The sequence below is a fragment of the Baekduia sp. genome (genome assembly GCF_035318805.1).
Taxonomy (GTDB): domain Bacteria; phylum Actinomycetota; class Thermoleophilia; order Solirubrobacterales; family Solirubrobacteraceae; genus Baekduia.
On record NZ_DATHDY010000138.1, the window covers coordinates 1 to 94700 of the forward strand.

General features: G+C 72.4%; 95 protein-coding genes and 1 pseudogene. 35 read left to right on the plus strand and 61 right to left on the minus strand.

Annotated features, from left to right (window positions below; all coding sequences use genetic code 11):
- Positions 1-245 precede the first annotated feature (245 nt).
- On the minus strand, positions 246-836 hold the full coding sequence (locus tag VK501_RS27370; protein WP_324343223.1) for a TetR/AcrR family transcriptional regulator: 591 nt from the start codon (positions 834-836) through the stop codon (positions 246-248).
- A gap of 51 nt (positions 837-887) precedes the next feature.
- On the opposite strand from VK501_RS27370, the gene VK501_RS27375 reads away from it, so the two are divergent.
- Genes VK501_RS27375 through VK501_RS27385 form a run of 3 tightly spaced genes read left to right on the plus strand, consistent with a single transcriptional unit; the run spans position 888 to position 3060 of the window.
- Complete coding sequence (locus VK501_RS27375) at positions 888-1343, plus strand: hypothetical protein (protein WP_324343224.1); 456 nt, start codon at positions 888-890, stop codon at positions 1341-1343.
- Positions 1340-2278, plus strand: coding sequence for an ATP-binding cassette domain-containing protein (locus VK501_RS27380; protein WP_324343225.1), 939 nt, complete (start codon positions 1340-1342; stop codon positions 2276-2278). The genes VK501_RS27375 and VK501_RS27380 overlap by 4 nt, the downstream gene beginning before the upstream one ends.
- On the plus strand, positions 2275-3060 hold the full coding sequence (locus VK501_RS27385) for a hypothetical protein (RefSeq protein WP_324343226.1): 786 nt from the start codon (positions 2275-2277) through the stop codon (positions 3058-3060). The genes VK501_RS27380 and VK501_RS27385 overlap by 4 nt, the downstream gene beginning before the upstream one ends.
- A 466-nt stretch (positions 3061-3526) precedes the next feature.
- On the opposite strand, the gene VK501_RS27390 is transcribed toward VK501_RS27385, so the two are convergent.
- A complete protein-coding gene (locus tag VK501_RS27390) occupies positions 3527-3925 on the minus strand; it encodes a hypothetical protein (protein WP_324343227.1) in 399 nt (132 codons plus the stop codon).
- Positions 3926-3952: 27 nt separating this feature from the next.
- A complete protein-coding gene (locus tag VK501_RS27395; RefSeq protein WP_324343228.1) occupies positions 3953-4132 on the minus strand; it encodes a hypothetical protein in 180 nt (59 codons plus the stop codon).
- A 323-nt stretch (positions 4133-4455) separates the two neighbouring features.
- Here VK501_RS27395 and VK501_RS27400 point away from each other — a divergent pair, with 323 nt between their 5' ends.
- On the plus strand, positions 4456-4836 hold the full coding sequence (locus VK501_RS27400; RefSeq protein ID WP_324343229.1) for an STAS/SEC14 domain-containing protein: 381 nt from the start codon (positions 4456-4458) through the stop codon (positions 4834-4836).
- A gap of 222 nt (positions 4837-5058) precedes the next feature.
- Positions 5059-5601 (plus strand): hypothetical protein, encoded by a 543-nt coding sequence (locus tag VK501_RS27405; protein WP_349261078.1) that lies wholly within the window; start codon positions 5059-5061, stop codon positions 5599-5601.
- 307 nt (positions 5602-5908) lie between these two features.
- Here the strand turns inward: VK501_RS27405 and VK501_RS27410 are convergent, their stop codons facing one another.
- Complete coding sequence (locus tag VK501_RS27410) at positions 5909-6508, minus strand: phosphatase PAP2 family protein (protein ID WP_324343231.1); 600 nt, start codon at positions 6506-6508, stop codon at positions 5909-5911.
- Positions 6509-6712: 204 nt separating this feature from the next.
- Between VK501_RS27410 and VK501_RS27415 the strand changes: the two genes are divergently transcribed.
- From VK501_RS27415 to VK501_RS27425, 3 genes are all read left to right on the plus strand, one after another.
- A complete protein-coding gene (locus tag VK501_RS27415) occupies positions 6713-7909 on the plus strand; it encodes a carboxylate-amine ligase (RefSeq protein WP_324343232.1) in 1197 nt (398 codons plus the stop codon).
- On the plus strand, positions 7909-8763 hold the full coding sequence (locus VK501_RS27420; RefSeq protein WP_324343233.1) for a class II glutamine amidotransferase: 855 nt from the start codon (positions 7909-7911) through the stop codon (positions 8761-8763). The genes VK501_RS27415 and VK501_RS27420 overlap by 1 nt, the downstream gene beginning before the upstream one ends.
- Positions 8764-9180: 417 nt before the next feature.
- Entirely contained in the window at positions 9181-9579 is a 399-nt protein-coding gene (locus tag VK501_RS27425; RefSeq protein WP_324343234.1) for an SHOCT domain-containing protein, read from the plus strand.
- 52 nt (positions 9580-9631) lie between these two features.
- On the opposite strand, the gene VK501_RS27430 is transcribed toward VK501_RS27425, so the two are convergent.
- A complete protein-coding gene (locus tag VK501_RS27430) occupies positions 9632-10567 on the minus strand; it encodes an aldose 1-epimerase (protein WP_349261079.1) in 936 nt (311 codons plus the stop codon).
- Between the two features lie 208 nt (positions 10568-10775).
- Here VK501_RS27430 and VK501_RS27435 point away from each other — a divergent pair, with 208 nt between their 5' ends.
- Positions 10776-11234, plus strand: a complete 459-nt coding sequence (locus VK501_RS27435; protein WP_324343236.1) for a DUF7144 family membrane protein — start codon at positions 10776-10778, stop codon at positions 11232-11234.
- A 153-nt stretch (positions 11235-11387) separates the two neighbouring features.
- Entirely contained in the window at positions 11388-12089 is a 702-nt protein-coding gene (locus tag VK501_RS27440) for a response regulator transcription factor (RefSeq protein WP_324343237.1), read from the plus strand.
- Here the strand turns inward: VK501_RS27440 and VK501_RS27445 are convergent.
- The gene (locus VK501_RS27445) at positions 12072-12767 is read right to left on the minus strand and encodes a response regulator transcription factor (RefSeq protein WP_324343238.1); all 696 of its coding nucleotides are present in this window, start codon (positions 12765-12767) and stop codon (positions 12072-12074) included. The two genes, VK501_RS27440 and VK501_RS27445, sit on opposite strands and share 18 nt — an antisense overlap.
- Positions 12768-12916: 149 nt before the next feature.
- On the opposite strand from VK501_RS27445, the gene VK501_RS27450 reads away from it, so the two are divergent.
- The 8 genes from VK501_RS27450 (at position 12917) to VK501_RS27485 (ending at position 22716) form a co-directional block, all read left to right on the plus strand.
- Positions 12917-14302 (plus strand): SHOCT domain-containing protein, encoded by a 1386-nt coding sequence (locus VK501_RS27450; RefSeq protein WP_324343239.1) that lies wholly within the window; start codon positions 12917-12919, stop codon positions 14300-14302.
- 233 nt (positions 14303-14535) lie between these two features.
- Positions 14536-14871, plus strand: coding sequence for a carboxymuconolactone decarboxylase family protein (locus tag VK501_RS27455; RefSeq protein WP_324343240.1), 336 nt, complete (start codon positions 14536-14538; stop codon positions 14869-14871).
- Between the two features lie 110 nt (positions 14872-14981).
- Positions 14982-16469 (plus strand): MASE1 domain-containing protein, encoded by a 1488-nt coding sequence (locus VK501_RS27460; protein ID WP_324343241.1) that lies wholly within the window; start codon positions 14982-14984, stop codon positions 16467-16469.
- A 34-nt stretch (positions 16470-16503) separates the two neighbouring features.
- Positions 16504-17886 (plus strand): glutamate decarboxylase, encoded by a 1383-nt coding sequence (locus VK501_RS27465; protein WP_324343242.1) that lies wholly within the window; start codon positions 16504-16506, stop codon positions 17884-17886.
- Between the two features lie 59 nt (positions 17887-17945).
- Positions 17946-18830, plus strand: coding sequence for a formylglycine-generating enzyme family protein (locus tag VK501_RS27470; RefSeq protein ID WP_324343243.1), 885 nt, complete (start codon positions 17946-17948; stop codon positions 18828-18830).
- A 63-nt stretch (positions 18831-18893) separates the two neighbouring features.
- Complete coding sequence (locus VK501_RS27475; protein ID WP_324343244.1) at positions 18894-19385, plus strand: DUF1269 domain-containing protein; 492 nt, start codon at positions 18894-18896, stop codon at positions 19383-19385.
- Positions 19386-19390: 5 nt separating this feature from the next.
- Positions 19391-21763 carry an arylsulfatase gene (locus VK501_RS27480; RefSeq protein WP_324343316.1) on the plus strand — a complete coding sequence of 791 codons (2373 nt, stop codon included), beginning with the start codon at positions 19391-19393 and terminating at the stop codon, positions 21761-21763.
- Between the two features lie 14 nt (positions 21764-21777).
- Complete coding sequence (locus VK501_RS27485) at positions 21778-22716, plus strand: polymer-forming cytoskeletal protein (RefSeq protein WP_324343245.1); 939 nt, start codon at positions 21778-21780, stop codon at positions 22714-22716.
- Positions 22717-22790: 74 nt separating this feature from the next.
- Here VK501_RS27485 and VK501_RS27490 read toward each other — a convergent pair whose 3' ends face one another.
- The 9 genes from VK501_RS27490 to VK501_RS27530 form a co-directional block, all read right to left on the minus strand.
- Positions 22791-22988: a hypothetical protein gene (locus VK501_RS27490; protein WP_324343246.1), complete on the minus strand. Its 198-nt coding sequence runs from the start codon at positions 22986-22988 to the stop codon at positions 22791-22793.
- Between the two features lie 126 nt (positions 22989-23114).
- Positions 23115-23681, minus strand: a complete 567-nt coding sequence (locus VK501_RS27495; protein WP_324343247.1) for a hypothetical protein — start codon at positions 23679-23681, stop codon at positions 23115-23117.
- On the minus strand, positions 23678-24601 hold the full coding sequence (locus tag VK501_RS27500) for a PEP/pyruvate-binding domain-containing protein (RefSeq protein WP_324343248.1): 924 nt from the start codon (positions 24599-24601) through the stop codon (positions 23678-23680). The genes VK501_RS27495 and VK501_RS27500 overlap by 4 nt, the downstream gene beginning before the upstream one ends.
- Before the next feature lie 3 nt (positions 24602-24604).
- Complete coding sequence (locus VK501_RS27505) at positions 24605-25330, minus strand: SRPBCC family protein (protein WP_324343249.1); 726 nt, start codon at positions 25328-25330, stop codon at positions 24605-24607.
- Positions 25324-25638, minus strand: a complete 315-nt coding sequence (locus VK501_RS27510) for a putative quinol monooxygenase (protein ID WP_324343250.1) — start codon at positions 25636-25638, stop codon at positions 25324-25326. Before VK501_RS27510 ends, VK501_RS27505 begins: the two co-directional genes overlap by 7 nt.
- A 3-nt stretch (positions 25639-25641) precedes the next feature.
- A complete protein-coding gene (locus tag VK501_RS27515) occupies positions 25642-26112 on the minus strand; it encodes a (2Fe-2S)-binding protein (protein WP_324343251.1) in 471 nt (156 codons plus the stop codon).
- Positions 26109-28214, minus strand: a complete 2106-nt coding sequence (locus VK501_RS27520) for a xanthine dehydrogenase family protein molybdopterin-binding subunit (RefSeq protein WP_324343252.1) — start codon at positions 28212-28214, stop codon at positions 26109-26111. Before VK501_RS27520 ends, VK501_RS27515 begins: the two co-directional genes overlap by 4 nt.
- Positions 28211-29032, minus strand: coding sequence for an FAD binding domain-containing protein (locus VK501_RS27525; RefSeq protein WP_324343253.1), 822 nt, complete (start codon positions 29030-29032; stop codon positions 28211-28213). Before VK501_RS27525 ends, VK501_RS27520 begins: the two co-directional genes overlap by 4 nt.
- Positions 29029-30762, minus strand: a complete 1734-nt coding sequence (locus VK501_RS27530) for a PEP-utilizing enzyme (protein ID WP_324343254.1) — start codon at positions 30760-30762, stop codon at positions 29029-29031. Before VK501_RS27530 ends, VK501_RS27525 begins: the two co-directional genes overlap by 4 nt.
- Positions 30763-30898: 136 nt before the next feature.
- Between VK501_RS27530 and VK501_RS27535 the strand changes: the two genes are divergently transcribed.
- Positions 30899-31780 (plus strand): AraC family transcriptional regulator, encoded by an 882-nt coding sequence (locus VK501_RS27535; RefSeq protein WP_324343255.1) that lies wholly within the window; start codon positions 30899-30901, stop codon positions 31778-31780.
- 11 nt (positions 31781-31791) lie between these two features.
- On the opposite strand, the gene VK501_RS27540 is transcribed toward VK501_RS27535, so the two are convergent.
- From VK501_RS27540 to VK501_RS27560, 5 genes are read right to left on the minus strand one after another with little or no spacing between them, the layout of a single operon-like run.
- Complete coding sequence (locus tag VK501_RS27540; protein ID WP_324343256.1) at positions 31792-32739, minus strand: PfkB family carbohydrate kinase; 948 nt, start codon at positions 32737-32739, stop codon at positions 31792-31794.
- The gene (locus VK501_RS27545) at positions 32736-34241 is read right to left on the minus strand and encodes a CoA-acylating methylmalonate-semialdehyde dehydrogenase (protein WP_324343257.1); all 1506 of its coding nucleotides are present in this window, start codon (positions 34239-34241) and stop codon (positions 32736-32738) included. Before VK501_RS27545 ends, VK501_RS27540 begins: the two co-directional genes overlap by 4 nt.
- Before the next feature lie 5 nt (positions 34242-34246).
- Positions 34247-34972 (minus strand): cyclase family protein, encoded by a 726-nt coding sequence (locus tag VK501_RS27550; protein ID WP_324343258.1) that lies wholly within the window; start codon positions 34970-34972, stop codon positions 34247-34249.
- Positions 34969-35661, minus strand: coding sequence for a GntR family transcriptional regulator (locus tag VK501_RS27555; RefSeq protein WP_324343259.1), 693 nt, complete (start codon positions 35659-35661; stop codon positions 34969-34971). Before VK501_RS27555 ends, VK501_RS27550 begins: the two co-directional genes overlap by 4 nt.
- Entirely contained in the window at positions 35652-36461 is an 810-nt protein-coding gene (locus tag VK501_RS27560) for an SDR family NAD(P)-dependent oxidoreductase (RefSeq protein ID WP_324343260.1), read from the minus strand. Before VK501_RS27560 ends, VK501_RS27555 begins: the two co-directional genes overlap by 10 nt.
- A gap of 159 nt (positions 36462-36620) precedes the next feature.
- On the opposite strand from VK501_RS27560, the gene VK501_RS27565 reads away from it, so the two are divergent.
- Positions 36621-37412 carry an SDR family NAD(P)-dependent oxidoreductase gene (locus VK501_RS27565; RefSeq protein ID WP_324343261.1) on the plus strand — a complete coding sequence of 264 codons (792 nt, stop codon included), beginning with the start codon at positions 36621-36623 and terminating at the stop codon, positions 37410-37412.
- Between the two features lie 49 nt (positions 37413-37461).
- Positions 37462-38226, plus strand: coding sequence for a GntR family transcriptional regulator (locus tag VK501_RS27570; RefSeq protein WP_324343262.1), 765 nt, complete (start codon positions 37462-37464; stop codon positions 38224-38226).
- A 22-nt stretch (positions 38227-38248) separates the two neighbouring features.
- Here the strand turns inward: VK501_RS27570 and VK501_RS27575 are convergent, their stop codons facing one another.
- A complete protein-coding gene (locus tag VK501_RS27575) occupies positions 38249-38761 on the minus strand; it encodes a hypothetical protein (RefSeq protein WP_324343263.1) in 513 nt (170 codons plus the stop codon).
- A 91-nt stretch (positions 38762-38852) separates the two neighbouring features.
- On the opposite strand from VK501_RS27575, the gene VK501_RS27580 reads away from it, so the two are divergent.
- Both VK501_RS27580 and VK501_RS27585 read left to right on the plus strand, forming a co-directional pair.
- Positions 38853-39521, plus strand: coding sequence for a response regulator transcription factor (locus tag VK501_RS27580; RefSeq protein WP_324343264.1), 669 nt, complete (start codon positions 38853-38855; stop codon positions 39519-39521).
- Positions 39518-40921, plus strand: a complete 1404-nt coding sequence (locus VK501_RS27585) for a HAMP domain-containing sensor histidine kinase (RefSeq protein WP_324343265.1) — start codon at positions 39518-39520, stop codon at positions 40919-40921. Before VK501_RS27580 ends, VK501_RS27585 begins: the two co-directional genes overlap by 4 nt.
- Before the next feature lie 351 nt (positions 40922-41272).
- Here VK501_RS27585 and VK501_RS27590 read toward each other — a convergent pair whose 3' ends face one another.
- From VK501_RS27590 to VK501_RS27710, 25 genes are all read right to left on the minus strand, one after another.
- Positions 41273-42244, minus strand: a complete 972-nt coding sequence (locus VK501_RS27590) for a DUF4432 family protein (protein WP_324343266.1) — start codon at positions 42242-42244, stop codon at positions 41273-41275.
- Positions 42245-42253: 9 nt separating this feature from the next.
- Positions 42254-43171: a sugar phosphate isomerase/epimerase gene (locus VK501_RS27595; protein ID WP_324343267.1), complete on the minus strand. Its 918-nt coding sequence runs from the start codon at positions 43169-43171 to the stop codon at positions 42254-42256.
- On the minus strand, positions 43168-44346 hold the full coding sequence (locus tag VK501_RS27600) for a Gfo/Idh/MocA family oxidoreductase (protein WP_324343268.1): 1179 nt from the start codon (positions 44344-44346) through the stop codon (positions 43168-43170). The genes VK501_RS27595 and VK501_RS27600 overlap by 4 nt, the downstream gene beginning before the upstream one ends.
- Entirely contained in the window at positions 44343-45287 is a 945-nt protein-coding gene (locus VK501_RS27605) for a hypothetical protein (protein ID WP_324343269.1), read from the minus strand. Before VK501_RS27605 ends, VK501_RS27600 begins: the two co-directional genes overlap by 4 nt.
- Complete coding sequence (locus VK501_RS27610; RefSeq protein ID WP_324343270.1) at positions 45287-46807, minus strand: amidase; 1521 nt, start codon at positions 46805-46807, stop codon at positions 45287-45289. The genes VK501_RS27605 and VK501_RS27610 overlap by 1 nt, the downstream gene beginning before the upstream one ends.
- Positions 46788-47783 (minus strand): ABC transporter permease, encoded by a 996-nt coding sequence (locus VK501_RS27615; protein ID WP_324343271.1) that lies wholly within the window; start codon positions 47781-47783, stop codon positions 46788-46790. Before VK501_RS27615 ends, VK501_RS27610 begins: the two co-directional genes overlap by 20 nt.
- Positions 47780-48784 carry an ABC transporter permease gene (locus tag VK501_RS27620; protein ID WP_324343272.1) on the minus strand — a complete coding sequence of 335 codons (1005 nt, stop codon included), beginning with the start codon at positions 48782-48784 and terminating at the stop codon, positions 47780-47782. Before VK501_RS27620 ends, VK501_RS27615 begins: the two co-directional genes overlap by 4 nt.
- Positions 48781-50265: a sugar ABC transporter ATP-binding protein gene (locus VK501_RS27625; protein ID WP_324343273.1), complete on the minus strand. Its 1485-nt coding sequence runs from the start codon at positions 50263-50265 to the stop codon at positions 48781-48783. The genes VK501_RS27620 and VK501_RS27625 overlap by 4 nt, the downstream gene beginning before the upstream one ends.
- Before the next feature lie 69 nt (positions 50266-50334).
- Entirely contained in the window at positions 50335-51408 is a 1074-nt protein-coding gene (locus VK501_RS27630) for a substrate-binding domain-containing protein (RefSeq protein ID WP_324343274.1), read from the minus strand.
- Between the two features lie 85 nt (positions 51409-51493).
- The gene (locus tag VK501_RS27635) at positions 51494-52957 is read right to left on the minus strand and encodes an aldehyde dehydrogenase family protein (protein ID WP_349261080.1); all 1464 of its coding nucleotides are present in this window, start codon (positions 52955-52957) and stop codon (positions 51494-51496) included.
- Between the two features lie 59 nt (positions 52958-53016).
- On the minus strand, positions 53017-53478 hold the full coding sequence (locus VK501_RS27640; RefSeq protein ID WP_324343276.1) for a hypothetical protein: 462 nt from the start codon (positions 53476-53478) through the stop codon (positions 53017-53019).
- Positions 53475-55076 (minus strand): GMC family oxidoreductase, encoded by a 1602-nt coding sequence (locus tag VK501_RS27645; RefSeq protein WP_324343277.1) that lies wholly within the window; start codon positions 55074-55076, stop codon positions 53475-53477. Before VK501_RS27645 ends, VK501_RS27640 begins: the two co-directional genes overlap by 4 nt.
- Positions 55073-56008 (minus strand): dihydrodipicolinate synthase family protein, encoded by a 936-nt coding sequence (locus VK501_RS27650; protein WP_324343278.1) that lies wholly within the window; start codon positions 56006-56008, stop codon positions 55073-55075. The genes VK501_RS27645 and VK501_RS27650 overlap by 4 nt, the downstream gene beginning before the upstream one ends.
- Positions 56005-57054, minus strand: coding sequence for a 1-aminocyclopropane-1-carboxylate deaminase/D-cysteine desulfhydrase (locus VK501_RS27655; protein ID WP_324343279.1), 1050 nt, complete (start codon positions 57052-57054; stop codon positions 56005-56007). Before VK501_RS27655 ends, VK501_RS27650 begins: the two co-directional genes overlap by 4 nt.
- Complete coding sequence (locus VK501_RS27660; RefSeq protein WP_324343280.1) at positions 57051-58115, minus strand: LacI family DNA-binding transcriptional regulator; 1065 nt, start codon at positions 58113-58115, stop codon at positions 57051-57053. The genes VK501_RS27655 and VK501_RS27660 overlap by 4 nt, the downstream gene beginning before the upstream one ends.
- 32 nt (positions 58116-58147) lie before the next feature.
- Positions 58148-58969, minus strand: coding sequence for a 2-keto-4-pentenoate hydratase (locus VK501_RS27665; protein WP_324343281.1), 822 nt, complete (start codon positions 58967-58969; stop codon positions 58148-58150).
- Complete coding sequence (gene aroE / locus VK501_RS27670; RefSeq protein WP_324343282.1) at positions 58966-59817, minus strand: shikimate dehydrogenase; 852 nt, start codon at positions 59815-59817, stop codon at positions 58966-58968. Before aroE ends, VK501_RS27665 begins: the two co-directional genes overlap by 4 nt.
- A complete protein-coding gene (locus VK501_RS27675; protein WP_324343283.1) occupies positions 59814-60842 on the minus strand; it encodes an LLM class flavin-dependent oxidoreductase in 1029 nt (342 codons plus the stop codon). Before VK501_RS27675 ends, aroE begins: the two co-directional genes overlap by 4 nt.
- 54 nt (positions 60843-60896) lie before the next feature.
- Positions 60897-61661: an enoyl-CoA hydratase/isomerase family protein gene (locus VK501_RS27680; protein ID WP_324343284.1), complete on the minus strand. Its 765-nt coding sequence runs from the start codon at positions 61659-61661 to the stop codon at positions 60897-60899.
- Positions 61658-63241 carry an acyl CoA:acetate/3-ketoacid CoA transferase gene (locus VK501_RS27685; RefSeq protein WP_324343285.1) on the minus strand — a complete coding sequence of 528 codons (1584 nt, stop codon included), beginning with the start codon at positions 63239-63241 and terminating at the stop codon, positions 61658-61660. Before VK501_RS27685 ends, VK501_RS27680 begins: the two co-directional genes overlap by 4 nt.
- Positions 63242-63251: 10 nt before the next feature.
- Positions 63252-64049 carry a 3-oxoacyl-ACP reductase FabG gene (locus VK501_RS27690; protein WP_324343286.1) on the minus strand — a complete coding sequence of 266 codons (798 nt, stop codon included), beginning with the start codon at positions 64047-64049 and terminating at the stop codon, positions 63252-63254.
- A gap of 111 nt (positions 64050-64160) precedes the next feature.
- Positions 64161-64955, minus strand: coding sequence for an SIS domain-containing protein (locus VK501_RS27695; protein ID WP_324343287.1), 795 nt, complete (start codon positions 64953-64955; stop codon positions 64161-64163).
- Entirely contained in the window at positions 64952-66022 is a 1071-nt protein-coding gene (locus VK501_RS27700) for a Gfo/Idh/MocA family oxidoreductase (protein WP_324343288.1), read from the minus strand. Before VK501_RS27700 ends, VK501_RS27695 begins: the two co-directional genes overlap by 4 nt.
- 80 nt (positions 66023-66102) lie before the next feature.
- Positions 66103-66696: a bifunctional 4-hydroxy-2-oxoglutarate aldolase/2-dehydro-3-deoxy-phosphogluconate aldolase gene (locus VK501_RS27705; RefSeq protein WP_324343289.1), complete on the minus strand. Its 594-nt coding sequence runs from the start codon at positions 66694-66696 to the stop codon at positions 66103-66105.
- Positions 66693-68075 (minus strand): FAD-dependent oxidoreductase, encoded by a 1383-nt coding sequence (locus VK501_RS27710; RefSeq protein ID WP_324343290.1) that lies wholly within the window; start codon positions 68073-68075, stop codon positions 66693-66695. The genes VK501_RS27705 and VK501_RS27710 overlap by 4 nt, the downstream gene beginning before the upstream one ends.
- Positions 68076-68101: 26 nt before the next feature.
- Between VK501_RS27710 and VK501_RS27715 the strand changes: the two genes are divergently transcribed.
- From VK501_RS27715 to VK501_RS27730, 4 genes are all read left to right on the plus strand, one after another.
- Positions 68102-68968: a sugar-binding transcriptional regulator gene (locus VK501_RS27715; protein WP_324343291.1), complete on the plus strand. Its 867-nt coding sequence runs from the start codon at positions 68102-68104 to the stop codon at positions 68966-68968.
- A gap of 2 nt (positions 68969-68970) precedes the next feature.
- Positions 68971-69714, plus strand: coding sequence for an SDR family oxidoreductase (locus VK501_RS27720; protein WP_324343292.1), 744 nt, complete (start codon positions 68971-68973; stop codon positions 69712-69714).
- On the plus strand, positions 69711-70646 hold the full coding sequence (locus VK501_RS27725) for an ROK family protein (RefSeq protein WP_324343293.1): 936 nt from the start codon (positions 69711-69713) through the stop codon (positions 70644-70646). Before VK501_RS27720 ends, VK501_RS27725 begins: the two co-directional genes overlap by 4 nt.
- Before the next feature lie 63 nt (positions 70647-70709).
- Entirely contained in the window at positions 70710-71393 is a 684-nt protein-coding gene (locus VK501_RS27730) for a GntR family transcriptional regulator (RefSeq protein WP_324343294.1), read from the plus strand.
- Between the two features lie 17 nt (positions 71394-71410).
- On the opposite strand, the gene VK501_RS27735 is transcribed toward VK501_RS27730, so the two are convergent.
- Positions 71411-72361, minus strand: coding sequence for a hypothetical protein (locus VK501_RS27735; RefSeq protein ID WP_324343295.1), 951 nt, complete (start codon positions 72359-72361; stop codon positions 71411-71413).
- A 165-nt stretch (positions 72362-72526) separates the two neighbouring features.
- On the opposite strand from VK501_RS27735, the gene VK501_RS27740 reads away from it, so the two are divergent.
- Positions 72527-73120 (plus strand): dihydrofolate reductase family protein, encoded by a 594-nt coding sequence (locus VK501_RS27740; protein WP_324343296.1) that lies wholly within the window; start codon positions 72527-72529, stop codon positions 73118-73120.
- Between the two features lie 72 nt (positions 73121-73192).
- On the opposite strand, the gene VK501_RS27745 is transcribed toward VK501_RS27740, so the two are convergent.
- Together VK501_RS27745 and VK501_RS27750 are read right to left on the minus strand one after the other, a co-directional pair.
- Positions 73193-74014, minus strand: a complete 822-nt coding sequence (locus tag VK501_RS27745; protein WP_324343297.1) for an SDR family oxidoreductase — start codon at positions 74012-74014, stop codon at positions 73193-73195.
- 73 nt (positions 74015-74087) lie between these two features.
- Positions 74088-74267 carry a hypothetical protein gene (locus tag VK501_RS27750; RefSeq protein WP_324343298.1) on the minus strand — a complete coding sequence of 60 codons (180 nt, stop codon included), beginning with the start codon at positions 74265-74267 and terminating at the stop codon, positions 74088-74090.
- A 114-nt stretch (positions 74268-74381) separates the two neighbouring features.
- On the opposite strand from VK501_RS27750, the gene corA reads away from it, so the two are divergent.
- The 5 genes and pseudogenes from corA to VK501_RS28860 all read left to right on the plus strand — a co-directional run bounded on the left by corA (position 74382) and on the right by VK501_RS28860 (position 79337).
- Positions 74382-75365 carry a magnesium/cobalt transporter CorA gene (gene corA, locus VK501_RS27755; RefSeq protein ID WP_324343299.1) on the plus strand — a complete coding sequence of 328 codons (984 nt, stop codon included), beginning with the start codon at positions 74382-74384 and terminating at the stop codon, positions 75363-75365.
- A 333-nt stretch (positions 75366-75698) separates the two neighbouring features.
- Entirely contained in the window at positions 75699-78677 is a 2979-nt protein-coding gene (locus VK501_RS27760; protein WP_349261076.1) for an FAD-binding and (Fe-S)-binding domain-containing protein, read from the plus strand.
- A 78-nt stretch (positions 78678-78755) separates the two neighbouring features.
- On the plus strand, positions 78756-79046 hold the full coding sequence (locus tag VK501_RS27765; RefSeq protein WP_324343301.1) for a hypothetical protein: 291 nt from the start codon (positions 78756-78758) through the stop codon (positions 79044-79046).
- A 4-nt stretch (positions 79047-79050) separates the two neighbouring features.
- Positions 79051-79106: pseudogene (locus VK501_RS29015) on the plus strand (hypothetical protein); the annotation flags it as partial.
- Positions 79107-79109: 3 nt separating this feature from the next.
- The gene (locus tag VK501_RS28860) at positions 79110-79337 is read left to right on the plus strand and encodes an acetoacetate decarboxylase family protein (RefSeq protein ID WP_349261077.1); all 228 of its coding nucleotides are present in this window, start codon (positions 79110-79112) and stop codon (positions 79335-79337) included.
- Positions 79338-79402: 65 nt separating this feature from the next.
- On the opposite strand, the gene VK501_RS27770 is transcribed toward VK501_RS28860, so the two are convergent.
- The 11 genes from VK501_RS27770 to VK501_RS27820 all read right to left on the minus strand — a co-directional run bounded on the left by VK501_RS27770 (position 79403) and on the right by VK501_RS27820 (position 91597).
- Positions 79403-80314, minus strand: coding sequence for a cyclase family protein (locus VK501_RS27770; protein WP_324343302.1), 912 nt, complete (start codon positions 80312-80314; stop codon positions 79403-79405).
- Positions 80311-81411 (minus strand): phosphotransferase family protein, encoded by a 1101-nt coding sequence (locus VK501_RS27775; protein ID WP_324343303.1) that lies wholly within the window; start codon positions 81409-81411, stop codon positions 80311-80313. The genes VK501_RS27770 and VK501_RS27775 overlap by 4 nt, the downstream gene beginning before the upstream one ends.
- Positions 81411-82091, minus strand: coding sequence for an ABC transporter ATP-binding protein (locus tag VK501_RS27780; protein WP_324343304.1), 681 nt, complete (start codon positions 82089-82091; stop codon positions 81411-81413). The genes VK501_RS27775 and VK501_RS27780 overlap by 1 nt, the downstream gene beginning before the upstream one ends.
- 34 nt (positions 82092-82125) lie before the next feature.
- Positions 82126-83865 carry a branched-chain amino acid ABC transporter ATP-binding protein/permease gene (locus VK501_RS27785; protein ID WP_324343305.1) on the minus strand — a complete coding sequence of 580 codons (1740 nt, stop codon included), beginning with the start codon at positions 83863-83865 and terminating at the stop codon, positions 82126-82128.
- A gap of 11 nt (positions 83866-83876) precedes the next feature.
- Positions 83877-84854: a branched-chain amino acid ABC transporter permease gene (locus VK501_RS27790; protein ID WP_324343306.1), complete on the minus strand. Its 978-nt coding sequence runs from the start codon at positions 84852-84854 to the stop codon at positions 83877-83879.
- 66 nt (positions 84855-84920) lie between these two features.
- Complete coding sequence (locus tag VK501_RS27795) at positions 84921-86252, minus strand: ABC transporter substrate-binding protein (RefSeq protein WP_324343307.1); 1332 nt, start codon at positions 86250-86252, stop codon at positions 84921-84923.
- Positions 86253-86457: 205 nt separating this feature from the next.
- On the minus strand, positions 86458-88137 hold the full coding sequence (locus VK501_RS27800; RefSeq protein WP_324343308.1) for a long-chain fatty acid--CoA ligase: 1680 nt from the start codon (positions 88135-88137) through the stop codon (positions 86458-86460).
- Positions 88138-88148: 11 nt separating this feature from the next.
- Positions 88149-89120 carry a cyclase family protein gene (locus tag VK501_RS27805; RefSeq protein WP_324343309.1) on the minus strand — a complete coding sequence of 324 codons (972 nt, stop codon included), beginning with the start codon at positions 89118-89120 and terminating at the stop codon, positions 88149-88151.
- A gap of 9 nt (positions 89121-89129) precedes the next feature.
- The gene (locus tag VK501_RS27810) at positions 89130-89780 is read right to left on the minus strand and encodes a TetR/AcrR family transcriptional regulator (protein WP_324343310.1); all 651 of its coding nucleotides are present in this window, start codon (positions 89778-89780) and stop codon (positions 89130-89132) included.
- Positions 89781-90082: 302 nt separating this feature from the next.
- Complete coding sequence (locus VK501_RS27815) at positions 90083-90757, minus strand: TetR/AcrR family transcriptional regulator (RefSeq protein WP_324343311.1); 675 nt, start codon at positions 90755-90757, stop codon at positions 90083-90085.
- A 57-nt stretch (positions 90758-90814) separates the two neighbouring features.
- Positions 90815-91597 carry a hypothetical protein gene (locus VK501_RS27820; protein ID WP_324343312.1) on the minus strand — a complete coding sequence of 261 codons (783 nt, stop codon included), beginning with the start codon at positions 91595-91597 and terminating at the stop codon, positions 90815-90817.
- Positions 91598-91907: 310 nt separating this feature from the next.
- Here VK501_RS27820 and VK501_RS27825 point away from each other — a divergent pair, with 310 nt between their 5' ends.
- Both VK501_RS27825 and VK501_RS27830 read left to right on the plus strand, forming a co-directional pair.
- A complete protein-coding gene (locus VK501_RS27825; protein WP_324343313.1) occupies positions 91908-92990 on the plus strand; it encodes an SDR family oxidoreductase in 1083 nt (360 codons plus the stop codon).
- A 55-nt stretch (positions 92991-93045) separates the two neighbouring features.
- A complete protein-coding gene (locus VK501_RS27830; RefSeq protein WP_324343314.1) occupies positions 93046-94326 on the plus strand; it encodes a hydroxyacid-oxoacid transhydrogenase in 1281 nt (426 codons plus the stop codon).
- A gap of 68 nt (positions 94327-94394) precedes the next feature.
- Here VK501_RS27830 and VK501_RS27835 read toward each other — a convergent pair.
- On the minus strand, positions 94395-94700 hold a 306-nt coding region (locus VK501_RS27835; RefSeq protein ID WP_324343315.1), incomplete at its 5' end, for a GFA family protein.

Genomic DNA, 94700 nt, shown 5'->3' on the forward strand with positions numbered 1-94700 from the left:
ATGCTGATCGAGTCCCATTACGATTGCCATTACGGGGCCTCCTCAAGCTCCACGGTTAACTACCTGCGCGCATCATGCGCGCTTGAGCTGAGGAGGTCCCCCCTACGCCGGGACCGCCGCCCGGCTCATGCCATCTTTGGACGAGGACGAGCGGCGCGGCGACGCTGCGGCCTAGTGCCGAGTCGCATGGGAAGCGGTAGTGCGCCTGGGTTGTATGGCGCTTGCGCTGTCAGGCGAACGCAGCACTAGCGGCCGTGGAGCGCTTCGAGGAGCGAGCCGATGGCCGTCGCGTAGTTCTGCTCCGGATCGCCCCGCAGGTGCGCGACGAGGGGGCCGCCCCACCGCCTGTGCATCAGCTCGATGCTGACCAGGCCGTGCATCGTCGCCCAGACGAGGTGCGCGTCGGCCGCCGGGTCGGTGAAATCGGGCCGCCAATCGGCGACGCGGGTCGCGAGCATCTCGAAGGTCGAGAGTCCTGCCAGGCGGCTGGCGTCGGACGGAACGAAGTCAGGGGTCGCCCGCTCGAACATGAGTCCGTAGAGCGCCTCGTTGTCGAGCGCGAACGCGCGGTAGGCCAGGGCGAACGCCAGCAGCTCGTGCCGGCCTTGACCATCGGAGGGGACGCTGTTGAGCCGGTCCTCTAGGCGTCGGAAGCCGTGCAGGTAGAGCTGCTCCAGCAGCCCCTGCTTTGACCCGAAGTGCGTGTACACGCCCATCGTCGACTGCTCGGCAGCCGCCGCCACGTCGCGTATGCGCAGGGCGCCGGGTCCGCGCTCCTCCAGTAGGCGCAGCGCAGCGTCGAGAAGGGTCTCCCGCGTGGTCGATGGGCTGGGCACGCACGCATCGTACGACTTGACGCGGATCAATAACAAAGTTATGTTGCACTCATGTCAACCCGCATCAACCGGCCCTCTGGGCCCCCGGCCCGGCTTCTGCTCGGCCTGACGAGCGCCCTGTTGGCGCTCCTGACCCTCAACCTCGCGGTCTTCGACGACCTGCGCATCGACTCGTCGGCCGGAGTCCTCGAAACGTTCACCAAGCCGCAGCACCTCTCCAGCCTCCTCGCGGTTCTCATCGCCGCCGCCCTCGTCGCGTTCAAGCACCGATCTGCGGCCCGAGTGGCCCTGGCCGTCGCGTGGATCGAGATCGTCGCGTTCGCGTTCTTTCACCTCATCCCGGTGGAGGTCGGACCCTCGAAGCCGTACTGGGGTGACGGCATGGGCGACGCGCTGCAGTGGGTGGGCCTCCTGTCGATCCTCGCCGTCAGCGCAGCCATCGTCCGCACTGTTCGGCGCTCACCGAAGGGGGCCGTCACACCGATCGTCGCGAGCCTGCGGTCATGATCCAAGCCGAAGAACTCACCAAGCGACGCGGCGGACGCGCCGTCGTTTCCGACGTCACCTTCCGCTGCGAGCCGGGCACCGTCACGGGCTTCCTCGGCCCCAACGGCGCCGGCAAGACCACCACGATGCGGATGCTCGTCGGCCTGTCCGCGCCCGACAGCGGGCAGGCCCTGCTGTTCGGCGGGCGCTACCGCGACCTGCCGAACCCCGGACGGCGCGTCGGGATCCTGCTCGACGCGTCGGCGCAGCATGCCGGGCGCCGCGGCCGCGAGGCGCTCGCGATCTCCGCGAAGACGATGGGCGTGCCGGCGCAGCGCATCGACACGCTGCTGGAGCTCGTCGGCCTCGACGAGACGGCGGCTCGGCGACGGGTCGGCCAGTACTCGCTCGGCATGCGCCAGCGCCTGGGCTTCGCGCACGCGTTGCTCGGCGAGCCCGAGGTCCTGATCCTCGACGAGCCCGCCAACGGCCTCGACCCGGAGGGCATGCGCTGGATGCGCGGGCTGCTGCGCGACTTCGCCGACCGCGGCGGCACCGTGCTGCTCTCATCGCACCTGCTGGCCGAGGTCGAGGCCGTCGCCGACCGGATGATGATCATCGGCGATGGGCGGATCCAGGCGCAGGGCACCCGCGCCGAGCTGCTGACCGAGTCCGGGAGCATCGTCGAGGCCGATGACCTCGACGGCCTCGACGCCGCGCTTCGCCGCGCCGGCCTGGCGCTGCACCCCGCCGACGGTGATCGCCGGCTGGTCGAGGCCGAGCCCGAGGTCGTCGCCCGCGTGGCGATGGCCGAGGGCATCGTGCTGCGCCGGCTCGCCCCGGCCGAGGACACGGGCCTCGAACGCCTCTTCTTCGAGCTGACCGCGTCGGGCGCAGGCGCTCCGTCACCGAGCACCGATCCGATCCAATCCGAGCTGGCAGGAGCAACCGCATGAGCACCACCACCCTCACCGCACCGATCCCGCTGAACACCGCGGGCGTCCACGCCCGCCCCGGGCTCGGCCGCCTCGTCGCCGTCGAGCTGCGCAAGATGGTCGACACCCGCGCCGGCTTCTGGATGCAGGTCGCCACCGTCGCACTCACCGTCCTTGTGGTCATCGTCGGCTCCGTCGTCGGCGACACGGCGGACCACACCTTCGCGTCCCTCCTCGACGTCGGGGTGTTCCCGGCGGCCGTGCTGCTGCCGGTGGCCGGCATCCTGCTCGTCACGTCGGAGTGGTCGCAGCGGACCGGGATGATCACCTTCGCCCTGGTCCCCGTGCGCTCGCGCGTCCTCGGCGCCAAGCTCGTCGCGAGCTTGGTCCTCGCCGTCGCGATGCTCGCCATGGCCGTCGCCGTCGTCGCCGCGGGTGTGCTCGTCGCGTCGCCGGGCGCCGACGGGGCCTGGTCCGACGTCGCGCCGCTGATCGGCCAGTCGGCGGTCTACCTGACGGCCGGGATGATCACCGGCGTCGCGTTCGGGATGGTGCTGCTCGCCTCGGCGCCCGCCATCGTCGCGCTCTTCGCGCTTCCGATCGCCTGGACGGCGGTGGCCTCGCTGTCTTTCTTCGCCGACGCCGCCCCGTGGCTGGACACGCGCCTCGCCCTCGGCCCGATGCCCCAGGAGGTCATGAGCGCCACCCAGTGGGCGCACGCCGGCACCGCGCTCGCACTCTGGATGCTGCTTCCCCTCCTGATCGGCACCTGGCGGATCACGCGGCGGGAGGTGGCCTCGTGAAGGCCCTCAGCCCAGCAGCAGTGATCGGCCTGCGGGACAGCACTGACGGGTGAGGCGCGCGCCACGCGCGTCCGGCATTTGGCGACGCCGTCGTGGCTCTCAACCCGCGCCAAGCCGGTCGTCGAACGGCGCGCCAAGGGCATTTGTGCGGCGGCCTCGACGAATACCGGCAACGCAGGTTCGCGTGTCGTGCTCGTTTCGCCGCTGCTGCTTCGAGGCAAATGCAGAAGCGACGGCTCTTGCTGCTCCCGTCCGCGCAACTCGGCAGCGATCTCCCGACCCTGGCCATCTCCACTCAAATCGAGCCCACTCTCCCTTCAGTGGGCGGAAATCCGTCCCGGGAAGGGCGTGACGGCGGGGGCGGAGATGCACCGCCAGCGACACGCCTGGAGCGGATCAGGCCGGGCTTCAAGGCCCAACGGTCAAGCAGCTCAAGACGTGGCCCTACCGCTCGCCGCGGTGCCGCTCAGGTGAGCGCGCCGAGCAGGGCCGAGGCCAGCGCCACGAGCGCGACGGCCATCGCGGCCAGGACCGCGAGCACCGCCACGACGACGACCACGGCGGCCTGCCGCGCGCGGCGGGCCACGTGCCGGCCGGCCTGGCGGGTGGGCTCGGGCAGGCGCAGCTCGGAGACCATCAGCAACAGTGCGCCCCGCAGGCCGCGCCCGTAGGCGGCCCGTTCGGCCTCGGTCACCCTGGCGCGCCAGCGCAGCGCCATCTCGCGCGCCTCGCGGCGGTCGCGGACCGCGAGCCGCGGCAGGGCGGCCGCGCGGGTCTCCCAGTAGTCGAGGGCCTCGCGCGCGTCATCGAGTTCGGCGACGTCAGCGCCGGCGCCGTGCGGGGCGAGGGCAGCGATGGCGGGCATGCACCAAGCCTAGTGTCAGCCACCGGGCTAGCGGCGCGCGTCCGGCGCGGCGTGCGGCGCACGGTCGCCGAAGCGCCGGCGAGGGGTCAGGCGGGCCGGCCGGGCCGGAGGCGTGTCGCGCACGGCGCGCTGCAGGATGGCGAGCACGAGCGCGCGCTGACGCATGAGCGTGCTGTGTCTCGGCGACCACTGATCACGGGGCTCCATGAGGGGACCTTGGCGGCGGCGGCGGGCCGGGGTCAAGCCCCAGAACTGACGACCTGCGTCCGGAAAATCGGGGCTTGCTGGAGGTTCCGGGTCGGCGCGCAGAGTGCAAGGGCGATGACCTGACGCAAGCGCATCGCCCATCCGGATCGGCCGTGTCCCGCATCGGCGGCCAAGCGGTACACGAGCGCCCAGGCTAGGCCCGCCCCCCACCCGCTTCTCAATGGGCTGGATCCGGTAGGTGAGCATCGGCGCGCTCACCACCGCGATCCTACGTGCGCACCCCCTTGCCCGCGGGCGGCGGCGCGCCGGATGATCGCCTCATCATGTTGAGACGACTGGACGAGATGCCCGCGGGCACGATCGGCTTCGAGGCGGTCGGCGACGTCGAGGACGACGACTGGGAGCGCAGCGTCGCGCCGCACTTGCGCGAGGCGATCGCGGGTGGTGACCAGTTGCGGCTGCTCTACCTCCTCGGCCCCCGCTCCGGCGAGGTCGACGACGACGCCGTGCAGAAGGAGGCCGGCTTCCACGCGCGCCACCTCAAGGCGTACGAGCGCCTGGCCGTGGTGACCGACGAGGAGTGGGTCCGACCGGCCCTGCGCGGACTCTCGTTCCTCCTGCCCGGCCAGGCGCGCGCCTTCCCCGTCAGCGATCTCGAGGCCGCCAAGCGCTGGCTCGCCGAGGGCCGCTCCCAAGCGGCCTGAGCGCCCGCGGCAGGAGTGGACGACGCCGTCGTTCGAGCTCGACGCCCGGCAGCCGGTGGCCGCCGGCATCGACGGCGAGGCCGTACGTCTGGAGGCGCCTCTGCGCTTCAGCGCGCACCCGCGCGCACCCTGGTTGCCGAGCACGTCTCATCCCATCCGGGCGATGTGCCGACCATCCGTGCGCGCCACCGTTGGTGCATCACCGATCAAGGAGGCGGATCCATGGCCATCGGGCCGGTTCAACTCATTGTGCTCGGGTTCGAGCACCCGGACTTCCACGGCGAGATCATTGCCGAGCTGGAGCGCTTGAAGCAGAGCGACACCGTGCGCGTCATCGATGCGCTCGCGGTTCACAAGGACGCGGACGGAGACATCGAGGTCGCGCACCTCAGCAACCTCTCCAAGGACGAGGCGATCGAGCTCGGCAGCAAGGTCGGGGCGCTCATCGGGCTCGGCATCGAGGGCGACGAGGGCATCCAGGCCGGTGCCGAAGCGGGCGCCGAGGCGGCGGCCGACGGCATCAGCGCCTTCTCCGACGAGGACGCCTGGGATGTCATCGAGGAGATCCCGAACGACTCCGCGGCAGCGCTGATCCTGCTCGAGCATCACTGGGCGGTGCCGCTGCGCGATGCGATCGGGCGCGCCGGCGGCTACCGCATCAGCGACGGCTTCATCAGTCCGCTGGACCTCGTCGGCATCGGGCTGGTCTCGGCCGAGGAGGCGCGCGAGCTGCACAGCGTCGAATCCCGCCCGCAGAAGGCCTAGCTCAGACCACCACGACGATAGGAGCAGCACATGTTCGCCTCGCGGAGAGTCGCGCGTCGCACCAGCAGGCGCGTAGCCCGACGCCGCTGATGACGCGACCTCGGAGCGGACACGGGCGACGCCCGGGCCCGCTTCGAGGAGTTCACTGCACCGCAATGCAACGTGAGTGGGTTGGCCGGCGCCTTCGCGATCCTGATCGCTCCCTGATTGCCGACCGAGTCACGGACGGGCGGAACGCCCGCAGGGAGACGCACGAGCCAGCGACGTGCCCGGCGTCGCGCGCCGCTCTTCGGTGCATGTGAGCGAGCTACCGGCGCTGCGTCGCGCGGCGGTCGAGCGCATGCGTCGTGAGCTGGGCGAGCACGGTTCCCGTCAGCGCGCCGGCGACGACGTCGCCGGGGTAATGGACCCCGGTGTGGACCCGCGAGTAGGCGACCAGGGCGGCGAGTCCGCGCAGCGGGATCGCGACCGGCGGGAGCACCTGGCCGACGCCCGTCGCGAAGGCGAACGCGGCGGCGGAGTGGCCGGAGGGAAAGGACGTGGAGGCCGGCATCCGCACCTGACGGGCGACCGGGACCTGCGCCGTCGCGCGATCCGGTCGCCGGCGCCGGCCGAACGGTTTCAAGTCGAGGTTGACGACGGTCGCCGTCACCGCGACCGACGCCAGGCCGGATGCGGCAGCGCGCCGCCCGCGGCGACCCGCCCCCGCGGAGAGGACGGCGGCCGAGATCAGCGACAGCCGGGAGTAGTCGGCCGCCCGGGAGAGCCGCGCCATGGCGCGGTCGAGCGCGGGCGTCGGCGTCTGCGCGATCGCCGCATAGATGGCGACGTCGACCCGCTCGGCGTCATCCAACCAGCGGGCGATCCGCGGCTGCGGCGCGGCGGGATCGCCAGAGGGGAAGTCCACGGATGAAGGATCCACCATGGGGTAGGGACACCACAGGAAGTCAGGTGCACGCCCCATTGCTCCCGGTGACGACCTGGCGGACGCTGGCGACATGAAGGCAACGGCCTGCAACGTCTCCGCGCCCGCTTGCGACAGGCAGGCCACGTCGTGACTCCCGGTTCGACATTCGCCCGCCCCCGACCCCGCACCGGAGGCCTGTGCGACGTGGGTCCTCTCTGGGCGCGATGGAACCGTGGGCTGCAGCGGCGATACACGCTCGGCATCGAGGAGGAGCTGATGCTGCTGCGGCCGGAGAGCTGCTCGCTGGCGCAGGCCAGCGACCAGGTTGTCGCGCAGCTCTCCAGCGAGCTCTCGTTCCACGCGCTGCCAGAGACCCACGCAGCCGTGATCGAGCTGAGGACCGGGATCCACACCCACGTCGACGGGGGGCTCGCGGAGCTCGCCATCCTCCGGCGCCGGCTGAAGGACGAGCTGAGCGCGCTGGGACTGTCCGTCGCCGCGGCGGGCACGCACCCGCTCGCCGTCGGCGAGGAGACCTCCGTCTCGAGCGCCCCGCGCTACCGGCTGCTCGGCGACTCGCTGCGCTCACTGGCGCGGCGCGAGCCGACCATGGCGCTGCACGTCCACGTGGGGGTGCCGGACCCCGAGGACGCCATCCGGGTGCTCAACGGACTGCGCAGCAGCGTGCCGATCCTGATCGCGCTGTCGGCCAACTCGCCGTACCTGCGCGGAAGCGACGGCGGCTTCGACTCGATGCGCACGGTCCTCTTCCAGGCATTCCCGCGCACCGGCGCGCCGCGCGCCTTCGACAGCTATGCCGACTACGTCGGCGCGATCGACCCGGTGATCCGCGCGAGAGCCGTCGACGACTCGAGCTTCTTCTGGTGGGACGTGCGACCCCAGCCAGCGCTCGGCACGGTCGAGGTGCGCGTGATGGACGCACAGTCGACGATCTCCGACGTCGCGCCGCTCGTCGCGCTGATCCAATCGCTCTCGCGGCTCCGGCTGGAGGGCGATGACGATGCCGCTTGGCACGCGCCGCCGAGCGCCGAGGTTCTCGCCGAAAACCGCTTCCTGGCAGCTCGGGACGGCATGGCGGCCCGGCTGATCGAGCCCGTCAGCGGCCGCCTGGTCCCCGTCGCAGAAATGGTCGAGACGCTGCTCGACGCCTGCCGACCGCACGCGGTGAAGCTCGGGTGCGCGGCAGACCTGGAGCGCGTGCGCGTGCTCGCGGCGGCCAACGGCGCCGCGCGCCAGCGCGCCTTCACGGCCGCCGGCCGGGGCCTCGACGGCCTCGTGCCGGATCTCGTGACCCGCTTCCTGGCGCCGGACCGCCATCCGCTCCGCGAGCCCGCCCCGCGCCCCGCCACCGACCACCACACGACAGAAAGGAGCGGCTGATGTGCCGCTGGCTCGCCTACTCGGGCTCCCCGATCCTGCTCACCGAAGCCCTCTACACGCCGGCTCATTCGCTGATCGACCAGAGCCTGCACTCCCGGCTCGGCGCCGAGACGACCAACGGTGACGGATTCGGCGTCGGCTGGTACGACGACACCCCGACCCCCGGCGTCTTCTACAGCACCGAGCCGGCGTGGAACGACCACAACCTGCACGAGCTCGCCGGCCACGTCCGCTCGGGTCGTTTCTTCACCCACATCCGGGCGGCGATCGGCAGCGCCGTCCAGCAGACCAACTGCCACCCGTTCCGCCACGACAAGTGGCTGTTCATGCACAACGGCTACATCAACGAGTTCTCGACGCTCAAGCGCGACCTCGCCCTCGCCGTCGATCCATCGCTGTTCCCCGAGATCCAGGGTCAGACCGACACCGAGATGCTGTTCCACCTCGCGTTGACGTTCGGCCTGGAGGACGACCCGCAATCGGCGATCGAGCAGGCGATCGGGCTCGTCGAAGCCACCGGTACCCGGCTGGGGGTGCCGAATCCGTTCCAGGGCACCGTCGCGACGACCGACGGCGACCGCACCTGGGCGGTCAGGTACTCCAGCGAGGGCAAGTCGCGCTCGCTGTACTTCACGACGGCAGTGCCGAAGCTCCGCGCGCTCTACCCGGACGACCCACGAGCGCACGAGTTCTCTGACGACATGCGCGTGATCGTGTCCGAGCCGCTCGGCGACCTCCCCGGTGTCTGGAACGAAGTGCCCGAGTCGACGTGCGGCGTCGTCGCCGGCGACGACGACGAGCTGCGCCCCTTCCGCCCGAAGGCACCGGCGCCGGCGGTGGCGGTGGCGGGGTGACACCGCGGCGGGACCTGTTCAGGCGCGCCTGGGACGAAAGTCTGCAGCGTCGATCAGATCTCGATCCAGCGCCGTCCTGAGCGTCGTGATCTCCAGGGCCATCCTCCGGCGTTCGAGACCGCGAAGCGTTTGGCTGATGGAGCTCCGCGCGAGTTCGGCGTCGGCGCTGAGCCGCGCTGCCACTGCACTGGGGACCGTGACCTCCCGCCAGGTCTGGCACTGCCCGCATCGCAGGAGGAGCCAGACCTCGTCTCCGCGGGGCAAGGACGCGTGCGCGTGTCACGAAGCGCCTGCCCCCCTCCGCGCTTGGTGGTGCGCGCACGACCCGCACCCTCGCCAAGTGTGGTGTGTGCGCAATTGCCGAGATGCACCGCCGACGGCGACTCTGTCGGCCTCAGCAAACGACAGGAGGACGGCATGGTGCTTGCGGCAGCGGACTACCCATTCTTGAACATCTTCTTCACGATGATCCTCTTCTTCTCATGGGTCGTCTGGATCTGGATGATGATCGTCATCCTCAGCGATGTCTTTCGTCGGCACGACATCTCCGGCTGGGGCAAGGCGGCGTGGACCGTGTTCCTCATCGTGCTGCCGTTCGTCGGCGCACTCATCTACCTCATCGCTCAGGGCGCCGGGATGAGCGCGCGGCGCAACGACGAAGCCCAGGCCGCCAAGGCGCAGTTCGACGGCTACGTGAGGACCGTCGCCGCCGAGGACGCCCCCGCGGCCCAGATCCAGACGGCCAAGGGGCTCCTCGACAGCGGCACGATCACCGCGGCCGAGTTCGACTCCATCAAGGCAAAGGCGCTCGCGTAGCCGAGCGGCCGGCGTCGGGCCGAGCTCCCAGATCGCCCCGGGGCTCGCAACATCATCCGGAACGGGCGGCGCCGCGGTCGGTCACCGCGATCGAGAACGCCGCCCGGTAGGCCGCTCCCGGGGCCACGACGGGCAGGTCCGGCCCGCCGGCGACGAGGGCGTCGGTCGGCGCGGTCATGGGCTCGAAGGCAATCACCGCGTCGGCGGCCGGAGCGAAGACTTGGGCGTAGCCATAGCCCTCGTGCAGCGTCACCTCGATGCGCCGTCCGCCGCCCGCGACCACGAACGGCGCCGCGCCCTCGGGCGCGACGTAGGCATCGTCGAACGTCCGCGCCCCCAGAGCGCCGCCGCGCACGCGGACGGCCACCCGCTCGCCGGTCGGCAGCATCCGGGCGTCGAGCGGCAGGGCCTCGGCGACCGGGACGTCCACCTGCCAGTCGGCGCGCGCGACGCCGGGCAGCTGGAGGTACGGGTGGTAGCCGAACGCGACCGGCACCTGCGCGTCGTATGCCGCGCGGACGGTCGTCACGATCGTGAGCGTCGTCGCGGTCAGCGTGGCGGCGAAGCGCAGCCGGTGTGGGAAGGGGAACGCGGCCAGGAGGTCGTCGTGTGCCCCGAAGTCGAAGCCTGCCTCCAGGGTCGCGCCGTCGCCTTCCGGGTCGTGACGCGTCACCGTCCAGCCGCGCGCGGCGGCCAGCAGCCCGTGGATCGGCAGCCCGCGCTCGTCGAAGCTCACCGGTGTGGAGGGCCGATCCAGCACGACCTGGCGCCCCGCGACGGGGAAGCGGCGCCGGCGCAGCCGGTTCGCCCACGGGTAGAGCAACGGGATGCCCATCGTGGAGCGCTGCGCGACGTAGGCCCGCAGGCCACCCCGGAGGCCGAGCAGCTCGGCGCCGCGGTGGCGCAGCGAGCAGCCGACCATCCCGGCGGTCGGGACGAAGGTGGCCTGCAGCGCGCCACCGTCGCCGGTGAGGGTGAGCGCGGGCACGCCCTCCACGGTCTGCCCGCCGATCGTCGCGGGGCTGGTGCCTGGGGATCGCACGCCGCGCAGCGTGACGTCCGCCCGGCCCGCCGTCGTCATCCGTTTCGCATGACGCCAGGCCTCATCCGGTTCGGAGGATGCCCCGCCGCCGGCGCGTTCGTACCGTCGCGTCCAGGGCGTCGCTCGGCGTCCACCACCCCAGAGGAGGAACACCATGCCGCGCAACGTGCTCACCACCGACCAACTCCCGCCGGTGCCCGCCCGCGTGGCCGACGACCGCACCTACACCGCCGACGACCAGGGGGCCGGCTGGCTCGTCTTCGCCGGCACGATGCTGGCGATCGTCGGCGCCCTCAACGTGGTCTACGGCATCGCTGCGACGTCGAACTCCAAGTTCTTCGTGCGCGACGTCGAGTATGTGCTCGGCAGCCTCAACACGTGGGGCTGGGTCATGATCGCGATCGGCGCCATCCAGCTCGTGGCGGCGTTCTCGGTCTGGGCGGGACGCGGGTTCGGCCGGTGGGTCGGCGTGTTCAGCGCCGGCGGCAACGCCGTCATCCAGATGCTGGCGATCCCGTCCTATCCGTTGCTGGCGCTATCGCTCTTCGCCATCGACATCCTGATCATCTACGGCCTCGTGTCCTTCGGCGGCCGGGGCGCCCAGGTCGCCTGACCCCGGCGGCGCCGAGACCGTGGCCCGCCCGCGGTCTCAGACGCCGGTGCGCGTAGAGACCGCGCGATAGCCGTCCAACGTGGCGGCCTGCACGAGGCCGACGGGGAGGCACGCCCCCTTGCCGCCGCGAGCCCGCCCCGCGACGCTCGTGCAATGCCGATCCGAGTGGCGCTCGCAGAGGACTGCTTCCTCGTGCGTGAGGCCCTCATCGGCCTGCTGGAGGACGAGGAGGACCTCGACCTGGTCGCGATCTGCCGCGACGGCGACGAGCTGCGCGCCGTGCTGGAACACGAGGACCTGGACGTCGTCCTCACCGACATCCGCATGCCGCCGACCATGGGCGACGAGGGCATACGCATCGCCGCCGACCTGCGCGTCACCCATCCGGCGCTCGGCGTGGTCGTGCTGAGCGCCTACTGCGACGCCGGGTTCGCGGTGGCCCTGCTCGAAGCGGGCTCGGAGCGCCGCGGCTACCTGCTCAAGGACCGCGTGCACAGCAGCCAGCAGCTGACCGCCACGATCAAGGCCGTGGCCAGCGGCGGGTCGGTCATCGATCCCAAGGTGGTCGAGCTGCTCGTCGCGACCCAGGACCGCCACGCCCACTCGCCGCTGGCACCGCTCAGTCCCCGCGAGCGCGACATCCTGGTGGAGATGGCCGGCGGCGCGAGCAATGCCGCCATCGGGGCGTCGCTGGGCATGACCAAGCGCGGCGTCGAGAAGCACATCAACTCGATCTTCGCCAAGCTGGGGCTGCCGGCCGCGGCCGACGTCAGCCGCCGCGTCCGGGCGGTCCTGCTGTTCCTCTCGGAGGGTGAGGCTCCGGTGGCCGACCGGCTCTTACAGCATGGACGCTGAGGGCATCGACGGCTGGTCGACCTCGGCGAGGAAGAGCAGCGTCGCCTTGACGCGCTTGCTGACGTCCTCGGCGCCGGAGAGGTTGAGCTTGAGGAAGATCGAGTTGATGTGCTTCTCCACCGCGCGCTTGGTCAGCACGAGCGATCCGGCGATCGCGGCGTTGCTCATCCCCTGCGCGATCTGCGCCAGCACCTCACGCTCACGCGACGTCAGGTCCGCCAGCGGCGAGCGCTCGGCGCGCGAACGCGAATGCATCAGCGGCTCGACGATCTTCGGGTCCATGACCGAGCCGCCGGCGGCGACCGTATGGATCGCCGATACCAGTTGCGAGCGATCGTGCACGCGCTCCTTGAGCAGATACGCCCGGCTTTCGGAGCCGGACTCCAGCAGCGCCAGCGCATAGGCGGGGTCGGCGTAGTTGCTCAGCACGACCACCCCCATCTGCGGGTGCGTCTGGCGCAGCGTGGCGGCCAGCCGGATGCCCTCGTCGGTGTTGGTCGGCGGCATGCGGATGTCGGTGACCACCACGTCCGGCCGGTCGACCTCGACGGCGCGCAACAGCGAGTCCACGTCGCCGCAGAGCGCCACGACCTCGATGGCTCCGTCGTGGTCAGACAGGACCTGGGCGATGCCTTCACGCACGATAAAGCTGTCCTCGGCGAGCGCCACCTTGGTCATCGGCCCACTCTAGACCCGCGGCCCGGCAACGAGAAGGGCCCGAGGGCGCCAGCATGCCCTGCCCGTTGGTGCCCGCCTCCCCCTGCACGCAGGCGCGCCCCGTTGCGCCTGCTGCCCGCGACTGCGAGCGTGATCGCCCGAGGAGACCCATGACCACGACCGGCAGCCATCCGACCCCGCCCGACGCCGCCACCGGCGCCCAGGCCCCCGCCCCCACCGGTCGCGTGGTGCTCCCCCGCGGGCGGCGCTACGCGGTCCGGGCGCTGCTCTGCGGCGCGACGGTCCTGGCCGCCGTCGCGATCTTCGCGGTGTGGGCCAACCGGCAGGTGCTCGACGCCGACAACTGGGCCGACACCAGCTCGGCGATGCTCGACAACAGCGAGATCCGCACCCAGGTCTCGGGCTACCTCGTCGACGAGGTGTACGCCAACGTCGACGTGGGCGGCGAGATCGCGCGCGCGCTGCCGCGGCGGCTCAAGCCGATTGCCGGGCCGGCGACCTCCGGGCTGCGCGACCTCGCGCAGCGCACCACCGAGACCGCGCTCGGCCGGCCGCGCATCCAGGAGGCCTGGAAGCAGGCCAACCGGATCACCGCCCAGCAGTTCATCAACATCGCCGAGGGCAACTCGAGGCTCGTCACGAGCCAGGGCGACGCGATCGTCCTCGATCTGCGCTCGCTCGTCGTCGACCTCGTCGCCCGGCTCGGGCTGCCGCGCTCCCTCGCCGACAAGATCCCGCCGCAGGCCGGTCACATCACGATCATGTCGAGCAGCGAGGTCAGCACCGCCAAGAACGCCGTCTCGTGGGTGAAGGGCCTCGCGGCCGTGCTGCCGGCACTCGCCATCGCGATGCTCGCCCTCGCCGTCTACCTGGCGCGCGGGCGGCGCCGGGAGACGCTGCTCATCGCGGGGCTGGACCTGATCGCGGCCGGCCTGCTCGTCCTGGTCGTGCGCAGCATCGCGGGTGGCTACGTGGTCGACCAGCTGAGCTCCACCGACGCGGTCCGCCCCGCCGCCGAGGCCGCCTGGTCGATCGGGACCCGGATCCTGCACGACGTCGCGCAGGCCACGGTCGTGATCGGCATCCCGGTCGTCGCGGCCGCCTGGGTGGCCGGCCCCTACCGGCCCGCCGTCGCGCTGCGCCGCGCCGCCGCCCCGAGCCTGCGCGACCGTCCCGCCCTCGCCTACTCGCTCGTCGCCGTCGCGCTGCTGCTCGTGATCGCCTGGGCGCCGATCCCTGCGACGCGCATGCCCCTCCCGGTCCTGCTGATGATCGTCCTCGCGTTCGCCGCGCTGGCGGCCCTGCGCCGCCAGGTCGCCGCCGAGTTCCCGGAGGCGGAGCCGGGCGCGGCCCGCGCCGCCGCCACCCGCGCCGCGCACGCCGTGCAGTCCGCCCGCCGCCGTCCCGAGCCGGCGCCGGAGCCGCTCGACCAGCTCGAGCGACTCGCGAGCCTGCATGACCACGGGGTCCTGAGCGACGAGGAGTTCGCCGCGCAGAAGACCGTCGTGCTGGCCAACGGCAGCGGCGCGCGCTAGGAGACTGTGTCGCTATCGCGACTGGGGACCCACCTACGGCGGCGACGGCTGGCCGTCGTGGGCCTCGGCCTCGCTGGCCGCCTACGGCACCCCTAGGGCGCGGCCCGAAGCTTTCGGGCGGCATCACCGGATTCGGACGATGTGGCGGGCGCCCCACGCGGCGTAGCCTGACCGGACCGCCCACGCCGACGCAGCAAGGAGCCATGCCGAGCGGCCACAGCACCATGGACGTGATGGAGCTCCTCCAGCGGCTGGCGCTCAACGACGAGCCCACCGTGCGGCTCGTCGTCGGCGCGGGCCGCGCCGGGACGGTCGCCGCGCTGGATGCCAAGTCCGCGGCGCTCGTGCGTCTCGGCGCGCTGCTGTCGGTCGGCGCCGCGACCGCGTCGTGCCGGGTCACGGTCGAGGTCGCGCGCGCGGCAGGGGCCACCGACCAGGAGATCGTGGCGGTCCTGGTGGCCGTCGCGCCGGTCGTCGGCGGCGCACGGGTCGTGGAGGCCGCGCCCCGGCTGGCGCTGGCGATCGACCTCGACGTCGAGGCGCTCGACGAGCCGTTCGAGTCCCACTGAGCGGCGTGCGTGCACGCCACCCGGTCGCGCGGGTGCACGCAGACGAAGCCGGCCGGGCGCGTCGTCGGCCCCTAGTCGCGTGTGCCGGAGTCTGGGAACGTGGCGTAAGGATGTCTCGCGCCCGCTATGTCCTCGGCGTGTTCGTCTTGGCCATGGCCTACTACGGCGCGGCCAAGTCGGGGTACGTGCTCGACTTCGCCGGGCCGGTCGCGGCGATCCTCTGGCTGCCGGTCGGGGTGGCGATCGCGTTCCTGTACCTCGCGGGGCTGCGCTTCTGGCCGGGCGTGCTGATCGGCGACCTCCTCGCCAACGACTACCACGCGCTCCCGCTGGGGACCGCGCTCGGGCAGACCGCCGGGAACATGTTGGAGGCGTTGACGGCGACGGTGCTCATGCGCCGTCTGATCCGCGACGGATCACCGCTCGACACCGTCGGCAACCTCGGGCGCATGCTCGCCGCGATCGCCGCCGGCGTGGCGGTCAGCGCGACGGTCGGCGCGGTGTCCCTGCGCCTGGGCAACGTCGTCGCCTTCGACGGGCTCCCCACGGTCTGGCGCACCTGGTGGCTCGGCGACTTCACCGGCGCGCTGGTCGTCGTGCCGCTCGCCGTGGCCTGGCGGCACCCGCCGCCGCGAGCGTGGTGGCGGGAGCACGGGCTCGAGCTCGGGCTCATGGTCGCGGCGGTCGCCGCGCTGAGCGGCCTCGCGCTGCGCAGCGACGGCCCGGTGACCTACGTCGTGTTCCCGGCGCTGACGTGGGCCGCGCTGCGCTTCGGCCCCCGCGGCGCGGCATTGGCCATCGCGGTGACCGCGGGCTTCACCGCGTGGAGCACCACGAACTTCCTCGGGCCGTTCGTCTTCGACTCGGTCACGCGCAGCGTCCTCGACACCCAGCTCTACATCGGCGTGTCGGCGATCGCGACCGTCTGCCTGGCCGCCGTGGTCGCCGAGCGGGAGGAGTTCGCGCAGAAGCTTCGCGCCTCGCGTGCCCGGCTCGTCGAAGCGGCCGACACCGACCGGCGGCGGCTGGAGCGCGACCTCCACGACGGCGCTCAGCAGCGCCTCGTCGCGCTCGCGGCCTACCTCGGGATCGCGGCCCGCAAGGCGCGCGAGACGCCCGCGGAGGCGCCGGCGCTGTTCGAGGAGGCCGACGCCGTGTTGTCGGTGGCCATCGACGAGCTGCGCGCCATCGCCCACGGGATCCACCCGGCGGTGCTCTCCGACCTCGGCCTGGCGCGCGCGATCCGCAGCGTCGCCTCACGCTCCACGGTCCCCGTCACGCTGCTCGACCTGCCGTCGGTGCGCTTCGACGAGACCGCCGAGGCGACCGCGTACTACGTCGTGGCCGAAGCGATGATCAACGCGCAGAAGTACTCGCGCGCGTCGTTGATCTCCGTGCGCGCCTTCGCGACGCCCCCGGACCTGCGCATCGAAGTCCTCGACGACGGCGTCGGCGGCGCGCGCGAGAGCGTCGGCTCGGGCCTGCAGAGCCTGCGCGACCGCGTGGAGGCCGTCGGCGGCACGCTGCGGATCGACAGCGCCGCCGGGCGCGGGACGCGCATCGCCGCCGCGATCCCCGCCGTCATCCCGAACGGATGATGCCGGTGCCCGAGCCGCCGTGTCTGATGGGCATGTGCAGACCACCGGCCACGGACCCGCCACCACGCAGCTCGCCTCCTCGCTCGTCCAGGACGCCGAGGCGGCGCCGCTCCCGCGCCACCGGCTGCCCGACAGCGGCACCGGCGGCGAGGTCGCGCACGACCTCATCACCAACGAGCTGTTCCTCGACGGGAGCGCGCGGCTGAACCTGGCCACGTTCGTGACCACGTGGATGCCGCCGCACGGGGCCGCGCTCATGGCCGAGACGGCCGACAAGAACATGATCGACAAGGACGAGTATCCGCAGACCGCCGAGATGGAGCGGCGGTGCGTGAACATCCTCGGCGATCTCTGGCACGCGCCGGGCGGCGCCGACGCGACGGGCACGTCGACCACCGGATCCAGCGAGGCCGCCATGCTCGGCGGGATGGCCCTGAAGTGGCGCTGGCGCGAGCGCCGGCGCGCCGCGGGGCTGTCGACCGACCAGCCGAACCTCGTGATGGGCGTGAACGTCCAGGTGTGCTGGGACAAGTTCTGCCGCTACTGGGACGTGGAGCCGCGGCTGGTCCCCATGGAGGGCGACCGCTTCCACCTCGACGCCGAGCAGGCCGCCGCGCACTGCGACGAGAACACGATCGGCGTCGTGGCGATCCTCGGATCCACCTTCGACGGCAGCTACGAGCCGGTCGCCGAGATCGCCGACGCGCTGGACGCCCTGGCCGCCGGCGGCGGGCCCGACGTGCCGATGCACGTGGACGCCGCCTCGGGCGGGTTCGTCGCGCCGTTCGTCCAGCCCGAGCTCGTGTGGGACTTCCAGCTGCCGCGCGTGCAGTCGATCAACGCGTCGGGCCACAAGTACGGGCTCGTCTACCCCGGCGTCGGCTGGGCGCTGTGGCGCGACGCCGCGGCGCTGCCCGACGACCTGGTGTTCAAGGTCAACTACCTCGGCGGCAGCATGCCGACGTTCGCGCTGAACTTCTCCCGGCCCGGCAGCGAGGTGGTCGCCCAGTACTTCATGTTCCTCAGCCTCGGCCGCGACGGGTTCACGGCGGTGCAGCAGAGCTCCAGCGCCGTCGCGCGGCACATCGCCTCCGACGTGGCCGCGATGGGCCCCTATCGCGCGATCACGGACGGCAGCGAGCTGCCCGTGCTCGCGTTCGCGCTGAAGCCGGAGGTCACCGGCTACACGGTCTTCGACGTGTCGGACCGCCTGCGCGAGCGCGGCTGGCTCGTGCCGGCCTACACGTTCCCCGAGAACCGGACGGACCTCTCGGTCCTGCGCGTCGTCGTGCGCGCCGGGATGACGCGGGACATGGCCGACCTGTTCCTCGCCGACCTGCGCAAGCAGACCGAGGTGCTCGAGCAGTGCGGCGCCGGCCCGCGCCCGGCCGGGGAGGGTCAGGCATTCCGGCACTAGGAGACTGTGTCGCCATCGCGACCGGGGACCAACCTCCGGGCGTACCACCGGCCCGCGGCATGGCGTGGATCCCGGGCGGCACGTTCGCGATGGGCTCCACGGACTTCTACCCGGAGGAGCGCCCGGTCCGCGACGTCTCGATCGACGGCTTCTGGATGGACGTCGAGCCCGTCACCGTCTCGGCGTTCCGCCGCTTCGTCCGGGACACGGGGTACCAGACGGTGGCCGAGCGCGCCCTCGATCCCGCCCTCTACCCCGAGGTCGCGGCGTCCGCGCTCGTGCCCGGCTCGCTGGTCTTCCAGGGCACGCCGGGACCGGTCGACCTGCGAGACGTCCTCGCATGGTGGTCCTACGTCCCGGGCGCCCGCTGGGACCGGCCGGAGGGTCCGGGCAGCCACGTCTACACCCGCGGGCGGCATCCGGTCACGCACATCGCCTACGAGGACGCCGCGGCGTACGCCGGGTGGGCCGGCAAGGCGCTGCCCGGCGAGGCCGAGTGGGAGCGCGCGGCCCGCGGTGGCCTGGACGGCGCGCGCTTCGCGTGGGGCGACGAGCTCCTGCCCGGCGGACGCCATCTGGCCAACTGGTGGCAGGGCGAGTTCCCGTGGCAGAACCTGGAGCTCGACGGCTGGGCGCGCACCTCACCGGTCGGCAGCTTCCCGCCCAACGGCTTCGGCCTCCACGACACGTGCGGCAACACGTGGGAGTGGACGGTCGACGCCATCGCGGAGCCGCCGCCCGCCGAGCGGCCCGCCTGCTGCGGCCCACCGGCGCCGGAGCGCATCCCGCGCCGGGTGATCAAGGGCGGCTCGCATCTGTGCGCGCCGAGCTACTGCCTGCGCTTCCGCCCGGCCGCCCGGCAGTTCGAGGCCGTCGACACGTCCACGAGCCACCTGGGCTTCCGGTGCGTGGTGCGGTCCGCGCCTTTCATCCGGAACGGGTGACGTCAGCGGCGGCGGGCGCATCGATACTCGGCCTCGACCAACCCGACCGAACAGGAGCACCCCGTGAGCAGCCTCGTCGCCATCGCCTACCCCGACCTCGCCACGGCCCAGCAGGTGGCCGCCAACCTCGGCGAGGCGCGCAAGGCCCACCTCGTCGAGCTCGAGGATCTCGTCCTCGTCGAGCACCAGCCCGGCGGGAAGGTCAAGCTGCACCAGCCCTCGCTCGCCGGCACCGGCGCGGCGGGCGGCGCGATCTGGGGCGGCCTGATCGGCCTGCTCTTCCTCGCTCCGGTGCTCGGCATGGCGGTCGGCGCCGCCGCCGGCGGCGCAACCGGAGCGATGATGGACAGCGGCATCGACGACAAGTTCATGAAGGAGCTGGGTAGCAAGCTGCCGGCCGGGGGCGCCGCGCTCGTCGCGCTGGTCGGCGAGATGGTCACCGACCGGCTGCTCAGCGAGGTGCGCATCCCCGGCGAGGTCATCCAGACCTCCCTGGACGCCGAGTCCGAGGCCGCCCTGCGCGACGCGCTCGCCCGTCCGCGCCAGCCGGCGTGAGCGACATGCAGCACAACGGGCAGGAGCCCGCGTCCGAGTACCAGCCGGGGACCGAGTTCTCCGGCGTGGTCGGACGGACGACGGACGAGTCGACTCCCGCGTGGCCGGAGGTGCTCCGCGCGCGGGAGCGCACGCCGAACGTCCTGACCATCGTGCTCGACGACACCGGCTTCGGCCAGCTCGGCTGCTACGGCAGCCCGATCGCGACGCCGAACATCGACGCGGTGGCGGCGCAGGGTCTGCGCTACACGCGGATGCACACGACCGCGCTGTGCTCGCCGTCGCGGTCGTGCGTCCTGACCGGACGCAACCACCACTCCAACGCGACGGCGGCCATCAACGAGCTCGCCACCGGCTATCCCGGCTACAACGGGCAGATCCCGTTCGAGAACGGGTTCCTGCCCGAGATGCTCCAGCAGCACGGGTACAACACCTACATGGTCGGCAAGTACCACTTGTTGCCGTCGGAGTTCGAGTCAGCCGCCGGTCCGTTCGACCGCTGGCCGCTGGGGCGGGGGTTCGAGCGCTTCTACGGGTTCCTCGGCGGTGACACCAGCCAGTGGGCCCCGGATCTCGTGTACGACAACCACCAGATCGAGCCGCCGCGCACGCCCGAGGAGGGCTATCACCTGACCGAGGACCTCGTCGACCAGGCGATCGGGTTCATCGCCGACGCCAAGCAGGTCGCGCCGCACAAGCCCTTCTACCTGCACTTCTGCCCGGGCGCCACGCACGCACCCCATCACGTGGCCCAAGAGTGGGCCGACCGGTACCGGGGGCAGTTCGACGACGGCTGGGACGCCTACCGCGAGCGCGTGTTCGCCCGGCAGCAGGAGCTCGGGATCATGCCCGCCGGCACCGAGCTGTCGCGGCACGACCCCGACGTCCCGGATTGGCGCTCGCTTTCACCGGACGCCCGGCGGCTCGCGTCCCGCCTGATGGAGGTCTTCGCCGGCTTCCTCTCGCACACCGATCACCACATCGGCCGGCTGCTCGACTTCCTCCGGGAGGCCGGCGAGCTGGACAATACGATCGTGATGCTCGTGTCCGACAACGGTGCCAGCCCCGAGGGCGGCCCGACCGGCACCACGAACGAGCTGCAGTTCTTCAACAACGCGCCCGAGCCGCTGGAGGAGAGCGTCGAGGCGATCGACGAGCTCGGCGGCCCGACGACCTTCAACCACTACCCGTGGGGCTGGACGTGGGCGGGCAACACGCCGTTTCGCCGCTGGAAGCGCGAGACCTACCGCGGGGGGACGACCGACCCGTTCATCGTGCACTGGCCGGCCGGCATGACGAGCCGCGGCGAGATCCGCGACCACTACGCCCACATCATCGACATGGTCCCGACCATCCTCGACGCGCTCGGGATCGCGCCGCCGGCCACGATCAGAGGCGTGACGCAGTCGCCGATCCACGGTGTCAGCTTCGCCCACACCTTCGACGACGCGGCCGCGCCGACGCACCACCGGACGCAGTACTTCGAGATGTTCGGGCACCGCGCGATCGATCACGACGGCTGGCGGGCGGTCTGCCCGTGGCCGGGCCCGTCGTTCGCCGAGGCCGGTGGCGCCGCGTTCGGCACGCCGATCACGGCCGAGATGCTCGGCCGGCTCGACAGCGGCGGCTGGGAGCTGTACCGCGTCGCCGCGGATCCGGCCGAGACCCACGACGTGGCCGCCGACCATCGCGACAAGCTGATCGAGCTGATCTCGATCTGGTACGTGCAGGCCGGCAAGTACGACGTGCTGCCCATCGACGGCAGCGCCCTGCAGCGCGCGATGGTGCAACGCCCGCAGATCGCCGAGACGCGCGACCAGTACACCTTCCGGCCCGGCACCCAGACCGTGCCGTTCTTCGCCGGCCCGCGCGTCCTCAACCGCCCGCACGCCGTCACCGCCGACGCGACCATCCCCGTCGGGGGCGCCGAAGGCGTCCTGCTGGCCCAGGGCAGCGCGGTGGGCGGCTGGACGTTCTACGTCAAGGACGGCCGTCTGCACTACGTGCACAACTACGTCCGCCGGGCCATCCACCGCGTCTCCGCGCCCGACCCGATCCCGGAGGGCCGGCACGAGCTGCGCTTCGAGTTCGAGCCGACGGGGGCACCCGACATCCCCCACGGCAAGGGCGCGCCTGGACGAGCACAGCTCTACGTCGACGGCGACCTGGTGGCCGAGAGCGACATCCCGGTCACCATCCCCATCATCATCAACCCCGGCGGCCTGACCTGCGGCGCCGATCCGGGATCACCGGTCAGCCCGGACTACCGGTCGCCGTTCCGGTTCAGCGGCGAGCTCCACACCGTGACGGTCGACCTCAGCGGCAAGCTGATCGACGACCGCGAAAGCGAGCTGCGCATGGCCATGGCGCGCCAATAGGAGGCAGACGACGGGTGGCCCAGCCGTTCCGAACGCACCAGGCCGTCCGCGCGGCGATCGCCGCCCTGCTGCTCGCGCTGGCGGCGCTGTTGCTCGCCGCCGGGAGCGCGCGCGCCGCGACCGACCATGTGGTGATCACCGGCGGCGCCGTCGTCGGGGCGGGCCAGACCGCCGGCGACGTCGTCGTGCTCGACGGGCCCGTGAGCATCGCCGGCCACGCCACGGGCGACGTCGTGTCGGTCAGCGGGCCGATCCGGGTCACCGGGCAGGTCGACGGCGATCTGATCGCCGTGTCTGACCGAGCGGTCCTCGGGCCGTCGGCGCGCGTCGGCGGCGACCTGCGCTACGGCGACGAGCGCCCCGTGCTCGCGCCCGGTGCGAGCGTGGGCGGCACCGTCAGCAAGGAGGACTGGGCCGACACCGCCAACGGCTGGGGTTGGGTGAGCGCGATCGGGTGGTGGCTGGCGGTGTCGGTGTCGACGCTGATCGTCGGCGCCCTGCTGGCGTGGCTGGCGCCCGGCGAGCTCTACGCCGCCGAGCGGGCGCTGCGCGAGCACCTCGGCGCCGCCGTCGGGTGGGGCGTGGCGATCGCGATCGGCGTCCCGCTGCTGGCGATCCTGGCGCTCGCGACGCTCGTGGGCATCCCGTTCGGCATCGCGCTGCTGCTCGCCGCCGTCCCGGTGCTGCTCATCGCGTACGCGACGACCGCCTGGGTCGTCGGGCGCCGGGTGCTGCGCAACCGGTCCGCGTCGCCGTGGACCGCGCTGCTGGTCGGCTGGGCGATCCTGCGCGTGCTCGCCCTGATCCCCGTCGCAGGCGCCATCGTCGGGCTCGCGGCGACGGTCGTGGGACTCGGCGCGCTGGCCGTGGCGCTGTGGCAGGCGCGCCGTCCGGGCGCACCCGCGGCGAGGCCCGAGGTGCCGGCTGCGGGCCGTCCCGCCCCGGCCGCCTGAAGCCACGCTTCCCCGTGCCCGCGGCGCCCTCCGTGCGAGCTGGCCCTCGGCCCTGCGTCGTCGCGTCTCTTGGGTCAGCGCACGTGATGCCGTCGACCGGTGGCGAGGTCGAGGCACACGATGCAGCGTCGGCTGTCGCTGCCGTCGCTCGCGATCCGCGTGACGCGCGCCCCGCACAACGCTGCGCCTGGCGCGGCCTCCGCGATGTGCAGCAGTCGTGGTGTGCGCGTATCCAGGCCCTGTGGGATGTCGTGGAGGCGTGTGCTGCTCATGTCGTCCTGCGTTCGGCCGGAGGGTCGACTCGTCAACAGATGATGCGCCCTCGACGCTGCCCCGCAAGCTGGTCCGTCGAGCGGACTCGACTGACCCTGCGGCACGTCCCGTCACACCGGCCCGCCTCAGCGCCCGGGGCTCTCCGCGGCGACCGCGCCGAGCTCCAGGAGGGCGCGCCGCAACAGGGGCTCCGCATCGGCGCGTGCCGGCGCGATCGTGATCCGGTCGGCCATGAACTGGAGCTTGGCGCGCGCGTGCTCGGGGTCGATGCCGCGCCGGACCCACGCGACCGTGATGGACGTCAGCGTCTCGAGGAACGACAGCGAGTCGGCCGCCTGGAGCACGTCGGCCTCGTACCAGCCGCCTTCCTCGTGCACGAGGATGAGCCGTTCGACCTCCCCGACCAGCTCCGGCGCAGCGCCCTGCGCCTCCAGCCAGGCAACGGCGTGCTCGGCGCAGCGGTCCTGATGCCAGCGCAGGTACCCGGGGTCGTTCCAGTCGGCGGCCGGGTCCCAGGAGCTCGACGCGTCGGGGAACGCCCGCTCGACGTCGTGGAGCACGGCCGCGATGCGCAGTCCCTCGCTCGCGTCGGGATCGATCGTGACCACCCAGTCGCGCGCCCGCACGAGATGCAGGGCATGGGGATGGATCTCCTCGATCCAGCGCTGAGCCCGGTCCTCCAACTCGCTCATGCCGTCACCGGGCGTGCCTGGAGGATGTAGAGCTGGCCGTCGCTGACGGCCCATTCGACGTCCTGCGGGCCTCCGAGCGAGCTCTGCAGCGCGCACCCGATCCCGGCCAGCTGGGCGAGCGTCGCGTCGTCGAGCTTGCGCCGTCCACCCTCCTGCGGCGTCAGCGGATGCTCCTCGGTGCCGCCGCCGGGCAGGGCGCGAATCATGAAGGGCTGGACGGCGACCGTCTCACGGGCGACGCGCCCGTCGCGCTTGAGCAGGTAGTGATCCGGGGTCACCTCACCGGAGACGACCGCCTCGCCCAGGCCCAGCACGGCCTCGACCAGGATGCGGTCCTTGCGCCCATGCACCGGTTCGACGGTGAACATGACCCCGGCGACGTCGGCCGACACCAGCGCCTGCACGACGACGGCCATGCCCAGGTCCTCCAGCGACCCCTTGCGGGCACGGTAGAACAGCGCGCGCTCGGTGAAGAACGAGGCCCAGCAGTCGCGAATGCGCTGCAGGACCTGCTCGCCGCCGCGCACGTTGAGATAGGTCTCCTGCTGGCCGGCGAAGCTCGCCGCGTCGGAGTCCTCGCTCGCGGCGCTGGAGCGGACGGCCACCGGCGCGTCGTCGCCGAGCTCGGCATAGCGCGCGCACACGTCCAGGCGCATCCGCTCCGGGATCTCCAGCCCGGCGACGATCTGCTGGGCCGTCGCCGCGCACGCGGCCAGCCGCGCCTCGTCCTGCGCGTCGGCGATCGCCGCCCTCAGCGCGACCGCACGATCGCCGAGCGCCTCCTCCAGCGCGTCGCAGCAGACGACGAACCCTGCAGGGACGGGCAGCCCCATCGCCGCGAGGCGCGCGAGCGACGCGCCCTTGCCGCCGGCCTCCTGCACGTCGGTGCAGTGCTCCTCGGCGAACGCGAGAACCTGCATCAGCTACCTCCACCTCCACCGGCGGGGCCGGGTCCGGATGACGAGCAATGGTCCTTGGATCACGATGTAGGGCGAGCGTCGCGCGCCGCGGCGCACGGTCAGCGCCTTGAGCAGCGCGAGCAGCAGGCCGAGCCCGGCCAGCGCCGGCACGGCGCGCTTGAGCAGCGCGTCACGGCTCGCCGCGGTCAGATCGAGCACGTCGTCGGCCGCCGCCGAGGGCGGTGCGGACGCGCGTGCGGGATCGCCCTCGTCGGCCCCGATCGACGGAGTCGCACGCGCTGTCGGGTTCTGGAGCTCGGCCGCCAGCCGCGACGCGAACTCGGCCAGCAGCTTCTCGCTGACGTCGTTGACGACGCCGCGCCCGAACTGCGCAGCCGTGCCGGCGAGCTTCATCTCGGTCTGGACCGACACGCGCGTCCCGCCGGCCGCGGGCGCCAGCGTGGAGGTGATCGTCGCCGCCGCCGCACCCTGACCGCGGGTGTCTCGCGCCGACGCCTGGATCACCGCCCGGCGGGCGGTCGCGTCGGCCTCGGCGACGCGGAGCGTGCCCTTGAACGTGCTGGTGACCGGACCGAGCTTGATGCGCATCGACCCGCCGTACTCGCCGTCGCCGCGGTTCTCGTCGATGCTCGCCCCGGGCAGGCACGGTGCGATCCGCTCGACGTCGAGCAGCGCCGCCCAGACGTCGTCGAGGCCCACCGGCACCTCGAAGACGCTGTCGATCAGCACGGCGCACGCTCCTCGAGCGGGCCGTAGGTGTCGTAGAACCGGCGCTCGCGGGACTCCAGCAGCGGGATCGCCGTCCCGTGGCCCAGCCGCTCGAAGTGCTCCGACGCCCCGTGCGCCTCGTAGCCGGCGCGGTCGGCGTACACCTCGTAGAAGAAGAAGACCCGCGGGTCGTCGACGTCCCGGTTGGCCTGGTAGAACAGGTTGCCCGGCTCTGCGCGGCTCGGCTGCACCAGCCCGAGGATCGCCTCCTCGACCTCCCGCTCGTGTCCCTCCTTGACGGTCCACCTGGCGGTCACGACAAAGGCCATCGACTACTGCTCCTTGCTCGAACGGGACGTGATCTGCTGCGCGGCGAGGTCGACGGCGTCGAGGATCCGGCCGTAGCAGCCGCAGCGACAGAGGTTCCCGCCCAGGGCCGCCGCCGCCTCGTCCCGATCGATCGCCGCGTCGTCGGCGAGCATCGCCTTGACGGTGAGCACCATGCCCGGGGTGCACCATCCGCACTGGAACGCGTGGGCCTCCGTGAAGGCGGCCAGCACGGGGTCCTCGCTCGGCAGGCCGTCGACGGTGGTGACGCTCCGGCCCTCGACCTGCACGGTCAGCATCAGGCAGCCCGACGCCGGCTCGCCGTCGACGAGCACCGTGCACGCGCCGCAGACGCCGATCCCGCAGGTCTGCCGCACGCTGAGGCGGCCGAGATCGCGCAGCGCCTCGGCCAGCATCTGGTCGGCGGCCACCTCGACCTCGACCGGCGCGTCGTCCAGGACGAAGCCCACCCTCATGACTCGCGCGCCCCCAGCGCGGCGTCGACCGGCCCGGCCGCGCGCCGGTCGATCGCCGCCAGCACCCGCTCGGGGGTCATCGGAAGGTCGTGCAGCTCGATGCCCAGGCTCGCCAGCGCGTTGCCGATGGCCGGCGGGACCGGCGGCAGCGCCGTCTCGCCGAGGCCGTGGATGGGAGCGCCGGCGCGCTCCACCAGCTCGTGGGTGCAGGCGCGCACGTCCGCGGCGGTCGGGATGTTGTAGTCCGACAGGTTGGCGTTGGTCACCTGCCCGTGGCTGAAGTCGATGGCCTCGAACAGGGCGGTTCCCAACCCCATGAACATGGCGCCCTCGTTCTGCAGGTCGGCGCCCGGAGCGTTGACGACCCTCCCGGCGTAGACCGGGCAGTGCAGGCGCTCGAGCGCCACGACGCCGGTCTCCTCGTCGACGCTCAACTGCGCCGCCGCCGCCGCCTGATGCCAGTGGCTGGAGGCGATGCCCTGCCCCGTGTCGGGATCCAGGCCACCGGGCTCGGAGATCTCGCCGTACCCCCGGCGGCCGTCCTCCAGCAGGGCGGCACACGCCACCACGAGGGCCCGGCCCATCATGGCCGTCGAGCGGCTGGAGGTCGTCCGGGTGTCGAACGGGACCCGATCGGTGTCCGGATCGGGCACGCGGATCTGCTCGGCCCGGCAGCCCAGCTGCTCGGCCGCCAGCAGCTGCAGCGTGCGCCGCGAGCCCTGGCCGATCTCGGTCGTCGCGCACCGGACGACGTAGCGATCCTCGCCCTCGCGCTCGACGGCGATGGCCGCACGCGACGGCGTCTGCATACCCTTCATGATCAATGAGAGACCCTTGCCTCTCGGGTCCGCCTCGTAGTCGACGGCGGTCGCCGCGCGCTCCAGCAGCTCGGCGAAGCACGTGTCGTGCATCGTCTCCCCCGTCGGGTAGATGTCGCCGTCGCGCAGCAGGTTGCGCCGCCGCAGGTCCAGCGGGCTCATGCGCAGCTTGGCGGCGAGCATGTCCATCGTGCGCTCCGACGCCCAGATCGACTGCATCGCGCCGTAGCCGCGATAGGCGCCGTTGGGCGGCGTGTTGGTGTAGACCGCGTAGGCGTCGACCCAGCAGTGCGGGAGCCGGTAGGGCCCCGGAGCGGCGAAGCCCATCTTCTGCGCGACGCCGGGACCGCAGTCGGCGTAGGCGCCGGTGTCGGCCCAGCACGTGACGGCCTTTGCCACGAGGTCGCCCTGAGCCGTCGCACCGAGGCGCACCTGGACGGTCGAGGGGTGGCGGTTGAGCGTCACGAACTCCTCGGCGCGATCGAGCACCAACTTGATCGGCCGCCCGGTCTTGCGGGCCAGCGCCGCGACGATCGCCTCGATCCTGGTGAACGTCTTGGCCCCGAAGGAGCCGCCCATCGGCGGGACGACGACGCGGACGTCCTCCTCGTCCATGCCGAACAGCGCCGCCAGCTCCATCCGCAGGTTGAACGGCGTCTGGGTGCCGGTGACGATCTCCAGCCGGCCGTCGTCGGTGAAGCGCCCGACGGTGGCGTGGGGCTCCATCGCCGCATGGGCCGCCGACGGCGTGCGGAACGTCCCCTCGACGACCACGGCGGCGCCCGCGAACCCGGCGTCGACGTCGCCGTGGCGGATCCGGAAGCGGTGGCAGATGTTCGTGCCGCGCACCGGTCGGATCCCGAAGTACGCCGCCTCGTTGTCGGAGACCGACAGCGATTCGTGCAGCAGCGGCGCGTCCTCGCGCGTGGCCTCCAGGGCGTCGAACACGCCGGGCAGCTCGTCGATGTCGACCACCACCGCCCGGGCCGCGGCGCGCGCGGCCGCCGGGGTGGGAGCGGCGACGGCCGCGACCACGTCGCCCGCGAAGCGCACGCGGTCGCCGGCCAGGACGCGCTGATCGGCGATCTGGCAGCCGTAGAGCGGCAGGTCTGCGACGTCCTGCGCCAGCAGCACCGCGGTGCCGGCACCGACCGCGGAGGTGTCGATCGCCCGCACGACGCCGTGGGCGACCGTCGAGCGGACCAGCGCGGCATGGAGCTGGCCGGGCATGTCGGCGTCGACGCTGTAGCGCTGGGCGCCGGTGGCGCGCGGGTCCGGGGTCATGCGGCGAGCGCCTCCAGCGCTCGACGGACCTCGACCGCGCAGATCCGGCGACGGTAGGCCGCCGAGCCGCGGACGTCGCTGATCGGCTCCAGCCGCGCCGCGTACGCCGCGGCGAGCTCCCGCCGCTGCCCCGCGTCGCGCAGGCCGTCGGCGTCCAGGAGGCACAGGTCGTCGAAGCGCTGCGGCCGCTCGGCCACGGCGCCGACGACGACCCCGAGGCCGCCGTCGCCGTGGACTGCCGCGACCGTCACGCACGGACGGTCCTCCGAGGATCGCGAGAGGAACTTGCGATAGACCGCGTGCGCCGGCGCCGGTGGCACGCGAACCTCCACGAGCAGCTCGTCGGGCGCGATGCACGTCGTGTAGTACCCGAGGATCAGCTGCTCCATCGAGACCGAGCGGTCGCCGCGGGCGCCGCGAAGCACCGCGCGCGCGCCGAGGGCCGACATCGCCGCCGGCGGGTCCGACGCGTAGTCCGCGTCGGCCAGGACCCCGCCGACCGTCGCCACGGCGCGCACCCGGGGGCTCGCCACGACCGAGAACGCCCGGGCCAGCATGGGCCAGCCCGCACGGATCTCCGGATGCCGCTCGATCTCCAGGTGGGTGACCATCGCGCCGAGCCGCAGCTCGCCGTCGACGATCGCGACGCCGCGCAGCTCCGCGACGCGACCGAGCGACAGCAGGGCCGGCGGCGCGATGAGGCCCTGGTTCATCAGGATGCCGAGGAACGTGCCGCCGGCGTGCACGGTCAGCTCGTCACCGTGCACCTCGCGCAGGAGCAGCGCCTCCTCGAGGTCTGCGGGGGCGTGCCACCTCACGTGAGCAGCTCGACCACCCCGGTGCCGCCGTTGACGCGGACGCGGTCGCCGGTCTTGATCCGCGCTCCGGCGTCGTTGGTGCCGACCACGGCCGGGATGCCGAACTCACGCGCGACGACGGCCGGATGCGACGAGGTGCCCCCCGCCTCGGTGACGAGCCCGCCGATCTTGGTGAACAGCACGACCCACGCGGGGTTGGTCATGCGGCACACCAGGATCTCCCCGGCGCGCACCTGGTCGAACTCGTCGGAGGAGGAGACCCAGCGCGCCGTGCCCTCGATCACCCCGGGCGACGCGCCGAGCCCGCGGACCTCGCCGACCGTCTGCACCGGGCCGGCGTGGAACCGATCGGGGAAGCCCCAGTTCGTCCAGTACGGGAAGGCCAGCGCCGCCTCGGTCGCGGTGCCGACCCAGGCGGGCGGCCGCACCTGCTCGGAGTCCTCGATCTCGTCGCGGCGATCGGAGACCAGCTCCTTGACGTCGCCCAGGGCCGCGGGATCGGCCATGAGCATGCGCAGCTCCTGGTAGCGCAGGTACGCGACGTCCTCGCGGTCGTCGAGCACCTCTGCGCCGGCGAGCTTGTCGCCGATGGCCATCAGCACCAGCCGCAGGCGCGCGTTGGTGCCCTGGTCGATGTAGAAGTGATGGTCGGGCGTCAGCGGGTTCATGCCGAGCGAGAGCTCCAGCGCCCGCGCCACGCGCGCACGCGGCTCGCCCTCCAGGGGCCCGAGCAGCTCGGCCTGGGCCGCCCGGAGGTCGTCCTTGACCGCCTTCAGGCTGGCCGGGAAGTCGTAGTCGCTGGCCACGTAGCCGCGGATCGCCTCGAGGATCGGCGCGGGATCCTCGACCCACAGCCGGAAGCGCACCTCGTGCGACCAGATCGACTTGTAGCCGAAGGTCTTCTGATGCGGCGCGATCCGCTCGTCGACGAGCCGCCGGCCACGGTCGGTCTCCCCCAGCGCGCGCCACACGTCAGCGGCCGAGCTGCGCGTGAACGCCGCGGCCAGCTCGGGGTCGGCCTTGACCTCGCCCTTGATCTCCCACAGATCCCGGACCGCGTCCCAGTTGCGGTCCTGCACGGAGCTCTGCAGGCGGCCCAGCAGCTCGGCGTCGACCTCCCCGCAGACCTCCTTGACCGTCGCCTCGAGCCCGGAGCGCGCGGAGAACTCGGCGAAGTTCAGCAGCCAGTGGATCTTCCAATGGCGATCGTGGATCTCGATCGCGTCCTCCAGGAGGACGGCCAGCTCGACCAGCGAGGCCGCGCCGGTGTCGGTGCCGTCGAGGCGGGCGAAGTTGCGATCCATCTCGGGGATGAACCGGTCGCGCCACCACCCCATGAAGTTCTCGGCGTAGTAGGGCAGCGTCCAATCGAGGTACGGGCCGATCTTGGCGGCGTAGTCCGGCGCGAGCGGGACGCGGGGCGCGTAGCGGTTTCCGTACTCCTCGGCCTCGGGGCGCGCGCCGGGCGTGGCCGGGATCGCCGCGGTGTAGACGTAGCCGTTGATCCGCTTGGCGACCCAGTCGGCGGCGAACGGCGTCCCGAACCGGCGGAACATGTGGTCGCAGGTCAGCCACCAGCCGCCGATGTCGAAGAACATCGGCGAGACCGGGTTCGGGCAGTGCAGGTCGTCCAGCACCCAGAACAGCTCGCGCTCACCGTCGCGCCACTCGATGGGGAACGACTCGTCGCCGTGGAACGCACCCAGCACCTCAGGGCTCGTAGCAGCCATCAACCCTCTCCCGTCGCTCTCCTGACCCCCTGGTCAGGTTGCTCAGACCCACTATCGGGCCTCGGCGGTGGCGGAATCCAGGGACGGGGGCCGCGGGTTCTTGGACAATCTTCGGGTGCCGCGTAGCATCCCGGGCGTGGACCCGGCAACCGCGGTTCCGACGTACGAGACGCCGCGCGGCGCAGTGGACCTGCAGTGCTTCGGGACCGAGCACCCGCGTGTCCGCGTGGGCCCGCACGGGCACCGCGATCTCGAGCTCCTGTACTTCGAGCGCGGCGGCGGCGAGCATCGCGTCGGCGCCTACACGTGGCCCGCGCGCGCGGGCGACCTGGTCCTCATCGCGCCCGGACAGGTCCACGACCTGGCGGGGATCGGCGCCAACGCGGTCGGGTGGGCCGTCGAGTTCTCGCCGCAGGACATCCGCGACGTGCGCGCCGACTCGTCGTCCCTGCTCCTCTGGCGATCCAACCCGCTGCTCAACCCGTTCATGGCGGCCGAGATGGATCCGGACGTCGGGCGCTTCTGCGTTCCCGAGCCCGACCGCGAGCGCTGGGTTCGCCGGTTGCACGACCTGCGTCGCGAGCTCCGCGACGAGCCCGACGGGCACGAGGGCGCCATCGCCGCCCTGCTGCTGCTGCTGCTCACCGACGTGGCCCGCCTCGCGCACGACGTGGCCGGAGCGATGCGCGCGCGTGACCAGCCGCTCCTCGCGCACGTCTTCGAGATCATCGAGTCCCGCTACGCCGAGCGGCTGACCCTGCGCGACGTGGCGGCGGCGGTGGGACTCAGCGGCGGATACCTGACGACCGTGGTGCGCGAACGGACCGGGCGCACCGTGGTCGACTGGATCCTCGAGCGCCGTCTCGCCGACGCACGTGCGCTGCTGCTCGGCAGCGACCTCACGGTCGAGGCGATCGCGCTGCGCGTCGGCTTCGAGGACCCGGCCTACTTCAGCCGCCGGTTCAGGCTCGCGCACGGATGCGCGCCCGGGGCGTGGCGCCGCGCGTCCGGCGGTTGAGCGGGACGCCGTCAGCGCGCACCCGCCGGTGCCGGACCGGGCAGGACGCCTGACCGCAGGAAGCTCTCCAGCTCCTCCCGCGAGGGCATCGCCGCCGAGCACGAATGGCGCGTGGCCACGATCGCCCCGGCGGCGTTGGCGGCATGCGCCGGCTGATCGAGCCCCCGCAGAAGCGAGTAACCCCAGCCCGCGGCGAAGGCGTCCCCGGCGCCGAGGCCGTTGATCGCGGCCACGGGGATCGGGGCCACGTCCTCGTGCGAGCCGTCGGGACGATGCACGCTGCAGCCGTCGGGCCCGTGCTTGGCGACGCGCACCGCCGAGCTGGGCGCAGCGGGGTCCAGCCCAGCCGCCGCCCATTCCTTGTCGCCTCCGAGCACCACGGTCGCCGCCGGCAGGACACGCTGCACCCGGGCGGCGAAGTCCTCGGCGCTTGCCCACAGCATCGGGCGCCAGTCCAGGTCCAGGATCGTGTGGTGCGGGCCGCCGGCACGGAGTCCGGCGAGGGCGACCATCGCCTCGAGGCTGGCTGCCCGCGCGAGCGCGGTTCCGCTGAGGTACAGCAGCGGGACGGCGGCCGCCACCTGCAGGTCGACGCCGGCGTCCTGCAGCGTCACCTCCCAGTCCGGGCAGGTCGGCGTCCGGTGGTAGGTGATGGGGAAGTCGTCCGGCGGCCAGATCTCGCAGAAGGCCAGGGCGGTGCGGCGCTGCGGGTCGGTCGCCACCCACCCGCAGTCCACCCCTTCCCCTTCGAGGAAGTTGCGGATGTGACGGCCGTGGCCGTCGTCGCCGACGGCCGAGAACACCGCGGTGCGAACGCCCAGCCGGGCCAGCCCGGTGGCGACGTTCGCCGCGAACCCGCCGGCGTACTGCCGGAACGTCTCGACGTCCTCCAGCGCCCGCCGGGACTGCTCGGGGTAGAGGTCGAGCGCGACGCGCCCGGTGACGAGCGCCTCGATCATGTCTCGACGAAGTACGTGCCGTGGCCCTGGCCGTCGGAGAACCAGCGGCTGGTCACGGTCTTCTTGCGGGTGAAGAACTCGACGGCGTCGCCGCCATGGGCGTGCAGGTCGCCGAGGAAGCTGTCCTTCCACCCTGAGAAGGGGAAGAAGGCGACGGGTGCCGCGACCCCGATGTTGACGCCCACCATCCCGGCCTCGACGTCATGGCGGAAGCGGCGCACCGCCGCGCCGCTCTCGGTGAAGATCGAGGTGCCGTTGCCGAAGCGGCTGGCGTTGACGATCGCGGTGGCCTCGTCCAGCGACTCGGCGCGCACGACCACGAGCACGGGCCCGAAGACCTCCTCCTGGGCGATGTCCATGCCGGGCAGGACGTCGTCGAGGATCGTCGGCCCGACGAACGCGCCCTCGGGGTGGATCCCGTCGCCGCCCACCCCGCGGCCGTCGACGACCGGCGTCGCGCCGTCGGCCACGCCGCGGTCGATCCACGCGGCGATGCGGTCGCGCGCCTGGCAGGAGACGACCGGGCCGACCTCGGTCGCCTCGTCGCTTCCGTCACCGACGGCCAATGCCTCGGTCGCCTGCACCAGCGCCGGCATCAGCCGGTCGTGCGCCTCGCCGACCGTGACGACCACCGAGCCGGCCATGCAGCGCTGGCCCGCCGCGCCGAACGCCGAGCCGACGATGCCGCCGACGGTCTTGTCGATCACCGCGTCGGGCATGACCACGATGTGGTTCTTGGCCCCGCCCAGGGCCTGCACGCGCTTGCCGGCCTGGGCGGCGCGCTCGTAGACGATCTTGGCCACCGGGGCCGAGCCGACGAAGGACACCGCGTCGATCCCCGGATGGTCGAGGATGCCCTCGACGATCTCGCGCCCGCCGTTGACGAGGTTGACGACGCCGGCCGGGAGGTCGAGGCCGTCGAGGACCTCGAAGGCGATCTGCTGGGTGAGCGGCACCTGCTCAGACGGCTTCAGGATGAAGGTGTTGCCGCAGCCGATCGCGAACGGCAGGAACCAGAACGGGACCATCGCGGGGAAGTTGAAGGGGACGATCGCCGCGCAGACCCCCACGGGCTGGCGGATCGTCTCGCAGTCGACGTTGCGCGCGACGTCCTCCAGGATCCGGCCCTGCATCGTCGTCGGGACCGCGCACGCGGCCTCGACCATCTCGATCATCCGCCCCACCTCGGCGCGGGCGTCGCCGATCGTCTTGCCCATCTCGGCCGTGACGCAGCGGGCGAGGTCCTCCTGCCGCGCGACGAGGCCCTCGCGCAGCGCGAACAGCCGGCGGGCGCGCTCGATGACCGACACGGCGCGCCACACGGGCAGCGCCGCACGCGCCGCCCGGACCGCGGCGTCGAGGTCCGAGGCGCCCGACAGCGGCACGCGGGCCAGCACCTCGCCGGTGGCGGGGTTGGTGACGTCCAGCGCGTCGGACGCGGCCGCGGGCGTCCAGGCGCCGGCGACGTAGTTGTCGAGCAGTCGGGTCGCGGTGGCGGACACGCGCGTCAGGCCTCGTCGTCGACGACGGCCATCGCGCGCACCGGGGCGGCGGTCGTCCCGACCCACTTGATCGGCGCCACGTAGAGCTGGAAGCCGTACGGGCGGCCGATCTGCTCGAGGTTCATCAGGTTCTCGAGGTGCCAGTACTCCTCGTCCCACATCACGCGGTGGGCCTCCCAGAACAGCTTCTTCTCGAACATCGCCCAGACCGGCGGGTCGAAGGTGATGGCGTCGCAGCCCATGAGCCGGACCCCCTGCGAGATCAGCCAGCGGGTGGCGTCGCCGCTCATCCCGGGGTGATCGGTGCGGTAGCGCTCCTCGGTGTTGTAGGAGCCCGCGCCCGTGTGGTTGAGCACGATGTCGCGCTCCTTGACCGAATACTCGATCCGGTCGAGCTCGCGCTTGACGTCGTCGGTCGTGATGACGTAGCCCGACTCCTTGTCGGTGAAGTCCAGCAGGACGCCGTCGGAGACGCAGTACTCCAGCGGGATCGTCTCAGGCCCGCCCGCGGTCGGGACGATGTGCTTGCGCGCGTCCAGATGCGTGCCCACGTGGTCGTTCTGGACGATCAGGTAGCTGGCCGTCAGCGAGTCGACGCCGTACGCGGCGGCGCCGATGCGCGTCGCGAAGTCCTCGTGGCTCTCGTACACGGTCAACGCCGGCGGCGGCACCCGCGGGAACGTCACCATGTCCATGTGGACGGGCATGGACAGGTCGATAATCCGCTTCACCGGATCTCCTTGTTGGTGGTGAGGGGCCGAAGGCGGTCGGCGACTTCGGACAGGTGGTCGTGCATGGCGGTCGCCGCGCGCTCGGGGTCGCGGGCGCGAAGGGCGTCGAGGATCGGCAGATGGCGGTCGGCGACCGGGCCGCGGGCCGACGCCGGCAGGCTGATCGAGATGAAGGTCCGTGCGTGCGGCTGGAGCTGCTCCCACTGACGCGCGAGCACCCGGTTGCGCGCCGCCTGCACGATCGTCGCGTGGAACGCCGCGTCGGCGGCGCTCTCGGCCATGGCGTCGCCGTCGTCGCCCGCCGTGCGCATGGTCGCGACGAAGCCGTCGAGCAGCGCCAGCTCGTCGTCGCTGATGTTGTGGGCGGCCAGTCGCGCGGCCACGCTCTCGAGCGCGGCCCGCACGGGGAACGCCTCGAGCAGGTCGTCGATCGACAGCTCGCGCACCGAGCATCCACGGAACGCCTCGTGCACCACGCACCCGAGCTGCTCGAGGTCGCGCAGGGCTTCCCGCACCGGCGCCTGGCTGATCCCCAGCTCCTGCGCGATCCGCGTCTCGACCAGCCGGCTGCCGGGCGAGTAGTGGCCCGAGAGGATGCGGGCCAGAAGGAGGTCGCGAACCTGCTCCCTCAGGATCACGCGCGAGAAGGGAGCGGCGCCCTCGCCGGCGCCCGTGCGCGTCACTGGCACGCGGTGAGGCCTCCGTCGAGCGTGAGGATCTGGCCGGTGATGAAGGAGGCGGCGTCGGTGCACAGCAGCAGCGACGCGCCGACGACGTCATCGGTCTCGGCGATGCGGTGCAGCGGGATCCGCGCCTCGAGGCCCGCGCGGAACGCCTCGTCGGCGAGCAGGCTCGCCGACTGGGCGGTCGCGACGAACGTCGGCGAGATCGTGTTGACGGTGATCTGGTGCTTGGCCCACTCCGTGGCCTGCTGGCGCGTCAGCGCGTCCAGCGCGCCCTTCGCCGCGACGTACGCCGAGAAGCCGTTGTCGATGCCGAGCTGCCCGCGGACCGAGGAGAAGTGCAGCACGCGCCCGCCCCGGCCGCCGGCGATCATCGCGCGCACGGCAGCCTGGGTCGGCAGCAGCGTCGAGCGCAGGTTGAGGTCGAACATCCGGTCCCACGCCTCCTCGGGGTAGGACTCGGCCGGATACAGCGCGTCGCCCGCTCCGCCGCCGACCGTGTTGACGATCACGTCGACCCGCCCGAAGGTCGCGAGCGTCTCGTCGACCAGCCGGTCGGCGTCCTCGCGGCGCGTCAGGTCGGCCGCCACCGGCGTCGCCTCGCCGCCGGCGTCCCGCAGCCGATCGGCGAGCGCCGCGGCGCGGTCGCGGTCACGCCCGTGGACCACCACGCGCGCGCCGACGCGCGAGAAGGCCTCACACAGCCGGCTGCCGATGCCCCCGGTCCCACCGGTCACGACCGCCACTCGACCGTCCAGACGAAAGCGCTGCAGCTCATCGGTCACCTGCGCCACGACCTCGCTCATGCGGCCCGTCAACCTCCGTTGATCGATCATCGATTCCTTGGGTCGATGATAGGGACCGCGCTGGCGCGCGGCAAGGCGGAACGGCCGGCGCCTTGCACCGCCCGTCGCGCCGGTGGTAGGTTGCCGGCGCCACCCGTCTAGACAGCCAGACACCTACTCTTGACCTCCTCGCCGTTCTCCCTCACCGGCCGCCGCGCCGTCGTCACCGGCGCGTCGCGGGGGATCGGCGCGGCGATCGCCATCGGGCTCGCCCGGGCCGGGGCCGACGTGGCGGGCATCCATCTCGCCGACCCCGAAGGCGCAGCCGCGACCGAGCGCGCGATCCGCGCCGCCGGCCGCCGCGCGGTCATCGTCGAGGGCGACACCGGCGACGCGGCCACGGTCCAGTCGCTGGCCGACACCGCGGTCGCCGAGCTCGGCGGCATCGACATCTGGGTCAACAACGCCGCGCGGCTCATGGTCAAGCCGTTCCTGGAGCTCACCGACGAGGACTGGCACGGCCTGCTGGCCGCCAACCAGCACGGCTACTTCTACGGCTGCCGCGCCGCGGCGCGCCAGATGGTGGCCCAGGGCGGCGGCGGGCGGATCGTCAACGTGACCTCGGCGGCCGACATCCTCGTCCTGGCCGAGCTGAGCGCCTACATCGCCGCCAAGGGCGCGATCGTCGGGCTCACGCGGACCCTGGGCGTCGAGCTGGCCCCGCACGGCGTCACCGTCAACGCCATCGCGCCGGGCGCCACCGAGACGCCGCTCAACCAGGAGGCCTATACGCCGGCGGTGCGCGCGGCGTACGCGCAGCGCATCCCGCTCGGGCGCATCGGGACGCCGGAGGAGGTCGCCGACGCCACGGTGTTCCTGGCCTCCGACGCGTCGCGCTACATCACGGGGCACGAGCTGGTGTGCGACGGCGGGCTGACGATCAACGGGACGGTGGGTCACGGCCGCTCCTGACCACCCCGACCGACCGCGCACGTCCCGCCGATAGGATCGCCGCCAGCGCATGAGCCCGCCACGCCGATCGGAGCCCAAGTCGCCATCGTCGCTCGAGCGCTTCGTGCCCCGCTACTTCGAGATCGAGCAGTCGCTGCGCACGCGCATCGCCGAGCTCGCGCCGGACGACCTGCTGCCCTCCGACGCGCAGCTGTGCGCCGAGTTCGGCGTGAGCCGGATGACGGCCCGCAACGCGGTCGCACGGCTGGCGCAGGAGGGCATCGTCTACCGGGTGCCGGGACGCGGGACCTTCGTCGCCGAGCCGCCCGTCCATCGCCAGGCCAGCAGCCTCCTGAGCTTCAGCGCCGAGATGCGCCGCCAGGGCAAGGACCCGACGTCCCGGCTCGTCGAGGGCACCGTGCGCGCCGCCGAGCCCGCCGAGCGCGCCCGCCTGCGGCTCGGCCGCCGCGGCAAGGTGGTGGTGATCAGCCGGCTGCGTCTCGCCGACGAGCAGCCGGTCGCGACGGAGACCGCCGTCCTCCCCGCCGAGCTGGCCGAGGGACTGCTGACCGCCGACCTCGAGCACGGCTCCCTGCACCGCGCACTGCTCGCGCTCGGCCGCGTGCCGACCGCAGGCACCGCGTCACTGCGCGCCGAGCCGGCTGCGCGGGCCGACGCGAAGCTCCTCGGCCTGCGGACCGGCGCGGCACTGCTCGTGGAGCGCCGCCTCATCTTCGACCACACCGGTGCCCCGCTGGAGCTCACCGAGTCGCGCTACGCGGGTGACCGCTACCGCCTCGACGTCAGCTTCGACGTCGAGCTGAGCGAGGACTGAGCCGGCGCGCCACTTCCGGTCGTCAGCCGCCTGCCTCCGCCTTGGCCCGCCTGACGGCCGCCGCCTTGGCCCGCCTGGCCGCCGCGGCAGTCGCCGGGGTGTCGGGCTTCTCGCCGCTGCCGGCCGCGAGGCTGGCCCGCTTGACGTCGGTGAGCACCTCGTCGATCGTCGCCACGTGGGCGGCGGCGACCGTGCCGGCGCGCACGAGCGCCCCCATGTCGACGGAGCCGGCGATCACCTCGTGCAGGACGGCGTCGGCCTCGGCCTGCTCGATCGCGCCGTCGGCGACGAGGGCCTGAAGCCGCGTCCGCACCTCCGTGACGATGGCGTCGTCAGGCGCCAACGGCAGGCGCTCGCCCTTCGCCCCGGGCTTCGCGCAGCCGGCGCCGTCCGCCGCGGACCTGGTGGGTGACGGCGTGCCCGGGTCGGCGGCCATCGCCGCCGCGCCGCCGGCCAGCACCGCGCTGGCGACGGCGATGGAGAGGTTGCGCGCGGCCTGCCGGTGGCGGCCGCGCCAGTCGTGAGAGGTGAACATGCAGGCGACCGTCCCAGCGCCTGCTGAGCTGGTCCTGAAGGTCGGTCGGTTCTTCAGCGGGGCTTCAGGTTCACTCAGGGATACTCCGCCCATGAGCGCCGCGCCGGCCCGGGTGGTCGTCGTCGAGGACGAGGAAGCTGTGCGGGAGGCCGTCGTGCGCGCGCTGGCCGTCGACGGCTACGTGGTGGCGGCGTTCGCCGACGCGCGCGAGCCGGAGGCGATCCTCCGCAGCGCCCCGGACCTCGCCGTCCTCGACGTGCTGCTCCCGGGCGGTGACGGCTTCGCCCTCGCGCGGACGCTGCGCGCGCACCGCGATGTCCCGGTCGTCTTCCTCACCGCGCGCGACGGCGTCGCCGACCGCCTGGCGGGCTTCGCGGTCGGAGCCGACGACTACCTCGTCAAGCCGTTCGCGCTGGAGGAGCTGCTCGCGCGTGTGCGGGCCGTCCTGCGACGCACGGGCCGGCTGTCTGAGCCGTTGCAGGTCGGCGACCTCCTGGTCGACGAGTCGACCGGCGGCGCGATGCGCGCCGGGCGCGCGCTGGACCTCACGCCGACCGAGCTGCGCCTGGTCGCGTACCTCGCCCGCCACCGCGGAACGCTGCTGTCCAAGACGCAGATCCTGACCCAGGTGTGGGGCTATGACGCCTACGACCCGAACGTCGTCGAGGTGCACGTCAGCGCGCTGCGGCGCAAGCTCGAGGCGCACGGATCGCGGATGATCCACACCGTGCGCGGCGTCGGCTACCGGCTCTCGCCGTGAGCACCGGGTCGCTGCGCCGCCGCGTCGCGCTCGTCGCGCTGCCGCTGCTGGTCATCGCCCTCGCCGGAAGCGCCGCCGTCGTCACGGTCCGCTACCGCCACGGCCTCGAGCAGGACCTGCGCCAGCGATTGCTCGCGGGCGCGAAGGCGATCTCCGGCGCGCCGGTCGATCAGACCAAGTCCGTCATGTCCGCGCTCGCCCTGCAGGGCATCGACACGCAGATCCACACCGACCCGGATCCAGCGTCCACCGAGCGGCAGCTGCTCGAGGACCCCGCGGGCGACGGAGCGCTCCTCGGGCCGTCCTCGGTCGTGTCGACCGGCCAGCTGCTCGTCGTGAAGATCCCGGTGGCCGGCGGCCAGCTGGGCGTGGGCCCGTATGTGCAGGACGTCAGCGGCTCCGTCGCCACGCTCTCGGCAAGCCGCGCCAGCGTCGACCGCGCCGTGCGCCGGCTCGTCGTGATCGAGATCGCGGTGGCCATCGCCGCGGTGGCGATCGCCGCCCTGCTGCTCCTGCGGGGCCTGCGGTCCGCCCTGCAGCCGCTGGCGCACGTGGGCGCCGTCGCCGCCCGGATCGCCGGCGGGGCGCACGACGAGCGACTGCGCCCCGACCGCCCACACACCGAGCTCGGCCGGATGGCCGCCGCCTTCGACCACATGGTCGACGAGCTCGAGGAGTCGATCGCGCGCGCTCGTCGCTCGGAGTCGGCGATGCGACGGTTCCTGGCCGACGCGTCGCACGAGCTGCGCACGCCGATCGCCGCCTTGCAGGCCACGGCGGAGACGCTGCTGCGCGAGCAGCCCGACCGACCAGAGCGCGACGCGCTCGAGGCACGCGTGGCCGGCGACGCCGCGCGGCTCGGCCGACTTGTCGCCGACCTGCTCGACCTGGCTCGCCTCGAGGCCAACGAACCGCTCGCGCGCAGGCGGGTCGACGTCGGGGCCGTCGCCGCGCGCGCCGTCGCCGAAGCGACAGGACACCTGCCCGGCCCCGTCGTCGACGTCGATGCCGAAGACGGGGCGATCGTGCTCGGCGATGCCGATGCGCTCGCCCGTGCGCTGCGCAACCTCGTCGAGAACGCCATCACCGCGGCAGGCCGGTCCGGGCGCGTGTGGGTCGTCGTCCGACGCGACGGCGCCGACCTCGTCGCCGGCGTCGAGGACGACGGTCCCGGCGTTCCCGCCGCCGAGCGCGAGCGGATCTTCGAAGGGTTCGTCCGCCTCGAGCCGGTCCGCGCGCCCGGAGCCGGCCTGGGCCTCGCGATCGCCCGTCGCGTCGCCCGCGAGCACGGCGGCGATCTGACGTGCGACGCCGGCGCCGGCGGACGGTTCGTGCTGCGCCTGCCGGCGGCCCCCGCGGTTCCGCTCCCGGCGCATGCGGCAGCCCGCGACTCGCAGTGATCTCCTGTACGTCACCGGCTTTGTCTCGCGCCACGAAGAGAGGGCACGGACCTAGCGCCGCCAGCGGCTGGCCGACACCATCGAGGCGCTGATCGCCGAGACGTTGCATCTCAACGTCCAAGCGCCATGCGTCGTCGGCCGCGCGGGGTGGGCCCGTACGCCGCGGCCACACCGCGCCAAACAGGCCCACCCCGCCTCCCGAGCCGTCGCGGCAGACCCCCGGCGCGGAGCGCTCCCTCCCACTCACCCGTCATCGCCCCGAACCACGCCCCGCGCACCGACCACGCCCGAGCGGAGCGCCCCCGACCCACGCCGGCCGTCGCGGCAGACCCCCGGCGCGGAGCGCTCCCTCTAGCCCGCCACCTGGATCGCGACCCTCGTCCGGCGCTCCTCCCCCGGCGCCAGCAGCGGCAGCCGGCCCTGCGCGCGGTCGGCGGCGCGGCCCAGCACCGAGCAGTTCGCGGGCTCCAGCCCCAGGACGCCCATGCCCGGTGCGGGATGGACCCACTGGTGCAGGCGCGGGAGCGTCTCGGCGTCCCAGCGCAGCGTGAGCGTCAGGCGGTGCGCCGGGTGGTGCACCTGCGCCTCGGCCCAGCCGTCGGGTGCCGGGGTCACGACGTGCTCGTAGACGCGCTCCATCGCACCGGGCACCACCCCCAGCGCGCGGTCCCAGTCCGCCAGATGCAGCGCGGCAACGTGGTCGCGCGGCGCCGGCGCCGCCTGCGCGCCGGCGCCCACGCGCAGGCGCGCCGGCACCGACCACAGCGGCGCGCCGAGGTTGACGTGGTAGAGGATCGGCGCGGGCACGATCTCGCCGCCGCGGTTGCGCACGACGTCCTCGACGCGAACCTCGCCCGCCCCGACGGACGTGGTGATCGTGCGCCGCAGCTCGAGGTCGCCGTCGACCACGACGCCCCCGACGATCAGGCTCTCGGCCGTGCGCTGGACCTCGACGCCGCGCGCCGGCCGGTGCGAGTAGGCGCCGTGCAGCCCGTGCCCCTCCGACGGCGCGCCGACGTTGGCCAGCCCGCACGTGGTGACCAGCCCGCCGCCGAACGCGGTGCGCCACCGGTCCCCCGTCAGCTCCGCGGCCTCCAGCGCCGGGCGCTCGCCGAGCGACGAGATCCAGGCCAGCGGCACGCCGCGGTACCAGGCCGCGCCGAGGTCCAGGCCGCGGTCGGGCAGCACGCGGAGGTCGATGCCGCCCAGGACCCGCAGGTCGATCGCGCGGCAGCCCGCCGCCGGGCCCTCGGCGACGACCGAGCAGACGGCCGAGGCGACCTGCTCGGGCGAGCCGAGCGACGCGGGGTCGTACCCGGCCACCGTCGCCCCTCAGTGGATGAACGGCGCGAGGTTGTCGCGAGCGATGAGGAATCCTCGCTGGACGGCCTCGGCGCTGCCCTCGAACGCGCGGTCCTCGTGCTCGATCGAGGTGACGAAGTCGTAGCCGACGGCGTACAGCGCGCCGAAGAACGCGCCCCAGTCGACCTGGCCCAGGCCGCACAGCCGCGGGACCTGCCACCCCACGCCGGCGCTCATGACGCCCCACTCGTAGAGCCCGTCGGGCCGCACCTCGACGTCCTTGGCGTGGACGTGGAAGATGCGCTCGCCGAACTCGTGGATCGCGCGCGGGCAGTCGATGAACTGCCACACGAGGTGCGAGGGATCGAAGTTCAGGCCGAAGTTCGCGTCGGGCACGATCTCGAACATCGACCGCCAGATGGCGGGCGCGAAGGCCAGGTTGCTGCCCCCGGGCCACTCGTCCTGGCTGAAGATCATCGGGCAGTTCTCGATGGCGATCCGCCGGCCGTGGTCGGCGGCGAAGCCCACGAGCTCCGGCCAGACGCGGCCGAACCGCTCGAGGTTCTCCTCGACCCCCCGGGTCTTGTCGCGGCCCACGAACGTGCCGACGACCTCGACGCCTAGCCGCTCCGCGGCCACGATCACCTTCCGCAGGTGCTCGGCCGCGGCGCCGGCGGCGGCAGGGTCCGGGTCCAGCGGGTTGGGGTAGTAGGCCAGCGCCGAGATCACGAGCCCTCGCTGCTCCAGCAGGTCGACGATGCGCTGCGCCCGGGCATCGTCGAGCGCGTCGACGTCGATGTGGCTGACGCCGGCGTAGCGGCGCGCCGCTCCCTCGCCCGACGGCCAGCACGCCACCTCCAGCGCGCCGAAGCCGTTGGCGGCGGCCCAGTCGGCGACCGCCTCGAGGTCGAGCGTCGGGAACGCGGCGGTGAGCAGGCCGAGCCTCATGTCCAAGCCTCCGTCTTCGTGGTGCGGTCGACGTCGGCCCAGCGGCCTTCCCGAGCGCTGGCGGCGATGGCCTCACCGATCAGCGTCTGCTCGTGGCCGTCGGCGAACGTGGCGTAGTCGGGCTCGTCCGGCGGTCCGCCGGCGGCGACGGCGCGGTACACCGCGCGGTAGAGCTCGCGGAAGGTGTTCTCGAAGCCCTCGGCGTGCCCGCCCGGCACGGACGCCAGCGCGGCCGCGGCCGGCGTCAGCAGCGCCGGATCGCGCAGCAGCACCTGGTTGGGCTCGTCGCGGTGGCCGATCCACAGCTCCTCGGGGCGCTCGGCCATCCACGCCACCGCGCTGCGCGAGCCGTCGATCTCGAAGCTCAGCGCGTTCTTGCGCCCGGCGCTGAGCTGCGACACGGTGACCGCGCCGCGTGCGCCGCCCGCGAAGCGCAGGAGCATGCTGGCCGTGTCCTCGGTCTGGATCTCGCGTGCGACGGCCTCCGAGGCCGCGTCGGTCGAGTAGGTCTCGACCGGCCCGGCGGGCTGCCGGCGGCGCGGGATGAACGTCGTCAGGTCCGCCATCACCGACTCGACGCGGTGGCCGCTGATGAAGGTCATCAGGTCGATCCAGTGCGAGCCGATGTCGCCGACGGCGCGCAGCGCTCCGCCGCGGTCCTGCTCCAGGCGCCAGTTCCAGTCCGTGTCGTACATCAACCAGTCCTGCAGGTAGGACCCGGTCACCAGCCGCACGTCGCCCAGCGTCCCGGCGGCCACTCGCTCGCGCGCCTCGCGGCACTGCGGGTAGAAGCGGATGTTGAAGTTCACCGCGTGCACCAGGCCGGAGTCGCGGGCCAGGCGCAGCAGCTCCCCGGTCTCGTCGGAGTCCAGCCCGAGCGGCTTCTCGCAGACGACGTGCTTGCCGGCCTGAAGGGCAGCCTTGGCCTGCGGATGGTGGAGGTGGTTGGGCGAGGTGATGTGCACGACGTCGACGCGCGGGTCGGCGAGCATCGCCTCGTAGCTCTCGTAGGGCTCCGGCAGCGGGTAGGACCGCGCCTTCTCGCGCACGCGCGCGGGCGAGGACCCCACGATGCCCGTGACCTCGACGCCCAGCCGCCGCAGCGCCTCGACGTGGACCAACCCGATGAACCCGGTCCCCACGACCGCGGCCCGCAGCCCGCCGGCGTCCGTCACGCCGCCCTCCCCTCGTCGGGGCGCGGGACGAACGCGAACGCCCTGGCCGGGTTGTCCTCGAAGATCGCGCGGGCGAGGTCGTCGCCGAGCTCGCGCGCCAGCCGCGGCCGGAAGCGCGCGAAGACGTAGTCCATGCCCGGCCCGCCGCCGTAGGCGCGCATCATGTTCGCGCGCCCGACGTCGCCGCCCACGAGCAGGCGGTCGCCGTGGCCGCGCTTCGCGACGTCGGCGATCAGGGCCAGGATCGTCGAGTCGGGCCAGTACTTCGTCCGTCCGGGTCCGTCGTACTGCAGCCACGCCCCGGTCTCGGCGATCGCCGTGTGCTCGCCGGCGTCGGGATTGCGATCGAGGTGCGCCAGGACGACCGCCGCCGGCGCCACGCCGAGGTCGCGGAGGCGCTCGACCAGCGCCTCCCCCATCGTCCCGTGCTGGGTGTGCACGCAGACGGGGGCGCCGGTCGCGGCGTGGGCCGCGGCGGCGGCCTCGAACGCCGTCGCCTCCAGCGCGCTGACGGCGTGGTAGCCGGCGCCGACCTTGATGACGCCCGCCCGGGCGCCGGTGCCGTCCATCCCCTGCGTGACCTCGTCGACGAACCGCTGCTGCAGCGACGCGACGGTCGCGGTGCGGGCCCAGGAGTCGGCCGCGTAGTGCGCGTCGCGGTGCAGGCCCGTCGCGCCGACGACGTGCAGGCCGGTCGCCTCGCTCACCGCGACCAGCCCGTCCGCCCGCCGGCCGAGCCCCAGCGGCGTCCAGTCCACCAGCGCGCGGGCGCCGGCCGCCACGAGCGTGGCCGCCTCGGCGATCGCGCGGTCGACGTCCTGGAAGGTGTCGCCCGGCTGCAGCGGCGTCTCGAGGAAGAGGTGCTCGTGCGCGTCGGTCGGCCCCAGCCGCGCCGGGTCGAGGTCGCCGCGCACGGTGCGGACGACCGCCTGCGCCGCCACTACGTCAGCGCCCGCTCTTCGCACAGCGCGTAGGCGCCGGCCCACGGCCGCACCCGCTCGAGCGTGGCGCTCGCGGCGAGCACGTCGACGTCGGCGCCGTGGCGGCCGACGATCTGCAGGCCGACGGGATAGCGGCCGTGCGCCAGGCCCGCGGGCACCGACGCCGCGGGATGGCCCGTGAAGTTGATGGGGTAGGTCAGGCACCACCCGATCAGCTCGTCGACCGCGACGCCCTCGATCTCGCTCGGGCCGACGGTCTCGCCGGGCACCTCCGCGTTGGGCACCGGCAGGCACCCGAGCGTCGGGGTCACCAGGAGGTCGTGGTCGTCGAAGACCGCTCCGATGGCCTCGAGCACCTTGGTGCGCAGGTGCGCGTCGTGCGCCATGTCGCGCGCGGTCGCGCGCAGGCCCTCGTCCATCCAGCGCAGGTACTGCGGCGGCAGCTGGTCGCGGTGCTCGCCGAGCATGTCGATGCCGCCGGCCTTGAGCGCCTCGAGCGTGTCGAGGTTCAACGGGGTCAGCACGCGCGACCACAGGTCGCTGAGCTCGCGCTGGTCGCAGGGCAGGTGGATCTCGACGGGCTCGACGTGCGCGCCGGCCGCCTCCAGCGCCCGCACCGCCTCCTCCACGACCGCGGCGACGGCCGGGTCGACCGGGAAGCCGCCCATGTCGGGGCTGTAGCCGATCCGCATCCCGCGCACCGAGCGCCGCACCGCGGCGATCGGGTCGTCGTGGAACGCGAAGCTCAGCGGGTCGCGCGGGTCGGGGCCCGACAGCGCCGTGAGCGTCAGCGCCGCGTCGGCCACCGTCCGGGTCAGCAGCCCCTCGAAGATGAACGGGTCGATGCTCGCGAAGGCGTTGGGGCGGACGACCAGCGGCGCGCGGCCGAACGACTGCTTGAACCCGTACACGTTGCACCACGCCGCCGGGATGCGGATCGAGCCGCCGGCGTCGGTGCCCTCGGCGAACGACAGCAGGCCGTCGGCCACCGCGGCCGCGCCGCCGCCGGACGAGCCGCCGGAGTTGCGCGACAGGTCGAACGGGTTGCGGGTCGGCCCGAACAGCGGGTTGTCGCAGGTGCCGCGGAAGCCCATCACGGGGCTGTTGGTGCTGCCGACCAGGATCGCGCCGGCCTCCTCCATCCGCTGGGCCCAGACGGTGCGCATGTCGATGACCTGGTCGCGCAGCGCCGGGATGCCGCCGAACGTGGCGGGCCAGCCGGGCTTGAAGTCGAACAGGTCCTTGATCGCGGTCGGCACGCCGTGCAGCGGCCCGAGCGCCTCGCCGGCGGCGAGCGCCGCGTCGGCGGCGCGGGCGCGCTCGCGGGCCTCGTCGAAGGCGAGGTGGACGAGCGCGTTGAGGCTCGGGTTGCGCTCCTCGATGCGCGCGATGGTCGCCTCGAGCGCCTCCACGGCCGAGAGCTCGCGCTCCCGGATCCGCTGCGCGAGCTGGGTCGTCGACACCCAGGCCAGCTCGGCCCCGGGCGCCGTGGTGGTGCGCTCAGGCGCTTCGCTGGACACGGGCATAGAGGGCGGCGAGCGCCAGGATGATGAGGCCATAGAGGATCTGCCGGACCGAGTCGTCGGCGTTGAGCAGGGTCAGGAACGAGTCCAGGACGGTCAGGATGAGCGCGCCCATGATCGTCCCGGAGTAGGTCCCCACGCCACCGAACAGCGACGTCCCGCCGAGCACCACCGCGGCGATCGACGGCAGCAGGAAGGAGTCGGCCAGGCCGAGGTCGGCGGCGTTGAGCAGGCCCGCGAGCACGATGCCGGAGACGGCGGCCAGCAGCCCGCACAGGGCGTAGGTGACGGTCAGCAGCTGCCAGGACCGCACGCCGGCCAGCCGCATGGCCATCGGGTTGTCGCCGTAGGCGTACAACATCCTTCCGTAGCCCGATCTGCGCAACCCCAGGATCACGATGACCGAGATCGCGATCCACAGGAGCAGGCTGTTGGGGACGAACCCGACCAGCGGCTCGCCGCCGACCTGGCGCACGAAGTGCGGCACGTCCTGGCCGGCGGTGCGGTTGGTCGCCGCTCGAACCGTGAGCAGGCCGGTGACGACCCCGGCGATGCCGAGCGTCATGATGAGCGGCTGGACCTGGAAGATCCCGACGCCGATGCCGTTGACCAGGCCGACGGCGAGCCCGATGGCCAGGCCGTAGAGGATCGCGCTGACCGTCCCGTGCGAGGACTGGCCGGCCATGACGTACGCCGCCGCGGTGGCGGTCGCCCCCATGGACAGGTCGATGCCGGCGGTGAGCATGACGAGCGTCTGGCCGGCGGCCATGATCGCCAGCGGCGCGGCGTAGCGCAGGATCGCGCCGGTCTGGTCGCCCGACAGGTAGCTGGACTTGACGATCGTGCAGGCGGCGACGAGCGCGACCAGGATCAGCCCGAGCATGAGCAGCGGGTGCTCGACCAGCGCGCGCTTGACGCGGTCCAGCTCGCGCGGCGCCGGGTCGCGGGTGGGTGCGGGGGCGCTGACGCTCATGCCGCGCGCCTCCTCAGCAGCAGTCCGCCGATCATGACCATCGCCACGATGAGAGCCCCCTGGATCACCTGTCCGTAGTTCGCGTCGGCGCCGAGGAACGTCAGCACGGTCACCGCCGCCGAGAGGATGAACGCCGCGAGCACCGGGCCCACGAGCCCGCCGGTCCCGCCGGCCAGGCTGACCCCGCCGATGACGACCGCCGCCACCGAGGTCAAGGTGTAGAAGTCGCCCGACAGCGGGCTGCCGATGCTCGTCGTCGACGTCAGCGCCAGCCCGCCGAGCGCGGCGAACAGCCCGCCCACCGTGTAGGCCAGGATGCGCGTCCGATCGACGCGCACGCCGCTCAGGTAGGCCGCGTCGCGATCGCTGCCGACGGCGTAGATCGCCAGCCCCAGCCGGCGCGAGCGCAGCGGCAGCCAGATCAGCAGGTAGGCCCCGGCGAGGACGAGCAGGCCGTTGGGCGTCCACTCCCAGATCGACGAACCGCTCGAGAGCGTCTGGTAGTCGGCCGGGGACCCGCCGCCCGGCGTGGGCAGGACGATCAGCGCGACGCCCGCCCAGACGAAGCCGAGCGCCAGCGTGACGATGATGTCGGGCACGCCGGTGGTGACGACCGCCACGCCGGTGAGCGTCCCGATCACCATGCCGATGACCAGCACGAGCAGCGAGATGGCCAGCGCGGCGCCCATGCCGTGGCCCTCCATCAGCCGCGCGGCGATGACGTTGGTGAGCGCCATCACCGAGCCGACCGAGAGGTCGACGCCGCGCGAGATGACGACGACGGCCTGCGCCATCGCGGCGAAGGCCAGCGGCATGCCCGCGATCACGAGCGACTGGACGTCGAACGACGTGAAGTTCGGGGCGACGTTGGCCTCGACGATCAGCAGCGCGATCAGGATCGCCAGCACACCGAGGGTCCAGCCCTGACGCGAGACGAACCGGCGGAGCTTCACGCCCGGCTCTCCCGACGGGGGCAGTGCGACTTCGGTTGCCGTGCTCATGACAGTGCGATCTCCTCTACGAGGCCGTGCGCAGAGCGCAGCAGCCGGGCCTCGGTCGCCTGGGAGGCGGGCAGACGATCGCTGACGGCCCCGCGGTGCAGCACCACGACCCGGTCGCAGACGAGCTGGATCTCGGGCAGCTCGCTGGTGAACACGAGCACGGCGGCGCCCTCGGCGGCCACCTCGCGCAGCAGGGCGTAGATCTGGCGCTTGGTGCCGATGTCGATGCCGCGCGTGGGATCGAAGCACAGCAGCACCTCGAAGCCGGACGCCAGCCAGCGGGCGATCGTCAGCTTCTGCTGGTTGCCGCCGCTCAGCCGCCGGGCCTGACGCTGCGCGCGGGTGTCGATCTGCAGACGGGCGATCGCCTCGTCGACCCTGGTGCGCTCGCGGCGGAGGTTGATCGGGCCCCACCGGCGCAGCGGGCTGTACAGCGGCGCGGCGATGTTCTCGCGAATCGAGCGCTGGGGCAGCAGCGCGAGGACCCGGTCCGACGGCACCAGCACCATGCCGGCCTTGATCGCGTCGTAGGGGTCGCGCGGGCGCGTGGGCTTGCCGGTGCGCTCCACCGTGCCGTGGCGGATCCGCTGCTGGCCGGAGAGCAGGTCGAAGAGCGTGTCCTGTCCCTGGCCCTCGAGCGCCGCCACGCCGACGACCTCGCCGGCGCGGACCTCGAAGTCCACGCCGTCGGGGGACTCGTCGGAGAGGCGCAGCCCCCGCACCGAGAGCGCCGGCGGACCCTCCGTCTGGGTCTCGGCCTGGGCGGCCGCCTCGACCTCCTGGGCGATCGTGTCCTGGGACTCGCCGAGCATGAGCTCGACGATCTTGCCCTCGGCGCCCTGGCTGGGCTTCAGGGTGCCGACGGCGCGGCCGTCGCGCAGGACGGTGGCGCGATCGCACAGCAGCGTGACCTCGGCCAGCCGGTGCGAGATGAAGAGGACGGAACGGCCGCGGTCGCGGAGGTCGCGCGCGACGACGAAGACGCGCTCGGCCAGGTCGGACGGCAGCGCCGCGGTGATCTCGTCGAGCAGCAGCAGCTGCGGGTCGAACGAGAGCGCGCGCGCCAGGTCGATCATGCGCAGCGTCGCCAGCGGCAGGTTGCCGACGAGCTCGTGGGGATCGACCGCGACGTCCATGTCGCGCAGCGACTCCTGCACGCGCGCGAGGTCGGCGCCGGTCAGGCGCATGTTCTGGGCGACGGTCAGATCCGGCATGAGCGCCGGATCCTGGAAGACGGGCGCCAGCCCGGCGGTCCGAGCGCTGCGCGGAGAGCTGATGGTGACCGGCGACCCGGCGACGGCGATCTCGCCCGAGTCGGATGAGATCACGCCGGTGAGGATCTTCACCAGCGTGCTCTTCCCGGCGCCGTTGGCGCCCAGGAGCGCGTGGATCTCGCCCGGCTCGACGACGAGGTCGGCGGAGCGCAGCGCCACGACGGGGCCGTAGCTCTTGGCGATGTTGCGGACGGTGAGGAGGCTCATGGGGAGGTCGAACTCCGCCGTGCCGGGGCGCCCCGCGAGGCGCCCCGGCGACGACGTGGGATCAGAGGCCTACGCCGGCCCCTTGCACTGCGTGAGCTGCTCGGGCGTGAAGGTCGTGTACGGCTTGACCTCCGTGAACGTCGAGTAGGTCGGCGGGAGCTTCGGGTCGTAGTACTTCTCCCACTCCGTCTGGTTCGACCTGTCCCACAGCGCCGGCTTGAGCGTCGTCACCTTGGCCGGGTTCTTGCCGGTCAGCGCGTCGATCGCGATCGCCGCGCCGACCCCGCCGATGACGGCCGGGTTGGTGACGGCGGCGCCGTCGAGCTTCTTGTCGTTGATCATCTGCTTCAGGAAGCCGTTGTTGTCAGCGCCGACGATCGGCACGAGCGGCTTGCCGGCCGTCTTGTAGGCGTCGACCACGATCGAGTCGATGCCCGACGTCCAGACGCCGTCGACCTTGGTCCCCGACTGCAGGATGTTCAACATCTCCTTCGAGGCGGTCGGCCAGTCCCAGTTGCTGTAGACGGACTTGACCACCTTGATGTTCGGCCAGTTCTTGAGCTCCTCCTGGAAGCCCTTGTGCCGGTCGGTGTCGGCCGGGACGCCCTTGGCGCCACGCATCTCGACGATGTTGCCCTTGCCGTTGAGCTTCTCGGCGAGCCACTTCACGCCCAGCTTCGCGTACTCGACCTGGTCGTTGGTGGCGATGTAGGCCTCCGGCGCCGTCACGGCCTGGTCGATCGCGACGAACACGACGCCCTTGCGCTTGGCGTCGGCGATGACCGGGTTGAGCGCCGCCGCGTCGGCCGGGTTGGCCAGGATCGCGTTGGCGCCGGCCGAGATGAGCGTGCGGATCGCCGCGATCTGCTCCGGGGCGCCGCCGTTCTGGTTCTGCACCAGCACCTTGCTGATCTTGCCGCTGGCCAGGGCCTGGGCCTTGGCGCCGCAGATCATCTCCTCACGGAAGCCGTTGCCGACCAGCGTGTTGCTGACCCCCAGGATGTACTTCTTGCCGCTGTCGCCGCCACCGCCGGAAGCTCCGGCGTTGGTCGACGAGTTGTCGCTACCGCTCCCACAGCCCGCCGCGACGAGCGCGACGAGGGCGAGGCAGGACAGCAGGCCTCGCGTTTTCAGGGTTCTCACAGTCATTCTCCTCCTCCAACTCCAACTGCACTGATCCGTACTCGCAGTCGCGTGACGGTCTGCTCGGGGTGGCGGCCCTCCTCTCCTAGAAGGCGAAATGCGGAGCGTGGTCGCGTGTCGTGCACCACTGCCACTGGGTGAACTCCTCCCAGTTCGCCAGTGAGCCGAAGCGCCCGCCGTTGCCGGACGCCCCCATTCCTCCGAACGGGGCGATCGCCTGGTCGTTGATGGTCGTGTCGTTGACGTGCACCATCCCCGCGCGCATCGAGCGCGCGACCTCGAGCCCTCGACCCAGGCTCTGGGAGTAGATCGCCGCGGCCAGGCCGTACTCGGTCTGGTTGGCGAGCGCGACGGCCTCGTCGTCGGAGGCGAACGTGGTCACGGCGGCGACCGGGCCGAAGATCTCCTCGACGAACGCGGGCATGGAGGGCGCGACGCCCTCGAGCACGGTCGGCCGGTAGAAGAGGTCCTCGTGCGTGCCGCCGGTCCGCAGGCGCGCGCCGGCGGCCACGGTGCCCTGGACGATCGCGTCGAAGCGGTCCAGCTGGCGCTGGTTGATGATCGGCCCCAGCTCGACGTCGTCGCGGAAGGGGTCGCCGACCGCCAGCGCGTCCGCGCGCGAGGTGATCGCGTCGAGGTAGGCGTCGGCGACGGAGTCCTGGACCAGGTGGCGCCCGGTCGAGAAGCACAGCTGGCCCTGGTGCAGGAACGAGCCCCAGGCGCCGGAGGACGCCGCGGCGTCGATGTCGGCGTCGTCGAGCACGATCAAGGCGTTGTTTCCGCCGAGCTCGAGCGAGACCTTCTTGAGGTGGCGCCCGGCGAGCTCGCCCACGCGCCGGCCGGTCGCCGTCGAGCCCGTGAACGAGATGAGCCGCGTGTGCGGGTCGACGACGAGCGCCTCGCCGGCCTCGGCGGCGCCGGGCAGCGCGTGCAGCACGCCGTCGGGCAGCCCGGCCTCCTCGAAGATCGACGCCAGCAGCAGGCCGCCGGTGATCGGCGTCTGCACGTCGGGCTTGATGACGACCGCGTTGCCGAGCGCCAGCGCGGGCGCGATCACGCGCACGCCCAGGATCACCGGCGCGTTCCAGGGCGTGATCGCCGCGACGACCCCGAGCGGCACCCGCTGCGCGATGCTCACGCGCCCGCGCTCGGTGGTGGGCAGCAGCTCGCCGAAGGGCTGGCCGGCCAGCGCGGCGGCCTCGCGGATCTCGCCCACGCTGATGCGCACCTCGTGGGTGGCGCGCGCGCGGATCTCGCCCGTCTCGCGCACGAGCCAGTCGATGACGTCGGCGCTGCTCTCCTCCAGAAGGGCGGCGGCGCGGCGCAGGATCGCCGCACGCTCCTCGAACGACGTGGCCGCCCACGCCGGTTGCGCGGCGGCGGCGCGCTTGGTCGCCGCGGCGACGTCCACGGCCGAGGCCAGGCCGACCGTCGCCAGCCGCTGGCCGGTCGCCTTCTCGAAGACGTCCGTCGTCCCGCCCTCAGCGGTTCGCCAGCCGCCGCTGAAGAGCTGGCCGTCCCACTCGCTGCGCGCTGCCGAGATCGTCATGTTCTCTCCGTCCACGCCGGGTGCATCCTCGATGATCGATTATCTCGTGTCAAGGCCCTTCACCCACGCTCAACGTCGTCGACCGGCCGGTAGACGGGCCCGCGGGCCAGAAGCGGCTCGATGAGCCCCTCCTCCACGTAGTTCGGGATGATCTCCGGGCGCACCTCGACGGGCTGCTGGCCGTCGTAGCCGATGCGCCGCCGGACGTCGGCGTCGATGTAGTAGCCGCCGGCCACTACGAGCAGCAGCGCGTCGTGGGCCTGCGGGTCGCCGTCGCGCAGGCGCGCCAGAGACGTCTCGTGATCGGCGGGATCGACGTCGGCCACGGCGCGCGCCAGCGGCTCGGCGAGGTCCGGGCGCACCGCCAGCACCTTGTCGAGCTGGCCGTCGGCGACGCCCACCTCGCCGGCGCCGGGCATACCGTGCGCCGCGGGGATCAGCACGTCGGCGAAGCGCCGCAGGCGATCGCGCAGCGCGTCGTCGACCACGCCGGCCACCAGGGTCGGATCCGGGGAACTCATGCCGGCACCCGCTGGGCGTTGCGGTCGGCGATCAGATGGTCGGCCGCGCGGGCCGCGAACGCCGCGATCGTGCTGGTCGGGTTCACGCCCCCCGACGTGGGGAACACGCTGCCGTCGACGATGTAGAGGTTCTCGATCTCGTGCGAGCGGCCGAAGCCGTCGACGACCGAGCGCTCCGGGTCCGTGCCCATCATCGCCGTCCCGATCAGGTGCCAGCCCGAGTAGCGCATGAGTCGCTCCTCCTCGGTCTGGTAGGCGCCCGCCTCCAGCAGCGACTCCCGCGCACGCTCGATCTGGAAGTCCAGGCAGCGGCGCGAGTTGTCGCCGACGCGGTAGGTGACCTTCGGGGCGGGGATGCCGGAGGAGTCGGTCAGCTCGGCGTCGAGCGTGACGCGGTTGTTGGGATCGGGCAGGTCCTCGCCGAAGATCCCCCAGCTCACGCCGCGCCCGAGGGAGGAGCGCATGTGCAGGTGGTGGTCGGGGCCCCAGGTCGGGCCGCCGGCGCGGGTCGGCAGCGCGGCGTTGATCGGACCGCCGGTCGGCGCGAGGCTCCACTTGGCGCCGCGGACGAAGTCGCGGCGCTCGTCGGTCTCGTAGAACTCATAGGAGACGATCTTGGAGCCGATGTGGCCGTTCCACGTGCGCAACGGCTCGTCGAACAGGCCCATCACGTTGGCGAACGGGTGGACCATCAGCCGGCGTCCGACCTGGTCGCTGCCGTTGCAGAGGCCGTTCGGGTGGTCCGCGGTGGCCGACAGCAGCAACAGGCGGGCGGTGCCGATCGCGTTGGCCGCCAGGATCACCACGTCGGCCTCCTGGACGTGCTCGGCGCCGTCCTCGGTGACGTACTGCACGCCGGTCGCCAGGCCGCCGGGGCCGACGAGCACGCGGCTCACGCGCGCGCCCGTGACGAGCTTCGCGCCGTCGCGGATCGCCTGGGGCCAGTGCGTGTGGTCCGTGGTCGCCTTCGCGCCTTCGGGACAGCCCCACAGGCACGTGCCCCACTGGGCGCACGCGCGCCGGCCCTCGGCGCCGACCGACAGCACGGAGTTCGTGCCCGGCCACCAGTGCCAGCCCAGCCGCGTGTGCGCGCGGGCGACCCGCAGCGCCCCCGCGCCGATCGGCAGCGGCGGGTAGGGCGGCTCGAAGGGCGCCGGGTAGGCCGGGTCGCCGCCGAGGCCGGCGGCGCCGAACTCGACGTCGGTCTGCTCGTAGTAGGGCCGCAGGTCCTCGTAGCTGATCGGCCAGTCGTCGGCGATCCCGTCCTGGGAGCGCACGCGGAAGTCCGACGGATGCAGCCGCGACCAGTCGCCGGCGTAGAGGATCAGGCTGCCGCCGACGCCGTTGAACATCAGCGTGGCGACGTCGGAGTCGTCCTCGTTGACCGGGTAGTCCTCGGGCAGCGCGCGGTCGTTGGGGCTGTGCGCCCACTGCTTGCGGGCCATCAGCTCGAACTCGGGCCGCGGCGCGGGGAACTCGTCGAGGTCGTGCCAGCCGCCCTGCTCGAGGCACACCACGTCCATGCCCGCGGCGGCCAGGCGCCGCGCGACCACGCCGCCCGACGCGCCGGCGCCCACGATCAACACGTCGGCCTTCACGCCGTCACCTCCTTGAGCAATCCGACCTCGACCAGCGTGCGCTCGAGCCGGCTGCGCTCGGCGTCGTCCAGCGGGCGCAGCGGCGGCCGCACGCTCGCGTCCTCCAGCACGCCGAGCATCCGCAGCGCCTCCTTCAGACGCGCGCGGTAGTTGGCGACCGGCGCGTCGAAGACGACGTCGGCCAGCCGCTGGACGCGCCGGCCGCTGTCGCGCGCCTCGTCGATCCTCCCGTCGCGCCAGGCGTCGATCATCGCCACCTGCTCGGCCACCATGATCGCCCCGAAGCCGATCAGCGCGCCCGTGGAGCCGAGCATGAACGACTCCAGGATGAAGTTGTCGTTGCCGGTGAGGTAGGTGAACTCACCGCGCTGGTACTTCGGCGTCTGCTCGACCATCCGGAACGTGTCGAGGTAGCGGCGCGCGTCGAACGACGCCTCCTTCATCGCCACCACCCCGTCGAGCTCGATCAGCTGGCGGAGCGTATCGGTCTCGAAGTTGACGCCGCCCAGCATCGGCTGCAGCTGGAAGGCGATCAGCGGCAGCCCGGCCGACGCGATCGCGCGGTGGTACTCCACCGGGATGGCCGGGTCCAACGGCGCCGAGAGGTACGCCGGGATCGGGAAGACCAGGAGCGCGGATGCGCCCGCGGCGCGGTAGTCGCGCGCCTGCTTGATCGCCTGCTCAGGGAACGGCCCGGCCACGCCGGCGATGATCGGCAGCGAGGTCTCCTCCCCGACGACCTCGATGACCCGCAGCTTCTCGTCGTGGGTCAGATGTGGGCCCTCGCCCGTGTCCGCGTTGATGGCCAGCGCCACCGGGCCGAGCTCGGAGATCCACGAGATGTAGCGCCGCAGCGCCGGCTCGTCGATCACCCCGCCCTCGGTCATCGGCAGCACGGTGGCCGGGATCAGTCCGTCCAGGTTCAGGGTCACGCGATCACCTTCATCTCGGGAGTGGCGTCCGGCAGCACGGCGCCGCCGGGCGCGAAGACGGCCGGGAACCCGCCGGTGTGCCAGAACACCACCGTCGAGTCGGGGGCGAAGCGGCCCTGCTCGGCGAGGCCGAGCAGGCCGGCGAAGGCCTTGCCCGTGTAGGTGCGGTCGAGCACCCATGCGCCGTGGCGCGCCGCCCAGGCGACGGCCGCGTCACCGGCGGCGCTGGGCACCGCGTAGCTGTCGCCGACCCACCGCTCGTCGAGCTCGACCGACGCAGGGTCCACGGGCACGTCGCCCAGCCCCAGGGACTGCAGCGCCGCGCCGGCGAGAGCGACGGCGTCGGCCGCGAGGTCGGGGGAGTCCTTGGCGACGTCGACGGCGATGACGTCCGGCGCGGCCTCGCCGGCGGCGTCCCACACCGCCCGCCCGGCGAGCAGTCCGCCGTGCGTGCCGCCCGTCGAGCTGGCGTGCACGATGGCCGCCGGGCGCAGCTGCGCGGCCTCGGCCTGCTCGGCCAGCTCGAGCCAGGCGGCCAGGAAGCCCAGCGCCCCGGCGGCGGTGCTGCCGCCCATGGGGATGGCGAACGGCCGGCGCCCGGCGGCGCGCAGCTGCTCGACGAGCACGTCCAGCGCGGCCGACAGCTCGGCCCAGCGGTCGGTGCCCGCGTGGTGCGCGTGCGCGCCGAACATCCGCGACAGCAGCTGGTTTCCGGCCGGGTGCTCCTCGGCGACGCCGCCGAGGACGAGATGGGTCTCGAGCCCGAGCACGGCGCCGGCGGCCGCGGTCATGCGGGCGTGGTTTGACTGCGCCGCTCCGACGGTGACGAGCGTGTCGGCGCCGGCCGCCAGGGCGGCTCCGCAGAGGAACTCGAGCTTGCGCGCCTTGTTGCCGCCGAGCCCCAGGCCGCTGAGGTCGTCGCGCTTGACCATCAGGCGTGCCCCGCCGGGCAGGAGCGGGCCCGGCTCCAGCGGCGTGGGCAGCGTGGCGAGTCGCGCACGCGGGACCGAGGCCAGTGCCGTCACCACGCGCACGCTCGCGCTCATGTCCGCGCCTTCCGGGCGGCCGGCGGGCCGGTCGTCGCTCGCACCACGAGCTCGGTCGGGTGGACGTTGACGAGCCGGCCGGCCGGCGATCCGTTGCCGTCCTCGGCGTCGAGCAGCGCCAGCAGCCGCGCGACCCCGGCGGCGCCGATCTCCTCCATCGGGACCCGCACGGTGGTCAGCGGCGGGTCGAACCAGCGCACGGTCGAGATGTCGTCGAAGCCCACGAGCGACATGTCGCGCGGGAGCGCGAGCCCGCGGGCGCGCAGCTCGACCGTGCAGCCGATGGCCATCGCGTCGTTGGAGGCGAAGATCGCGGTGAACGGGACGTCTGAGTCCAGCAGCCGGGCCAGCGCCGCGCGCCCGCCCTCCTCGGTGAAGCCCCCGGAGGCCACGAGCCGCTCGTCGAACGCGATGTCCGCCGCCTCCAGGCCGTCGCGGTAGCCGCGCAGGCGGTCTCGGCTGGTCAGCACCTGCTCGGGGCCGTCGATGAACGCGATCCGCTCGTGGCCGAGCCCGACGAGGTGGTCGGTCGCCAGCCGGGCGCCGCCGCGGTTGTCGGGGATCTCGGCCGGCATGCGGGAGCCGCGCGGCTCGAGCGCGATCGCGTGGGCGCCGTAGCTGCGCAGCGTCGCGACCTGCTGGCGCATCGCGTCGCGGTAGGTGCGCGAGGCGAGGCCGCCGCCGATGAACAGGACGCCCGCCACGCGCTGCTGCTGGGCCAGCTGGACGTAGCGCAGCTCCTTGTCGGGGTCGCGCGAGGAGTTGCACAGGACCGTCAGGTAGCCGGCCGCCTCCGCCGCATCGGTGACGCCCTTCGCGACCGTGTTGAAGAACGGGTCGCAGAAGTCGTGGACGATGGCCGCGACGACGCGCGTGCGCTGGACCTTGAGGCCGCGCGCCAGCGCGTTGACGCTGTAGTTGAGGCTCTGCGCGGCGGCCAGGACGCGGGCCCGCACGTCCTCGCTGACGGGGTGCTCGTTGTTGGGGTTGAGCACGCGCGAGGCCGTCGCGAGCGACACCCCGCCCGCCTTGGCCACCTCGGTCAGGGACGATCCGCTCATCTGGGACGGCAAACGTTTTCCACTGATCTCTACTAATAGCCGATGCCCGAAACCGCTGTCAAGCCGAAGACGGCCGACACGGTGCCGAGGTGGTCGAACTCCACCGCGAACGTGTCTCCCGGCTCGGCCGGGACCGCCGGCGCAAGCGATCCGCTGAGCACAAACGTGCCCGCGTCGAGCTGCCGGGCGGGCGGGGCTCCATCCGCCAGCGCGTTGGCCAGCCACGCCACCGATGCCGCGGGGTGGCCGAGGACGCGCGCCCCCGCGCCGGTCGCGACGACGTCGCCGCCCGACGACTGGACCATCCCGACCAGGCGCAGGTCGAGGTCGTCGACGGGCACGAGGGCCTCGCCGAGGACCACTCGCGCGCTGGCCGCGTTGTCGGCGATGAAGTCCACGACCGCGTGGTCGCCGGGCTCCAGGCGTCCCGCGATGATCTCGATGGCGGGCGCCACGCCGCGCGTGGCCGCCAGGACGTCGGCGACCGTCACGCCGGGGCCCCGCAGGGGGCGGTCGAGGACGAAGGCGATCTCCCCCTCGACCGCGGGCCGGTGCAGCTCGCCCGCCGGAATCGGCGCCGACTCCGGCACGACCATGTCCGACAGCAGCTGCCCATAGATGGGCCCGGGCGCGCCGCGCCGGCCGCCGACCGCCGACGTCAGGCCCACCTTCCAGCCCGCCGGCACGGCGCCGTCGCCCTCCAGGCGTTCGACCATCGCGCGCTGGATCGCGTAGGCGCCCTGCTCGTCGAGGTCCGGGAGCTCGGCGCTGGGCGGGGACGTCAGCCCTCCGTCGCGCTGGGCGCGCCACAGGCGCTCGGCGATCGCCGCGTGAGGATCGCGCGGCGCGCTCATGGTGCAGCGGCGCCCTCGAGCAGCGGCGCCACCGCCTCCTGCATGACGTCGGTGACGTCGGCGACCCCGGTCCAGCGCCCGAAGGCGATGACCGCCTGCGCGACGACCATGCCGGCGCCTCCGGCGGCGCGCAGCCCGCGCTCGCGCGCGGCCCGCAGCAGCTCGGTCTCCAGCGGCACGTAGACCAGGTCGAAGACCGCCGCGTGCTCGCCGAGCAGCGCCGGATCGACGACGACGCCCGGCGTCAGCATCCCGACCGTGGTGGCGTTGACCAGCAGGTCGGCGGCGGCCAGGGCGCCGGGCAGCGCCCGGTCGTCCAGCCTCCCGGCCACCACGCCGCCCACGCGATCGGCCAGTGCCTGCGCCGGCTCCAGCGTGCGGCTGACGACGCGGACCTCGGCCGCGCCCGCGCTGACGGCGGCGTGGGCGACCGCATGCGCCGCGCCGCCCGCGCCGGCGACCACCACGCGCGCGCCACCCAGCTCCATCCCGAGGTCGCGCCGCACGGCGGCGGCGAACCCCGGCGCGTCGGTGTTGAAGCCGACCAGCGTCCCGTCGGGCGCGCGCAGGACGCTGTTGACCGCGCCGATCGCCTCGGCCTCGGGCTCGACGGCGTCGAGCAGCGCCATGACGTCGCGCTTGTAGGGCGCGGTGATCTGGAAGCCGAGCCACTCCGGCCCGCGCGCCTGCGCGACGAAGTCGGCGACCTCGCCGGCCTCGATCTCGCGCAGGTCGTAGCGCGCGTCGATCCCGTTGGCCGCGAACGCCGCGTCGTGCATGACCTGGGAGTGCCGGCGCCGCAGCGGCCGGCCGATCAGGGCGACGCGGCGTGTCGGGTCCGGGGTCACGCGGCCCGGGCCGTCGACGAGTCCTCCGGGAACCGCACGTGCGGCACGATGTCGCGCAGCCACAGGTCGAGCTGGTCGACGTCCGGCGTCATCGTGTGCAGCATGAAGTAGCCGATGCCGGCGTCGACGCGGGCCTGCAGCGAGGCCACCATCTCCTCCGGCGTGCCGAACAGGTACACGGACTCCAGGTACTCGGGGCCGCGCGTCGTGCTCATGACCTTCAGGAACGCCTCGTGCTGCTGGCGGCGCGCCTCGACCGGATCGGCGGTGTCGACGAAGTGCATGAAGTTCTCGTGGGCGACCGTGAACGTCCCCGGGTCGCTGCCCTGCGCCACGAGGCCCTCCCGGATCTCGGCCCAGTCGCGCGCCTGCTCCTCGGGCGGGCACGTCGGCCGGGGGATCCAGCCCTCCCCGCGCAGGATGCGCCGCTTGACGGCGGGCACGAGCGTCGGCTTGTCGGGCGACTTGTCGTTGGCCAGCTGCGACCCGCCGCCGACCCACAGCTCGGGGCGGCGCGTGGGGCGCGGCTCGATCGAGACCTCGTCGACCGAGAAGTACTTGCCGTGGTAGGTGACCGTCTCGCCCTCCATCAGCGGGATCGCGATGTCCAGCAGCTCGTCCGAGCGCTTGCCGCGCTGGGACTTGTCGCCGCCGGTGGCGACGAACTCCGCCTGGTTCCAGCCCACGCCGACACCGAGGATGAAGCGGTTGTTGGACAGGTACTGGAGCGTCGACATCTCCTTGGCCAGCACGACCGGGTGGCGCGTGGGCAGCACGAGCACGGACGTGCCGAGCCGCACGCGCTCCGTGGCGCCCGCCGCCACCGCCAGCGTGCTGAGCGGCTCGAGGAACGAGGCCGAGTAGAAGTGCGTCGCCGACAGCAGGTGGTCGGTCACGAACAGCGAGTCGAAGCCGAGCTCCTCCACGCGCCGGGCGAAGGCGACGATGTTGCGCGCGCGCTCGGGCCCGTCGTCGGCCCAGATGTAGGTCGGGAGGAAGACCCCGAACCGCGAGACGTTGTCCATTGAAGTGTGTTCTCCCTGGGTCGATCGGTGAGTCGTGCGGTGGGTGGGGAGCCGTCAGGCTCCGGGAAACTGCGGCGGGCGCTTGGCGAAGAAGGCGCGGGCGCCCTCGAGCATGTCGTCGCTGGCGAAGACACGGTCGGAGGCGTCGAGCTCGGCGGCCATGCCGGCGTCGAGGTCGAGGTCGCGGGCGCGCTCGATCAGGCGCTTGGCCTCGCGGACCGCGACGGGTCCGCGCTGCGCGATCCGCTGGGCCATGTCGGTGGCGGCGGCCAGCGCCTCGCCCTCGCCGACGACCGCGTTGACGAGCCCGATGTACTCGGCGCGCTGCGCGGTGATGAGCTCGCCGACCAGGATCAGCTCCTTGGCGCGGGCGGGCCCGACGACCGCCGGCAGCCGCTGCGTGCCGCCACTGCCGGGGATCACGCCGAGGCGCACCTCCGGCATGCCGAGCTTGGCGCGCGCGCTCGCGACCCGCAGGTCGCAGCACAGCGCCAGCTCGAGGCCGCCGCCGAGCGCGTCGCCCTCGATCGCGGCGATCGTCGGCACCGGCAGCTCGGCGAGCTTGCGGTAGACGTACTTCTCATACAGCAGCTTGCCGCGGGCGACGCGCCCGGCGAGGCCCTCGAACTCCTTGACGTCGGAGCCGGCGCAGAAGGCGCGCGTCCCGGCGCCGGTGACGACGACGGCGCGCACCTCGCTGTCGTGCGCGAGCTCGTCGAGGACGGCGTCGAGGCGCTCCATCATCTCGCCGGTGACGAGGTTGAGCGGCTGGTTGTCCAGCTCGATCCGGGAGACCGCGCCGCGGCTGAGCGTGATCACGCCCGTGCCTCCTGCGGCGTCTCGCGGCCGGGCAGCGTCTCGGCCAGCCCCATCGGCCCGGCGCCGAAGACGCGCGGGTCCATCGTGCCGACGTCGGCGGGCACGATCGGCTGGAACGCCATCTGGTCCAGCACGTCGCGCTGCAGGTCGATGCCCTCGGCGATCTCGATCAGGGTGACCCCCTCCTCGCGCAGGGCGAAGACCGCCCGCTCGGTGATGAACCGGACCTCTTGCCCGTTGCTGCGCGCGAGCCGGCCGCTGAACGTGACCTCGCGCACCTCGTCGACGAACTTGGGCAGCGCGCCCTCGGCGCGGATCTGCAGCCGGCCGTCCTGGGCGCCGACGTCCAGCCCGCGCGCGGTGAGCGTGCCCACGAAGCAGATCTTCTTCGTCCGCGCGCTGATGTTGGGGAACCCGCCCGGCCCGCGCACGCGGCCCTCGAAGGCGTGGACGTTGACGTTGCCGTGGCGGTCGACCTCGGCGAACGAGAGGCTGGCCACGTCGAGCCCGCCGCCGTCATAGAAGTCGAACATCGACGGCTGCTCGATCATCGCCTGGTAGTTGAAGCCCGCGCCGCCCTCGTTGCCGGCGACCGGGACGCCACCGAAGATGCCCTGCTCGACCGTGAGCACGAGCCGGTCGGCGATGCCCTCCTCGAAGGCGATCGCGCCGATCCCCTGGCTGATGCCGAACCCGAGGTTGCAGATGTCGCCGGCGCGGAACTCCAGCAGCGAGCGCCGGCCGATGATCTTGCGCACGTCCAGCGGCGGCGGCGGTGCGGCGGTGGCCGGCCGGCGCAGCGCTCCGGCGTAGTACGGCGAGTACGCGGTCGCGTAGGTCTGCGTCTGGTCGGGGTCGACGTAGACGTAGTCGACGAGCGCGCCGGGGACCTTGACGGCGCGCATCGGCAGCGTGCCGGCCCGTGCCAGCCGGTGCACCTCGGCGATCACGATGCCGCCGCTGTTGCGGGCGGCCATCGCCATGGCCAGCATCTCGCCCTGGACGGCCTCGTCCTCCATCGTGAGGTTGCCGTCCTCGTCGGCGGTGCTGCCCCGGATGACGGCCACGTCGATGGGGAACGCGTGGTAGAGCAGCCACTCGCGGCCGCGGAGCGTGACCACTTCGACGAGGTCCTCGGTCGTTCGCGCGTTCTGCTTGCCGCCGGTGTGGCGCGGGTCGACGTAGGTGTCGAGCCCGATGTGGGTGACGAGGCCGGGGCGCCCGCCTGCGATCTCGCGGCACAGCAGCGACAGCACGCCCTGCGGGAAGGAGTACGCCTCGATCTCGCCGGCCTCGACGAGCTCGCCCAGGCGCGGCTCGTTGCCGATGTTGGAGCCGATCGTGCGGCGCATCAGGCCGGGAAGCGCCAGCTGCGAGAAGCCGCGGTCGGCGAAGTCGCCGACGCCGACCACGCGCACGGTGGTGAGGTCCCGCGGCCGGCCCTCGGCGGTGAAGACCTCGGCCAGCGCATCGATGAAGCGCTGCGGGACGGCATGCCCGGCGCCCGAGCCGCCGACGATGACGGTGGCGCCGTCGGCGACGAGCCGGACGGCGTCCTGGACCTCTACGACGTAGGTCATGCGCGCTCGCTCACGGCATGTACCCGCCGCAGTTGGGGTTCAGGGTCTGGCCCAGGAACAGCGACGAGGCGTCGGAGAGGAGGAAGACGACCCCCTCGGCGATCTCGGGCGGCGTGCCGAACCGGCCGAGCGGGAGCTCGGCCATGCGCTTGCGCCCGACCTCGCCGTCCATGACCTGCGCGCCCATGTCGGTGACCACGACGCCGGGCGCGATCGCGTTGGCGCGGATGCCGCGCGGACCGAACTCGCGCGCCAGCGACTTGGCCAGCGCGATCACCCCCGCCTTGGCGACGCTGTAGTGGGCGACCCCGGCGAAGCCGATCTGCCCCAGGCGGGAGCTGATCATCACGATCGAGCCCGAGCCGCGCTCGAGCATGCCGGGGAGCACGGCCTGGCTGCAGGCGAACGCCGCGGTCAGGTCAGTGCTCAGCACCTCGTTCCATTCCTCGTCGGAGATCTCGAGGAACGGGCTCTGGGGCATGATCCCCGCGTTGTTGACGAGCCCGTGGATCGGGCCGAGCTCGTCCTGCACGCGGGCGACCATCCCGCGGGCCTGGCCGGTGTCGGAGAGGTCGGCGGCGAACGTGGCGGCGCGGCGCCCGAGCGCGCGGACCTCATCGGCGACCGCCTCGGCGCCGTCGGCCTGCTCGTGGTAGGCCACGGCGACGTCGGCGCCCGCGCGTGCGGCGCGCAACGCGATCGCCGCGCCGATGCCGCGACTGGCGCCCGTGACGAGCACCAGCCGTCCGCTCAGCGAGCCGTCCGGCACCACGGCGACCGCACCGCCCCCCGGCTGCGTCTCATTCATCCGACCCTCCGCGCTCTCTGTGGAAAACGATTGCCACGATGCCGCGGAGCAACGTACCAGGTTGCCCGGAGGTGGGCAAGACCGACCTGCGACGCCGCGCGGACCGCGGGGTCAGCGGCCGTGCTGCGCGCCGCGCAGCACGCGCGACGCCCGCCGGGCGTGCTCGGCGTAGGCGGCGTCGAACAGCTCGTCCGCGCGCTCGCGCCCGACCACCGAGGCGCTCGTGACCACGGGCGGCATCGCGCCCTGGGCCACGAGCCGCGCGGCCGTGCGGACCTTGAGCTCGTTGCCCAGCGCCACGGCGGCGATCGTCGAGCCGGGGCCCACGGGCACGTCGAGGCCGTCCAGCGACACCAGCGCATCGGGCGCCGGGGTGCACAGGTCGAGCACCACGTCGGCATGGTCCATGAGCCGCGCGCCGCTGGAGTGCGACGGCGTGCCGGCCCGCGACTGCGTGACGGAGGTCACCGCGATCACGGGCAGCCCGCGGGCGCGCGCCCCGGCCGCCATCTCCACCGACACGGCGCCCAGGCCGCCGGCGCTGAAGATCAAGAAGCAGTCGGGCGCCGCGAGCTGGAAGTTGCCCAGGATCGTGTCCGCCAGGCCCTCGACGCGCTCGATGAACATCGCCTGGCGCTGTCCGTTGGCGCCCACGACCTGGGTGTGGAACGTCATCGACAGCTCGGCGATCGGATGGAAGCCGGGGTAGGACCCGTAGCGCGGGAACATCTCCTCCACTCCGATGCGCGAGTGCCCCGTGCCGAACACGTGCACGAGGCCGTCGCCGCCGATCGCGCCCGCGCACAGCTCGGCCGCCGCCTCCAGCGCCGGGTCCTGCGTGGCCTGGATGCGCTCGAGCAGCGCGCGCGCTTCGTCCATCCAGCCGGACGCGGCGCCGGCGCTCACCCGGTCACCGACGGGTCGAGCTCGATCGGCTCCCAGATCCCGCTCTTCATCGAGCGGTAGCAGGCGTCGAGCGCGCAGTTGACGACGTAGCCGTCGGCGAACGTCTCGCGCGGCGTCTGGCCCGAGGCGAAGCAGTCCACGAAATGCCGCAGCTCGTGCGTGTAGCCGTAGTTGTAGGCCTCTTCGGGCAGCGGGTAGACCCAGCCGGTCTCGGAGTCGGCCTTCTCCACGATGTAGTCCACCGGGTTGGAGATGAAGCCCCAGACGGGCACCGACGAGGAGTCGGTGATCAGGCGCCCGTCGGTGCCCATGACCTCGTTGCGCAGCTCCATGCCGCCCTTGGCCGACCACGACGCCTCGGTGATCGACATGCCGCCGCTGGCGAACTTGACCAGCGCGATGGCGTTGTCCTCGGCGGTGGTCTTGTCGGCGTGCGACATCGTGGCGCCCCACGCGAACGCCTCTGTGGGCACGTCGTCCTTGCCGAAGAAGTAGCGCGCGGCCTCGATCGTGTGGCAGCCCATGTCCAGCAGCGCGCCGCCGCCGGCGAGGTCCGCGTCCCAGAAGTGCGGGGCGTGCGGGCCGGAGTGCGCCTCGCGCGCCCGGACGGTCAGGACCTTGCCGATCGCGCCGGCCTCGATCATCTCGCGGGCGCGCACGACGTTCGGCGCGAAGACCTCGGTCTCGGCGTAGCCGTGCATGACGCCGGCCTCGCGGACGATGCGCATGATCTCGGCGGCCTCGTCACCGGTGCGCGCCAGCGGCTTGGTGCAGACGATGGCCTTGCCCGCCTGCGCGGCGATGCGGATCGCCTCGAGGTGCAGGTGGTTGGGCAGGCCGATGACGACGAGCTGCACCTCGGGATCGGCGCACAGGTCGGCGATCTCGGTGTACTGCGACGGGATGCCGTGCCGGGCCCCGAAGGCGGCGGCGCGCTCGGCGCTGCGCGAGTAGTTCGCGACGGCGCGCGCGCCCGGCACCTCGTTGAGGCCGGCCATGTAGAACTCGGAGACGAAGCCGGACCCGATCAGGCCGACCTGGACGGGACGCGTGTGTTGGTCAGTCATGCAGGTCCTCTAGACATATGGACAGGTCGGCTACTTCTTCCAGCCGCGGGCGGAAATGTCAAGGGCGCGCCGGCCCGCGGCTACGCCGAGCGCGCCGCGGCGGCGAGCGCGCGGGCGGCGGCGGGGACGTCGGCGGCGGCCGCGAGTGAGGAGCCAGCGCCGATGGCCGTCGCGCCGGCGGCGATGAACGCCCCGGCGTTCTCGGCGGTCACGCCGCCGGTGACCATGAGCGGCACGTCGGGCAGCGGCGCGCGCAGCTCGCGCACGTACTGCGGGCCGCCCAGCGAGCCCGGAAACAGCTTGACCATCGCGACGCCGAGCGCCCACGCGCGCTCGACCTCGGTCGGCGTGAGCGCCCCGGGGATCATCGGCACGCCGAGCTCATGGCAGCGGGCGATCGTCGCGGGCACGGTGCCCGGCGCCACGCACACCTCGGCGCCGGCCGCGACGGCCGCCTCCGCGTCGGCCGGCGTGCGGACGGTGCCGGCCAGCACGAGCACGTCGCCGCGCGCGCGCAGCTGCGCGATCTGGGCGGCGGCGTGCTCGCCGTCCATCGTCACCTCGACCACGTCGATCCCGCCGGCGACGAGCCCGTCGACCAGGGCGCCCACGTCGCCGACGCGGCGCAGGACGGCGACGACGCGGCCGGCGGCGATGCGCTCGATCGCGCTCATGCGGTCTGCGCCAGGTCGCCGACGTCCGCGCCGTCGCTGCGCAGGCGCGTGCGGACGGCGTCCGGTCCGACCGATCGCGGCGTGCCCCCGGCGGCGGCGGCGAGCGCGGCGGCCGTGCCCGCGGCCTGGCCCATCGCCATGCACGTGCCCATCGAGCGGGCCGACGCGTGCGCGTCGTGGGTGGCCGAGAAGCAGCGCCCGGCGACGACGACGCCTTCGACGCCTGCGGGCAGCAGGCTGCGGTACGGGATCCCGTACGTCTCGCCCTCCGGCACGTAGACCCAGCGCGTGTCGCGGCCCGCGTGGTGGTCCTCGATCGGCGCGCCGCACCGCGCGATCTGATCGGGGAACGCGGTCGCGGCCAGGCACTCGTCGACGCTGAGCATGTGGTCGCCCACGATGCGCCGGCTCTCGCGGATGCCGATGGCCGGGCTGGTGCTCACGAGCACCGCCCGCTCGTAGCCGGGCACGTGCTCGCGCAGGAACCGGAAGTACTCATGGCACTGACGCCGGCCCTCGATCTCGGCGGCGGTGAGCTGCTCGGGGTCGGTCGGATCCACGCCGCCCATCCGCGTCATCAAGGCCATCATCACGCCCTCCTGCGGGGTGCGGTGCACCGAGCCTTCGAGGCGCGGCAGGCGGTAGCGGCCGGACTCCGAGGCCTCGCGCATCAGCCGCCACATCTCCTCCTTGGGCACCGCCTGCGCACGAGCCACGTCGACGCCGGCCATGCGGAAGACGGTCGACAGGGACTGCACCTCGTGGCCGTCGGCCGGCGACTCGTAGGACCCGCCGGCGAGGTGGACGACGTCAGCGTCGCCCGAGGCGTCGACCACCGCGCCGGCGCGCACGGTGCGCGGGCCGCCGCGGGTGAGCACGTCGACCTCGGCCACGCGTCCCTGCGCGTCGGCGCGCACCGCACAGGCGATGCTGTGCAGCAGGACCTGCGCGCCGGCCGCGAGCACGAGCTCCTCCCAGGTGCGCTTGAGCACCTCCGGGTCATAGGTCAGGCCGGTGCCGGCGCCGTAGGTGTTGGGCCGTTCGAAGACGGCGTCCTCGGCGGCGAGGCGCTGCACGACGTCGTCGGGGATGCCGCTGACGACCTTGCGGGGCCGGGCGCCCGGGGTGTAGAAGGCGTAGAAGGTGTCGAGCACGCTCGTCGAGATGCCGCCGAGGAACCCGAGGCGGTCGACGAGGAGCGTGCGGGCGCCCGTGCGCGCCGCGGCGATCGCGGCGGTGGAGCCGGCCGATCCTGCGCCGACGACGAGGACGTCGACCTCGTAGGGGAACGCTCGCCCTGAGGGCTCGGTTCCCGTGCGAGACCTCGCCCTGAGGGCTCGGTCTCGCGGCGGCATGGGAGGCCGGCCTGCGGTGCTCATCTGAGCGAGTATATGCTCCTATGAGCGTGTCGCAGGAGATCGCCAAAGCCCACGTCGCCCGCCTGTACTTCGAGCAGGACGTCACCAAGCGCGAGATCGCGCAGCGGCTGGGGATCTCGCGCTTCAAGGTCGCCCGCCTGCTCGACCAGGCGCGCAGCGAGGGCATCGTGCGCGTCGAGATCCACGACCCGGTCGAGGTCGACGGCGAGCTGTCGCGGGCGCTCGAGGCGCGCTACGGGATCGACTTCGCGGTGGTCGTCGGCGACGCGGCGCTCATCCCCCGGGCGACCGCCGCATGGCTGCCCGAGCTGCTGCCCGAAGGCGGCAGGCTCGGCGTCGCGTGGGGCGCGACGCTGCAGCAGGTGGCGGCCGAGCTGCCCGAGCGCCCCGGGGCCGGCACCGAGGTCGTGCAGGTCTGCGGCGCCGTCCCCGGTCTGGAGCCGGGGACCGGCCCGACCGAGCTCGCGCTGCGCTTCGCCGAGCGCCTCGGCGGCCGGCTGCACGCGCTCCCCGCGCCCGCGATGGCCAGCCGCCGTGCCCGCGACGAGTTGCTGGCCAACGAGGTCGTCCGACCCACCGTCGAGCTGTTCGACCGCCTCGATCTGGTGCTCGCCGGCGTCGGGGCGGCCGGGCGGCTGGCCGGCGCGCCCGCCGATGCCGTGGGTCACGTGCTCGTGCACGCCTTCGACGCCGGCGGCCGCTTCGTCGACACCGCCGCGGCCGACCGCGCGATCTCCATGTCGCGCGACCAGCTCGCCGCGACGCGCGTGCTGGCGTCGGCCGGCGGCCCGGCCAAGCACGCCGCCGTGCGCGGCGCGCTGTGCTCGGGCCTGCTCGACGCGCTGGTCACCGACGCCGCGACCGCGCGCCACGCGCTGCGAGGAGAGGCGTGACCATGGCCGGCCGGGTGGCGCTCGTGACCGGCGCCGGCGGCGGCATCGGGGGCGCGGTCGCGCGCGTGCTGGTGCGCGAAGGCGCGCAGGTCGTCGCCGTCGACCGCGACCTGCGCGGCGTTCGGACCGGCGCCGCGATCGACCCGGTGCAGGCGGACGTCACCGACGAGCCGCAGGTGGCCGCGGCGATCGCCGCGGCGGTCGAGCGCCACGGCGGCCTCGACGTGGTGTTCAACGGCGCCGGCATCAGCGGGCGCCGGCTCGGCGACGGCCTGGTGGAGGACATCCCGCTCGAGGGGTGGAACGCGGTGATGGAGGCCAACCTCACCTCGGTCTTCCTCGTCTGCAAGCACGCCGTTCCCGTGCTGCGGGCCCGCGGCGGCGGGGCGATCGTCAACCTGGCGTCGGTGCTCGGGCTCGTCGGCGGCGACCCCGACTTCGCGACCCATGCCTACGCCGCCGGCAAGGGCGCCATCGTGTCGCTCACGCGCTCGATGGCGGTGGCCTACGCACCCGACGGCATCGCCTGCAACGTCGTCGCGCCCGGGCTCGTCGCGACGCCGATGAGCGCCCGCGCCCAGGGCGACGACCGGATCCGCGGGCGCCTGGCCGAGCTCCAGCCGCTGACCGGCGACCTCGGGACGCCCGACGACGTCGCCGAGGCGGTCGCCTACCTCGCCGGCCCCGGCGCGCGCTTCGTGACCGGCGCGGTGCTCCCCGTCGACGGGGGCTGGACCGCGCGATGACCGTCTGCGTCGGGCTCGACCTGGGCGGCACGAACATCAAGTGCGCCGTGGTCGAGATCGACGGCGGCGAGCCGCGGGTGCTGGCGACCGCCTCGGAGCCGACACGGTCCGAGGAGGGGCCGGACGCGGTCCTCGCGCGCGTCGCGCGGCTGGCGCAGGCCACGGTCGCGCCGTTCGGGCCGCCGCAGGGCGTCGGCCTCGGCGTGCCCGGCCATTTCGACGCCGAGACCGGGGCCGGCGTGATCCTCCCCAACCTCGCGGGCGACTGGGTCGGCCGGCCGATCGCCGGGCCGGTGGCCGAGCGGCTGGGCCTGCCGGTCCTGTTGATCAACGACGCGCGAGCGCTGACGCTCGCCGAGCTGCGGATGGGCGCCGGGCGCGGGGCGCGCACGATGGTGTGCGTCACGCTCGGCACGGGCGTCGGCGGCGGCGTCGTCGTCGACCGGCGCCTGCACCTCGGGCTCGGCCACGCGGGCGAGATCGGCCACACGATCGTCGAGCCGGACGGGCCGCCGTGCGGGTGCGGCAACCGCGGATGCCTGGACCGCGTGGCGGGTGCCGCCGCGATCGCGGCGCGCGCCGGGCGCGCGACCGTCCGGGAGGTGATCGCGGCGGCGCGGGGTGGCGATGCGCGCGCCCGCGCCGCGCTCGAGCACGCCGCCCGGGCCGTCGGGGTCGCGCTGGGCGGGGCGGCCGTCCTCCTCTGGCCCGATCGCATCGTCGTCGGCGGCGGCGTGGCCGAGGCGGGCGAGCTGCTGCTCGCGCCGCTGCGCCGGGAGATCGTCGCCCGCGCCCGGGTGTGCCCCACCGACGCGCTGACGATCGCCGCCGCCGAGCTCGGCCCGTCGGCCGGGGCGGTCGGCGCGGCGCTGTGGCGTCACGAGGCGCCCGACGCCGACGGGTCGAGCATGCGCGCCTCCGTTCGTCGCTGAGGCCCGGCCTCGTCATCGGTGGTCGATCATCGATCCTGCCTCGTCCGCTGCGAAGATGATGGGATGGCCGCCAAGGATCCAAGCGTCGCGCGACCCAAGCCATCCGCCCTGGGCATCGGTCGCACCGTCCTGCGCGATCAGGTCAAGACCCTCCTGCTCGATCGCATCCTGTCGGGCGTCTACGCGCCGGGTGACCGCCTGATCGAGACGCGGATCGCCCAGGAGCTCGGGACGAGCCAGGCGCCCGTGAGGGAGGCGCTGCGCGAGCTCGAGCTCCTGCGGTTCGTCGAGTCGGCCTCCTTCCGCGGAACGTGGGTGCGCGAGGTCAGCGACGACGAGCTCATCGAGGTCTTCCCCATCCGCGCCGCGCTCGAGGAGGTCGCCGCCCGGGAGGCGGCGAAGCGCCTCGACGGCGACGTCGCCGCCCTGGAGGCCGAGATCGAGGGCATGGCCAACGCGCACGACGTCCGCGAGCAGGTCGAGCACGACGTTCGCTTCCACCGGTTGATCGTCGAGGCGTCCGGCAACTCCCGGCTGATCGAGATCTGGGACTCGCTGCAGGTCGATGCGCGCACGACCATCACGGCGCTCGGCACCGGCCTTCCCCCTGAGAAGGCGGCGGAGCTCCACCGGCCCATCCTCGAAGCGCTGCGCCGCCGGAACGCCAAGGCGGCGGGGCGGGAGATCCGCGGCCATGTCGAGATGTTCGGCAAGCTGCTGATCGAGCAGCGCGGGCGCCACAGCTGAGGCGGCGGGGCCGCCGATCAGTCGCGGTACCAGCCCAGCGCCGGTGCGGGAATGGCCCCGACCCGCTCACGCCACGGCCGCGCATGGCGCCGCGCCGCGGCCGCCATGCGGGCGAACATCGGCACCGACTCCTCCCGCAGCGCGCGCACCGACGCCTCGGCGTCGGCCACCAGGCCGGGATCGAAGAGCGTCCGTCCGACGATGAAGCCGCTGGCGCCGGCGGCGCATGCCTCCTCGATCTGCCCGATCAGGACCTCGGCGTCGGCGCCCCCGCCCAGCAGGACCCACGGGACCTCCGGACCGCAGGCGCGGTCGACCTCGGCGCACGCGCCGGCCGAGCCGGGGTACTGCAGCTTGAGGATCTCCGGGCGAAACCGCGCCAGCGCGGCGGCGGTCTCGGTCACCAGCTCCGAGAACCGCTCCGCCGGGAGCTCCTCGCCGTCGCGCGGATAGACGATGGGCTCGAGCACCAGCGCGACGCCGGCCCGGCGGCACGCACCGACCACCTGCTCGACGACCTCGTCCTGGTGGCCTCGCTGCTGCGGCACGTCGGGGCGGTAGGGCAGCAGCAGCTTGCAGCCGGACGCCCCAAGGGCGGCCGCCTTCTGCGGATCCCATCCGGGGAGCAGGCTCGTCCGGCGGATGTCCCCTCCGTCGCCGTAGCCCTGCGCCTCCAACGGCACGACGAGCCCCGTGCGGCGGGGCACCGCGCCGGCGGCGAGCGCCTGTGCCGCCGAGAACTCGGCGTCCAGCAGGACCACGCTGGCCTCCGACGCCAAGACCCTCGCGACACGCACCTTGAGCTCCGTGAGCTCCTCCGGGCTCGGATCGGGAAGACCGCGCCGCCGCAGGGCGACCGACAGGGAGTCACGGTGGTCGACGGCGGCGCCGACCACCACCCCGTCGTCGCCGGCGATCTGGTCGACGGCACGTGCCCGGGACGCCGTCCAGGGTGATCCGGAGCTCATTCCGCCAGCATAATCGAGAATCGATGATGGACCCATGACCGCTGCACGGGCCGGCAATCTCTCAACCGCTCGGGGGCGTGAGGTGAACGCGCGATGCGATGATTCCGCCGCGCGGCACCCGTCTACCTGTTGACACACGCCCGACAACCGAGCAAGGGAGCACCAATGCAGATCATCCTCAGCGACTTCATCAGCCTCGACGGCGTCGTGCAGGCGCCGGGTGGGCCCGGCGAGGACGACGACGGCGGCTTCGCCCACGGCGGCTGGTCTGGCCCGTACTTCGACGTCGAGGCGATGGGTCCCGTCGTGAGCGAGATCATGGACCGCAGCGACGCGCTGCTGTACGGACGGCGCACGTGGCAGAACATGGCCGCGGCCTGGCCCGACCGCGCCGGGGATCCCTTCGCCGACCGCATGAACGAGATCCCCAAGTACGTGGCCTCACGCACGCTCACCCAGGACGACCTCACCTGGTCGGGCTCCACCCTGCTGCCCGGCGACGACGCGATCGGCGCGGTCCGCGAGCTGCGGGCACGCGAGGGCAAGGGGCTGCAGATCTGGGGCAGCTCGGCATTCGCCAAGCAGCTGGTCGAGCACGACCTCGTCGACGAGTACGTGCTGATGATCGAGCCGATCCTGCTCGGTGGCGGCAAGCGGGTCTTCCCCGACGACGGCCAGGCCCGCCCGCTCGAGCTCGTCTCGACCACGACCGCCGGCACCGGCGTCCTGATCTGCACCTACCGGCCGGCGCGCGACTGATCTGCCCGGGGTCGGGCGGGCTCGGCGGCGGCGGCGACGTCGCCGCCGGGGGCGTCGGCTCGACGTGGGGCGTCAGGTGGGCTCGCGGGCGGCGGCGAGCCGGCGGAAGATCGTGTTGGCTCCGGTGCGCTCCATGAGGCGCTCGCCGAGGCGCGGCATCAGCGCCGCGAGGGCCGGCACCGGTCGCAGCGGACGGCCGTTGACGACCTGGATCGGGCGGTCGTCGCGGATCGCTGCCACGACCGCGTCGGCGACGGCCTCGACGGTCGTGGTGCCGAGCAGCGCGTTGGAGCGGTGGCCCTGCTCCTCCATGCGCGTGTACATCCCACCGCCACGGGTGAAGCCGGGGCAGACAGTCGAGAAGCCCAGCGGCGTGCCGGCGTAGGTCGCGCGCAGCGCCTCCGTGAAGCGGACGAGGCCGCCCTTGGTCGCCGCATATGGCTCGCAGCACGCCGTGCCGGTGAGGCCGGCCACCGACGACATCTGCACGACCTCGCCGCGGCCGCGCTCGAGCATCCCGGGGATCGCCTGGTGGGTCAGCAGCATCGGCGCGAGCAGGTTGACGGCGATCATCCGCTCGATGTCGGCAGCGGTGAGGCGGTGGTAGGTCGCCGACAGCTCGATGCCGGCGTTGTTGACGAGCACGTCGATCGGGGCCGTCGCCGCGGCCGCGGCCCGGGCGATGAGCCCGTCGACCTGCCCGCGGTCGCCGAGGTCGGCGACGAGCACGATGTGACTGCTGCCCGGCAGCGACGCCCGCAGGGTCTCGAGCGCGGCCTGGTCGCGGCCGGTGAGCACCAGGCGCGTGCCCTCACGGGCGAGCCGCTGTGCCGTCGCGGTGCCGATGCCGCCGGCGGCGCCGGTCAGCAGCGCGGTCCTGTCCTTGAGCTCCATGCGCTGATGATGGCCCATCGTCGTGTCGTGCGGGGTGGCTCGATCCACTCTGTTGGCCGCGCGCCGGCCGCCATCACCACTGCCGTGTCGCGGCGGGGACCGGTCGCGACACGGGCGCGACGTTGGGATGGCAGAAGTGATGGTCGCCGACGTGCGGCGCCAGGCCCACGGCGTCGGAGCCCGCATGGAGCGACGCGTGCTGGGCGTCGGGGTGGGCGACGCCGGCGGGTGAGGGGTCTTCTCGATGCTGCATGGACCCAGTGTGCGTCAGCCCGCATGGGGAGACCGTGGCGTTCCCGGGCCGGCGCGTACAGATCGCGTACATGTCGCCTTCGCGAGACCGGCTCGCGCAGTACGTTGACCGTCCGTGATCGTCGACCGCGCCATCTACCGCGACGGCCACCGAGTCGCCGAGCCGTCGAACCTGGCGGCGATGGCCCAGGCCTGCCGCGACCAGGGCGGGATGGCGTGGATCGGCCTGTACCGTCCGACCGCCGAGGAGTTCGTCGGGGTCACCCGCGAGTTCGACCTGCACGAGCTCGCGGTCGAAGACGCCGTCAACGCGCATCAGCGGTCCAAGCTCGAGCGCTACGGCGACACGGTCTTCTGCGTGCTGCGCCCCGCGCGCTACATCGACGAGAGCGAGACCGTCGAGTTCGGCGAAGTGCATGTCTTCGCCGGGCCGCGGTTCGTGATCACCGTCCGCCACGGTGAGACCCCGAGCCTCGCGGCCGTGCGCCACGACCTGGAGGCGCGCCCCGACCTGCTGCGCCGCGGGCCCGTCGCGGTGCTGCACGCGATCATGGACCGCGTCGTCGACGACTACGGGCCGGTGGTCGCCGGCGTCGAGAACGACATCGACGAGATCGAGGACGACGTCTTCGACATCACCACCGACGCGTCACGCCGCATCTACGAGCTCACGCGCGAGGTCATCAACTTCCAGCGCGCCACCAAGCCGCTGCCCGGAATGCTCGCCCAGCTCATGGAGGACCCCGACGTCGGCGACGAGGAGCGCCGCTACCTGCGCGACGTCCAGGACCACGCGCTGCGCGTCCAGGAGCAGGCCGACGGCTTCCGCCAGCTGCTGCAGAACATCCTCAACGTCAACCTCACCCTGGAGACCAAGGCGCTCAGCGAGGTCTCCAACGCGCAGAACGAGGAGGTCAAGAAGATCTCGGCCTGGGCCGCGATCCTCTTCGCCCCCACGCTCGTCGGCACGGTCTACGGCATGAACTTCGACCACATGCCCGAGCTGCACTGGCGCTTCGGCTACCTCTTCGCGATCGTCCTCATGTTCATGGTCTCGCTCACGTTGTACATGGTCTTCAAGCGTCGCAGCTGGATCTGACCGAATCCAGTGCGCCAGGCGCGCACGGACCAGGTGACCGGCCCGCGCGACTAGGGACACGCGTGCGGTGATTGACCGATGCGAGCGGCCTGCCTGTCCGCGACGGTTACAGCGTGGCCGCCCATCAGCCGCGCATACCGAGCCGTCGACCTGGAAGGAGCATCGAAAGTGGCCGCATCAGCCCCGGCGAGTTGCGCCCGTGATCGCACGCCTCACCGTCTGGTGGCTGGCGGCGGCGGCCCGCGCAACTGGCTCACCAACATCCAGGAATCCGCGGGCAGCAACCTGTCCGGCGGCCAGGTCGCCCGCCCGACGACCGGAGCCGGCTAGGCGATGCGCCTCCGCAGGAACGCCGCCGGTCCGAAACCCGGAGCGCTGCGACCGACCGGAACCGACGGTCCACACGCCGACCGGGTGACCGAGGAGCGTGCAGCTGGCACGCCGGACGCCCTCCGCGAGGACCTCATCCGCCTCCTTGGCGACCGCAAGGTCCTGCACAAGCTGTCCGACCTGGTGCGATACGCCTCCGACGCCAGTCCATACCGCTTCGTCCCGCAGGTGGTCGTGATCGCCGAGACGGTCGACGATGTCGCCGCGGTCCTCCGGTACGCCCGCGAGCACCACCGCGAGATCGTGTTTCGCGCGGCCGGCACCTCGTTGAACGGACAGTCGCAAGGCGAGGACATCCTGGTCGACGTGCGCCGCCACTGGACCGGCGTCGAAGTCCTCAACGGGGGCGCCCAAGCCAGGATCAGGCCAGGCACCACCGTGGGACGCGCCAACGTCACGCTGGCCCGGCACGGTCGCTTGATGGGACCTGATCCGGCGAGCTCCAACGCGTGCACGGTCGGCGGCGTCGTGGCCAACAACGCCTCCGGCATGACGGCCGGCGTGACGCGCAACTCCTACAAGCTGCTGTCCTCGCTCACGTTCGTCCTGGCATCGGGCACGGTGGTGGACACCGCGGATCCGCACGCCGATGCGCGGCTCCGCGAAGCCGAGCCCGAGCTGTGCGACAGGCTGACGGCACTGAAGGACGAGATCGAGAGCGACAGCGTGCTCGTCGCCCGCATCCGCAAGAAGTACCGGCTCAAGAACACCAGCGGCTACCGGCTCGACGCGTTCCTGGACGGGACCACGCCGGTACAGATCCTGCGCGGGCTGATGGTCGGCTCGGAGGGCACCCTGGGCTTCATCGCCGAGACGGTGTTCGACACGGTCGCCTTGGACCGCTTGACCCACACGGCCATGCTGTTCTTCCCGACGCTGACCGACGCCGCGGCGGCCGTGCCGCTGTTCGCCGATGCGGGGGCGCGCGCGATCGAGGTGATGGACGGCAACACGCTGCGCGCCTGCGCGAGTGTGGCTGGGGTCCCCGGTGACTGGGCCGACCTGCCGCGGAGCGTGACCGCTCTGCTGGTCGAGTTCCGCGCCGCAGACGCCGAGGCGCACCGCCACGACCAGCAAGCCGCTGCGGCGATCCGGGAGCAGCTGACCCTCGTGTCTCCCGTCCCGTCGGTCACCAACCGCTTCACCGAGGATGCCCGCACGATCCGCACGTACTGGCATGCCCGCGAAGCGTTCATGACGGCGGTCGGCAAGGCGCGGCCCGCCGGGACGACCTTGATCACCGAGGACTTCGCGGTGCTGCCCTCGCAACTGGCCGACGCCTGTGTGGCGCTGTGCGAGTTGCAGCGCAAACACGGCTTCGACGCGGCGGTCGCAGGCCACGCCGCGCACGGCAACCTGCACTTCCTGCTCGCATTCGACGCAGCCCAGCCCGACGACGTCCAGCGCTACGCGGCGTTCATGCAGGACTTCTGCACCATGACCGTACGCCGATTCGACGGCTCGCTGAAGGCAGAGCACGCCACCGGACGCAACATGACGCCGTTCCTCGAACTGGAATGGGGCGCCCGTGCGACGGAGGTGATGTGGCGGGTGAAGCAGACCCTGGACCCCGATGGCGTGCTCGCCCCCGGGGTCGTGCTCAACCGCGAACCACGGGCTCACCTGCACGGTCTCAAGACGATCCCGACCATCGAGGCCGTCGCCGACCCCTGCATCGAGTGCGGCTTCTGCGAGCCCGTCTGCCCGAGCCGCGACCTGACGACCACGCCGCGCCAGCGCATCGTGCTCCGCCGCGAGATGCTGCGCCAGCCCGCTCATTCCACGGTGATGGACACGCTGCTGGACTCCTATGGCTACGACGCGGTCGACACCTGCGCCGGCGACTCGACCTGCATGATCGCCTGTCCGGTCGGCATCGACACCGGCGCCATGATGAAGAGCTTCCGCCACCTACGGCACTCCGCCCGCGAGGAGCGCAACGCGGCCCGGGTCGCGAGGGCGTTCTCGGTCGCCGAGCGGTCGGTCCGGGCGGCCCTCGGCGTCGCGGACCACCTCAGTGACCGGGTGCTGGAGAGCCTCACCGCGGCAGTCCGCAAACTGATCTCGCCGGAGCTGGTCCCCGAATGGCTCCCCGAGATTCCCGCTCCGGCCAGCCGGGGTCTGCCTCCGACCGACCGGGCCGCGGCTGCTGCCGTGTACTACGTGGCCTGTGTCAATCGGATCTTCGCCGGCCCGGTGGGCGAATCCCTGCCGAAGGCCGTCGTCGAGGTGTCACGCAGGGCTGGGCGGCCGGTGTGGATTCCGCCGGACATCACCGGTTCCTGCTGCGCGACCATCTGGCATTCCAAGGGTTACGACGAGGGCAATACGGTGATGGCCAACCGCATCGTCGAGAAGGCCTGGGAGTGGACCGACGGCGGGCGGCTGCCGCTCGTGGTCGACGCTTCGTCGTGCACGCTCGGCATCGCGCAGGAGATCCGGCCGTACTTGACACCGGACAACCTCCGCAGGCACGCCGCGCTCACGGTCGTCGACTCGATCGCCTGGGCCGTCGACGAGCTGTTGCCGAATCTGGCGATCACGCGTCAGATCGACAGCGCGGTGGTCCATCCCACCTGCTCGATGCGCCATCTGGGCGACGACGATCACTTGCGCACCCTCGCGGCCGCCTGTGCCCGCGAGGTGCAGGTTCCCGCAAACGCGGAGTGCTGCGGGTTCGCCGGCGACCGCGGCATGCTGCACAAGGAGCTGACCGAGACGGCCACGATGCACGAGGCCGCCGAGGTGGCCGAGCGGGACTTCGACGCATACCTGTCGGCCAACCGCACCTGTGAGATCGGCATGCAGCACGCGACCGGGCGCCCGTACCGCTCCGTCCTGATCGAACTCGAGCGCGCCACCCGACCGGATGCTGAGCGACCGCGAGACGCGCACGGTGCGCCGTCCCGAAGGCGGCGCTGATCCACGACCTCACGCCGGGCTGCGGGGTGCCCGGCCCGGACGTCCAATCCTCAACCACATCGGGAGCAGACAATGCGCATGGCGAATCTCTCTGGCCGCCTGGTCGTCGTGGCCGACGGCCGGGCAGTGGATGTCGAGCAGGCCAGCGGCGGCCGCTTCCCCGCCGACCCGCAGGCGATCTACTCCCGGTGGGCGGAGTTCCGCGCCTGGGCCGATCAGGCGGACTTGTCCGGCGCATCCGCCTTCGACCCAGCTGACCTGGGCTCGCCCGCCCCGGCCCCACGGCAGCTGTTCGCGATCGGCCTGGGCGCCGAAGCTGGGCGATTACTACGAGGTCGCGCAGAGCATCAGCGCCGAGCTGAGCGGTGAGCCGATCCTCTTCCGGCCGGCGATGTACGCGGGCAGCGTCGCCGCGGTCCTCCAGGGCCGCGAATGCTGGGGGCTGCCGAAGAAGTTCGGGGCGCCGATGCTCCGCCTGGACGGCGATATGGGAATGTCGTCGTCAAGGAGGCATACACAGGACCTGGGGCACTGGAGCTGTACCAGCACGCGCTCGCACCCTTGGCGGAGCTTCCGGTGCGGGACATCGTGTCGGTGACCCACACGGTGTCGGACGTCACCCTCCAGATAGGAGAAGTGGTCCACGACTATCTGGTGTAGAGCGCCTTGTAATACGTGCTGCGGCGTCAGAGGTTGAACACCCTGCGTGCCAGCCTCCCGCTACGTCAGACGATCGCGATCGGCCGGATCATCGACCCCGTCGCACCCCGGATCTTGCACGGCAGGGCGACGAACAGGAACTCGTAGGCCTTGTCGGCAGCGAGCTGCTCCATGTTGGCCATCTCGACGATGTAGACGCCGGCCTCGACCAGCAGGATCGTGTGGACCGCGTGCGGGTTGTTGGGGTCCGCGCATGGGATCTGCTCGAGTGTCTCCGTGTCGCCGACCGCGCAGACCACGCCCTGCTCGACCAGCCAGCGCGCCGCGCTGGAGTCGATGCCCGGGCCGCTGTGCTGCGCCATGCGCTCGGCGTCGGGGTAAAGGCTGATGTATCCGGTGCGCACGAGCACCGTGTCCTTGGGCCGCAGCTGCACGCCCTGCGCGGCCGCGACGGCCTGGAGGTCGCTTGCGGAGATGCCGTGGCCCTTGTCCATGACGTCGACGCCGAGGTGACCGGCGACATCGAGCAGCACGCCGCGCGTCACGATCGGCGGGATCGCCGTCGCATCGCAGACCAGCGGTCCCCAGTCGCCGAGCTTCTCGCCTGCGGCGTTGCCGCCGTACCAGTGGTTGTCCTCGCCGACGGTGACGTGCGCCAGCGCGTCGACGTGGGTGCCCGAGTGCACGGTTCCGACGACGAGGTCGCTGATGAAGGCCATGTTGTCGCTGTTGTTCTCGTTGAGCCAGGCCTGGTCGCCCTGGTTCTGGATGCCCTTGGGCGTGCGGAAGCTGACGACCTCCATCTGCGGGTGTGCCGGGTGCAGCGGCATCCCGCGGAAGCGCTCGACCTCGAGGTCGTAGATCCGGCCCTGACGGGCGAGCGCGATGGCGGCCAGGACGTCGGCGTCACCCACGCCGGCGATCGGTCCCTGCTCTGCGGTGCGGTCCGCGCCGGGGACGCGGGTCTGCGGGGTCATGCGGTACCTCCATGGTGGTTGGTGAGTCGGAGGGCGCGCGCGGCGAGGCGCGGCACTCCATCGGCCAGCAATGCGAAGAAGGGATCGGCGGTCGTCCCCGCCAGGTAGCGCTTGTAGCTCCCTTCGAGCAGGATCGCGATCTTCCAGAGGGCCAGGCCCTCGTACCAGGCGAGGTCGCCGACGTCGCGGCCGCTGCGCGCGGCGTACCGGGCGACGATCTCGTCCCGCGTCAGGCAGCCGGGGAGGGCCGTCGCGGGTGAGAAGTCGAGCACGTCGTCGGGCTCTTCGCCCGCCTGGACGTACGTCGCCCTGAGCAGCCCGAGGTCGGCCAAGGGCGCTCCGAGCGTCGACATCTCCCAGTCGACGATGACCGCGAGTCGCGCCGGGGCCCCTGGGTGGAAGATCGCGTTGTCGAGCTTGTAGTCGCCGTGGACCAAGGTCGTCTCCGGGTCGGCGGGGAGGTGGTCGCTCAGCCATGCCCCCATCCGGTCGATGTCCGGCACCTCGCGAGTGCGGTTGTGCACCCATTGGCTCTTCCACCGGCGAACCTGGCGCTCCAAGTATCCGCTCGGCCGCCCGATGCCCTCGAGCGCGGTCCCGCGCCATGGTGCGGCGTGGATCTCGACGAGCGCGTCAACGAACTCCTCCAGTGCGCGACGACGCTCCAGCGGGACGTCGAGGTCCGCGGGGAAGCGCTCCCGTACGACGTCGCCTCCGACCAGCTCCATCAGGTAGAACGGCGCGCCGATGACCCCGGGGTCCTTGCAGAGGGCGAGCGGTCGGGGCGCCCGGACGTCCAGATCCTCGACCGCCGCCAGAATGGCGTACTCGCGCGCCACGTCGTGCGCCGTGGGCGGGTACGGCGGCCGGGGCGGTCGACGCAGGACGTAGCTGCGGCCGTCGCGCTGCAGCCGGAACGTCTCGTTGGAGTGGCCGGTCCCCAGACGGTGCGTCTCGATCGGCCCGGCCCCGGGCACCCACGCCTCGATCGCCTCCAGGATCACGAGGGGCGCCAGCGCGAGCGCCGCCGCCTCCTGGCGCGTGGCGACGACGTCGACGGGCTCGGCCCCGCGCCGCCGCTCCTGTCCGGTCGCCATCAGAAGAGGTCCCACCAGTGTTCGCGCTGGCGCATCTCCTCGGCGGACTCCTCGAGGATCACGCTGCCGGAGCGCATGACGTAGACGCGGTCGGCCTCTCGGAGCGCGTGGCCGACGTTCTGCTCGAGCATCACGATCGCTCGTCCGTCCTCATCAGCCATGCGCCGCAGGGCGGTGAGGATCTGCTGGACGATCGCCGGCGACACGCCGAGCGACGGCTCGTCGAACAACATGAGCTTCGGATCCGACATGAGCGCCATGCCCACGCTGAGGATCCGCTGTTGTCCGCCGCTGAAGGTGCCCGCGAGCTGGTCGCCGCGCTCCTGGAGGATCGGGAAGAGCTCGTAGACCCGCTCCGCACGGCGCGCGCGTTCCTCCCGCGACGGCTCTCTGAGCGCACCGAGGCGCAGGTTGACGTGCACCGGCAGGTCCGGGAAGACGAACCGCTCGGCGGGGGTGTACGACATCCCCATGGCAACACGCCTGGCGCAGTTGGCGTTCGACACGTCCTCGCCCAAGTAGGTGACCTTCCCCTGCATGGGCCGCAACAGCCCGAAGGCCGTCTTCATGGTTGTGGTCTTGCCCGCGCCGTTGTGCCCGAGGACGGTCACGATCTCGCCCGCCCGCACCGACATCGACACGTCGTAGACGACCGCACGACGCCGATAGCCGGCGTGCACGCCTTCGATCGCAAGCAGTTCGGGCCCGCGGCCGTTAGGGCTGGCCAAAGTACGCCTCCACCAGGCGCTCGTCGCCGACGAGCTCCTGCATCGTGCCGTCCGCGGAGATGCGGCCGGCTTCCATGAAGTAGATGTGGTCGGCGACACGCTCGACCACATGCAGGTTGTGCTCGACGATGCACACGGTGAGCCCGTGGTCACGGAGGCGGCCGATGATGTCCACCATCCGGTCGACCCATTCGGTGTCGATGCCCGAGGCCGGCTCGTCGAGGAGCAGGACCCGGGCGTCGGCCGCGAGGATCCGGGCGAGTGCGACGAGCTTCTGCTCGCCGAACGGCAGCGTGGACACCACCGCGTGGCCCTTGTCCGCCAGCCCGACGAAGCCCAGCGCCCGCTCCGCCGCCTCGCGCACCCGACGAGCGTCTGCGACCACCTTCCACGGTGTGAGGAAGAGCTCGCGCAGGGTCTCGCCCTGCTGGTTGGGCACCGCCATGCGCACGTTGTCCAGAACGGTCAGAGCCGGGAAGGTCCGTACGTCCTGGAACGACCGCACCATGCCGTGGCGCGCCACCCGATCGATCGGCCAGCCGGTGATGTCCTCGCCGTACAGCTTGACCGTCCCCTCATCCGGCGGGATGGCGCCGGTGAGCAGGTTGAACACGGTCGTCTTGCCCGCGCCGTTGGGCCCGATGAGCCCCGTGACGCGCCCCTCCAGCAGCTCGAAGCTGAGCCCGTTGACGGCCTTGATGCCTCCGAAGGCCTTGCGAACACCGTCGACCTCCACGACCGGCCGCGGCTCCTCGACGCGCGCGGTGCGTGCGCCGGCGGACAGCTCGCTGGCCAGCTGCTCGGCCGACAGGGCGCCGACGTTGGGGGGCCGTCGTGGCCGCAGGCGCCGCAGCAGCGCCCCCAGGGTCGCACGCTCAGGCAGCAGACCTTGCGGCCGCACCAGCAGGACGACGACCAGGAGCAGGCCGAAGCAGAGAAGCCGCACGAGCGCCGCCTTGGAGGGCTCCAGTTGGATGACCTTCTCGAAGAAGGGCTCGGCGCCGATGACCACGCCGGCGCCGAGCACCGAGCCGAGCATGTTCCCGCGCCCACCGAGCACGACCATGGCGACCAGCAGGATCGACGTCGAGAAGCCGTACAGCGGCGGGGAGACCGTCCCGTTGTACAGGCCATAGAGCGCACCGCCGAACGCGGCGATGGCCGACGTGAGGCCGAAGACGACGACCTTGCGCATGAAGACGTCCTTGCCCAGCGCCTGGGTGGCGAGCTGGTCCTCCCGGATCCCGCGCAGCACCCGGCCGAACGGCGACTCGCCGATCCACGTCAGTCCTGCGAACAGGACGACGGTGGCGACGAGCAACGGCTTGAACCAGTCGTCGGGCCGAAGGAGGTCGGTCCCGAGGACGTTCACCGTCGGCAGCCCGGTCAGGCCGTACAGCCCGCCCAGCGCAGCGACGCTGGAGATGATCACCAGGATGACCGTCTGCACCGAGAGGGTCAGCAGGATCAGGTACTCGCTGGTCAGCAGCAGTGCCGGGATGCTGACCACGACCCCGATCCCGCACGCCAGCACCATGCCGACGACGGTGGCAGCGCCGATGCTCCAGCCGTGCTTGAGCGAGAGGTAGCCGGCGGCATACCCGCCGATCGCGGCGAAGGCCGCGTGCGCCACCGAGACCTGGCCGGCGTAGCCGAGCAGCAGGTTCAAGGACATGGCCATGATCGCGAAGATCAGGACCTGGTTTGCGACGTCCGTCCAGTACATGGCCCTCGCTCCTACGCCGCCCCGGAGGCGCGCGAGGCGCGCGCCCGTGTCTGGGCCCGGTTGGTGCGCGACATCGCGCCCGACAGCTGGCGCAGCGCCTGCGGGAGGACCCGGACGGTGAGCCAGACGCACAGCAGTCCGAAGACCGTCAACGCGCTGAGGTTGTCGCTGACCCAGAGCGTGCTGAGGCTCTCGACGACGCCGATCCCGAAGCCGACGGCCACCACGACCAGCGGCGAGCGCTGCACTCCCGCGACGAAGGCGACGACGAATGCGTAGAACACCGGCGTGTTGCCCATGTCGGGCGCCGCGGCGAAGCGCATCCCGGCGAACACGGCGGCGATGCCGCCGATGAGCGAGCCGATCGCGAAGACGACGAGGAAGATGCGCCGCACGTCGACGCCGACGGCCTGGGCCATCTCGGCGTTGCCGCGGACCGCCTTGATCTGCTGACCGAGGATCGTCCGGTTCAGCACGACGGTCAGCCCGACGCCGATGACCAGGGCCAGCACGACGAGCGTCGCCTCGAGCAGGGTGAAGTTCACGTTGGCGATGGTGTAGGTGTGCTCGGGGAAGCCGCCCATGTTGCGGGTGTTGTTGCCCCACACGAGGCGGATGAAGTTCTCGCCGGCGATGACCAGGCCCAGCGCGGCGACGAACACGCCGAGGAGCGCGTTGTCGCCAGCGCGGGCGGCGAGGGGCCGATAGACCAGCGCCTCGATCGTGGCACCCAGCACCACGCCGACGGCGAGGCCGAACAGGCAGGCGGGGAGCAGCGGGAGCCCCCACTTGTCCAACACGACCGCCGAGACGTAGGCGGTGAACGTGTAGACGATCGCGAACGCGAAGTGGAAGCGGCCGGTCACGCCGAGCACGAGCGCGAACGCGACGCCGAGCAGCGCGTAGCTCGACCCGGCGACGACGCCGCTTACGATGGCTTGGGCGACCTCGCGCAGCGAGCCGATCCCGAGGAAGGTTGCAAAGATCATGGACATGGTCGACACCTGGACGGTGGCCGGCGGACCGCGAGGGCCCGCCGGACACCGCTGGTCAGGTCAGGAGCCTCCGACGACCTTGAAGTCGCTGCCGCCGATGTTCCAGGCGGCCAGCTGCTTGATGGTCGATCCCGCCTGGAAGAGCCCTACGGGCCGCACGACGGGGTCGTGCGTCTTGGGGTCCAGCTTGATCGTCCCCACGGTGCTGTCGTCGCCGCCGTAGACGCTCTTGAACGTCGCGTCGGCGACCATCTCCTTGTTCAGCGCATCGCCGCTGTTGATGTCGCCGCCCTTCGCGGCGACGCGGCGGGCCAGCTCGAGGTAGGCGAGCGTCGACTCGTAGTAGTTGGGCTGGTAGAACGTGCCCGGGTCCTCGCCGAACAGCCTGTTGTAGTCCTTGAGGAAGAACTTCGAGAGCGGGTTGGGCGGGTTGTCGACCGTGAAGTAGTCGGCGCCGAACATGTACTTGTCGTAGGCCGCGCCGGCGATCTTCGCCGCGGCCGGCACGTACTCGCCGCCCAGTACCTGGGCGGTGATGCCCGAGTTGACGTACTGCTTCATGAAGTAGCCGGGGTCGGCCCCGAACATCGCGGCGACCACGATGTCGGGCTTCATGCCCTTCAGCTTGGAGAAGGTCGAGGCGTAGTCGGTCGCGCCGATCTTCGTCAGCAGCTTCCCGGTGTAGGTCATGCCATTGGCGGTGACCTGCTCCTTCAGATGCTGCTCGATCGGATCGGTGTACGCCGCGCCTGCGTCCCAGATCACCAGCGCGACGCGCTTGGCGTCGGGCTTGGTCTGCTTGAAGTACTGCAGGCCGAAGAACGCGTCGTCCGGCGTGTTGGCGCGGTAGCCCCAGAAGTAGTCCTTGCCCTTCAGCCCGTTGCCGGTGCCGCCGCCCGGGTCGAACGACAGCATCTTGTACTGCTGGATGTCCTTCAGCGTCGACCCAAACACCCCGTAGTAGGAGTTGATCGCAACGCCGTACCCGTCGATCCCGAGCTCACGCGCGGCCGCCGCGCCCGCCTGCGGGTCGCCGGACTTGTGGTCCTTGGCCGTGTAGGTGACCTTCATCCCCATGTACTTCTGCATCTGGTCGACGGCCAGCTTCACGCCGTTGCCCTCGTCGACGGCGAAGTTGGCGCCCGGTCCGCTGAGCGGGAGGATGGCTCCGACCTTGAACTCCTTGCCCTGCAGGCTCTTGAGATCGGCGTCCGAGAAGCCCATGAGCTTGCGGAACTCCTTGGCGTCGGCGCTGTTGACCGACCCGCCGCCGGCGCTGCCGCCCGCGGCGGTCGTCGAGTCCGCCTTGCTGCTGTCGCTTCCGCCGCAGGCCGAGAGCGCGGCGATGGCCGCGATGAGCAGCGCGACCGCGCCGAGCCGCGTCAGGAGCATCAGGACTCCTGTCTGACCAGGGCGCTGGCCCCGGTCGCTGGAAACTCGCATCGTGTTGTACCTTCCCTCCCCCGCCCTCGCAGGCGGGCTTCGTGTGCGGACCGGCCGACACCGGGCCCCGCGATGTTCTGAGTGATTGGCACTTCGTGCCGCTGCTCCACCGGCCCGCGCCCGCAGCGCGGGCCGGTGCCGTTGGTGGTGACGTTTACGACCGGGGGCGCTGCGCCGCGACCTCCTTGTCCCGCAGCTCGCGGCGCAGGATCTTGCCGCTGGCCGTCTTGGGCAACTCGTCGACGAACTCGATGTCGCGCGGATATTTGTAGGCGGCCATGCGCTCCTTGCAGAAGGCGATGAGCGCGTCCGCGCCGACCTCGGCGCCCGGCTTGAGGCTGACGAAGGCCTTGACGGTCTCGCCGCGGTACTCGTCGGGCAACCCGACGACCGCCACCTCGCGGACGGCCTCGTGCCCGTACAGGACGTCCTCGACCTCGCGGGGCCAGACCTTGTAGCCGGCCGCGTTGATCATGTCCTTCTTGCGGTCGACGATGTAGAACCAGCCGTCGGCGTCCATCACGCCGACGTCGCCGGTGTGCAGCGCTCCCCCGGGCAGCGCGTGCTCGGTCTCTTCGGGGTTGTTCCAGTATCCCGAGACGACCTGCGGCCCCGACGTCACGATCTCGCCGACCTCCCCGGGAGCGACCTCGTTGCCCTCCTCGTCGACGAGCCGCACCACGGTGTTGAAGATCGGCACGCCCACGGACAGGGCGCCCGACCCCTCGTCGACCGGCGCGCGCCTGCCCATCGGCACGCAGTGCGACGGGGACGTGGTCTCGGTGAGGCCGTAGATGTTGTGGATGTAGGCGCCCATCTTCTCCTCGAAGGCCTTGACGGTGGGCGGTGCGATCGGCGCGCCACCGCTGACGATCTTCTTGAACTTGGAGAGATCGCGGCTGCCGGCGCTCGGAGCGTTCATGAGCGCGATGAACACCGTGATCGAACCCACCGTGAACGTCACGCCGTGGCGCTCGATGAGGTCGAGCGCGACCTCGGCGTCGAAGCGATAGCTCAACACGATCGGCATGCCGGTGAGCAGGCCCACGGCGACATGGCCGACCAAGCCGGTGATGTGGAACAGCGGCGCGACGCCGAGGACCGCATCGCGGTCGTCCAGACCGACCCAGTCCCGGTAGGACTGGGCGTTGAAGACGACGTTGGCGTGGCTGTTGATCGCGCCCTTCGGCGGGCCCGTCGTCCCCGAGGTGTACGTCAGGAACGCGATGTCGTCGGCGGTCATCCTCGGCGTCGCGGGGCCGTGACCGCGATGGACCTCCACGAGCTCGACGAGGTCCAGCGTGGCGGCGTCGCGATGCCGCTGCGACGAGGCGAGCAGCGAGGGCGCATCGCCGTCGAGGAAGTCGAGCTCCGACGTCGTGACGACGATGCTCACGTCGCTGTCGGCGACGACGTCGCGTGCGACCTCGTCCCAGAGCGACTCCAGCGTCACCAGCGCGACCGCACCCGAGTCGCGCAGGAGGGTCGTCACCTCCTTGTGGCGCAGCATGGGGTTGACGGACACCATGATCCCCCCGGCCTTCCACGCGGCGATCATCGCCATCGCGAACTGCGGGACGTTCTGGAGGTAGACGGCCAGCCGGTCGCCCTGCTTGAAGCCCTGCGCCTGGAGTCCGGAGGCCAGCGCGTCGGTGATCTCGTCGAGCTCGCGGTAGGAGATCGGCCGGTCGAAGTACACGATCGCCGGCTGCTGAGGCAGGCGCGCTGCCGTTGCCGTGAAGGCCTCGAGCATGGTCTCGTGCTCGCGCTCGATGTCGTGCGGCAGGCCCTCGGGGTACCGGGCCAGCCAGGGCCGCTCGTCGTAGACGCTCATCGCGACCCGCCCTACTTCACGACGATCGGATTGACGGGGGCGCCGGTGCCGCCGACCACCCGCAACGGCGCGCCGGCGTACAGGAACGTCCACTGGCCGTCCTCGACGCAGTCCTTGGCGAGCTCCTCGAACCACAGGATCTCGGAGAACAGGACGCCGAGGTTGCGCATCAGCGCCGCGTGGAGCGGCAGGACGACGCCCGAGACCGGGTCCGTCGTGACCTCGTTGGCGATCGTGTCGGTCGACAGCGAGACGATCTCCTTCTCGTGGAACCAGCGCACGAGCTCAGGCGTGAACGTCAGCCCCGGCTCGACGAAGTTCTCGTAGAACGCGTCGGCGCCCTTCTCGTAGAACACGTTCAGCCACCCGGTGCGGATGCAGAGGTTGTCGTGTGAGTCGATCGTGACGCCCTGCGCCTCGGCTGCCGCCTCGAGGTCCTCGACGCCGAAGGTCTCGGCGGGCTCGAGGGCGTCCTTGCCGCGGTGGCGGGCCATGTCGATGAGGACGCCGCGCCCGACGATGCCGCGCTCGGCGAGCTTCTCTACGCCGCAGCGAGCCATGCCGCCGGTGGTCGTCTCGGCGTCGTAGCCGTTGTAGATCTGGTCGCCGTACCAGGTGTGCCCGAGGGCGTCGTACTGGCTCGAGCCCTGCAGGAAGGCGGTGATGTAGTCGTCGGCGTACTCCAGACCGCCGGGGAGCGGCTGCAGCTTGCCCGACGTGTAGTGACTGCGGTCCTGGGTCATCAGGCGCGTGGCACCCGAGCGCCCGGGCCACACCGGGTCGCCGCCGGGATCGCCGATCGGCACGCCCAGGGTGAAGACCTTGCCGGACCTGACGTGCTGCACGCCGCGCAGGACCTCTTGCGGGGTGAGGTAGTTCAGGCATCCGATCTCATCGTCGTCACCCCAGCGCCCCCAGTTCTTGGGCATGCCGTCGAGGAGCTCGTTCAGCGTGGTCTGCTTGGTGCCGGTGGTGTCGGTCATGCTTCTCTCCTAGGAGTGGTTGGGGCTGATGACGCTTCCGCGGTCGCGGGCGCGGTGGGGATGGCGGGCGACCACCATCTGGAGCGCGAGGTCGCAATAGCGCTCCACGAGCTGGTCAGGGGTCAGCGGTCGGTCGGCGCGATACCAGGCGGCGACGGCCGTGCACATCGTCACGAGTGCTCGCGTGGCCTCGGCCGGATGTGCCGTCGTGAACGCCCCGGTGCGCAGCCCAGCGGCCACAGCGGCCTCGAAGTGCGCACGCTGCCGGTCGCGCTTGACCAGGATGCGCTCGCGTGCGGGGCTGTCGAGGCTGCGGATCTCCGTGTTGCCGACGAAGCTCTGGCGCTGGAAGTCGATGTGGAAGCGGACGTGCGTGCCAACCGTGGCCCGCAGGAGCTCGACCGGCGCGTCGTCGAGGCCGGCGACGGCGCGCTCGGTCTGATCGAGCAGCCCGTCCATGGTGTCGTCCATCAACCGCTCCAGCAGGTCCCGCTTGGACGAGAAGTGGTGGTACAGGCCGGCGACGCTGACGCCCGCGCGAACAGCGATCTCGCGGATCGTGGAACCGTGGTAGCCCTTGGCGGCGAAGACGTCGAGGGCGGCCTCGAGGATCTGTCCCTCGCTGGTGGTTGCCCCACCGGCAGCCCGTCTGTCGTGCACGCCGATCCTCCGTGGTCGCGGGATCCTGGTGAAGGAGTCGCAGGGCATCCGGCGGCGCCGCGGGACCCTCCCGGGACGGGAGACGACCTGCGCGCCGGAGACAGCAGCGGACATGGTGGAACGCGGCATCGAGCTGACCCTTCGATCTCTCCTGGGGTACCGACCGAGCGATCGCTCGGTGGCTGACCCAACCTTCTTCGACCCGACCTGCCGTTGTCAAGTCGTGCGCCATTGCAGGGCTTCTCCCTCACCGTCGCGCCGCCACCCGCTCCGGGCAACGCGATGTGGCGAGGTGTGATCGATCAGCGGTTGGCGCTCTTGGCGACCGGGCGAAAGCCGTCGCGATGGGCGGTCGACGCTTCGCCGCCGCGCACCACGTTGCGCGCCAGCTGATTGTAGATCGCCACGATCTCGTCGGGCGACATCGGACCGCTGCGCCGGTACCACGTGGCCACCGCGGTGCACATCGTGACGATGGCGCGGCTGGCCTCGCGATCCACCGGGACCCGGAACAGCCCGGCCGCCAGGCCGTCGTGGACGACGCCGTCGAAGATGCGCTGCTGGCGATCGCGCTTGGCCACCGTGCGCTTGCGCGCCGGCGGCGACAGGCTGCGCAGCTCGCTGTTGCCGATGAAGCTCTCCTCGGGGCGCTCGCAGTGGAAGCGGACGTGGGCCCTCACGACCGCGTCGAAACGCTCCAGGGGACCCCCGTCCGCCCGCGCCAGCGCGTCCTCGGTCGTGGCGAGGAGGTCATCCATCGTGTCGTCGATCAGGCGCTCCAACAGCGCCGCCTTGGACGCGAAGTGATGGTAGAGCCCGGGGACGCTCAGACCGCACTGCGCCGCGATCGAGCGGATGGTCGTGCCGTGGTAGCCCTTCGCCACGAAGCACTCCAGCGCGGCGCGCAGGATCTGCTCCTCGCTGGTCAGCGAGGCCTGATCGCGGCCGAGCAGTCCTCCTTCGTGCTGCAGCTCCATCAACTCATCGTAGACGCGGCGGCGCGGCGCCCACCCGGGCGTCCCGGAGTCGGCGCGTCAGCATCCGCACGGCGCCGGCTCGATGCTGTCCAAGTCGGTGACCTGCGCACACACGTCGTGGGTCCAGCGGCCCAGATCCGAGGCCGCGGGATCGAGGACGAGCTGCGACGCGCCTACGGCGATGTAGCGCTCGAGCAGGATGCGCAGCGAGGTCGGACCCGTCGCGCCGATCTCGCCGTCGGTGAGCTCGCCCCGCGCCAGCGCGGAACGCACGACAGCTCCGAGGCAGTCGGCGGGCCGCCCGATGCCGCGATCCTCCGCCGCGACGGCGGCGCGCAGAGCCGCCTGGGGCTCCGTGCCGGCGGCGAGCCACCGCGCGCCGCGCGCTGCCGCGAAGGCGGCCGCCTGCGGACCACCGGCCACCCAGGCGCTGGTGGGCTTTGCCGCCGGGAGGCGGTCGGCCCCCGCGTGGCCATCGCCGTCCCCCACCACGAGCACGGTCCCAACACGCCCCCCGACGAGTTGGGCCATCTCCGCCAGCCGCAGCGTCGCGCGCCGCTCGGCCTCGGGCGCCACACCGACCCAGACCTCCAGCGTCGCGGTCCGGCGCACGATCGCCAGGGCGGCGTCGAGCCCCGAGCCATCGGGCGGGACGCCGGTCACGTCGAGCCACAGGCTGCGCGCCCCGTGGTCCTCGAGCTGTGCGGCGACATGCAGCAGCCGCGCCATCGCGTCCTCGTCGGCCTTCGGACTGGCGAAGGCGACTCCCACCTGCAGCGCGAGGCCGCGGCGACGGGCGTCGCGGTCGACAGGCGGCGGAGCGCCCGGGGTCGGGGCCATTCCCGGAAGCAGACGCATGACGGACGTTCTCTCCTGGCGACGCGGCCGCCGGGCGGCTCGCGGTGGTGGATCGTGCGACGGTGGCTGACCGAGCGCTCGGTCGGCACACGATAGGCCGCGGCGCTCTGCGATGTCAACCGATCGCCCTCGGTTCCCGTCGCATGGCCGGTTGACGTGCGGCCCGCCAGCGGTCTAGGCTCCGAGCGAGCGATCGGTCGGTCGGGTTCTCCATGTCGGTAGGGCCGGCCACACGGGTCTTCGCTCCGGCGGTCCTTCGACCGCCGTGTCGGCAACACTCAAGGAGCAGCACATGCCGAAGGTCCTAGTGGCCGGCGCGAGCGGCGTCGTAGGCGCCGCCGCGCTGGAGAGATTCCTCGACAACGGGTGGGATGCGATCGCGCTGTCGCGCCGCAGGCCCGACATCGACAGCCCACGGGAGTTCGACCACCTGTCCGTCGATCTCCGTGATCCCGAGGCGGCGCGGGCAGCGCTCTCCACCCTGTCGGGCGTGAGCCACGTCGTCTACACCGCGCTCTACGAGAAGCCCGGGCTGATCGCCGGCTGGTCGGACCCCGACCAGATGGAGACCAACCTCCAGATGCTCAAGAACTTCCTGGAGCCGCTGGTCGAGAACAACGACCTGGAGAACGTGACGATCCTCCAGGGCACGAAGGCCTACGGCATCCACCTCCACCCCATGCCGATCCCGGCTCGGGAACGCGCACCGCGTGATGACCACGCGAACTTCTACTGGCTGCAGGAGGACTACCTCAAGGAGCAGGCGGCGGCCCACGGGTTCCGCTGGAACGTCCTGCGGCCGCAGCTGATCATCGGCTCGGCGATCGGCGCCGCGATGAACCTCGCACCGGTCATCGGGGCCTACGCCGCGATCTGCAAGGAGCACGGCGAGGCCTGCGGGTTCCCGGGCGGGATCCCGTACGTCTGGGAGGCCGTGGACTCGCGCCTGTGCGCGGCGGCCCTCGAGATGATGGCGACCAACCCGGAGGCCGACGGCCAGCACTACAACGTCACCAATGGTGACGTCTTCGAATGGCGCAATCTCTGGCCGGCGCTCATGGAGCAGATGGGCGTCGAGGCGGGCCCCGACGAGCCGCAGTCGATGGCCGAGTTCCTGCCGGCCAACGCCGCGACCTGGGACAGGATCGTGCAGGAACGAGGCCTCAAGCCGACGCGCATCGACGACGTGCTCGGCGAGTCTCACTACTACGCCGACTTCTGCTTCGCCTACGGCGCCGAGGATCCGCCGCCTCCGGCGTTCGTCAGCGCCATCAAGCTGCGCAAGGCCGGGGTCACCGACGTCTACGACACCGAGGAGACGTTCCGGCACTGGATGGGCTGGCTGCAAGACCGCGAGGTCCTGCCCCGCTACTAGACCTATGCACGCGGAGACGTGCCCACCCCAGGTGGAGACGTGGGACGGTACCGCCATGCCGAGGACTCACGAGACCGTATTCACGCTCGAGGCAACGCCGGTGAAGTTCGGCCCTGGCGCCTCGCAGGACGCCGGCTGGGAGCTGCGGCGGCTGGGCGTCCGCCGAGCGATGCTCGTCACCGACCCCGGCGTCATGGCACTCGGCCACCCGGAGCGCATCGCTGGGCTCATCCGCGCGGAGGGCATTGACGTGGTGCTCTACGACCGCGCCCGCGTGGAGCCGACCATCGACTCGTTGCAGCACGCGGCCGACTTCGCCCTGGAGCACGACGTCGACGGATTCGTGTCGGTCGGCGGTGGGTCGGCGATGGACACCGCCAAGGTCTCGAACCTCATCCTGTCGCATCCGGCACCGGTCATGGCGTACGTCAACGCGCCGGTGGGCGAGGGCCGCAAGCCGCCGGCGGTCCTACGCCCGCATCTGGCCATCCCGACCACCTCGGGCACCGGCTCGGAGGCGACCACCGTCGCCGTGCTCGACATCCCGGACCTCAAGCTCAAGACCGGGATCTCGCACCGCTATATGCGGCCGTCTCAGGCCATCGTCGACCCGGAGCTCACGCGGACGCTCCCGGCCGAGGTCACGTCGTCGGCCGGCCTCGACGTCGTGTGCCATGCCGCCGAGAGCTTCCTCGCACGCCCATTCGATACGCGGCCTGCTCCCGACGGGCCCGACGACCGGCCGCCCTACCAGGGCTCCAACCCCGTGGCCGACGTGTGGTCGGCCAAGGCGCTGGAGTACGGCGGGCGCTATCTGCGGCGCGCGGTGCAGGGCCCCGACGACATCGAGGCCCGCGGCTACATGATGCTGGCGGCGACCATGGCCGGGGTCGGGTTCGGATCCGCCGGCGTGCACATCCCTCACGCGATCGCCTATCCCGTGGCCGGCCTCAAGCACGTCTACCAGGCGCCGGGCTATCCCACCGACCAGCCGTTCGTTCCGCACGGCAACTCGGTCATCGTCAGCGCCCCTGCAGCGTTCCGCTACACCTACGACGCGATGCCCGAACGCCATCACCACGTCGCGGGACTCCTGACCGGCAAGCCGATCGCCGGTGCCGACCTTGACGCAGAGACGCTCCCGGACGTCCTGATCGCGCTCATGCGCGACGTCGGCGCGCCGAGCGGGATCGCCGAGTTCGGCTACGGCGACGATGACGTCGCCGCGCTCGTCCAGGGCGCCGTCAAGCAGCAGCGCCTGCTCGCGGTCGCGCCCAGGGAGCCCAGCTCGGACGATCTGGAGGACATCGTCCGCGCGTCGATGCGCAACTGGTGAGCGGCCTCTGACGATCGATCCGGTTGGCGGGCCACCCAGCGTGCGTGCAACGCCTGTTGTGCGCACGCTTATGAGCTCGGCCGGCTGGCCTTGTCGGGCCCTCCGAACTCAAAGCGACCCGTGGCGTCACGATCGCGGTCGTATCGTCTCTTGAGCGGAAACGGCGGCAACCAGGACTCGCGACGGACGATCCAGCTTTCGTAGGTTGGCATCAGTTGGTCAGGAGCATCGAGGGATCCTAGGTTCACTTCGATTTCGTCTGCGCTGCGTGCGAAAACGGAGGAGCCGCAGCGGGGACAGAAACACCGCCCGACGTAGTCGCGTGTTTCGCCATCGATCGTCACCGCATCCTGAGGGAACACCGCGGAAGCGTG

Excerpts from the sequence above, each read along its gene's own strand:
- VK501_RS27375 (WP_324343224.1), top strand. The coding sequence starts at position 888 with ATGTCAACCCGCATCAACCGGCCCTCTGGGCCCCCGGCCCGGCTTCTG.
- VK501_RS27380 (WP_324343225.1), top strand. The coding sequence starts at position 1,340 with ATGATCCAAGCCGAAGAACTCACCAAGCGACGCGGCGGACGCGCCGTC.
- VK501_RS27385 (WP_324343226.1), top strand. The coding sequence starts at position 2,275 with ATGAGCACCACCACCCTCACCGCACCGATCCCGCTGAACACCGCGGGC.
- VK501_RS27390 (WP_324343227.1), bottom strand. The coding sequence starts at position 3,925 with ATGCCCGCCATCGCTGCCCTCGCCCCGCACGGCGCCGGCGCTGACGTC.
- VK501_RS27395 (WP_324343228.1), bottom strand. The coding sequence starts at position 4,132 with ATGGAGCCCCGTGATCAGTGGTCGCCGAGACACAGCACGCTCATGCGT.
- VK501_RS27400 (WP_324343229.1), top strand. The coding sequence starts at position 4,456 with ATGTTGAGACGACTGGACGAGATGCCCGCGGGCACGATCGGCTTCGAG.
- VK501_RS27405 (WP_349261078.1), top strand. The coding sequence starts at position 5,059 with ATGGCCATCGGGCCGGTTCAACTCATTGTGCTCGGGTTCGAGCACCCG.
- VK501_RS27420 (WP_324343233.1), top strand. The coding sequence starts at position 7,909 with ATGTGCCGCTGGCTCGCCTACTCGGGCTCCCCGATCCTGCTCACCGAA.
- VK501_RS27425 (WP_324343234.1), top strand. The coding sequence starts at position 9,181 with ATGGTGCTTGCGGCAGCGGACTACCCATTCTTGAACATCTTCTTCACG.
- VK501_RS27435 (WP_324343236.1), top strand. The coding sequence starts at position 10,776 with ATGCCGCGCAACGTGCTCACCACCGACCAACTCCCGCCGGTGCCCGCC.
- VK501_RS27440 (WP_324343237.1), top strand. The coding sequence starts at position 11,388 with ATGCCGATCCGAGTGGCGCTCGCAGAGGACTGCTTCCTCGTGCGTGAG.
- VK501_RS27445 (WP_324343238.1), bottom strand. The coding sequence starts at position 12,767 with ATGACCAAGGTGGCGCTCGCCGAGGACAGCTTTATCGTGCGTGAAGGC.
- VK501_RS27450 (WP_324343239.1), top strand. The coding sequence starts at position 12,917 with ATGACCACGACCGGCAGCCATCCGACCCCGCCCGACGCCGCCACCGGC.
- VK501_RS27455 (WP_324343240.1), top strand. The coding sequence starts at position 14,536 with ATGGAGCTCCTCCAGCGGCTGGCGCTCAACGACGAGCCCACCGTGCGG.
- VK501_RS27460 (WP_324343241.1), top strand. The coding sequence starts at position 14,982 with ATGTCTCGCGCCCGCTATGTCCTCGGCGTGTTCGTCTTGGCCATGGCC.
- VK501_RS27470 (WP_324343243.1), top strand. The coding sequence starts at position 17,946 with ATGGCGTGGATCCCGGGCGGCACGTTCGCGATGGGCTCCACGGACTTC.
- VK501_RS27480 (WP_324343316.1), top strand. The coding sequence starts at position 19,391 with ATGCAGCACAACGGGCAGGAGCCCGCGTCCGAGTACCAGCCGGGGACC.
- VK501_RS27490 (WP_324343246.1), bottom strand. The coding sequence starts at position 22,988 with ATGAGCAGCACACGCCTCCACGACATCCCACAGGGCCTGGATACGCGC.
- VK501_RS27495 (WP_324343247.1), bottom strand. The coding sequence starts at position 23,681 with ATGAGCGAGTTGGAGGACCGGGCTCAGCGCTGGATCGAGGAGATCCAT.
- VK501_RS27500 (WP_324343248.1), bottom strand. The coding sequence starts at position 24,601 with ATGCAGGTTCTCGCGTTCGCCGAGGAGCACTGCACCGACGTGCAGGAG.
- VK501_RS27510 (WP_324343250.1), bottom strand. The coding sequence starts at position 25,638 with ATGGCCTTTGTCGTGACCGCCAGGTGGACCGTCAAGGAGGGACACGAG.
- VK501_RS27515 (WP_324343251.1), bottom strand. The coding sequence starts at position 26,112 with ATGAGGGTGGGCTTCGTCCTGGACGACGCGCCGGTCGAGGTCGAGGTG.
- VK501_RS27520 (WP_324343252.1), bottom strand. The coding sequence starts at position 28,214 with ATGACCCCGGACCCGCGCGCCACCGGCGCCCAGCGCTACAGCGTCGAC.
- VK501_RS27530 (WP_324343254.1), bottom strand. The coding sequence starts at position 30,762 with ATGGCTGCTACGAGCCCTGAGGTGCTGGGTGCGTTCCACGGCGACGAG.
- VK501_RS27540 (WP_324343256.1), bottom strand. The coding sequence starts at position 32,739 with ATGATCGAGGCGCTCGTCACCGGGCGCGTCGCGCTCGACCTCTACCCC.
- VK501_RS27560 (WP_324343260.1), bottom strand. The coding sequence starts at position 36,461 with ATGAGCGAGGTCGTGGCGCAGGTGACCGATGAGCTGCAGCGCTTTCGT.
- VK501_RS27570 (WP_324343262.1), top strand. The coding sequence starts at position 37,462 with ATGAGCCCGCCACGCCGATCGGAGCCCAAGTCGCCATCGTCGCTCGAG.
- VK501_RS27575 (WP_324343263.1), bottom strand. The coding sequence starts at position 38,761 with ATGTTCACCTCTCACGACTGGCGCGGCCGCCACCGGCAGGCCGCGCGC.
- VK501_RS27580 (WP_324343264.1), top strand. The coding sequence starts at position 38,853 with ATGAGCGCCGCGCCGGCCCGGGTGGTCGTCGTCGAGGACGAGGAAGCT.
- VK501_RS27595 (WP_324343267.1), bottom strand. The coding sequence starts at position 43,171 with ATGAGGCTCGGCCTGCTCACCGCCGCGTTCCCGACGCTCGACCTCGAG.
- VK501_RS27615 (WP_324343271.1), bottom strand. The coding sequence starts at position 47,783 with ATGAGCGTCAGCGCCCCCGCACCCACCCGCGACCCGGCGCCGCGCGAG.
- VK501_RS27620 (WP_324343272.1), bottom strand. The coding sequence starts at position 48,784 with ATGAGCACGGCAACCGAAGTCGCACTGCCCCCGTCGGGAGAGCCGGGC.
- VK501_RS27625 (WP_324343273.1), bottom strand. The coding sequence starts at position 50,265 with ATGAGCCTCCTCACCGTCCGCAACATCGCCAAGAGCTACGGCCCCGTC.
- VK501_RS27635 (WP_349261080.1), bottom strand. The coding sequence starts at position 52,957 with ATGACGATCTCGGCAGCGCGCAGCGAGTGGGACGGCCAGCTCTTCAGC.
- VK501_RS27640 (WP_324343276.1), bottom strand. The coding sequence starts at position 53,478 with ATGAGTTCCCCGGATCCGACCCTGGTGGCCGGCGTGGTCGACGACGCG.
- VK501_RS27655 (WP_324343279.1), bottom strand. The coding sequence starts at position 57,054 with ATGAGCGCGAGCGTGCGCGTGGTGACGGCACTGGCCTCGGTCCCGCGT.
- VK501_RS27660 (WP_324343280.1), bottom strand. The coding sequence starts at position 58,115 with ATGAGCGGATCGTCCCTGACCGAGGTGGCCAAGGCGGGCGGGGTGTCG.
- VK501_RS27665 (WP_324343281.1), bottom strand. The coding sequence starts at position 58,969 with ATGAGCGCGCCGCGCGATCCTCACGCGGCGATCGCCGAGCGCCTGTGG.
- VK501_RS27675 (WP_324343283.1), bottom strand. The coding sequence starts at position 60,842 with ATGGACAACGTCTCGCGGTTCGGGGTCTTCCTCCCGACCTACATCTGG.
- VK501_RS27685 (WP_324343285.1), bottom strand. The coding sequence starts at position 63,241 with ATGACCTACGTCGTAGAGGTCCAGGACGCCGTCCGGCTCGTCGCCGAC.
- VK501_RS27690 (WP_324343286.1), bottom strand. The coding sequence starts at position 64,049 with ATGAATGAGACGCAGCCGGGGGGCGGTGCGGTCGCCGTGGTGCCGGAC.
- VK501_RS27700 (WP_324343288.1), bottom strand. The coding sequence starts at position 66,022 with ATGACTGACCAACACACGCGTCCCGTCCAGGTCGGCCTGATCGGGTCC.
- VK501_RS27705 (WP_324343289.1), bottom strand. The coding sequence starts at position 66,696 with ATGAGCGCGATCGAGCGCATCGCCGCCGGCCGCGTCGTCGCCGTCCTG.
- VK501_RS27710 (WP_324343290.1), bottom strand. The coding sequence starts at position 68,075 with ATGAGCACCGCAGGCCGGCCTCCCATGCCGCCGCGAGACCGAGCCCTC.
- VK501_RS27720 (WP_324343292.1), top strand. The coding sequence starts at position 68,971 with ATGGCCGGCCGGGTGGCGCTCGTGACCGGCGCCGGCGGCGGCATCGGG.
- VK501_RS27725 (WP_324343293.1), top strand. The coding sequence starts at position 69,711 with ATGACCGTCTGCGTCGGGCTCGACCTGGGCGGCACGAACATCAAGTGC.
- VK501_RS27730 (WP_324343294.1), top strand. The coding sequence starts at position 70,710 with ATGGCCGCCAAGGATCCAAGCGTCGCGCGACCCAAGCCATCCGCCCTG.
- VK501_RS27735 (WP_324343295.1), bottom strand. The coding sequence starts at position 72,361 with ATGAGCTCCGGATCACCCTGGACGGCGTCCCGGGCACGTGCCGTCGAC.
- VK501_RS27740 (WP_324343296.1), top strand. The coding sequence starts at position 72,527 with ATGCAGATCATCCTCAGCGACTTCATCAGCCTCGACGGCGTCGTGCAG.
- VK501_RS27745 (WP_324343297.1), bottom strand. The coding sequence starts at position 74,014 with ATGGAGCTCAAGGACAGGACCGCGCTGCTGACCGGCGCCGCCGGCGGC.
- VK501_RS27750 (WP_324343298.1), bottom strand. The coding sequence starts at position 74,267 with ATGCAGCATCGAGAAGACCCCTCACCCGCCGGCGTCGCCCACCCCGAC.
- VK501_RS27760 (WP_349261076.1), top strand. The coding sequence starts at position 75,699 with ATGCGCCTCCGCAGGAACGCCGCCGGTCCGAAACCCGGAGCGCTGCGA.
- VK501_RS27765 (WP_324343301.1), top strand. The coding sequence starts at position 78,756 with ATGGCGAATCTCTCTGGCCGCCTGGTCGTCGTGGCCGACGGCCGGGCA.
- VK501_RS28860 (WP_349261077.1), top strand. The coding sequence starts at position 79,110 with ATGCTGGGGGCTGCCGAAGAAGTTCGGGGCGCCGATGCTCCGCCTGGA.
- VK501_RS27770 (WP_324343302.1), bottom strand. The coding sequence starts at position 80,314 with ATGACCCCGCAGACCCGCGTCCCCGGCGCGGACCGCACCGCAGAGCAG.
- VK501_RS27775 (WP_324343303.1), bottom strand. The coding sequence starts at position 81,411 with ATGGCGACCGGACAGGAGCGGCGGCGCGGGGCCGAGCCCGTCGACGTC.
- VK501_RS27785 (WP_324343305.1), bottom strand. The coding sequence starts at position 83,865 with ATGTACTGGACGGACGTCGCAAACCAGGTCCTGATCTTCGCGATCATG.
- VK501_RS27790 (WP_324343306.1), bottom strand. The coding sequence starts at position 84,854 with ATGATCTTTGCAACCTTCCTCGGGATCGGCTCGCTGCGCGAGGTCGCC.
- VK501_RS27795 (WP_324343307.1), bottom strand. The coding sequence starts at position 86,252 with ATGCTCCTGACGCGGCTCGGCGCGGTCGCGCTGCTCATCGCGGCCATC.
- VK501_RS27800 (WP_324343308.1), bottom strand. The coding sequence starts at position 88,137 with ATGAGCGTCTACGACGAGCGGCCCTGGCTGGCCCGGTACCCCGAGGGC.
- VK501_RS27805 (WP_324343309.1), bottom strand. The coding sequence starts at position 89,120 with ATGACCGACACCACCGGCACCAAGCAGACCACGCTGAACGAGCTCCTC.
- VK501_RS27815 (WP_324343311.1), bottom strand. The coding sequence starts at position 90,757 with ATGGAGCTGCAGCACGAAGGAGGACTGCTCGGCCGCGATCAGGCCTCG.
- VK501_RS27820 (WP_324343312.1), bottom strand. The coding sequence starts at position 91,597 with ATGGCCCCGACCCCGGGCGCTCCGCCGCCTGTCGACCGCGACGCCCGT.
- VK501_RS27825 (WP_324343313.1), top strand. The coding sequence starts at position 91,908 with ATGCCGAAGGTCCTAGTGGCCGGCGCGAGCGGCGTCGTAGGCGCCGCC.
- VK501_RS27830 (WP_324343314.1), top strand. The coding sequence starts at position 93,046 with ATGCCGAGGACTCACGAGACCGTATTCACGCTCGAGGCAACGCCGGTG.